The following is a 115,343-nucleotide window of genomic DNA, read 5'->3' on the forward strand; positions in this document are numbered from 1 at the left end:
AGCAGCTGAAAGGAAAGCGGGCAGTGCTCTATACCGGGGGTGTAAAGAGTTGGTCTGTCATTACGGCTTTGCAGGAGCTGGGCATTAAGGTAGTTGGTGTAGGCACGAACAAGAGTACTGCCGAGGATGTATCCCGGATTGCTGACCGTATCGGAGATGATGCGGAATACATCCCGGAAGGCGGCGCCCGGCAGATTCTCAAGACCGTACGGAGCCGCAAGGCAGACATGGTCATTGCCGGGGGCCGGAACATGTATATGGCGCTTAAGGAACAGATTCCTTTTGTGGACATCAATCAAGAACGACACAAAGCCTATGCGGGCTATGACGGGCTGTTGTCTCTAGCGAAACAGCTTGTGCATACGCTGCAGCATCCGGTATGGGAGCTGACCGCCAAATTGGCTCCATGGGAGGAGGAGACGGAATTTGCCGATTAAATCCGCCACGAAGCCTGTCAGTGTCAACCCGCTCAAGGTAGGACAGCCTCTGGGCGGCGTGCTGGCTCTGCAAGGGATGTATCGCTCAATGCCTTTGCTGCACGGCGCACAGGGCTGCTCGGCCTTCTCCAAGGCGCTGCTGACTCGCCATTTTCGAGAGCCGATTGCCGTTCAGACCTCTGCGCTGCAAGAGATGGACGTTATATTTGATGCAGACCGGAATCTGGAGGAGGCGCTGGATCATATCTGGTCCAAGCACCATCCAGATGTCATCGGCGTTATCAGCACGGCCCTCACCGAGGTGGCAGGCGTTGATTTTCAGTCCAGGGTAAAGGCGTTCAAGCGAGAACGGGCATTGAAGGACAGTCTGCTGTTTTCTGTATCGCTGCCTGATTTTCACGGCTCTCTGGAGACGGGCTACAGCAGTACAGTAGAGTCGCTAATTGATGCCGTACTCGGGTTGGCCGGAGGCAAGTCCCCCAAAAAACAGCGCCGGACGCAGATCAATCTGCTGCCGGCTTCTTATCTGACTGCTGGAGATGTCATGGAAATCAAGGATATTATCGCTTCCTTCGGCCTAGAGGTTATTACGCTCCCCGATATTTCCACTTCCTTGTCCGGTCACCTGCTGACAGGCTTTTCCCCTTTGACGAGAGGGGGGACTCCGCTGGATTCAGCCTGCCAGATGCTGGAGTCTTCCTGCACCATTGCCATTGGCGCGAGCATGGAACGTCCGGCGCGCAGGCTGGATCATGCCGCAGGCATTCCCTACCACTTGTTCGCTGGTCTGTCTGGCTTGGCCGCGAGCGATGCGTTCATACATTTTCTGCAGAAAATCAGCCGTGAGCCAGCCCCCGTTCGCTTTCGCTGGCAGCGTGAAAATCTATTGGACAGCATGCTGGATGCCCATTTCTATTATTCCGGTGCTTCGGCTGTAGTGGCGCTAGAACCGGATCATATGCTGTCGACCGCAGCCTGGCTGGAGGAGATGGGAGTGGAACTGAAGCGGCTAATTACACCCTGCAGCACGCCCGCACTGCAAAAGACAGAACGGGAAGTCTGGATCGGTGATCTGGATGATGCAGAGGAGAGCGCGCAGGGCGTTGATTTGTGGATCAGCAATTCACATGGAAGAAAGGGAGCGGCACGGGCCGGGGCCTCATTCGTACCGGCAGGCTTGCCGGTGTATGACGAGCTGGGCGCCCACACATCCGTAAGCGTCGGATACCGTGGAACCATGGAGTGGGTGAACAAGGTGGGTAATCTATTGCTTGCCGAGAGGGGGAGAGGAGGGTGAAGGTTGCATTTGCGACGGAAGACGGTGTGCATGTGAATGCTCATTTTGGGCAGAGTCCCATGTTCACTGTATTCGAAATCCGGCACTCAGGCGTCCAGTTCCTGGAGCATCGGCGGATAGCCCTGGGGAGCGATGAGAACGAGGCGGGCAAGATCGCCAGCCGAATTGGCCTCATCGAGGATTGTGCCTTGATCTTCCTGGTACAGATTGGCGCTTCGGCCGCCGCACAGGTTACCAAGCGGACCATTATGCCTGTGAAGGTGGCCTTCGGTAGCACCATTGAGGAGCAGGTCCAGCGTCTCCAGAATATGCTGGCTCGTAATCCGCCCATGTGGCTTGCCAAAATCCTGCATGCTGAGGAGGGTAGCGGCAAAGCCGAATCATGAGCCTTCTGTAAGGAAGAGCAACCATATATGATGTCAAGATCCTGCGGACCGAATATCTTAAAGGCGGGGCTGCACATGGAGGGGGTGGACGAATGGTACAGCTGCTGGAAGACAGTAGATACGGACGCCAGTTGAAGCTGCTGGGAGTGGAAGGTCAGAACAGGCTAAAGCAGGCTACTGTTATGGTTGCAGGCATCGGAGGATTGGGAGGGACAGCGGCCATGTACCTGGCCGCTGCTGGAGTGGGAAAGCTGATATTGGCTCATGAGGGCGTAATCCATCTGCCCGATATGAACCGGCAGGTGCTGATGGACAGCGGACGAATCGGGGAGGAACGGATGGAGACGGCATTGCAGCATTTGCACCGTATTAATCCGGAGACCCAGCTTGAAGGCCACGCCGACAGAATCACGGAAAAATCCTCTCGACCATGGGTAGAAGCGGCGGATATCGTGATTGATGCACGGTATGACTTTCCGGAAAGATATGCGCTGAACAGACTATGTGTTCGACATGGCAGACCGATGATAGAGGCGGCCATGTACGCCTATGAAGTATCATTGATGACCATTGATCCCGGTAGGACGGCATGCCTGGAATGTCTCTACCCGGAAGGCGGACAGCCTTGGGAACCTCTGGGATTCCCGGTCCTGGGAGCTACCTCCGGTTTGATTGGCTGTATGGCTGCACTGGAAGCGGTCAAATGGATTACAGATGCGGGCAATCTGTTCACTGACCGCATGTACCGTATGAATGTGCTGAATATGAGCAGCTGCACCATAGCGGTCAAACGCAATCCGCGTTGTCCGTGCTGCGGAACGGGAGGAAATACAGATGAGTCGATTGCATATTTGTGATACGACACTTCGTGACGGAGAACAGGCTCCGGGCGTTGCCTTTTCGGCCGAGGAAAAAACTGAAATTGCCATCATGCTGGACTCGGCGGGGGTGGAGCAGGCTGAGATCGGAATTCCGGCAATGGGAAAGGCAGAGTGCAGGTCTATTGCCAGGATTGCTGCTCTCGGACTTCAGATGAAGCTAATGACCTGGAATCGCGCGGTGTTCACGGATATTGATGCAGCTGAATCGACAGGTGTCGGCTGGGCCCATATTTCGGTTCCCGTGTCGACGGTGCAGATGAAGGCCAAGCTGGGTATGAATCCTGAGCAGGTGACTGAGCTGATCCGCAAGTCTGTCGATTACGGTCTGTGTAAAGGATTGACTGTTTCCGCAGGCTTTGAGGATGCTTCAAGGGCAGATGACCTGTTCCTTGAGCAGTTGGCGAATCAGCTCTATAGGGATGGTATCCGGCGCTTCAGATATGCCGACACGCTGTCCGTTCACCATCCCGCTGCCATAGCTGCCCGTATAGACAGGTTTGTATCACGCGTGCCGCAGGATGTGGAGCTTGAGATTCACTGTCATAATGATTATGGCCTAGCGCTTGCCAATACTTTGGCAGCTTTGCAGGCGGGAGCTGTCTGGGCCAGTACCACAGTGTCGGGCCTTGGGGAAAGGGCAGGTAATACGGCGCTGGAGGAAGTGGTGATGTCGTGGAGGGACCTATATCAAGGAACTTGCAGTGTCCGTCCCGAACTGCTGAACCCGCTGGCTGCACTGGTGTCCAAAGCCTCCAACCGAATCATTCCCGAAGGTAAGCCAATTGTGGGAGACATGGTATTCGCCCATGAATCCGGCATACATATCAACGGTCTGCTAAAGGAGCGCGCCGCCTATCAGGCCCTTGATCCGACCGAGCTGGGCGCTGACCATTCGTTTGTACTCGGCAAGCATTCGGGCAGAAGTGCAGTTCAATATATGCTGGAGCAGGAAGGAATCGAGGCAGGCTCCGGTGAAATCAAGTTCCTGCTGGAGCGGCTTCGCCTAGTCGGTGAAGATCCCAAGCGTGTCATCCATAGCGCGGATTTAAGGCGCTGGCTGCAGTATTATCCGGCAGAGCTGCCGAAATAACCGAAAAAGCGTTCCCGTCCGGTAAGTGTGACCGTGACTGGAACGCTTTCTTGTATATCTTTTAATTTCACAACCGGAGTCTCCAATTTGCTGGTTAAACGAAGCCGTTCAGAAGGGTATAATAAAATATAGTGCTGTATAAAGTGCGTATATATGGTTTTACAGCAGACAGGTTCGAATCTTATAACCATTACACGCTGATCTGGAAGGACGGCTATGGGCAATTGGAGGAATGCTTGTGGGAATGATGTTTTCTTTTCTAAAAAAATATCGGGTTCCAGCCATCGCAGCGCTCGTGATGATGTTGCTGGAATTGACGGTAGAGCTATCGCAGCCATATTTGATCTCTAAAATCATTGATGAGGGCATCCGACAGCAGGATTTGTCCGTCGTCTGGTTATGGGGCAGTGTACTGGTGGGGAGTGCCGTTATCGCTTTTATGGCGGGGATATCCAGCTCTTTTTTTGCTTCATATGCAAGTCAGGGCTTCGGCTATGATTTGCGGGAAAAGCTGTACCGTAAAGTGCAATCCTTTTCGTATCCTGTGTTTAAACGTTTTGCCACTTCGTCGCTGATTACGCGCCTGACCGGGGATGTCACGCAAGTACAAGATACGGTGTTTATGAGCCTGCGGTTTATGACGCGGGTTCCGCTTGTAGTCATCGGCAGTATTGTGATGGCACTGGTTGTACATTTCAGGCTTGGGCTGCTATTGACGGTTATGGCCCCAGTGCTGTTCGTGTTTGTGTTGGTGATGATGCGGCGAACGGTCACTTTGTTTAAAGGTGTCCAGCGACGCTTGGATGACGTTAACGGAGTGATTCAGGAGAATCTGACAGGTATCCGTCTCATCCGGGTTTTTGTGCGGATGCGGCATGAAATCGAACGTTTTGCCCATTACGGAGGCGAATTGATGAAAGGGACGGTGTCGGCTCTACGCTGGACGGAAACGACGATGCCGTTCATTTTGTTTACGATGAATGCAGGGATTATTGCAGTACTTTGGTTCGGACGCGGCCAAATTTCCACTGGGGATGCCAGTGTGGGACAGGTGGTCGCAGTCGTCAATTATTCACTGCGGACGATTGGAGCCCTGTCTGCCTTATCGGGTATCGTTGTTGTATTTTCCCGGGCAACTGCATCTACCGGGCGGATTCGAGAGGTATTGGAAACATCTAATGAAGATGGGCAAGAGCTGGAGCCTGTTTCAACGCATCATACACGGATTGAGGGACAGGTGGAAATGGACCGGGTAAGCTTTCATTATCCGGGCAGTGATCTGGCTGTCCTAAAGGATATATCTTTTAAGGCGCAATCGGGCGAGCGGATAGCTATTATGGGGGCCACTGGCTCGGGCAAATCCTCACTTGTGCAGTTGATTACACGTCTGTATGAAGAAGATGAAGGTTATGTGCGCTTTGACGGAAAGGACGCTCGTGAACTGGATGCGTCCATATTGCGAGAGGCTATTGGCTATGTGCCTCAGGAGGTACTGCTATTCACCGGCTCGATTCGGGATAATATTGCTTGGGGGCTGGAGAATGCCAGCCTGGAGCAAATTAAGGAAGCCGCACGCATGGCGCAAATCCATAATATGATTGAACGCTTGCCGCAAGGCTATGACACGATGCTCGGGCAGCGTGGCGTCAATCTGTCTGGCGGACAGAAACAGCGACTTTCGATTGCCCGCGCACTGGTGCGCCAGCCGACAGTGCTGATTTTGGACGACAGCACAAGTGCATTGGATGTAGGGACAGAAGCAGCACTACTGAATGCACTCGATGGCCTGTCATGCACGACATTTCTCATTACGCAAAAAATCAGCTCGACGGCATCAGCAGATCAGATTTTACTGCTGGATGAGGGTCGCCTGATGGCAAGTGGAAGTCATGAGCATCTCATGGATAGCTCGGATCTGTATCGGCGTATCTATGAATCACAATACGGAAAGGAGGAGTCGCATGTTCAAGGAACTCATTGAACCGTTCCGTCAGCCTACACCGCCGTCCGGTGTGCTGCGAAATCCGGCGGGAGCTGAAGGACGCCGCAAGGCCAAAGCGAAGAACTGGTCTGGCACGTTAGGACGGATATGGGCTTATCTGGCCCGCCGTAAGGCCAAACTGATGCTGGTACTGTTCATGGTACTGCTCAGCTCCGGGCTGGCTCTGCTGGGTCCATATCTGGTCGGCGTAGCGGTGGATGATTTTCTCGAAGGTCCGGGTGGACGCATGTGGATTTATTTTCTCATCGGATTAGGGGCTGTATATCTGCTCAACTCGCTAACCTCCTGGCTGCAAAATATCTGGATGATTGAGATTGCCCAAGAGACGGTGTACCGCATGCGTTTCGATCTGTTTTCACATTTGCATCGACTACCGATTCCTTTCTATGGCAAACGTCAGCAGGGAGAGATTATGAGCCGTCTGACCAATGATATCGAAAATGTCAGTTCTACGCTTAACAGCTCCGCCATTCAGATTTTTTCAAGCATATTGACGCTAATCGGTACACTCACGGTGATGCTGTGGTTAAGCCCGCTGATGACCCTGCTGACCTTTATCGTAGTGCCGCTGATGGCTGCCGGGATGCGCTGGATTACACGTCGCACCGGGCCCTTATATAAGGAACGCCAGAAGAATTTGGGCGAACTGAACGGATACATCGAAGAAACGCTGTCTGGGCAGCAGATTATTAAAGCATTTTCGCAGGAAAAGAGAGTCATCCGTGGTTTTGGCGAGCGTAATGACCGTATTCGGCTATCGGGCTTCTGGGCACAAACGATTTCAGGCTTTATACCGAAGCTGATGAACGGACTGAATAATCTCAGCTTTGCTATTGTAGCGGGGATCGGTGGGATTTTGGCCATTCGAGGTTCCATCACTATAGGTACAATTATTGTATTCGTAGAATATGCCCGCCAGTTCACCAGACCGCTGAACGATTTGGCTAACCAGTGGAACACCCTGCTGTCCGCCATTGCCGGAGCTGAGCGTGTATTTGAAATATTGGATGAAGATGAAGAGTCCAAGGATGAACGCGGCGCAGTGGAGGTAGAGCATGTGGAGGGGGCGGTGCGGTTTACGGATGTTTCCTTCGGTTATGATGAGGGAAGCGCTACGCTGGAAGGTATCTCTTTTGAAGCCAAACCTGGTGAAATGATCGCGCTGGTTGGTCCGACCGGGGCAGGAAAAACGACACTGATCCAGCTCCTTTCCAGATTTTATAGCCCCGACAAGGGAACGATTACGGTGGACGGACGCGATATCACCACCATACAGCGTGAAAGCTTGCGCTCCCGTATGGCATTTGTGCTACAGGACTCCTTCCTGTTTCAGGGCACGATTCGTGAAAATATCCGCTTCGGCAGGCTGGATGCCACCGATGAGGAGGTTGAACAAGCATCGAAACTGGCCAACGCCCATTCCTTTATCATGCGGATGAAGGACGGATACGACAAGGTGCTGGAAGCGAACGGCAGCGGCATCAGTCAAGGGCAAAAACAGCTGCTGGCTATTGCCCGTGCTATTTTGGCCAACCCTTCCATCCTTATACTCGACGAGGCAACCAGCAGCATCGACACCATTACCGAGATGAAGATACAAGAAGGACTGGAGCGGCTCATGCAGGGGCGAACAAGTTTCGTCATCGCGCATCGGCTGAATACCATTCGTCAGGCTGACCGGATTCTGGTCTTAAAGGATGGCCGTTTGGAGGAGCAGGGTTCTCATGATGAACTGCTGGCTCACAAAGGCTTTTACAGTAATTTATATTATGGTCAATTGAGTAAGCAAAGCTCTTAAGCCGGCTTGCGATTAACAGATTTGTAGGCATGATGTAGAAGCTTTATGATGCTAAAAAGGACTACCCTGGGGGTAGCCCTTTTTAAGTATGCCTTTTTACAGGTACGTACTCTTAAAGAGGCGTTTGAAATGAAGATACTGTTTTCACACCAATAAATATACCCATACCCCGTATATGTATGTTAGTATAAGTGTGCAAGAATAAAATCCCACTTCAAAGGAGAGATCATCATGAAAATCGCAATCATGCTTTTCGATGGAATTACGGCATTAGATGCAATAGGTCCATACGATGTATTTGCTGCTACACTGAAATGTGAAGTGAAGTTTGTCGCTAAGAAAAAAGGGTTAATCAAGCTGGACTCAAATATGGGTTATTTGCATGCTGATTACAGTTTTTCTGAAGTTAGTTCAGCTGATATTCTTGTTGTTCCAGGTTGCAGTCCGCCAAATTATAAAACTCCAATGAATGACGAAGAAACGTTAAATTGGATTCGCCAAATACATGAAACTACGAAATGGACCACGTCGGTTTGTAACGGCTCTTTGATTTTGAGCGCCGCAGGCTTGTTAAATGGAACCGTAGCCACCAGTCATTGGGGTTCCTTAGACCTGCTCCAATCTCTTGGAGCCATTCCAACAGATGAGAGAGTGGTTCGTCAGGGCAAAATCGTTACAGCAGCCGGTGTCTCCTCTGGTATTGATATGGCACTCCAGCTATTGGCATGGGAATTGGGAGAAGATATGAGTAAAGGAGTTCAGCTGATTTTGGAATACGATCCTCAGCCTCCGTTTGACACGGGTTCACCAAAGAAAGCACCTGCTATATTGGTAGAACAAATAAGAGGTATGTTACAAGAGTTTGCAAAACAGGAGCCTAATGTGTAACTCAAGAATAACAAGATCTCTTTCCGGTATTAGCTTGGCATAATAGGTTTGTAATTTTATTTACAAGGGTCCCCATTTCAACTAATATAGTTTACACATAGTAAAGGGTTACATAGTGTAAATGGTTGAAGGGGGCTACAAACATGAGCAGCTTACCTAAGTCTGCTAAATTTCCACTTTTCATTCTGATGCTGAATTTGTTTATTGCTTTATTGGGTCAAGGTATGGTGATTCCCATTCTGCCTGAATATCTGAAATAATTTAATGCGGCAGGAGCTGCTGCGGGGTATCTTATTGCCGCTTTTGGAGCAGCACAGTTTATTTTTTCGCCCCTAGGTGGGCAGCTTTCGGATAGATGGGGTCGAAAATCCATGATCATCACCGGTCTGTTTTTAACCGTCATCTCGGATCTAATGTTTGCTGTTTCTACGACATTGCCTCTTCTATATATTGCCCGATTTATCGGGGGGATAGGTATTGGATTAATGGTTCCTTCTAATATGGCTTACATCGCTGATATTACCACTTCTGAAACCCGAGCTAAAGGAATGGGATACTTGGGTGCCTCCATGAATTTGGGTATGGTGCTTGGTCCGGGGTTAGGCGGTATGATCGCTGAGTTTGGCATAAGGGTGCCCTATTTTTTTGCTGGTGGACTTGGACTTGTAGCTACGCTGCTTAGCTTGTATATGCCAGAGACACTACCCAAGGAAAAACGAAAACCCGCTAGCCAATGGGTTCGCCGGGAGCCAATTCGCAACCAAATCCTAAATTCATTTCGGACATCCTATTTTCGTTATCTTCTCCTCATTCTGATCATGACATTAGGTTTGATGAATTATGAAACGGTGTATGCTCTTTTTGTGGAACGAAAATATGGTTTTGATGCCACTAAAATCTCAATGATCATTACGATTGGTGCAATTATAGGCATCGTTGTGCAGATATGGCTACTTGATTATCTCATCAAGAGACTTGGTGAGATGAAGCTTATACGTCTCTCTTTGATCATGACAGCCATCGCTTTACTGTTAATGATAATTAAGATCAATTTAGGTTATCTGCTGGCGGTATCGGCTCTGTTTTTTGCTTTTAATGCCTTCCTAAGGCCAACCGTAAGTACAATGATCGCGAACTCAGCTGGTGATCGTCAAGGATATGCCGCCGGATTGAATACGACGTATACCAGCCTAGGCAACATATTGGGACCCATTTTAGCGGGTTTGATGTTTGACAAACACATTCATATTCCTTATATTTTTGGTGCACTTATCCTTGCATCTGCCCTTTTCTTAACCTTACAAAAATCGAAAAATGAGAAACGGATGGTTGTTAATGACTGAGAACTGGCACCAGAATTTGAAAAACAAAAATCGGGAAGAACTCATTGCGGCTGCCAAGGAACTTTTTATGAAGCAAAGCTTTCTCAAAGTTAATATTAAGGATGTATGCAACGTGGCTGGTGTAAGTCGGGTCACATTCTATAAGCACTTTCAGTCCATAAACGAACTGATCTTTGAGGTTCAGATGGAAATCCTTGAGAGCATGACCGAATTTGTTAGAAGGGCACCTTCAGCTGAAATGAGCGGTAAGGAGATGCTTACTTTGATGCTTGATGCATGGATTGATTACGCTTGGCAGCATCCGGAATACATCAAGTTTATTCTTCTATTCGATCTGCATTACGAAGCTTATGATTCAAATCAAGAACTCAAAGAACAGTACAAAAATTTTGTTAGCCGGGAAAAGGAACGACATTTCCTGATGGATGCTCTGGAAGTTGGATTCCAAGATGGATCATTAAAGTCCGACACAGAACCCTTGAAGACCGCTCATTTTATCTTCACGTCTATGATGGGTATACTCCAGAAAATGAGTCTGACGTCCAAGGACGATTGGAATAACGAACTTGATGATATAGAAATTGCTAACCGATTTGCGGGAATGTTGATTCAGTATTTAAGTCCAGAAAGTGATAAATCCCCAACCTTTTAGGCAGGAGTCGCCTGCCGTATTCCAAAGGATTTCAGATCGTCCGATGGAGTGAAATAGAAGTACAGGGCTCAGTCTGTTAAACTGTGAAAATAGAGCGGTTGCAGATACGTTGTCGTGTTAGCCTTATCTATTTTGTGGAGGTGCGGGGATGAACGGAAGTCTGTTTGAGCCACGGCTGCGTGACGGGGATTATATTCCCCGTTTTTTTGCTTACTATTACAAGCAATGGCATGACTATACCATGTCTTACCACGATCATCATTCTACCGAAATTATGTACATGATTTCCGGCTTTTGCAGGGTAGATGTACAAACGGGAGAGAATGCGGAAGAAAGCATCACGCTGCGTAAAGGCGAGTTTATTATGCTGGACGCAGGTGTACCGCATCGACTAGTGGTGGAAGGAGAACAACCGTGCCGGATGCTAAATGTAGAGTTTGGTTTTACGGAGGGAGTGAGGGTAGGGCCGTCAATCCGACAAATGGCAGCAGAGGAGCAGGAGGTCACGACTCTCATGTCACGTCCGTTCCCGTATCTGGTACTATCGGACCCGGAAGAGGTATATTATGCGCTCAAAAGTCTCGTGCTGGAGCTGGACCAACGAAAAGAGCAGCCGGGTGCAATGGCAGAGATGCTTTTTATGCAATTGCTAGTACGAATTGCACGTCTACGGGAAGAGGCAGAGCGCAGCAACACGCAGCAAACGGATCTGTACATCAAACGATGCATTGAATTTCTCCATCTGAACTATGACCGAGATATTGTGGTTAAGGACATGGCAGCAGCCGTGAATCTGCATCCAGGTTATTTGCACCGTATTTTCAAAAAACATACTGGACAAACGCTTACCGCGTATTTAACGATGCTGCGAATGGACAAGGCCCGTATGCTACTTCAGCAAACGGACATTCCCATTCAAGAAATTGCCGATTATGTAGGTGTGGCCAGCAGGCAGTATTTTCATATGTTGTTCAAAAAGCACACAGGCAAGACGCCTGTTGAATACCGCTCTGCTGTAGAGCGCAATGTGAGGAACTATGCGGAGGAGGATGGGAACTGATAATAAGAAGCCTCTGAACCATTGCCGATTTAGGTCGGTATGACTCAGAGGGCGTGTGTTTTGAAGCATTATAACATGTGTCCGGGCTTCTTGAGAGCTAAAGTGGGGTCATTTCCCAAGCCACATATTTTCCATCTGTTCAAGTGATCTCCCCTTGGTTTCGGGAACCTTGCGCCATAAAAAGATTACGACGAACAACGAGATGGCTCCGAATAACCAGAAGGTATTGGACGGGCCGGCTGAACTCAGCAGAGGAGGGAATGCCTGCGATACCAGATAATCGCCGGCCCACAATGCCATCGAAGCGATGGCAACCGCTTTGCCGCGAATGCGGTTCGGAAAGATCTCCGAGATCATAACCCATACGATCGGCCCAAGTGATATAGCATAGGAGGCCACGTAGATCAATATCATGATGAGCACAAGCGGTCCGGTGGTCAAACCCAATTTGAATGCGGCTCCAATAATGACCAAACAGAGGGTCATCAACGAGGTGCCAATTATCAGCAGGACTTTTCGTCCCGCTTTGTCGATCAGCCATACGGATACGATGGTGAACAACACATTGATTAACCCGATCCAAATGGTCTGGGTCAAAGAAGCGTCCGTACCGAGTCCCATTCCTTTAAAGATAACCGGCGCGTAATACAAAATGGCATTGATGCCGGTAATATGCTGCATAATGGCGAGCATGACACCGATAAAGAGAGCGACTCGAATACCGGGAGCGAACAATTGCTTCAATGAGTTGTTCTCATTTTTGAATGATTCCTTGATATCAAGCACTTCCTGCTTAGCGGCTTCTTCACCGTGAATTTTCAGCAAAATCGGCAGCGCTTCATAAGGCCGATTCTGTTTAATAAGCCATCTCGGGCTTTCGGGTATGAAGAGCATCAAGAGCATAAAGATCAGTCCCGGAACGGCTCCCACTCCGAACATCCAGCGCCAGGCTGTTGAGACACCCCAGGCTTTATCCCCCAGGCTGACGATCCACGAATTCTGAAAATAAACCAGGAAAATCCCTGTTACGATCGCCAACTGATTTAAAGCAACCAAACGGCCTCGGTATTTGGCGGGAGCGATCTCCGCGTTGTACACCGGACAAACGGTGGAAGTGATTCCTATGCCAATGCCGCCGATCATGCGGAAGATAACATACCCGGTGAACGTGTCTTGAAGCGCAGAGCAGATTGAGCCGACGACGAATAAAAATCCGGCAGCCAGTAATACCTTTTTTCTGCCGATCCTTTCACTCATGTAGCCGGAGAGAGCTGCTCCCGTGATACTCCCTACAATCAGACTCGACACCGCCCAACCAACCTGAAATTCGCTCAGCGAAAAACGCTGCTGCAGAAATTCAACGGCTCCCGAAACAACCGCGATATCAAAACCGAACAGGATACCTCCGAGCGCAGCTACGATGGATACCAACGTCACAAAAAGCATATTGGGTTTTTCTGATTGAAGCGCTTTCTGTTGAGCGCTTTCATTATTGATGATTACTGCCATATGATCATCTCCCCTCCAGATCTCTGGAACCTCATTCCGTTCTTCGAGGAGAAGTATAACATGCGCTTATAAAAGAAAGGCCGGTTATCGTCTTCATTAAACGGACCTTTTCATGCACGATTTTGGCTTCGATTCCCGAATCGGAGATGGAGGGGCTGAACCTAGCATTACCTTGTCATTCGAGCTTAAAAAAATCCATGCCGATAGTCGGCATGGATGAATTTCTACTATTTTTGGCTTTTGAACTCAGTGGGAGGAACACCCGTTATCTTCTTAAAGACGCGGCTAAAATAGTTCGGGTCCTTATAACCCACTTCAAAGCTGATTTCCTTAAGAGTAAGGTTGCCGGCCTTAATCAGAGAGATGGCTTTATCAATTCGCAGACGGGTTACGAAGTCGATAAATGTTTCTCCGTATTCCTGTTTGAAAATTTTGCTGAAGTAGTGAGGATTCAAATGGACAAAATCAGCCACTTCTTCCAGCGAAAGATCATCGTTGAACCGTTCCTCGATATACATTTTCGCCCTACCCAGCATAGTCAGTGTTTGAACCTCTCGCTGTTCGCGTATCCGTTGCAGTGCTGACATGACGTACGTCTGCTGAAGCATTCCATTCTCCGCTTTGATGGCAAGCAAAGAAGCGTTTCCAGCCTCTGATGACTTCAGTTCGTCAAAGTGGCAGAAACCTCCATCCCGCTTGCGTAGGGTGGAGGCAAAAACGGCTTCGAAATAGGACTTGCGAAGTCCTTCCTCGCCGCTATGCAGCGATCCGATTCCAATGGCCGTCTTTATACCAAGTTGCTGCTGGGCAAGCTCGGAGAGCTGCTGAACAAGGTGATTAACCAACTGCCGCCAGTCGTTTTCGCCGGTGACAGGCGGCTTTCGTAAAAAAGTGGCTACATGATGGTCGATCAAGGAGCTTACAATGGCATTCGGGCCATGCGTTTTTACATAGCTTCGGAAATGATCGTAAATTTTCTTTTTATCCTGCTCGTCCGTATATCCGTCAAAGGCGGCAATGATGGCGCTTCCCTGATCAAGAGGAAAGTCCAGCCATTCCGATAGCTGGGAAGCGCTCGAATCCACGGTCTGGTCAACCATAAGCATTAAAGCCAGCTCATTTTCTGCGAGCGGCATCAGCTGTGAGATTTTGTGCCTAAGCTCCAATTCTTCCGTACGTGCCCGCTTCTCGCACTCAATTTCTTCAATCAGTCGTTTCAGTGTACCGATGATCAGTTCTCGCTTCGCCGGCTTCAGAATATATTCTTTCACACCCAAAGAGAGCGCCTCCCGGGCATAGGCAAAATAATCATAGGCAGTGACGAGCACGAATCGGGTATCGGGAAGCCGTTCCTTTAATTCACGAAGCGCCGCAAGCCCGTCAATTCCAGGCATATTGATATCCAGAATGGCAATATGGGGACGGTGCTCTTCCGCACATTCAATCGCCATGCGGCCGTTGCCGGCATGAATAAACCGGAATATCCCCGGCATCGCCCGTTCCACTGTCAATTCCAGTCCTTCTCTCTCCAAAGCCTCGTCATCCGCGATCAACAACCGATACATCAGTCTGCTCACTCTCCTTCTTGACTGGAATTCGTATTGTTATGGTAGTACCTCGTCCGATATTGCTATTGATTTCAACCATTCCTTCCTTTCCGTAGAACAACTGCAGCCGCCTAAACACATTTTGCATTCCAAGTCCTGTTGAACTGCCGCTTTCGACTTCGCCTTTAAGATGGAGTACGGACAGTCGGGTTTCCTCTGTCATGCCCTTTCCGTTGTCCGAAATTTCAATTTGTACATCTTCGTTTGCTCTCGACAGCGTTAACACGATAATGGCTCCGTCTTCCATATCTGCCACACCATGAAGAAAAGCGTTTTCAATAAATGGCTGGATCGTCAGGGCCGGAATTTGCTGCTGAAGTACGGAAGCGTCAAAGTGAAGATCGAAGCGAATTCTGTCCCTGAAGCGCGCCTGCTGGATGGTTACGTATTCGCGGATATGATCCAGTTCCTCCTGGAGAGTTACGGGTTTGTCCAGCTTCTGCAGGCTGTACCGTAGCAGATTGGACAGCGAAACGATCAGGTCGCTGGTTTTCTCCGCCCCTTCCAGGATCGCCAGCTTGGAGAGCACATTTAAGGTATTGAATAAAAAGTGCGGGTTAATTTGATTTTGCAGAGCCAGAAGCTCCAGTTCCTTCACAAGCCGCCGCATTTCCAGACTCTGTTTATCCTTCTCGATAAGGATACTCAAATCGGTGGACATTTGCGAAATGGCGTCCGACAGTACGCCTAGCTCGTCATCCCGTCGCGGTTGGGGCTTGATATTCAGATCACCTGTGGCGATTCGCTTCGCCAGTCCGACAAGTCTGCCGACAGGGCCAGTAATGCTGCGCGAGACCCAGATTGCAAGCAAAACCCCCATCAGCGCGTTCATGCCGAACAACGCCACTCCCCATCCGTTCATTCGCTCATTCTTGTTCCGGATGTTCTCAATGATTGGCCGGTAATAAGCCAGTTCATCATCGATCAGTTGCTGACCCTCCTCATGAATATAGCTGACGGTTTTCTCCGCTTCAATATAATGTTCAAAAGCCGATTGAGGATCTTGTGCCTTTGCATCCAGAACTGCGGCTTGTTTCTCTTTAAGAAATGTAGCCAACAGATTCACGTAGTCTTCCTCGGCGAAAGAAGGGTCGGTCGAGGAGGAGACTTCCTGAATTCTGCCTTTCAACTGCATCAATTGGTATTCTGTCGGGCCCTGCACAGCCTTATCGCCTCTTGGATTAAGCAGATAGGCATATAGGAGATTTAAGTTGCTCTCCGCCGATTCGGAGGTTTGCTCGATGAGAAGAATGCGGCCAAGCATTTCATCGTAGCTCTGTTGTACGACCTTTCCGCTTTGGAATACAAAATAAGCGATGATATTGGCGAACACAACTAGAAGAGGGATGAACAGAAGCAGCTTCGTTCTGATCGTCATCGTCTGTCATCTCCGGTCATGTTGTCGGGAGTGTCCGCATGCATCTCATATATCCTGGTGTATGTTAATTCCTGGGGGGTATTCCCCTTTAGATAATCATTCAGCAATTTTATGGACTTAGCCCCCATTTCCTCTGGCTGTTGAACAATGGTCAGTTCGATTTTGCAATCTCTGATGGCTTTCAACGTCTCGGCCATATCGTCAAAAGCGAAAATCTGCAAATTCCGCGCTCTGCCTCGCTCCGAGGCTTCCAGAATGCCAAGGCCGTCCAGCGCACTGAATCCGACCATGTAGCGGATCTGCGGATACCGGGTGAGCATGTTCTGAGCTTGCTGTGCTGCCTGAAGCCGTGAAATATTCGAGGAGCGAATCTCCACAATGCGGAGCTTGGGATAGCGACCGATCACGGAACGAAATCCAGCAAGCCTGAGTCGCTGATTCTCGACGCGCTCGCTACTGATCATAACTCCAATGTCGCCACGCTCTCCAGAGGCTTTCGCTAACAGCGCGCCCATCCGTTTTCCTGCTCCTTCGTTATCTGTTCCCACGTAAGCTAGTCTACGGGAATCTGGTTCATCCGTATCGATCGTGATGACGGGTATGCCAAGTCCGGCTGCTTTGTCGATTAATCGGCGATACTCTGGATCATTTATCCCTTGAACCAGAATTGCATCCGCCTTACTGGCGATCGCTTTATCCAGCAGTTTGACCTGCTCGGACGGATTAATGCGGTCCGGCCCGATATAATCGAGCCGCATACCGTACTGTTCCGCTTCCTTTCGGGCTCCTTGTTCGATTGACCGCCAGTAATAATTATCCAACTCCTGTGATATCAGTACGACTTTTGTAGCGGAAACCCCGTCTTTTGGAGAAACCGTCTTCAATAACTCTGCAAATTGGTGAATTTGAAAAGAAGACAGAGTGAACTGGAAGAGCAGCCAGGCAAATAGCAGGAAGACTGGGATAAGGATAAATGTCCATTTACGGTTTGACATGTCTTGCTCCTTTGTAAATATTTACAGACTCACTCATTATACAGCAACAAAACAACCGCACGCAGCTATCGTCAGCATAAGCGCGGTTATTGAGGAGGAATTCCATATTTTAATCAAGGTACATGACCAAAGTAGAAATCTTGAAGGGGAAGCAACAACAGATATTTGAAGAATGGTTTGCCCATCTTACAAGTAGTGAGGAGATGGAAGCCGAGCAAGCACTAAGTGAATTCCGTGGAAAGATAGCATTGGAGATAGGCCCCTACCAGTAGAATTAGGACATTTTTAAGTCCAGAAACTACTGCAGGGGCTTAAGTATAAAAAAATTACCTCACTAAATCAGACCATGCTTTTTAAAGCTGTGAAACAGTCCATCTTCATCCACAGCATCCGTAATGTCATCTGCAATGGCTTTGAGGCCTGGTTTGGCATTTCCCATAGCAATTCCTAGCGCACAATATTCAATCATTTCAGCATCGTTCATCCCGTCTCCGATAGCAATGGTGTCTTCTTGGGATCTTCCCAAATGCTCAATAAGCTTTTCAATAGCTACGGCTTTGTGAATACCGGGAACCATTAGCTCGCCGCTGTCTTGCCCGAAAGCAGATACAGTACATTGAATAACCTCAAATTTCCCTGCAAATTCCTTTTTGATCTGTTCGAAAGGAACATTTTTGTTTTCCAAAAAGCAGGCTTTGTTCACGTCACTACGGTACAGGTTGTCCTCTCCTATAGTTAGGCCAGTGATAAAAGGATGCGGACGTTGTTCTTTTTTTTCTCTGGCTACGGGATCATTGTCCACATCACCATAGATAAGCCGTTCCACATGGGGCAAAAAGTTTTTACTCGCAAACAGTCCCCCGTTCGATTCCAAATAAAAGTCCAAATCATGTTCATCAAAGTAATCGACCATATGTTTAACATCTTCATCCGATACTTTGTGGTGATATAACATCTCGCCTTCGATTTCTACAAAGCCCCCGCCAGCTCCGATGATCCCGTCAAAACCGACCTCCATGATAAAATCATAAATCTCCGCTTTGGATCGGCCAGTGCATAAATAAATCAGATGTCCGTTCTTTCTCGCTTCGATACATGCTGTTTTTGCAGATTCGGGAATCATACCATCATCATCCACTAGCGTTCCATCTATATCTAAAAAGATAATCTTTTTGTTCATCTTAGGCTGCTCCTTGATCTCCAATGTTTTCTTTTATGTTACTACATTTACCGCACTTAAAGTACATATTGAACTGAAAAAACACTAGATAGAAAGAGAGAAACGGATGGAACGAAATGGAAATGGGCAACCCTCTGCTAAAGCGAAAGTTAGGATTTTTGACACCTAAATACGAAACTGGTCATGATTTTGATAACGCTTTCCACAGACCTATTGCTACAATGACGGTATATACCAATTCTAATTACCGGAGGTTGAATGCCGTGTCATTTAAAGTAGCTTTTATTGGAGCAGGAAGCATCGGTTTTACCCGTGGAATTTTACGAGATCTGTTATCGGTGCCGGAATTTAACGATATTGAAGTGGCTTTTACGGATATCAGTCAGCACAATCTGGATATGGTTACTGAGCTCTGCCAGCGGGATATTCGTGAGAATAATTTGTCCATACAAATACAGTCCTCTACGGACCGAAAGATAGCTCTAAAAGATGCCAAATACGTCATTTGTACCATCCGGGTAGGCGGGCTGGAGGGCTTTGCAACCGATGTGGATATTCCGCTGAAATATGGCGTGGATCAATGCGTGGGCGATACACTGTGTGCAGGAGGGATTATGTACGGTCAGCGTGGTATTGCTGAAATGCTGGCCATCTGCAAGGATATCCGCGAGCTAAGTGCACCGGATGTATTGCTGCTGAACTACTCGAACCCGATGGCGATGATTACGTGGGCCTGCAATAAATACAGCGGTGTGCGTACAATCGGCCTATGCCACGGCGTCCAGCATGGGCATCACCAAATTGCCGAGGTGTATGGCCTGGAGAAGCAGGATGTGGACATTGTGTGCGCCGGAATCAATCACCAGACGTGGTACATTCAGGCGTCACATGAAGGCAAGGATCTGACAGCTGGACTGCTGGAGGCTTTTGAAAAACATCCCGAATATAGCCGCACCGAAAAGGTACGCATTGACATGCTTCGCCGTTTTGGCTATTACAGCACAGAGTCGAATGGCCATCTAAGTGAATATGTACCTTGGTACCGGAAGCGTCCGAATGAAATTCTGGACTGGATTGATCTAGGCAGCTGGATCAACGGAGAAACAGGCGGCTATCTGCGTGTATGTACAGAAGGACGTAATTGGTTTGAAACAGATTTCCCTAACTGGATGAAAGAAGATCCATTGGAGTACAAGGCGGAAAATCGCGGTGAGGAGCATGGTTCATACATTATCGAAGGTCTGGAAACCGGACGTGTATACCGGGGGCATTTTAATGTCGTAAATAACGGTGTGATTTCCAATTTGCCGGACGATGCGATTATTGAAGCGCCTGGATATGTGGATCGAAATGGTATCTCCATGCCACATGTAGGAGACCTTCCGCTCGGTCTTGCTGCCGTCTGCAATGTAAGTATTTCCGTCCAGCGTTTGGCTGTTGAAGCGGCTGTACACGGAGATGATAAGCTGCTGCGGCAAGCGTTTATGATGGATCCGCTAGTGGGCGCGGTGTGTAATCCGAAAGAAATTTGGCAGATGGTCGATGAAATGCTGGTGGCGCAGGAAGCATGGCTGCCGCAATACGGAGCAGCGATTGCCGAGGCGCGTCAACGTCTGGCTGCAGGCGATCTGATTCCAACCCGACCTTATGAGGGAGCAGCGCGACTTAAGGTGAAGACGGTTGAAGAAATGCAGCTGGATCGGGATGCCGCCAATAAAAATGCAGGGCAATCCGACAAAGGCAAGGATCGCGAAAAAGTGTAGAACAACAAGAGCAGAGATTGTCTTCACAACAATTAAAGGGTGTTTTCATGGTCATGTGGCCTGAAAACACCCTTTTGCTGTCGATAGATATAACGATTTGGCATAGTTGGCGTTCTGGAGTTTATCGTTGTCGATTTAGGCTGACGGAAATTAAAGAATACAGTCTTGCTTTTTTTGAATTCGCTCTTTTGCTGTCGATCCTAAATCTCCTGAGAGCTTGTCATAGCAGGGAAGTTCAACAAATGAAGGAACCGGTTTCAGAAAAAGAGGTGCCACGACGAACCGTTAAAGTGGCAATTCATATGCCTAATTAATAATGTAGTCCTTAATTTATTCAATTTACAGCAGATTTCCAGCTCACTATAATCTAACATAGGAGGTGACAAAAAGGGGAAAATGTGAGCGCATGGACAAATAGAAAGCGCTTACCTTTCGCAACTATGAACGCCGCTTTTTTTTGGAGAGAGTAGGCGTAACTCACATTTAATCATGTAACAATCAGGTGCCGACATAGGAAGATTCAACAAAATCCACGGAAAGATAGGTGAAGCAATTGAAAACAAAGCAAGTGCTTCGTAAAAGCATGAAGTATGCTTTTGCGCTATCACTCGTCGCAAGCAGCTTTCTACCAGGTGCAGGATTTACGGATAAAATACATGCAGAATCTCATGTGGACAATCCTTACCAAGGGGCGACAAAATACGTTAGTCCTGATTATGCGGCTAGTGTCGACACATCGATTGCCAAGATTACTGATGCCAATCTGAAAGCTAAAATGCAAACTGTCAAAACATTCCCGACAGCCGTATGGCTTGATCGCATCGCTGCCATTAACGGCGGTGGAGGCAAGCTTGGCCTGGAGGCGCATTTGGATCAAGTGTTGGCGCAAAAGAAAGGCAACACACCAATTACGGCAGAGTTTATTGTATATGATCTGCCCGGACGGGATTGTAAAGCCTTGGCTTCCAACGGTGAGCTGCCGCTGACCCAAGCGGGGCTGGAAACGTACAAAAAGGATTATGTCGATAAAATTGCTGCTATTTTTGCCAATCCGAAGTATCAGGATATTCGCATTGTAGCGATTATTGAACCAGATAGCTTACCAAACTTGGTAACCAATTTGGATACTCCTCAGTGTGCGCAAGCCAAATCTACAGGAATTTATGAAGCCGGGATCAAGTATACAATGAATAAGCTGAACGAGATTCCGAATGTGTACAAATACGTGGATATCGGTCACTCTGGCTGGTTAGGTTGGGATAACAATCGTTCAGCAACGGTATCCCTGTTTACAACTATCTTCAAAGATACTAGCAAAGGTCTGTCCAGCGTGGACGGCTTTATCTCGAATACAGCCAATACTTCACCGCTGACAGAACCTAACTTGCCTAATCCAGATTTGAATATCGGTGGACAACCGATCAAATCGTCCAAGTTCTACGAATGGAATCCTAATTTTGATGAATTGCATTTCACAGAGTCATTGCATAAAGATTTTGTCAATGCAGGCTGGCCCAGCTCGCTCGGTATGTTAATTGATACGAGCCGTAATGGATGGGGAGGACCTAACCGTCCGACTGCCGCTGTTGGCAGTGATATTAACTCCTATGTAAACTCAGGCCGTGTAGACAAACGCTCGCATCGCGGCAACTGGTGTAATAGCAGCGGAGCAGGTATGGGTACGCCGCCGCAAACAGCTCCAGCTTCCCATGTCGATGCTTATGTATGGGCGAAACCTCCGGGTGATTCCGATGGTTCCAGCTCGCTCATTCCGAACGATGAGGGTAAAGGCTTTGACCGATACTGTGATCCTACCTATACCACTAAGGATGGCACATTAACAGATGCTTTACCGAATGCACCTATTTCAGGAGCTTGGTTCCATGATCAGTTTGCGATGCTGGTGCAAAATGCATATCCAGCGATTGTCCCTTCATCTGGTGGTGTGGATCCATCACCTACAGCTCCAGCTGTACCGTCAGGCTTAAAGGCAGTTGCGGGCAATGCTCAGGTAACGCTGACTTGGAATGCGTCTACCGGTGCTGATAGCTACACGGTAAAACGTGCCACTAGCGAAGCAGGTCCTTTTACAGCCGTTGCGCCTCTTGTAACGGAAAGAGAGTACACGGATAAGGGGCTGACGAACGGAACAACTTACTTCTATGTTGTAAGTGCTACGAATGCGAAAGGAACAAGTAAGGATTCCGCAACGGTAAGCGCTGAACCTAAAGGTACACCGACTGATCCAACAGAACCTACAGAACCAGCGGGTGATCTGGTTGTAATGTACCGGGCCGGGGACACCGATCCAGCGAATAACGCTGCCAAGCCTTTCTTTAACCTGAAAAATAAAGGGACAACACCTGTGAAGCTGAGTGAGCTCAAAGTCCGCTATTACTTCACGAAAGAAGGCAGCCAAGAGCTGCAATCTGCAGTAGACTATGCGCAAGTAGGCAATGATAACGTGCTGCGTACCTTTACTGACAACTATATTGAAATTGGTTTCAGTGCTGCTGCTGGTACGCTTGCTGCCGGAGCGCAAACAGGTGATATTCAGATCCGCATCAACAAAAGTGACTGGTCTAATCTGGACGAATCCAATGACTACTCCTTCGATCCAACCAAAACCTCTTATGCAGAATGGAACAAAGCAACGTTGTTCCACAATGATAAGCTGGTATGGGGAATCGAGCCTTAGGATTTGGCCAGAACATGTGCCCTTGAGTGATTAAAAAGTATTAAAAGAAGGCTACGGCATAACTGTCGTAGCCTTTTTTTACGTCTTCGAATAAAGAATTTGATGACCAAGGGAATAAGCATTGAAATTGTGTATAATGAAAAAAAGAATGCTGTTCTACTGTGGAGGGTCATCATGAGCAAAAAGTTAATTTTAGATGTAGATACTGGCATTGACGACGCGCTTGCTATTGCGTACGCGGTCCATTCGCCGGAATTGGAGCTACTCGGTATTACAACCACCTTTGGTAATATCTCGGTGGAGGAGGCAACACGTAACTCACTGATTCTGCTGGAAAAACTGGGGGTAGAGGCTCCGGTCGTGTCTGGCGCTCACAAGCCGTATGCTCGGGAGCTGTTCAAGCCTTATTCCCGGCATATTCACGGTGAAGACGGTATTGGCAATCAGTTGAAAGGAGCCCCCTCCCGTCAGGCTGCGTCTGGGGATGCCGCTGATTTTATAATCGGACAGGCTCGTCGCTATGAAGGCAGACTTACCCTGGTAGCTGTGGGACCGCTGACCAATCTTGCGATTGCATTGGATCGCTGTCCCGAATTGCCCCAATTGCTTGACCGCCTGATCATTATGGGCGGCGCGGTCACAGTGAAAGGCAATGTAACTCCGACGGCTGAAGCGAATATTTATGCCGATCCAGAAGCCGCAGCCTATGTGCTGGGAGCGGGCTTTCCGCTTACGCTCGTCGGACTGGACGTCACGATGCAAACGCTGCTTCCCCAGCAGGATGTAGACAAATGGCGTGAGCAAGGGACCGAGCTGGGCGCGTTTATGGCAGATATGACAGATTTTTATATGGAAGCCTATCGCAATTTCAGACCTGGTATTGCAGGCTGTGCATTGCATGATCCACTGGCTGTAGGATTAGCGATAGATTCTAGCTTTGTGGAGGTACGTCCAATGCACATTGCCGTTGAGGTGGGGGATTCCGCTGAAGTTGGTCGCACCCGTGAGGTGCAAAATGAGAACGAAGCTCAAGCACTGGCTACGGTTGATGTGGCACTTAAAGTCGATGCGGAGCGATTTTTGCGTCATTTTCTTAGCCGGGTGGTATAAAAAAATAATTCGAAGATTGCCGATGAACCTGCATCGGCAATCTTTTGTGCATACATGTTTTAAGGGCCTTCATCTAGAGGTGGACTCACTGCTATAAAATCCCATATCATGTTAGAATAGGTATAGTTAGAAAAATTGCCGGACCACAAAGGAGGAGATTCATTGTGTTTTCTGCTGCTCGACGACTGCCTTTGCTGGAACATATGTATAATCATGCCCCGACAGGAATCGTGATTTTGTCGAGGGAGGGGAAGTGCCTGTACGTCAATCCCGCCTTTTGCAAAATGGTCGGATATGAGCAGGAGGAATTACTGGATATCCGGTATTACCATCTCTTGTATAAAGAGGCTCAGGATCAGCAAGGGTTGAGGGAGGCTTACGCAGGTTGGCTAAAGGCTACGGATCAAGTCTATAAGACAGAGCTGCGTTTGAAACATAAAAGGGGAACATCCGTCTGGCTATCGCTGGAATTAACCATATTTGATGATGAGGCTACCGAACAATCTTATTTGATTGCGTATGCAATGGATATCACGGAGAAAAAAGATATGGAGCAGGTGCTCTCGGATAATGAGGATTTGTACATGCTGATTACGGAAAATACGCCGGATGTTATCTCATATAGCACGGCGGACGGCATACTCCAATATATTTCTCCTTCGGTGGAAAAACTCCTAGGCTATACGAAGCAGGAAATGCTCGGCAAAAAGCGGCTCCAATTCTATCATGTTGAAGATGCCGATTATATGCGTGTACATGGACTCTTCAAGGAAACAGGCATCATGAAGCGGCGTGTTCGTCATAAGGACGGGCACTATTTGTGGCTGGAAGTATCGTACCGCATTATTCGGGATGAACAGGGCAGAATCAAGCGAGTACTGTCCATCGGACGCAACATCACAGAGCGCCAGAAGAGCGAGGAGAATTTGGCAAAAGCTCAACGGTTGGCGATGTTCGGCTCATGGGACTGGGATCTGGTCAACAATGTTATGCATTTCTCCAAGGAATTTCGCAGCATTTTTGGTTATCGTGTCAAGTCGGTTGAAACAAGTATTGACGCGTTCATGGCGGCTGTTCATCCAGAAGATACAGAGCGCATGAAACAGATTATCACCAACGTTATATTAAAGGGAGTTCACGAAGAAACCTTTTACCGGATTGTATTACCGAATGGGGAACAAAAGGTACTGCGTTCAATCTGGGAAGCTGAAATGGACGAGCATGCAGGCAAGCCCGTTCAAGTGGTCGGTATGATCCAGGATGTTACAGAGCACCGGGAAATGGAGCAGCGTCTGCGCGAAAGTGAAAACCGTTATAGGTCACTGTTTCAGCATAATCCACTCGGGATATGCGCCGTGAATATGGAAGGTCATATCTTGAGCGTGAATCCGAGCTTGGAGGAGCTTACGGGTTATACGAGGGATGAGCTGCTTGGGGCTGACATACTTATCATGGCTTCCTCTGAGGAACAGGACAAAATCAAGCGTCACATGGAGCTGGCCAAGCAGGGTGAGACGCAAACCTATGAATCGGAATTTATACATAAGGAGGGGGAGCGTCTATTCATCAAGATGACGAATATCCCGATTTTCGTGCAAGAGGAAATTGTAGGCTGCTACGGGATTATAGAAAATGTTACCCCTCTTAAAAGCTACATTGCTCAAATTGAAAAGCTCAGTAATGAGCATTCGCTTATTTTGAATGCCGTATCCGAAGGAATTGTGGGTTTAAGTACCGAAGGACATGTCCGCTTTATGAACCCGGCAGCTGTCGAGATGTTCGGCGTAGGATCGGCCAATCCGCTGAATGGCGCATGCATAGACATGATCCTCCATGCTGACGAAATTGGCAGTCATTTTCCGGACGAACAGTCCTCTATTCTTCAAGCGATTCGAAGCGGAGCCTCTTATCAGGCAGAGGAAGCTGTATTTTGGAAAAAAGGCGGGTCCAGCTTTCTGGCCTCCTATCGAATCAGCCCTTTGATGGATAATGGCGAGCGAAAAGGGGCTGTGATGGTTTTTGTAGACAGGACGAATGAAAAGGAGATCATTCGTGCCAAGGAGTCTGCCGAACGCGCCGATCGTGCCAAGTCAGAGTTTCTTTCTGTGATGAGTCATGAGCTCCGTACACCGATGAACGGCATTATAGGCATGGCGGGGTTACTGGCAGATACTGAATTGGATGAGGAGCAGCGTAGCTATATAGACATTATTACCAGTAGCAGCGGTGCTTTAATGCAGATATTGAACGAGATACTGGATTTGAGCAAAATCGAAGCTGGCAAAATGTCTTTGCTGCACGAGTCCTTTGTGCTAGATGATGTGGTGGGCAGTGTGGCTGACCTATTCATGACGCAGGCTATGGAAAAAGGCATTGAGCTGGAATGGCATGTGGATCAGGAAATGCCGGGGATGCTGGTCGGTGATCATGTGCGTATTCGACAGGTGCTGGTGAATTTGGTGAGCAATGCGATCAAATTTACGGAGCGAGGACGTGTAAATATCTTTGTGGAGAGAAAGGCTTACAGCCGTCGTAAAAATAGATGCCTGATTGAGTTCAGTGTAACGGATACTGGAATCGGTATCCCAGCAGACCGCCAGCATCTATTGTTTCAGCCTTTTTCCCAGCTTCATCCGGCACTGAACCGAAAATATGGAGGGACAGGACTAGGATTGTCCATCTGTAAAAACTTGGTCAAGCTGATGGGGGGTTCCATTGGTGTGGATAGCGATGAGGCCAGAGGAGCGACGTTCCGGTTCCAGCTGGATCTTAAGCTGCCGGAAGGTTCAACGCTTGCGAATATAAGCCGTGATGAACCTTATGAGTCAAAGGAAGGCTAAAAAGAGATAGCCGTGATGCATGATGCATCACGGCCATTTTTGTAAGGAATACCCAAAGAAAAGATTGACAAACTGTTCTAACTGTACTATTAATGATAGTACAGTTAGAACAGTTCAGTATATACAAGTGAATCAGAATAAGTCTTGAAAGGAGGAAGTCCATGTTCGAGCTGGATATCCGCAGCCGCAAGCCGATCTACGAACAGCTTATGGACAGGGTAAAGGAAATGATCGTGTACGGATCACTTCAGCCGGATGAGCAATTGCCTTCCGTACGGACATTGTCCGCTCAGCTAACGGTGAATCCGAATACGATTCAGAAGGCATATCGAGAGTTGGAACGAGAAGGATACATTTATTCCGTTCAAGGCAAAGGCAGTTTTGTCACCCCTGCCGAGCATCAGCCGCAGCAAATAAAGCGGGATGAGATTCGGGCAGCGCTGTTGAAGCAGATGATCGAAGCCGTCCATTTCGGTTTTACACAGCAGGAAGTGGACGACATATACGTGGAAGCTATACAAACAAAGGAAAGGGGGATGTCCCTTGATTGAATTAAGGGAAGTCACAAAGACATTTACAGAAGAAAAGGCTGTCGATCAGCTCGCCCTTACGGTGAAGAAGGGCTCTATTTTTGGGTTGCTGGGCTCGAACGGGGCTGGGAAAACAACACTGCTCAAAATTATCGCCGGGATTTACCGACCGGATGCAGGAAAGGTACTGATTGGCGGACAGTCCGTATATGAGCAGCCTGAAGTCAAGCAGCGCATTCTGTTTATGCCAGACACCCCCTATTTTTTTCCACAAGCGACAATTCGTCAGATGGCCCGGTTTTACCGCTCTATCTATCCGAACTGGAGCGAGGAACGCTACATACAGCTTACGGAGATTTTTAAGCTAGATCCTAAACGAAAGCTTCACCGTTTTTCCAAGGGGATGAAGCGTCAGGCTGCTTTTTTGCTTGCCTTGAGCTGTATGCCTGAGCTGCTCATTTTGGATGAACCGATTGATGGGCTGGACCCGGTGATGCGTAGAATGATCAAAAATTTACTGTTCCAGGAAACCGCTGCACGCGAGATGACCGTCGTGATCTCATCTCATAATTTGCGTGAAATAGAAGACATGTGTGATCACGTCGGCATTATGCACCAGGGGCGGATGCTGCTGGAAAAAGAGGTCGACGACCTCAAGTCTGATACGCATAAGGTACAGGTTGCTTTTCGTGACAGCACGCATGAGGAAGCCGTATGTGGACAACTTTCGGTTGTACATAAGGAGCGGAGGGGCAGTGTTCTGCTGCTTATTATCCGGGGTGAACGAGATCGGATTGCAGAGACGATTGAAGCGTATGAGCCGCATGTGTTCGATTTGCTGCCGTTGACGCTTGAAGAAATTTTCATTTATGAAATGGAGGACGCAGGTTATGACATCCAACCGATTCTTCTGTAGCGGCGGCGTAATTCGCCAAAGCCTGAGACAGCATGGCTGGATCGGTCTGTTGTACTTGGTGGGATTATTGTTTACGGTACCTTTGCCGTTATTTATGAGTATTGGTGATGAGCAGCCGCGAACGGTTTTAAGAAGCTTGTTCGATAGTGCAAACTCAGGTAATGAATTGCAAAATTTGATTTTATTTACTGTACCGGTGTTGGCGGGTGTGATGCTGCTTCGTTTTATTCAACGACAGGGTTCATCGGATCTATACCATAGCCTACCTTTGCGTAGAGAGCATCTATTAACGGCACATTTCATTAGCGGTCTTATACTTTTACTTGTACCTGTATGGCTGACTGCGGGAGTAACTGTTTTGGTAAACACGTCGGCCGAACTGCCTTATATTTTTCATATCAATGATATCGGATCATGGGCTTTGGTCGTCTCGGTCATTACGATTTTCCTCTTTACCTTTACCGTGTTTGTAGGCATTTGTGTGGGACAATCGCTACTACAGACCGTAGTAGTATATATTTTGCTGTTATTACCTTATTACCTGTCAACCATGATTAGTCGTCTTCTGGAGCGTAACTTGTATGGTTATGTGCAGGTGCGAGAAACCATTGTTCAATATATAAATGGTGGGGAGTACCGTAGTAGTAATAATACGTGGGAAAAAATTTCACCGCTGATACGTATTTCAGATTTGCAGCAAACCCCCTTTTCTTACATGGAGCTACTTGCCTATATCGGTCTCTCCCTACTGTTTGTCGCTTTGAGTTATGGATTGTATCGTAAACGGTTGGTCGAGAAGGCGACTCAGGCGATGGCATTTACCTTCTTTCAACCCTTTTTCAAGGCAGGGGTTATACTGTGCTCCATGCTTGTACTAGGCGACTATTTTCATAAGACAGGTAGCAGAGGAGAAAATTGGTCCATTTTTGGATATGTACTTGGAGCTATTTTAGGTTATGTCATTGTTGAGATGGTCATCCGCAAAACCTGGCAAATTGCACGTGTTCGTGCTTTGGTGGAACTGGTCGTTTACGGTGTGATCATGGGGTTGGTCATATACATCCCGATTTCAGGTTGGTTAGGCTATGAGGGACGGATTCCAACGGCACACTCGGTAGAAAAAGTTTATGTGGGGCAAGAGGTACCTCTAGGGGGAGATGCAGAAAAAGAAGCGTATTTTTCCCAAGACAGGGCCTATATTGCTTCTGTGCTGAATTTACATCGTGAACTCGTACGTGCACATGCAGCTGGCGAGAAGTCGTTGTCCAAAAACCTAGCCGTCGAAATGGCAGTCATAGTCTACCATCTGGATGATGGTTCCATCATGACTCGGCGCTATACATTCCCTGAGAAACCTTTCCGGACAGAACTGACTAAAGTGATGGAAGCAGAGCCATATAAAACGGTAAGATACAAACTGGATAAGCTGCAAGGGAAAGCAGAAACGATCAATATCCAATCAGTAGATGATAACGAACGACGAGTGGTTTTGACCGATCCGAAAGAAATTCATGAATTTGAAGCTGTACTCAAAGAAGAAGTTTTAAATATGAGTTATAGCGAAATACAATCAGATCGATATCCCTTGGGGAGTGTTTCCATTACAAACAAAGAGTCATCCCTTACCAAGGACGAGCCGAAATGGAATCGTGAACTTTCATTTAATTGGCCAGCTTCTTTTCACAAGCTTACAGGTTGGTTGGGGCAAAAGGGGTATGCGGATAAGGTCATCATTCATTCCAAGGATATTTTGTCTATACGGGCTGTTCCTATTATTTCTCAGGAGATGGAGCCTTATCAGCCCAATCAGTATATTGAAGACTATAAACTATTTAAAAGCATTCAACAGAAGCACAAAGCAACAACCATTGAAGATTCGAAGCTTTGGAGCACTGTACTGGAAAAGCGCAGACCTTATAACCTTACTCCAAAAATAGAGAAAGGCACTTATATGTTTCAAGTTAAGGTTAAGCCTTTATACAGTTCAGATGCCCACACAGGCTATTACTTGTTAACTCCGAAAGATATGACACCGGAGCTTGCAAAGGCTTTACCGACAGTTCCTTAAAATTCGATACAAAAAAGGCCTTTCCCGTGGGGGGAGGCCTTTTTGCCATATGTAGCTTGAATGCCTCCTCGTTCGAATGATCGGATAAGGACATTTTTATCCTCCTCTCGTATACTAATCTTTACCATAATTGTACAATGAAGAAGCAATGGCTTACAGTCTCATTTCATTCATTAGATATAGGGGGATGTACATGTCTGATCCAAAGGGAGTTATAACCAAGCCGGAAAAGGACGAGTCTGTGCGGATAGCATGGTTTTGGCCATGGCTGGGCGGTACGTTTATGTTTGGATTGTTTTCAGTCATGTTTAATGTAGTTTGGAGTATGGTTGTGGCACCCCAAGTGCAGCTTCTGCTGAGGCATGAAGGTGTGACGGATACAACTGTGATTGTAATACTGCTTCTATATGCATGGATTATCGGTCTCATCTTTGCAGCTTATGGTGCCTTGAGTGCACGTATGTCCAGCATGGGCAAGCTTTCGCTGATGCTGACTGGGCTATTATCATTATTATGTGGTCTGTGGTTGTGGATTATAGGAATACAAGGGTCTGGTGGTCAACCTGCTGAAGTGTGGGGAGGGGCGTGGGAACTCTTTTCACTCTATCACGCTTGGGCGGAGCCTGTGTTGGAGGTATTGGGTCCATATACGCAGCATGGTGAAATTTGGTTTCTACTGGCTGCACTGCTGCCGATAGCTGGCATGGTAGTAGGAGTTGGGGTGGATCGTTATCCAGCGCTAACCGACAAGAATGGTAAGGTGGATCATAGATGGCAATGGATTGTTGCGGCAATATCTGCTGCGCTCGTCATTGTGCTGACGATTACACTGATGCTTCCTCAACGCCCGTACATTGCAGAGAAGGATTTTCCGGTAGTTGACGGGGCTACGGCGGCCATTCCTTTTGCGCAGGATATGCTGCATGAACTGACTGGAATGAGCAAGGCGCGAGCGGCGCACGAACTGAGATTCAACACGACCCATCAGGCATATGTCAATTTAATCGAAAAGAAGGTGGATCTAATTCTGGTGGCCGGTCCTTCCGATGAGGAACTGCGTCTGGCAAAAAGCCGGGGAATACAAATGAGGCTCACACCCATTGGGTGGGATGCGTTTATTTTTCTCGTGCATCAAGACAATCCGGTTGACGGACTTTCTTCGGAGCAGGTTCGTCGCATATATGAAGGGGCTATCCATAATTGGAATGAAGTAGGGGGCAAGGATCAGCCGATCATTGCTTATCAGCGAGAAGAAAATTCAGGCAGTCAGACATACATGCAAAAGAAAGTGATGGCAGGCCATGAGATGGCTGACCCGCCACGTGAACTACAAATTGGCATTATGGGTGGTATGATTAATGCAGTCGCAGACTTTAACAAGGATCACAACGCGCTCGGATATTCATTTTATTATTTTGCAAATGTGATGCATAATCGTCAAGAGGTCAAATTTTTGTCTATTGATGGAGTAGAGCCGAACAAAGAACACATTCGCTCGAAACAATATCCATTCACAGCTCGACTGTTCGTGGTCACACGGGAAGGCGAGAAACCAAGCCCTTCGATGCAACGATTACTCGAATGGCTGCAAAGCGAAGAAGGAACTCGGGCCATCGAAAAAGGCGGCTTTGTTCCTGTAAACTCGTAAACCTGAAACGATGGTTCGCATACAGCCACCCGTATATTCACCTTAAGAGTGAAACGAAGACAGCAGGGTAATACATAGAATATGCTTTGCTGTGAATACAATACCCGCACAGCATGTATATCACCAACATAAGGGGATGAACGAAAATGAAGAAAAAAACATCGGTATGGGTGCTTTTGCTCGCCGTAGCCATAGTGACAGCGGGGTGTGAAACAGGCTCGCAAACAGGACAAACGGCTCAAAATGAGCAAAAGGGTGCCGCCTCGGCACAAGCGAATGGTTCGGGAACAACTGTAGATACACCGAAAACAGGAGGACAAGCAACCACAGACACTACGATAGCGAAAGTCCGCATGGACAATATTACCGCACTGCGTTTGATCGACGGCCAATCCGGTTGGATCGGCGGAAATGGCTGGATTGCCCGAACGGACGCGGCTGCATCCGGTTCAGTCGGATCGACGTGGAATGTGCAATATCAGGGCCAAGGTACGGTTCAGCAGATTTTTGCCTTGAACGGACAGCAGGCCTGGGCTGTTATGGCAGACAGCGGATCGCTGCTGGCCACTCACGATGGCGGCAAACGCTGGGAGGTTGTCGGGACTGTACCTGAGCAAGGACAAGCGGGCTTTTTACACTTTGTATCATCCAAGGAAGGGTTCAGTGGTAGCCAATATACGAAGGATGGCGGGCAAAGCTGGTCTTCGCTCCCCGTGCCTGGCCACATGGTAGGACAGCCATATTACCATGATCGGCAAAACGGCTGGGCGGTTACGCAGGACACAGACCGTTCGTTTCAGATTTTACACACTGTTAACGGGGGCCAAAAGTGGACTACTGTCAAGTCACGCACAACGGAGGCGCCTCTAAATGGAGCCATTATTCGTTCGGTAGAACGTGGCAACGCATGGATCGAGCTGGTTGGAGATACGGGGATGAATCAGACGTCGTATTCGCTTTGGCATACTGCCGATAGTGGACAAAGCTGGCGTGCTGTGCTGGCGAATGGCACCGCTGGCGGCGGTCCGGCACCAGGTATTAGCCAGCAAGAGAACCAGGTTCCCAAAAATGAAGGGGCTGCACCAGGTATGCTCTATCCGGTTAATAGCAGTACCGCATGGATGGGTGGCTACTGCGCACCGTGCGACAAGCCCAATACCATAGGCTGGACGACTGACGGCGGCAAGACGTGGAACAATGGCAAGCAAGGCTTTGACGGTTATGGCGGTCAGCAAATCGGGATGGCAAATGCCAAGGAAGGCTGGGCTATTTTCTCAGATTCAGAGCAGGCCCCAGTTATGTACACCACCTCGGATGGTGGACAGCATTGGACGCAGAGCCATGTATTTGACAAGCCTGTGGCATCAGGATCCTAAGGAGGGATGAATATGAGCCATCATAAGAAAAGTGTGATTACCTGGACTGACGGTCGTGAAGTGCCGCTAATCGGGCAGGGCACGTGGCATATGGGTGAAAAAGCATCACTCCGCCAGGAAGAAGTGCGCGCGCTTCAACTTGGCTTAGAGCTGGGCATGACGCTGGTGGACACGGCTGAAATGTATGCGGAGGGCGGCGCAGAAGAGATCGTCGGAGAGGCCATTCGGGGTCGCCGGGACGATGTCTATCTTGTTAGCAAGGCTTATCCTCATCATGCGGACCGCCAAGGACTGGCTCAAGCGTGCGAAGCGAGCCTAACCCGAATGGGAACGGAGTACGTGGACATGTATCTGTTGCATTGGCGCGGGAATATTCCGCTGGAAGAGACGATACAAGGCATGGAAAAACTGCGTGAGCAGGGCAAAATCCGCAGCTGGGGAGTGTCCAATCTGGACAAGTCCGACATGGAGGAGCTATGGAGCTTAAGTGGAGGCGAAGCCTGCGCTGTCAACCAAGTGCTGTATCACGCAGCTTCGCGGGGCATCGAATATGATTTGCTACCTTGGAGCCGTACGCATGGGGTGCCTGTGATGGCCTATTGCCCGATTGCCCAAGGTGGCCGCCTGCGACGGGGGCTGCTGGAGCATCCCGTTATGATAGACATTGCTGCCAGCCACGAGGTAACTCCATCCCAAGTTGCGCTTGCGTGGGTCATACGGGATGGTGATGTCTGGGCAATTCCAAAGGCGGTGCAGGAATCGCATGTACGACAAAATGCAGCGGCAGCCAGTATTCGGCTCACTCCTGAACAACTTCAACAAATAGACGAAGCTTTTCCTCCGCCAACGCGGAAGCAGCCGCTGGATATTGTTTGAGGAAGGAGGAGCCCATGACAGAGCGAGAGACAGAACTGCATGAGGTAGATGATCATCTGGATTATGGATTATCTGTTGTATTCATCGGCTTTAATCCCAGCTTGAAATCAGGCGAGGTAGGACATCATTATGCGAATCCGCGCAACCGCTTTTGGCGCATACTGGAGGGAGCAGGCTTGACACCTCGCTTGTACGATCCATCGGAAGATCGGGAGCTGCTAAAGCTGGGCTTCGGCTTTACGAACATTGTTTCTCGTCCCACGAGGGGAGTAGAGGATATTGCACGCGAGGAATACGCCGAAGGACGTCTAAAGCTATACGAGAAGCTAAAGGAATACCGCCCGAAGGTTGCTTGCTTTGTCGGCAAAGGCGTGTACACCGAATACAGTAAAAAATCCAAAGTAAATTGGGGATTTCAGCCTGAACCGCTAATTCCCGAGATGCATGAATTTGTGGCACCTTCGTCTAGCGGACTGGTGCGCATGTCGCTAGACGAAATCACAGATATTTATCGCCATCTTCAAACGTTCCTTTCGTCAGAAATCGTCTGAAATGCAGTAAGTACGGTGAATACAGCTAGCACAAAAAGAACCACACGCTTCAGTCCCTGCTGGGAAGAGCGTGTGGTTCTTTGAGCTGTTTCTATTGTAAGGCTTTCGCCTGCCATGCCTGTTCCACGGGAACATAAGGATATCCCAGATCACGTGCGACTGCTTCGTAGGTAATATGTCCGTTCAGGACATTGGTGCCGCTAAGCAGTGGCTTGCTTCTGCGAAGCGCCTCCTGCACACCCAAATCTGCGAGCTGGAGAGCAAAGGGGAGCGTCGCGTTCGTCAGAGCGAGCGTCGAGGTTTGCGGTACCGCGCCCGGCATGTTTGCTACCGCATAGTGAATGACGCCATGCTTCACATAGGTAGGCTGATCGTGTGTCGTGATGTGGTCAATCGTCTCGACTATGCCGCCTTGATCGATGGCGACATCCACAATCACAGAGCCGGGCTGCATCGTCTGTACCATGGCTTCCGTTACGAGCCGCGGGGCTTTGGCACCAGTGATTAGGACAGCACCGATCAGCAAATCACTTTGCGCCACGGCTTCAGCAATGTTGGACGGGGTGGACACCAGCGTATGGAGCTGATTGCCAAAAATATCGTCTAGTTGGCGCAGTCTTTGCAGGCTCAGGTCTATTAGTGTCACATCTGCCCCGAGACCGATGGCGACCTTGGCAGCATTGGTGCCGACCACCCCTCCGCCAATAATGGTCACTTTACCGCGTTTGACCCCCGGCACACCTGCCAGCAGGATGCCTTTGCCACCCTTTGGTTTTTCCAGCAGTTGTGCTCCAATTTGTACAGCCATTCGTCCGGCAACCTCACTCATCGGGGTAAGCAGTGGAAGGCTGCCTTCAACATCTAGCGTCTCATAGGAAATGGCGGTTACGCCGTTGGCTGTTAAAGCGCGGGCCAGTGCTGGCTCGGCAGCCAAATGCAGATAGGTGAATAAAATCAATCCTGGTCGAAAATACCCGTATTCAGAGGGGAGAGGCTCTTTTACCTTGATAATCAGATCCGCCTGGGACCACACGTCCGCAGCTTGCTGCACAAGAGTCGCACCCGCAGTGGCATAATCTCCATCCGTAAAGCCGCTTTCAACACCTGCATGGCTCTCCACAAATACGTGATGTCCGTGTTGAATCAGTTGAGCTGCACCTGCTGGCGTTAGAGCGACACGATTTTCATTGTTTTTAATCTCTTTCGGAACCCCAATTTTCATTTCATTCACCTCTCCTAAAAATAATTGTTAAGAAAATTACACTATCATTTTTGTGCAGCCTGCCGATTAGTTACATGGACTCAAGCCGATAAATGCAATTCATGTTAGATTAGGTACAGTTTACAAGGGGTGAAGCTCCTTGGCATCATACATTTTGTCGGATTATCTGACTTAAAGGCTCGACTTTCTGATGAATATATGTCATATAAAATGACATAAAGACATATACATAAGGAGAATGCCGATGAACGGTAAAAAAACATTTACCATTGCGGATGTGCTGGAACGTTCCGTTTTCCGGCGAGCAAAACTGGCGGCGGGGGAACAGGGCGTAAATCGCCATGTGGGTTGGGTCCATGTGCTAGAAATCACAAATGTTTCTCCGTTTGTGAGCCGTCATGACTTGATTTTGACGACCGGCCTGTGGCTCACCCGGAGGGGGGAAGAGCGTGCCGAGTATATGGAGCAACTGATCCGCTCGGAAGCCGCGGGATTGTGCGTGGAGCTGGGCACGAGCATTCATGAAATTCCCTCTGAAATTCTGGAGTTGGCGGAACGACATCACTTCCCGGTCATCGTATTTGAGCAGCCAGTGCGTTTTGTTGAAATTACACAAGATATTCATTCCCTACTTATTAACCGACATCATGAACTCCTAAAAGATCTGGAACGATTTTCACGTCAGCTTCAGCAGGAAACCCTGCGCAGCACTGATATGAACGCCCTCTTACGTGTGCTTCATGACTATGCAGCCCGGCAGGTCATCTACATGTCTTCTATTGACACCAATCGATTCGTACCTTCCGTCCAGCCGGATTTGGCGGACCGTATTGCAGATTTTTATGCCAATGAAGTGGAATCTAGTATGACCGCCGATCGGGAGGGGCATCTGCTGTTTCACCTGAATGAATCCACTGCCGTCTTGTTCCAGCCCGTTGTATGCTTCGGTCAGGTGTTTTCCGCAGTAGGTTTGGTGCTGCATAGTGAAATGCCGACGGAAGAAATGTCGCTGCTACTCGATTACACTGCCAAGGCAGCCGCTACATTGGTGCTGAGAACACAGTTTCTTGAAGACCGATTGCTGCGTAATCAAAATGAATTGATTCAGGATGTGCTGAGCGGACAGCTTCCCAGTGAAGAACAGGCCCAGACCCGGATGGGCCTGCGATTGTTATCGAAGGGGCAGTATTTATTTTGGGCAGGGGTCATTGAGGTAGAACATCAGGACAAGGATGCCAGTCAGGTACGCAAGGAATCCATCAATCAGGATGTGCTAGTGTTGCTTCGTTCATTGTTGAAAAAAGAAACGTTGCACAATCTGCTGATGATGAAGGGGAGTCAATGCTACATCCTTTGTGCCAAGGAGGAATTAACACTGCGTTCCGCAGCGCAAATGAAAAAAGTGCTTGCCCATACTGTTCAATATATTCAGAACTATGCCGCAGGACAGCTTGATAAGGTGCGCATTCATGCAGGCTTTGGTAAAGTAAGGCATCGCATGACGGGGACGGACCGCAGTTTTGAAGAGGCATATGAGGTCATTGAAGTGGCACGAAGCGTCCCAGTCATGAAGGATCGGTTGTTTTACGACAGTATCGGAATCTATCAGTTGTTGAAGGCGGTGCCCCGCATTCCTTTTCTACAAGAGTTCGTAGAGGACCATTTGGGCGGGCTGATTGCGCATGATCGTGAGCACCATATGCAGCTTCTGGATACACTGGATGCCTATTTTCAATCCCATGGCTCCAAGCGTGATACCGCCGGAATTTTGTACATTCACAGACAGACCCTTTATAATCGGCTGGATAAAATTAATGAAATCATAGAGGGAAATCTGGCAGACCCTGACAAACGTCGTTGCCTAGAGATGGCACTACTGGCTTACCGGATGCTTCAGGCTGAAAATTGATCCTAAATAACTAGTTCTATTTTCCATTCTACTCATTTACAATGCGTGTTAACACTGAGATAATAGAAGAGATTACGGAAATATCTTGAAAGGGGATTAATATGAATATAAAAAAATGGATCGCCGTCCCTCTTATTCTGTTAATGGTAGCTTTGACAGGTTGCCAGGCAGTAGGTGGATTTGATGTAAGTAAAAATTTATTGGGTACACTTGATGTGAAATCCCAGCAGACAACGGAGAAAATCTCTCTTAAATTGACTCCAAAAGAAGGAATCACGCAAGGAGATAAAGAAATCGTAGATTTGATTAATTCGATTTCTGTCACTGTGGATGAAGCCAAGGTACAATCGGAGGAACTTGCTTCTGCCAAAGGTACATTGCACATCGATAAGTATAATTTGCCGTTTGAACTTGCTTTAGACCGCCAAGGTTTGGCTATTCAACTGGAAGGTGCCAAAAAACCTTATTACATATCTTTGAACTCGCAAGAGAGTTTGAGCGGTCTGCCTGCTGGATTTGATCCATATGTATATTCCAAAGACGTGAGAGAACTGACGAAAACAGCCGCTGCACTTATGCTCAAGCATGCGCCTAACCCTTCGACCATTTCTGCAACGTCTGTAACCGAGGAAGTATACGGTGAAAAAGACAAAGTGAAACTGACCCATCTGCATGCTGAACTTCGTGGTGATGAGCTGGTAACATTGGTAAAACCGTTCCTGGCGAATCTGGCGAAGGACGAAGCAGGCTTGAAAGAGCTGATCGGGCAAGCCATTGATATGACTAAAACGATCGCTTCCGGCATGAATATTGAAGGTAGTGATAAAGTAACAGCGGAACTGAGTGCTAACAAAGAAAAAATGGTCAATGAGGCTTATACCGAAGTTAAAAAGTATTTGGACCTGGCCGTTGATCAGTATGATGTAGGCGTTAGCGCCATGTATGCACAGTCCCCTGAAATCAAAACAGTTCTGAGTGCTAACACGGTTCTGAAAAGCGACATGTATTTTGATGAAAAAGGAAATGTTCGCAAAGCGGCGACAGACCTGACGGTTGCTTTGCCAGATGTGGACGGTCTTCCGGTGAAGTCCTTCACAATTCTGACCGAAACTCAATCCTGGAACGTCAATGGTAGTGTGACGGCTGATAAAGTGGATATTTCTAACGGTGTTATTGACTTGAATAAACAAGCTGAATTAACTCCGGGAGCGACGTTGCGCAATTTTGAAGCGAATTCTCCGATCTACAACATTTTAAAAAATGATTTGGAAATTACAAAAGTAGAAACCATTTTCGATCCTAAAGACGATTACTATGTCTTGGAGAATCGTGGTGGCACTGCCTTTATTCCATTGCGTGAACTGACGAGCGAACTGAACTCCGAATTAAAATGGGATGCAGCTGCTAAACAAACTACTGTAATTGATGATATTACAGGTAAGACGATTAAGCTGAAAAGTGGCTCCAAACAGGCTGTATTGGAAGGAAGCACATTGACGCTGCCACAAGCTCCATATACGGATGAATATGGCACATTGTATGTTCCTTTCAAATCAGTTGCCGGGGTGCTTGGCGCCACTGTAACTCGTAATAATGATGGGGAATATGTACTGACACGCGACTAAAAAGAAATTCAAAGAACCAGCCCAATTAGGGCTGGTTCTTTTTTAGTTATATTGGTAAAATGCTCAGTAAAGCGATTAAAATAAGCGCTTACAAATTTAAAAAGTGCCATACTTTTATACAGGGAAAATTGAGATAATTATAGTATCATTCCAGCATAGGAAAACACATACAATTAGGGGGATATACGATGAAAGATATGGAACTATTGAATTCCGGAGAGGGACAAATGGTGCTTGCCCGAATGTACGGTCAACAGCAAATCTCTGAGCAAACGACTCGATATGAATCACTTATACAGGCGTATCGGGAGCATTTTGGTGTAGGGGATATTGAACTGTTTAGTGCTCCGGGGCGTTGCGAAATTGGCGGAAATCATACAGACCACAATCACGGAAAGGTGCTGGCAGGCAGTATTACACTCGATACCATCGCTGCAGCTTCTAAAGTGGAGGAGTCTGTAATTACATTCTTTTCTGAAGGCTACAAGACGAAGTACGTCATCGATTTAACCGACTTGTCGCCAAAACCGGAGGATGACAGTACGATGTTGCTGGTCCGTGGTATTGCCGCTGGTCTACTTGAATTCGGATACCGTATCGGGGGATTCCAAGCTTATATATCAAGTAATGTATTCTCTGCTTCAGGTTTAAGCTCTTCCGCTTCTTTTGAAATGTTGATATGCACGATATTAAATCATTTTTATAACGAGGGAGCGTTAGATGCTGTTGCTAAATCCAAAATTGGTCAGTATGCAGAAAATGGTTATTGGAACAAGCCGTCGGGACTGCTTGATCAGATGGCTTGCGCATATGGCGGCTTGATTTCCATTGACTTTAAAAATCCCAAGGAACCGATCATAAATCCTGTTTATTGGAATTTTGAACAAAACGGATATTCCCTCGTTATTGTAAATACAGGTGGAAATCATGCTGATTTAACGGACGATTACGCGGCGGTGCCCAACGAAATGTTTGCAGTGGCTCAGTCTTTAGACGCTTCGGTTTGCCGTGACTTATTGCCAGAGGATCTATATGCCAATCTTAAAATGGTCAGGGAAAAAGCAGGAGACCGTGCAGTACTGCGGGCGTTGCATTTTTTTGAAGAAAATAGGCGTGTGGATGAACAGGTGAAATCACTGGAGGAGGGGCGCTTTACTGATTTCCTGAGGCTCATTACCGAATCTGGTAATTCCTCATGGAAATGGCTCCAAAACGTATATAGAAGTGGGGTTGCGCGGGAACAAGACGTATCGGTTGCACTGGCTTTAACCGAAATGTATTTACAATCAATAGATAACAGCGCATGCAGGGTACATGGTGGTGGCTTTGCTGGTGTTATCTTGACGATTCTTCCGAATGATCATGTAGATGATTATAAGGAGTGGATCAGCGGAATGCTGGGAACTCCGGTACTTGTTGTCAACGTCCGTGAGGACGGTGCCGTTAATGTTAGTGATTTGATAAATGTTGAACGGACTCATTGAGAGTTTACAAACTAGTCAGTCAGTAGAAGACTTTAACCCATGGGTTAAAGTCTTCATCCTTTTTATCGCCGATACAGCTTAGGTTTGCGTTATAATAAAGAGATGATAGTTTTAATGAAGGAGGGCCTGTCATGGCTATATACCCGTCCTGGTCCTATTCGCAATCGAGGGCTCAAACGTTCGATGAATGCTTACGCAAATACTATTATCATTATTACGGCTCGCATAATGGCTGGAATTCGGCACAGGGCACTGAAGAGCAAGTTACGTTGTATCGGCTCAAGCAACTGAGCAACTTATATATTTTATTCGGGAATATCACGCATCAAATGTGTGAATCAGTCATACGTGGATGGATGGAAAAAGGGGCTATCCCGCGCACAGCATACCTCGAGACAGCTATGAAGAACATGTTGAATAACAGCTACAAGGAATCGCTACACCGTGAGCTATGGCTACAAGATCCGAAAAATCGCGTCATGCTGGCGGAGGTTTATTACGACGACGAGGTGCTTCCGGAACGGATCGCCCTTATTAAGGAGCGACAGCACGCGGTGATACACAATTTATACCGTACTGCGGTTTGGCGTGAACTGCAACAGGGAAAGGCCCGAATTGTAGAAGTGGAGAAGTGGGATACGATGCTCCTTCATGAGACGAAAGTATATGTCAAAATGGATTTACTCTACCGTAGAGACAATGGAGACATGGTCATCGTGGATTGGAAAACAGGCAAGGAAGGCGATTTTTCCGACCAACTTTTTTTGTATGCTTCCTATGTGCAGGAGCACTATCAGCTTCCTTTGGAGAAGATCGAGGTACGTGTGGAGTATCTGATGACAGGAGAGCATGAGGTATATCGTCCCGCGCAAGAGGATATCGACAAAGTGGTTAGTAATGTCGGACGATACATCGATGAAATGAAGTCCTGTCTCGATGACGATTACTATAACCGCCCCAAGCCTGAATCTTTCTTCACTCCGATGCCTTCACGCAGAGCGTGCGGAGGCTGTAATTTTCGTGAGGTGTGTAAGTACCGGGCGGTGTGAGGGGGATAGAGTAAAAGAAAGACACTCCTTTTAATTAAAATGGGTGTCTTTCTTTTACTCTATTGAGTTAATGTCCAATTTATATTAAAAATCCTGCATATATTACAAATAGAATTAGTAGTCTTTTAAGACTGGAATTTAACTGTAATATCTGAATATAGGAGGTTTCATTTAAATGGCCATTCTGTCAACTGGACCTATTAATAATAGTGCTGTCAGTGGTATAAGACCCACTCAAGAGGTGACGATCAAAATCGAAAACCAGGATTCTGTCAATTTTTCGACTCTAATGATAGAAGGCTATATATTAAACGGATCGAGAACGTCATATGTACTTGAGTCTTTCTCAGTTGCTCCGAATCAAGTCATTACTAAAAATTATTCTGCAAATTTTGATGCATATTCATTCGTTTTTACAACGGGAGGTGTTGCCGCAAGTCAGACTGAAATTTCCGTTTGGGGAAAAAATGCAGCTGGAGAGTTGGTTACGGCTCATCGGCTTGTATCATCTGAGCTGTTAGGGGCTGGGGCAGAGTCCGGCCCCCTATCAATCAATCGCATTTTTGTAGCCAATTTTGATAGTAATGATGTTTCTGTGATTGATGGATCGACCAATGAGGTGATCGTGTCCATTCCTGTTGGCATTAATCCCGCGGGAGTAGGAGTTAATCCATTAACCAACCGAATCTATGTAGGAAATTTGAACAGTGATGACGTTTCCGTAATTGATGGATTAACCGATACGGTGATTGCTACCGTTCCTACTGGAGATGGAGCAAGCTCAATTGGGGTCAATACTGCAACCAATGCTATATATGTAGCAAATTTTAATGATAGCACAGTTTCCGTAATTAACGGTTTGACCAATACAGTGATTGCTACCATTATTCCTGTCGGAGGTCTGTCTCTTCCAACGGGGATAGGTGTCAATTCATTAACCAATCGCATTTATGTAGCAAATTTTAATTTTGATGTCGTTACGGTCATTGATGGAGAAACCAATACCGTGATTACCCAGATTCCAGTTGGGGTGAATCCATTTAGAATAGGTGTCAATTCACAAACTAATCGTATTTATGTGTCAAATTTCACGGGTAACAGCGTTTCTGTAATTGATGGAGCAACGAATACGGTGATTGCTACCGTACCAGTTGGGACGACTCCAGGTGAAGTGGGGATTAATCTTTCTACAAATGCTATATATGTAGCAAATCGCGATACGGATAATGTTTCCATAATTAGTGGGTTGACGAATACAGTGATTGCTACGATCCCGGTCGGGAATAATCCGAATGGAGTAGGTGTCAATCCAATAACTAATCGTATCTATGTAACAAATCAGGATGATAACAACGTTTCCGTAATTGATGGAGTCACCCAAACTACGATTACTACCATTCCGGTGGGAGCTCGTCCATTCGCAGTAGGAGTAAATCCTTGAATTGGAAAGGGGTCTTGGGAAGAACTCAACCTAGGAGCCGAGGAAGGAGCATTAGTGATAGCCCGTGTGACGACGGGCTTTTTACTTGCGGCTACAGATAGCAAGGTGAACAGAAATGTATATCATAATGCAAATCTGTAATTCTTCTATATTTTGAAACCGCTTTCTAATTTAGAAGATACGAGGTATGATAAGGGTATTATTGGAAAATGCGAAGGAGGAAGTTAGGAAGATGACGAGTACAGAACATGCACGTATTCTTTTTCAGGGAGATTCTATAACAGACGGAGGAAGGGGACGAAATGAGGACGCGAACCATTGGCTGGGTCAGAGCTATGTGTATCTGATTGCAGGTGCATTGGGGAGCCGTTTGACTACCACACAGCCAGAATTTGTGAACCGGGGAATTTCGGGGGATCGAGTTTCGGATTTGTATGCACGCTGGAATGAGGACACGTTTAGCCTGAAGCCGAACCTACTCAGTATTCTAATCGGAGTGAATGACGCCTGGCGGATCGTGGAGCAGGAGCCGTCCGGGGTGACGGACCGATTTGAACGAGCCTATCGCCACCTTCTGGAAGAAACGCGTGAAGTGATGCCTGATCTGGGACTCGTGTTGTGTGAACCGTTTATTTTGAAAACGGGAGCTACCGAGGCGCGATGGGACATTTGGCAAGAAAAAATAACGGGATACCAGCGTATTGTACGTCAGCTTGCGGACGAATTTGGGGCCGTATTTGTGCCGCTCCAGAGTATGTTGAACGAAGCCGCTACCAAGGCGGACGCCTCCTATTGGCTGCATGACGGTGTTCATCCGACAGCGGTTGGGCACCAGTTGATAGCTGATCAATGGATAGATATCGTGCAAAAGAGTCCGCTGGCGATTCGCTAACAGGGTCATACATAGTCTACTCCTTGTCATTTTTGGGTAATACACGATTATGGACATCATTACTTATGTTATGGTTCCATCCAAAAATGAATGTCAAAGGGGGTGCTTCTTGCTTCGTCATGAACGGAGCAAGAGAGGGCTATGGAAACGATAAATATCATTCTGGTTATATTACTTATCGCATTAACTGCTTTTTTTGTGGCCTCGGAGTATTCCATTATTCGTGTGCGGGTATCTCGCATCAATCAATTGGCCTCTGAAGGCAACAAAAATGCGAAAGCCGTTAAAAACATTCTGTCTCGGCTGGACGAGTATTTATCTGCTTGTCAGCTCGGAACCACATTAACCTCAATGGCGCTAGGCTGGCTAGGGGAATCAACTGTTGAACATCTGCTACATCCCCTGTTTGTGTTGGCTCATATTCCAGCAGGCCTGACGGGAGTGCTCTCCTTTTTGCTGGCTTTTCTAATCTTGACCTATTTCGAGGTGGTCATTGGGGAGTTGGTACCCAAAACATTCGCCATACAGATTGCGGAACCAATGGCATTGTTTTTTGCCCGTCCGATCACGATATTTTATAAAATGACCTATCCCCTGAATTGGGTGCTCAGTCGTTCATCGCGTGTCATTACGGGTCTCTTCGGGCTCAAAAAGGTATCTGAAGAAGATGCAGCACTCAGTGAAGCCGAGCTTCGTTTGGCATTATCTGAAGGCTTTCGTAGTGGTGAAATTACACCGACAGAATATCGATATCTAAACAATGTATTTGATTTTGACGACCGTGCGGCGCAGGAAATTATGGTACCGCGCATCCACATCCGTTCCATCTCCCACCAGGCAACAGTGGCCGAGTTTATGGAGCTGATCGAGGACAAAGTTTATAATTTTCTACCTGTAGCTGAACATGGCGACCGGGATCGTATTATCGGGATGATTCGCGTCAAGGAAGCCCTGCATGATTTGGCACGTGGGCACAGCACAGGGAATACGACGATGGCTTCTTATATTCACCCGGTGCTTCAGGTTATCGAGACGGTTCAGGCTCGGGATCTGCTGATTCAGATGCAAAAACGACGCATTCCAGTAGCGGTGCTGGTGGACGAATATGGTGGAACATCTGGACTTGTCACACTGGAGGACATTATGGAGGAGATTGTTGGAGACATTCCTTCCTATACCGACACCGAAACCCCCGCAGCGTTAACTCCACTCATTACAAAAACAGATGATCATCGTTACATACTCAAATCACAGGCGCTCATTCATGAGGTCAATCGACGCTTGGAGACGGATATTGAGGCCGGGGACGTATATACAATTGGGGGATGGATGCTTTCAGAGCGCTTTGATATCCAGCAAGGAGAGAAGCTGACCATCGGTTTATGGGAGTTTACCGTACTGGAAAAAAACAGTCACCAAATAGACACAATTGAAGCGATTAAGAAAGCAGTCGTTGAACAGAAAAATGACAATGATTTTTAATAATGGAAAATGACTTTGTCGAGTAACAGCTCGCTTAAAATGTGACGAATGGCCTGTAAAGCTTGTAGCAGCGCGATTCGTCCGTTTTAAGATGCAAGCTGCTACCTGGTAACATATTATTTTTGGTAATTAGCGTAGGGGACTTAAGACTCTGTATCTTTGTACTCATGAATATATCTGTCTATGAAAAATTCTACTAGAAATGTAGCAATTTTATGGTAAAATGGAATCAAATTTGAGTTTTTTGGGGTGGGCTACAGTACATGAAGATGTCACTAGGTACGAAAATGGTTACTGCATTTGTCTCAATTTCTGCAATAACCTATGGAACAAGCGCTTTTTTTATTTTTGTACTCAAGGACTGGCTTGCTCAAGGTACACAAGAATGGGTGTACACTTCGATCATTCTGTTATTGGGTGTCCTGTGGAGTGGCATTTTGGGCTGGTTGATCTCAAAATTACTCACACGGCCAATTGTTAGGTTGGCAAAGGCGGCAGAGGAAGCTTCGGCGGGGAACCTGTCTGTTGTGATTCCTGAACGTCGTTCGGAGGACGAAATCAAAGTTCTGTATGATGCATTTCGGCATATGATGCTGAACATTAAAGATATGTTCAATGAGATCTCGTACAGCACCAGAACAACTTCGCAGAGTGCGGAAAATCTGAGCTTGGCTATTGTGCAGGCTACCACACAAATTGAGTCCATGTCTTCGGTGGTAGAAGATATTTTGAATGGCGTTGAGCAGCAAAAGCAAGCATCTGCCCAATCTATTAAAACAGCAGACCGAATGCTGGGCGATTTTAAAATGATGCGTAGCAAATCGGGGCATATGCTGGAACTGTCAGGCCATATGGAGCATTCAGTAGATTCGACGCAGACCGTATTTTCATCCCTGATGGATGGAATGGGAGAGCTGACAGCATCACATGGTCGTTCGCAGCAGGTAATTGCCCGACTGGAAAAAGAAGCTTCCCAAATTGAAGCGATTACAAGCACCGTGAAGGATATTGCGGAACAGACCCATTTGCTAGCATTAAATGCTTCCATAGAAGCGGCGCGTGCGGGAGAAGAAGGGAACGGGTTTGCTGTAGTGGCTCACCAAATTCGCGCACTTGCTGCCCAAAGTACGGAGTCTGTGCAGCAAATAAATGCCATCGTTAGCCGTGTCCAGTCACAAATCGTAGAGACAGTGCAGTTGATGCATCAGCAAACGTCATTGGTCAGTGCTGAGGCGGAACGGACAAGCTCTGTGGATCAGACGCTGAACCGTTTGAACGCTATAGTACGTGAATTTGTCGAGAGCATCCGTTTAATGGAAGAAGCCGTGACGGAGCAGACGAACCGGGTAGATCAAACCTTTGAGCAGATCCATCGTATTCAGCAAATGTCAGGGGCCTTCTCTGAAGGAGCTCACAAAATTTATACAGCTGCTCATGAGGAGACAGCAATTATGCAGGAAATTTCGTCTTCTTCCGAGGATTTGAAAGTGCTTACGAATAAACTCATGATGAAAACACGTGGAATGCAACTATAACAGAAGCCGTCATGTGAGGCATGATGTATACAAACAAAATGTAGCCGCTATACACCGGAAAACGCAGCAAAATGGTTCCCCGGTGTGTAGTGGCTATTTTTTAATTTCAAAAAACTCACATTGTTTTCTGGGGTGGTAAGCCAGATCACTGACACTGGATTGCACGACGATGGTTTGATCGTCGAAACGGATTATGATTCCGCCAGAGCCAATCAATTGGTCATCCTGAAATACTCGGACACGAAGATGACGTTCCAGTGCCTCATTGAAATCCTGATCTGTAATTAATCGGCGATTAATGGCCATGAGGGTTCTCCTTTGAATATAATATCTTTTATCATAAAGGTAAGGTATTGAACAAGCAAGAAACACGGCTAGAACATAATCGGCTATTGGGTATAAAATAGAATGCAACGAAGAGAGAAAGAGATCAAAGGGGGCTAACTATGGATAGATCGTGGTCAGGGCCTTGGTTTGATGCCAATGCGCCAGAAGGGTTCGAGGCGTTTACTCCGTCACATGGGTTGGCTATATTGGGACTCATTGTATGCGCTTTGATGCTGTGGCTGACTCGGGGATGGATTCGATCGAACAAGCCTGTAAGCGAGGGAATTCGCTGGTTGTTAATTACAGTCCTCATTCTGTCAGAGCTGACTCTGAATATTTGGTATGTGATGCAGCATATTTGGGATGTCCAGACCTCATTGCCATTAGAACTGTGCAGTGTGACACTGCTGCTGTCTATCCTGATGCTCATTTTTCGAAGCCGCTGGTTATATCCAATCATCCTTTTTGCCGGAATTGGAGGGGCGCTCCAAGCCGTACTTACGCCTAATTTGGCATATGCATTTCCGCATTATCGTTTTATCCATTTTTTCGTAGCTCATAGTGCTATTATTTTGGCAGCCTTGTATATGACCTGGATAGAAGGACTCCGACCGACATGGAAGAGTGTGGGGGGAGTTATGCTTTTTCTGAATGGCTTGGCGCTGATGGTGTGGATCGTAGACGATGCTCTCGGAGCTAACTACATGTTTCTGGCCGGAAAGCCGTCAACACCGTCGATATTAGATTTTTTAGGGCCATATCCTCTGTATATTGTGGCTGAAGAAGTCATTGCACTGCTGTTCTTTTCGCTTCTGATGCTGTTGTTCGAGGTGCTTCCGGGAGGCCGGCTGTATGTCCGCTCGCGTAAAGGAACTGTGCATAGTGCTGACAGGTCGACATAAAGCTGTTGTAAAGCCATATAAAAGCAGCCTTTTCCACAAGTATATGACCAGGGATAAGGCTACTAAGAATGCCTAAACAGTAGTATGGGTATAACGTTCCCCATTCTAATACTTAACGCAGTAGTGATTCTGCTCCGTCTACATAAATTTCCGTACCCGATACATGAGATGACTCGTCTGAGGCGAGAAACAGGACTAGATTGGCAACCTGCTCTGGCTCACCAGGGGCATCCTCTAGCGGATGCTCTCCGCCCTTCGGAAATTCGACTGGAATTTGTACCTTCTTCAAGTCTTCCGAAGGGGATGTGTTATCGTCAATTTCCGTGTCGATGGCTCCCGGGCATATCGCGTTGACCCGAATTTTGTAACGTGCCAGCTCCAGCGCTGCCATTTTCATAAAAGCAACCTGAGCTGCCTTGGTGGAGGCGTAGGCTGAGAATCCAATACCCGAAAAGGTTCGATTACCGTTGATGGAGCTGGTAATGATAATGCTGCCACCGCGTTCTTTCAGGTAAGGGACGGCATATTTAACGGTAGCAAAGGTGCCGCGAAGATTAATGTTCATCGTGCGGTCCCATTCCTCCAGTTCCAGTGTCTCAATAGGGGCCATGGTGCCGTTAATGCCTGCGTTGGCGAATACGATGTCAAGCTTTCCGTACGTTTCCACGACTTTAGCGAACCCCTGCTGAATCATGTCCGGCTTGGAAATATCACATTCCAGTACAAGTGCCTCGCCGCCAGCCTGCTCAATGATTGCTTTGGTCTCCTCTGCATGCTTGGGTGTCCGATCCAGCATGACCACCTTGGCGCCTTGTTCTGCAAAACGGATCGCGGTCGCCTTGCCGATCCCTGAACCTCCACCACTGACCACTGCTATTTTCCCTTGCAATCTCTGCTCTGCCATTGACTATTCCTCCCATTCCGTTCATAAACTAAACCTGACTCGTTATTCCATACCTCTGTACGTTGATGGTGAAACAGTCACAGCTGGATTTCATCCCGTTTGCGAAATATGGTAACATAGGCGAACCAGCAGGAACTTATAGCAAAAACATATAGCAGGAACAAGTATGGAGAAGACCGAGTGACGGAGGTGGATCGAATTGAGCTATAACGCAAATGACCGACCCGAATCGACAAACGCTATAGCACTGACCGGAAAAATGAAACCGTGGGCAATGAGCGGCCCCAGTATTCAAATCGATCCGTTGTTTCCCTATTACGCCAACCGTTCGCGGGACAGTATAGCAGATGAGATCGCCCTTGCGGGTTACCAGACCGTTCATTATTTTGTCGTGCGTGAAAATGAAGTGGATGGAGCGCTTGTTGCTGCTTTTCAACGCAGAGGCATAGCGGTGTGGGCGATGGTGCTAGGCAATGGTTCTTTTGGCGTGTCCCAGCTGCCGCCGGAGTGGAAAAGATGGCGCATGGAGCTGCTGCGCGAACCGAACGACGGATTTCAGCGGCTTTCGCATTTTGCCCAAGAGTATGTGGAATGGAAAAAGAAAGCTGCTGCCCGGCTCGTCACCGACATTCCGTTCGACGGGTTCGAAGTGGCGGAGCCTTATTTCCCCGAATGGAATGGGCTGCGCAGTGGAGTGTATGGAGATGTTGGGCCACATGCACAGCGTGCCTTTCGCGAGCGTAGCGGTGAGGACATTCCGAATTTCCGCGACAAGCATGCGCGGAATTATTACCGGAAGGTTCCGAAGCTGTACGCGCAGTGGGTTGATCTGCGTGTGGAGGCCGTGAATGGCCTGATCAGCGAGCTGGTGAACGGCGCGGGCGGTGTGCGTGATGTCCGGCCGGACATCTGCGTGGCGACATGGTCGCTTGCTGTGAGCGGACGCGGCGATGTCCCAGGCCAGCTGCGGGAATGGCAGGGTCTGGACGCGGTAGCTATGATCGGGCGCGTCGCCCCGGATATGCACGTACTCCAGACCCATTGGCCGGACTGGATGCGCCGCCGTCTGCCGCCACAGTATACCCGGGGCTATGCTCGCATCGCGCAGTCGATCCGGGCCGCTTATCCGGGCCTGCCCCTCGGGGTGCAGGCGGATATTGGCTCCCTCGCGCGTATGGTTCGGGACCGCGAGTGGACGCAGCGGTTTGGGGCTATCGCCCTCGAGGGCGGCTACGACGCCTGGACCGCCTATGAATACCATTTGGGTGGTTACATGTACGATGAGCCGCCCAAACCGCTTAGGGCGGAACGATCAGCCGAAGATGAGGTGGTTATTTCTTTCAGCAAGCGGATTGCCATACCGTCTGTAGATGGGCTGCGTATTTGGAGCCGGGAGGACAGAGCAGGTACAACACGCGACCTGAGCCGCCACCTAAGGAACGATTCACTAACGTTGCTGGAGCTTGAAGATGCCGTAGCAGACGGAAACCGTCTATTGCTGCGTATACGCAATTTACCAGCGGGGGCGTTCAGCTTGCGCCTTGATGGTGTGCAGGATACACCGGAGCTGTGGTTGCTCAAGGGGAGGAAGGTACATCGCAATCTGCCAGAGGATGAAGTGAGGGTTCCTTAAAATTTGGGTAATAACAAATTAACAGCTGTATAAACGACTCATTTGCCGTAGCATTTTCGAATTGTATATTTTTGAGGAACAGCATCTTTCAAAACATAAATTATAGTGGAGTGAAAAAAGTATGTGGGATTGGGATTACCTGATTCGGGTCATGTTTGCCGGACTATGCGGTGCCTTAATCGGCTATGAGCGCAAAAGTCGGATGAAGGAAGCGGGCATTCGTACGCATTTCATTGTCGGTATTGGCGCAGCGCTCATGATGGTGGTATCCAAATATGGTTTTCAGGATCAAGCTGTCTGGTCGAACCTGTCGCTAGACCCTTCCAGAATAGCAGCACAGGTTATAAGTGGAGTCGGTTTTATCGGCGCAGGGATGATTTTCACACAAAAAAATAGAATCAAAGGGCTGACCACTGCCGCGGGCATCTGGACTACCGCCGGAATTGGTATTGCTGTAGGCGCAGGGATGTATGGGCTTGGTGCAGGTGTAACGCTGTTTATTCTAGCGGCTCAGTCCTTGCTTCATAGTCGTTTTTATCAGATGGCTACTCCGTCTACGCGACAAGTGGTTGTTCAGGTCGACAATGAGCCGGGCGTACTGAATCGGATCAAAGAACTGCTGGAACACAAGAAGCTGACGATTCACAGCTTTCACACCGAGCGCATCAATAACGGTGAGCAGTTGGTTATTCATATGCTTTTAAAGCTGTCTCGGTCAGAGGGAGTGGAGGAACTGCTGTCACTGCTTCAAGAGATGGAAGGTATTCGTTCAGTCGAGACTAAGTCCAATTAGACGAATTTACTGCTCATACAGTAGCTTTTTTGTCGAACACTGGCGGCTCTTATAACGGAAAAAAAGCTTTAAAAATAATGATTGAAAACGCTTCCTTTTGTGTATATACTCTTACTACATCACAGAGGCAGCAGCCAAACAAAGACCCCATGCATATGCACAGGGCCGTTGTTGTCATCCAGATATTACTTTACTTTGACTGGAGCTGGATATTTTTTACCCAGCGTATCCACAGTGACTTTTTTCATCGTAGCCGGTTGGATCGGTTTGTCATTGCTATCCCGTTTGGAATTGACGATAGCATCGACCACATCCAACCCGGACGTTACTTTACCGAAAGCGGCATATTGACCGTCGAGGTAGTCCGCATCGGCAACCATGATGAAAAATTGCGATCCGGCCGAATCCAGATCCGCTGAGCGGGCCATGGATAATACGCCACGTGTATGTTTGAGTGTATTGTTAACACCATTGCTCTTGAATTCGCCTTTGATACTGTAGCCGGGGCCACCTGTACCGTTACCTTGCGGATCACCACCCTGAATCATAAAGCCTGGGATAACACGGTGGAAAATGGTACCGTTATAGGCTCCCTTTTGCACCAAAGAGATGAAATTGTTAACCGTGTTCGGTGCTACTTCCGGATACAGCTCAAGCTTAATTTTCTTGCCATCATTCATGACAATCGTGACAATCGGATGGGAAACAGCCTTGCTTTTGTCTTTAGTCGCAGCAGGAGTTGTATTGCTTGTCCGGCTGGCAGCTTCCACATCGGCCGCTTTTGTGCCGCATCCAGCAACCAGCACGAGCATGATGGCCAGCAGGCACAGCGTGTACCATGGGCGTATCGTTTTTCGGTTCATTGATATTCCTCCTGAAAGGTTGGATGGTGTAACATCCTAAATTATAGTTTGGGGGCAGCGCAGAACACTTTTCCATTTTCTATCATACCTTTTTTGCTGGGGATAAGGAAATACGGGTTTGAAAGCCGTATTCTTGACCCATACTGCTGCTATTCCCAAGGAAAGGGGCAGGATCATGATGGAGGTAGACAAAAAGCTGGCGAAAGGTCTCATATGGGGTATGGCGTTCAGTCTGCCGGTTTGGGTAGGGGTGCTGTACTCAGTACAACATATTCGTGACTGGCTATAACATAAAGCGTAAAGATAGGCCAAAACCGTTGTGGTTTTGGCTTATTTATATTTGTGCCAGTCCAAATTGCTGTTATTCAGTAGATGCTCGAAGTTGTTATCCAGCTTCTTCTGTTCAGCTTTTTTTGCTTCGACGGCACGCTGCCGTTCATCTTCTTTACGCTTGTCCTGTTCTGCTTGGGCTTCATTGGCTTGAGCCTTAAGCTTATTCAGCACATCCTGACTCAACAAATCTTTTAACGTAGCAGGTTTGTTCTGAGCCGCAGGAGCAGGGGAAGACGAATTTCTCTTCTTAGCCATGTCATCATCTCCATTCTATTCGATTATATCAGCTTCTGCACGGTTGTTCCACGATTGAAGGATGAGCGGGGCGGTAGACTTTTCTAATTTAGAGGGTAATAATGGAATGAGCAGAAGGGACGTGTGGCATCATGCATCTATATTGGAAGCGAAACCTGGTCATTTTGTGGATTGGAGTATTGTTTTGCAGCATGGCCTATTCCGTGTCTATTCCGTTTTTACCTATTTTTCTGAATACGGAAATGGGCGTAAATGATCATCTGGAACTGTGGTCGGGGATTGCCTTTGGAGTCACGTTTTTAGCCAGCGCGCTGATTGCCCCATTTTGGGGTTCACTTGCAGATAAGTATGGACGTAAGCCGATGCTGATTCGTTCAGGCTTTAGCCTGGCGGTGTTGTACCTGATATGTGCTTTTGTGACAGATCCGTATGTGTTCGTAGGAGTGCGGTTGTTTCAAGGCCTTTTATCCGGGTTTATTCCTGCTGCGATTGCGCTGGTCGGAACGGGTTCGCCTGAGGAGAAAACCGGCTATGCACTCGGTATTATGGCGACCGCTGGGGCGACAGGCAGCATTATAGGTCCGCTGATTGGCGGTGTAGTGAGCCATTATTATGGCAATCGGAATGCCTTTTTTTTCTCTGCAGCTCTTGTGCTGGTATCTGCGTTAATCGCGACTTTTGGCGCTAGAGAGGACAGCTTCAAGGGAACCAGTACCCGCTCGCATGTTCGTGATGATATCAAGGAGGCTATTGCTAATCGGCCTTTGTGCTTTTTGCTTATTCTGGCGGGATTAAGTACCTTTTCCGTCATGATACTAGAACCGTTAATTACGGTATATGTGCTTGAAATGGGAGTTGACCGTAGCCGGGCGTCTTTAAGTTCCGGGATTGTATTCTCAGCCGTAGGTATTGCGGCGGTGCTCATGGCTCCCCGATGGGGACGGATTGGAGGACGGACCGGATTTGCACACGTGCTGCTGATTGGGCTGATCGGTTCGGGAATCGGGAACATCTTACAGTTTTATGTAACCAACTTTGTTGGTTTTGGTGCACTTCGGTTTGGATATGGATTGTTTTATGCGTCCGTCATGCCGGCTATCAACGCAATGACTGTGGAGGTCACCAAGCCGGAGTTTCGCGGACGAGCCTTTAGCTTGAGCCAATCAGCCACTCAACTAGCGACAATGGCGGGGCCGTTGATTGGCGGTATGCTTGGCAGCTGGATGCCAATCCGCTGGATCTTTGTGTTAAACGGTGGCATACTGCTGCTTGCAGCGTTGTTGCTATGGGCGAAGGGGAAAAACGTATTCCCGGTTTCAGCCAGGAAGAACGTAACGGATCAGGATATTCATTCTGCCGGATAAGCGAATCACACAGGATTGTCTAAGAGGACAACCTTAGAGCTCATAGAGCAGGTCTTTTTTTGTGCTATTAGATAATTATCCCAAACCTTTACTTTTAGTATACTTATTCATAACCCTCTACACTGATAATATGACAAGGAGGGATATATTATGATAAGAGACGACATTTTGCGTCAACAGCTTGAGAAAGCTCGTCAAAAGCTGTATATTTTGCAAGCAAAACATGGCTTTAATCATGCCAGTGTACTCAGACAGTCTGTAATTATGGATAACCTCATCAATCAATATAACCACCTTTTTTATATAAAAGAAAAAAAGCCGACTGCATAAATGCAACCGACTGGGCGAGAAACTTTTGGTGAGGTCACTCGCCCTTGTACTGTAGCGCTAATACCTATAACAACGATGCTTATCTTAACTTTTATAACTAGTGTGCAATCTATCATTTTAGGTACGGTTCGTTTGATGAGCACTCAGTAGGACACCTATAATGACGACCAAACCACCAATGATTTGGCGCCATGTAATCGTTTCTTGCAAAAGTAACACAGAAAATAAGACTCCAAATATCGGAACCAAATTCATCAGAGAAACGGAACTGCTCGGTGACAGCTTGATTAATCCGTAATTGTAAAGCAAAAATGCGATAACGGAGCAGAATACGCCCAGATATACTAATAACATAAACGATCCTGATGTCGGAGCCTGCCAACTATCCTTTTCTAATAGAGCCAACGGTATAAAAAAGATACTCCCTGCAACAGTTTGATAAAAAGATAACGTCACAGGCGGATATTTGTCCACTACCTTGCGCGTCATGAAAGTGTAAAACGCCCACGCAAAACCCGTTCCAATCAATATTAAATTTCCGATTAGTTGATTCTTACTACCCGAACTTTCGCCAACTGAAGTCAAGAAATATATCCCGATCATGGCCAGTGCTATGCCGCAAATTTTATATTTGGATATTTTCACTTTATACAAAATAAGTTCAAGCAGCGATGTAATTGCGGGATATGATGCAACAATTAATGCTGCGTTGGAAGCGGTAGTCAAGCTAACCCCTATATTCTCCATTGAAAAATAGAGAGTGATTCCCAAAACACCACTAAACGAAATCGTAACCAAATCTTTTGGCTTTACTTTGATATGTTCTTTTTTAATCAGCAAAACGATACCTAGCACAACGGAAGCTATAATAAATCTGGATAGACCCAAGGTAAGAGGGGGGAACGTCGTGTAGGCTGCTTTGGTGGCAATAAACGATGTACTCCAGATCAATAGGGCCAGAATCGTAGAACCGTAGTAAATCCGGCTGCTTTCGCTGTGTTGAGCTATGACTTTGTTCAAGTTAAATCCTCCCTGAGGTAATCCCCTGTGAAATGATGATAGTAGCTACTAAAGTGACTACTATAAAAACGTTACTAAAAAGATAGTGTGTATATCAGTTTTTGTCAAGGGGAAGTGATATAGTAAGGATGAACACGAATTGAGGAGAAGACGTCATGAAACCAAAACCAAATATATTAGAAATTCTACGGGATTTGAATTTTAGTGAATATGAAGCCAAGGCTTATGTGACCTTATTGGAAAGCTCTCCACTTTCGGGATACGCCGTTTCATTGAATTCCGGGGTACCAAGATCCAAAATTTACGAGGTTTTGTCTGGAATGGTCAACCGTGGGGACATTATCGTAAGTCAAGAAAATACGCCTCTGTATGTGCCGCTCCCGCCACATGAATTGATTGCCCAGAGAAAACGCAAAGCAGAGCAGATTTTCAATGTGGCGCAAGAGAGTTTGGAGCAGTACACAGCATCATTTCAAAACAGAGAGAATATTTGGAATATTTCGGGGTATGAAGCCATTATCAATCGCATAAATGAAGGGGTAAAGGGAGCAAAACACCGAATTTTATTGGAAATTTGGAAAGAGGATGCCGAGGTGTTCCGAGATGCCTTAGAGCAAGTCGCTCAACAAGGAATTGAAGTGATCATTGTAGCGTATGGGGAGCTTAATTTTGATTTCGCTACTGTTTACCGCCATGATATGAGTGAGGAGATTACGTCTGAAATTGGTGGTCGATGGATTGTACTTAGCGTAGACGACCGGGAGGTCGTAGCTGGCATACTTTCACTTGGTGATGACAGCCGCGCTGCATGGACGTTGCATCCGGGTCTGGTGATGCCGATTACAGAAGTGATTATTCATGATATTTATATCATGGAAATCCTATATGAGTTCCGTGAAGAATTGGAGGCGAAATTCGGCCCTAATCTAATCCATCTTCGCAATAAATTCGCTATGGGTCCGAATGGCAAAGGATATTATATTCCTTTGACTGAAAAAAGCATTAAACGTGTATAGAGATTGTCCGAGGACCGATGTGCAAAAAATAAAAAGGCCCATGGAGTGTTATTCCATGAGCCTAATTTTATTGGATGTTGTGTTCTATTATTTTACGGTTACAATCACACGTTGGTAATGTTTTAGCTGATGCTTTCCATTGTCTTGTACTTCTGCGATGATATGAATCGTATTTCCTGACTTAGCATCTGCAGGCACTGTGAAGCTTACCGTATTTGTATCGTTGCCTTGCAAGTCAATCGTGTTTACTTTCTCGCCTTTAGCTACTTCTCGATGAAGCCCAAGCTGCATTTCCCCCAGCAATTCAGGTTTAACTTGTGCTGGTTTTACTTTAGAATCCTCATACGTGTCTGCTTCAAAATATCTCCACCATTTATAGGTCAATTGATTACCGTCGGGATCTGAACCTTCTGCATGCAGGGTTATTTTCTCCCCTGGACTAGCGGTTAGGTCTAATCCTTCTTTAATGGTCAACGTTGGATTATGGTTGGCATCTTTGTAGTCGGATGCAATAGCCCAATCTGCACGAGCAGCAAAGTCATTTTGAATATCATCAAACCAACGCATCAGAGAATATTCTGCTTCGAATTTTTTCGTATGCACATCATAATCTAACACGGTATTTCTAAATAATTTATCGTTAACGACACCAAAGCGGCCTCCCCAGCCTCCATAGGTTGGGTTTTCCATACTCCGCAAGCCGTTATCAATCAGATAGAAGAATGATGGAGAGTCTCCTTCAGAGATAAAATCATATTTATCATATTGTGGATTTTTCTTTAAATAGGCCTCACTGCCTCTTTGCTCTTCAGCCAGTTCACCTGGAATCATCTTTCCATCGCCCATCAAAGCGTACATATCGAGTAATTTGCCGTGACCATTTTGGATATTCTTGAAGTTCCAATCCCCGTGTAACTTGCTGTTTACTTCTTCCGTGTGCATTTTCCAAGCGTATGCAAAATGCCAGAAGTTAGATTGATCATTGATAATTCTGATGTCTGGCCAATTCTTTGCGATGTACTTATTGTAGCTGTCATCCTGATCCAAAATGATATATAGAACGAGCTTATCACTCACCTTTTTTTGGATATCAGCCCATTGAGCTGTATTTTTGTATTCGTCCTCAATGGATTTTAAAGCTTTGGCTGTAGTATTTGTGCCACCCCAGGTTTGTACATATAAATCTCTTTTGTCATCATCCAGGAAGAGATTTTTAAGGAAATTAGATCCTTCTGTTTCTTTGTCCATCTCACCTTTGTATGAAATATTGCCTATCTTGGTAACGCTTTTAATATATTCAGGCTTTGGATATCCTTCGGCTTGTTTAGTTAGATTAGGGTAAATTTCTCCATAAGCATCGATCATATCCGTTACCCATTGAGTTCCAGTCCATCTAAATGGCTTGATGCCGGCCTTTTCATCACCTGCATAATGATACACGGAACTGGTCAATACGATACCAGACAAGTCCATTTCATTAGAATAGAGGAGGAAGCGAATAACCGAATTCATATCATCGACTTCTCCATCGGTTGTAATAACCGTTCTGGCCTTCGTCGCTTTAGTTTCTACTTTATTGTCCACTTGTTCTTTTGCTGGAGCAGCGCTTTCATCCTTTGCAACAGCAGGAGCTTTTCCGCCGCTGCAACCACTGATGATCAAAATACATACCATGGCTAATAAAAAAATGCTTAACCCTTTTCTTTCTCTCATTTCTGTTCCCCTCTCTGAACGTTCCTATGATGTTTTTTAGGATTATAACCATGCGGGCATCCTTTTTATTCATGATTCAAGATATAAAAAAAACCTAAATACATATATGCATCCATAGAAATGGCGCATACATATATCTAGGTTTTGCCTGCATGATCAGTCACAATCCTGTTTAGATTCTACAACATAATCCGAGAAAATGAAAGCGGTTTATGAATCCCGGCATAAAATTAGTTTTACGCTTTGAATAAACCGGATTCTTTGACTTCAGACAGGAAGTTGTGGAACTCAGGAATGTTCAGCTGTTGCTGAGCATCGGACAAAGCGACTGCTGGGTTCGGATGGACTTCCACCATGATACCGTCGGCTCCAGCAGCCAAGGCAGCTTTGGCGCAAGGGGCCAGGATGTCCTTACGTCCTGTGGAGTGAGTCACGTCCACCAATACAGGCAGATGGCTTTCCTTTTTCAAAATCGGAACAGCAGAAATATCCAGCGTGTTACGCGTCCATTTTTCGTACGTACGGATACCGCGTTCAATCAGCATGACCTGCGTGTTACCACGGGAAACGATGTATTCAGCAGCATGAAGGAATTCTTCCATTGTTGCAGCCAGTCCGCGCTTGAGCAGAACCGGAGTTCTGGTTTCACCCGCAGCTTTGAGCAACTCAAAGTTGTGCATGTTGCGCGCACCAATTTGAATAATGTCAATGTATTGGATGGCTTCCTCCAAGTGTCTTGGATCAACGATTTCACTGATTGTAGCCAGCCCGAACTCGTCGCCTACACGTTTGAGAATTTGCAGTCCTTCCACGCCCAGTCCTTGGAAGTCGTACGGAGACGTACGTGGTTTGAACGCGCCACCACGAAGAATCGGCACACCGGCTTCCTTGAGAGCCGCACCTACTTCACGAGTTTGCTGGTAGCTTTCTACCGAGCAGGGACCTGCGACCATGATGGAGGCTTTGCCGCCCACCAGCGTATCTTTAACCTTAATAACAGTGCTATCCGGTTGATTTTTGCGGCTGACGATCAGATGTTTTTTGTGTTCTTCTTTTTGATAGTTCAAAGAAGCCTTGAAAATATTTTTGAACAGCTGGCGAATCGTAGCATCGTCAAAAGGCCCACGGTTAGCCGCGATCAGCTTGTCCAGCATTTGTTGCTCACGTACCGGATCAAAGTCAGGTACCCCTTGAGCTTCCTTCAATTTTCCAAGTTGTCCCGCCAGTTCAGCGCGTTGGGACAGCAGCTCCAGCAATTGCAAATTTGTAGCATCGAGCTGTTCACGCAGCAGCTCCAAAGAATTTTCATTTGTAGACATACAGTACACCCTTCCCGAATTTAAATTTGTTTTTTCTGTCAGCCCATAGACTTTTTTGCAGAAAATAACACAAAAAGGCACTCGTCGCAAGGGACGAATGCCGTGGTACCACCCTAATTACAGAAGTATACATACGAATCGTCAACGTCGTTCAGTCGACGGCAGTAACTTCTGAGCTTGATGCCCGTAACGGGGGCTTCCGGAAACCTCTACTGCGGACAAAGGAATGAATCCTTCTATCGGTTCAAGGCTCGACTCGGGAGTGAATTTCAACGCGGGATTGCGGTACGCTCTCAGCAATTCGTACCTTTCTGTGGGAATCCGTTAGACGTTTACTTGTCTCCGTCGATGTCTTTGTTCATGGTATTCAAAAGATTTGACCTTATTTTAAACAAAGTAGGTGCAGAAGGCAAGCCCTGATTATCAGGTTCAGTTTTCGCACCGTTTTGAATCGGTTATAATGTGAACAGCAACGGGACCCCCTTGCAATCTAAAAGACGTGATGTCTGAGGAGGAATTATGAGCAAAATCAGAGTATCGGCGGTTCAATATCATCTGCATACGATTGACTCATTCGAGCAATTTGCCCTGCAATCGGAGCATTATATTAAAACAGCCGAGGAATTTGGCGCGGAATTTGTCCTGTTTCCCGAGTTTTTTACGACCCAGCTTATGTCGATCGGTGAGAGTAAAGGTAAAGCTTTGACGATCAACGACCTGCCGGATTTTACCGACCGGTACCTTGAATTATTCACTTCGTTCGCCCGTCGAACCGGGATGCATATTATTGGCGGCACTCATGTAATTAGGCGAAACGAACGTTTATATAATACGGCACATTTGTTTTACCCGGACGGACGCGTGGCCACTCAGGACAAAATTCACATTACACCGACTGAGGTGCATGAATGGAATATGGCTCCCGGTGAGGGACTAAATGTGTTTGAGACGTCCAAGGGTACCATAGCGATGCTGACCTGCTATGATATTGAGTTTCCCGAAATCGTTCGCATGGCGAAGGCGAAGGGAGCAGATATTATTTTCTGCCCTTCCTGTACGGACGATCGTCACGGATTTTACCGGGTACGGTATACAAGCCACGCCAGAGCGGTTGAAAATCAGGTGTATGTCGTTTCGACGGGAACTGTCGGCTCTTTGCCTACGGTTGATTTTATGCGTGCCAATTATGGGCAAGCCGCAGTCATTACACCCAATGACATTCCTTTTCCGCCACGCGGCATTATGGTGGAGGGTGAACTGAACAACGATATGATTGTGACAGCAGATCTCGATTTGCAGCTGTTGTACGATGTACGCGAGCGTGGCTCGGTGACAACCTGGCGTGATCGTAGAACAGATTTGTACACAGACTGGAGCTAATGAAAGGAAATAAGCCATGTATCGCAAAGAATGGTTCATCTTTGACGGCGATCGACCGCTTCGGGCGGTGATTCGTAATTATTCTACAGCCGATTATGAGGGATTGCTGCGTATTCAGCAGGAGAGCTTCCCGCCACCTTATCCGCAGGAGCTGTTATGGAGCCGGGAGCAGATTGCCAGCCAGATAGAGCATTTTGCAGATGGAGCGCTGTGTGTGGAAATTGAGGGGGAACTGGCGGGTTCGGTAACCAGCCTGCTGATGCATTATAACCCCGAACATCCTCAGCATACATGGGAGGAAGTTGCGGACGACGGTTATATTCGTACACACTGTGAGGACGCTAAGGTGCTGTATGTGATTGACTTAGCGGTACGTCCTGCTTACCGCAGATTGGGTCTGGGTAAATGGCTGATTTTTTCCTTATATCATCTTGTGATTGAACGGAGACTGGATCGTTTGCTGGGCGCGGGCCGTATGCCTGGTTATCAGCATCATGCCGACCAATTGAGCGCAGAAGCGTATGTGGATGCCGTAGTGTCTGGTGAACTGAAGGACCCGGTATTAACTTTTCTACTTCGTTGCGGACGGGTGCCTGTCTGCATCCTGCCGAATTATTTGGATGATGAACAATCGCGTAATTATGCTGCCCTCATGGAATGGCGAAATCCGTTTCATACCCATCACTAATTGAAGAGGAGTGTGTCCTATGGAATATCATCGCATTACTCATATTGAAGACCCCTTGTTTGCGAGCATGCATCAGCTAATGCAGGAAGTATTTCCACCAGAGGAAGTGCTGGAGTACAGCCTGTGGAAGGAACCACTGGAAGACCCGGGTATTCGTGTCTTTGTTGCGGTACAGGACGATAAGGTAGTCGGTGCAACAGAGTATCGTTATTATGAGGACTTTAATGTAGCTATGACAGATTTTACGATCATCGGACAACCGGGACTGGGCATTGGCCGTTTTCTTTGGACACGACGTCAGAATGACTTGCACGCGCTTGCTCAGGCCAGTGGACAGCAGTTGCAGGGGATGTTTGCTGAAATCTATGACCCTTACCGTGGCAACGAGCATACCTTTGGTGGTGTCAAGCCAATGGACCCGTACGTGCGACGTGAGGTGCTATCTCATCTGGGCTATAAGCGATTGGACCTGGACTATGTACATCCGTCCTGGAATAACGATGGAGTAGCAGTAGAAGGGCTGAATTTAGGCTTTATGCCTGAGGATGATAGCGTGGAAGAAGTGAGCGCCGAATTGGTGGCAGCTTTCCTGCGTCGTTACTATACAGTATTGCCGAACAAGCCTGCTGCCTGGAACGAAATGGTAGAGGGATTGGAAGCCAAATCGACAGTAGTATTGCTGCCATTGTAAACATATGAAGTACAAAAAGGGTGCACTCAAGCCACGTATCATCTGCGTGGCTTAGGTTGCACCCTTTTTGCATTTCCCTATCGGTCCTTTCATTTTCCTTGATCCCTGGGTTCGGGCTTCGCAGATGCGACTCCTCGTGGGTTATCTTCGGCCGAAATATCATCTGTAGTTGTCTTGTCCGCGGTCCTACGTTCGTCTGCTTCCACGGGATTCAAGGTTTTGTAGCGCTTATACTCCATATCGGCCTGAGACATCGGATCTTTATACATAGGAGATCAGTCAACTCCTTTCTGTTATACAATTCATTACCCGCATAACAGAGTTGGTAACCGTTTTCTTATACCCGATAAAATGAAGTGGTTAATGTTAATCCAGCATATCGTCGCTGTCCAGTTGCTCTTCTTCGTCCCCATCGGTACCATTCAGCAAATCGGTACCATGCAGGAATTCAGCAGGAGCAGATGGGTCGACAGGACTGTTCGGTGTCAGTTCATCGGCATCTGGGACGTCCTCCAGAGGAGTATCTGGCCCTTCCGTCAGATTCTCCCAGTTGGTTTCTGCATTTTGCAGAGAAGGCTCAAAATCATTGTCATGTAGCTCAGTAGTTCGATCATCACGATTGGCCATGTTGCTCAGCTCCTTTACTTTTTGTTGCTTATTCCGACCTTACCCAAACAGAAGAACGGCTAAACCTTGAGTTAGTGTGTCTGTAGGAAGTTAAAATCATGCGAATAGGGATATGCCCATTCTCAATTAGCGTTTTTTTGGTAACTGCTGTGATATGATAAAGAAGATAGGGAGGGATATGAATTGGAATGGTACATGTTTGGTCCGATGATTAGTCGTATCCGAGTAGGTCAAAAGGCATCTACCCCGGGATTTTCCCGCACCCTCATTCGGCGCCCGGAAGGCTTATACTGGACAGATGGCGGACAAGCCGGAAAAATAGTAGAAATACGCGATTATTTATTTTCCGATATTTGGACGATCTATGAAGATGAAGATTGTGAACCATGGTTGGGGCTTAGAGAGCAGAAAGAGCGGCGTGAACAGGAAATGATCATTAATCAATATGAAGATTTTACAAAAAATGAGTAAAAAGAACATGATACCCTTCTTATGAAGAAGGTATGCACATCATCGTATAGAATAATATAATTTCAGGACGTAAAAAATGTTAAAACGTATACAAACTTGTAAATCCTACTATGTAACTTTGAGGTGCTTAACATGAGGCATGTGCCCAAAGCTGTCGCCACCCTGCTAGCGGTCATTGTGTTGCTGTTGTCGCTGGGCCACTCCGCCTATGCGGCCAAAATGACCCCGGAAAGGGATTATAAAATACCCTCCTGGGATATGAGATGGGGAGCGGTAAACGAGGATGGCTCTTTAGATGAGGTAAAGGACTCCAGCAAGATCTGGATGCATATTGAAGATGATACACAACTGCTTAGGCAGCCCGGCAATATAGGCTCCGCCTGGATTCGTATTAAGTTACCTTCGCTAAATGATGAAACGCCAGCGGTACTTTTTGAAAATATTTATGGCAGGCATATTACGCTGTATAAAGATGGGACCAATTTTTACGAATCCTACCGTGGGTACAATTATGAGAATAATCGTATTCTGATTCCGCTGAAGCCGGAAGACAGCGGTAAAACATTATACATATGGACGGAAAGCAGTAAGAATAGACTGGGCATTATCGGCAATGTGATGACCGGTGATTATCGTGATCTATTGGGAACCTTGGTCAGAATGGATGTTTTAGATATTGTACTGGGCAGTACGTTTATCTTTATCGCCCTGGTACTACTGATCTGCTCGTTTTTTCTGTTCCGTCCGAGTATGGCCATGTGGTTGTCCCTAAGTGCGATTGTATTGTCTATTGGTCTGATGATCGTAACGTATTCACCATTCTTGTATACATTCTATCGCGGCTATGGAAAGCTGTACTTACAACTTTTTGATGTGGCACTATTTATTCTGCTGCCTTCATTAGCCTACTTTTTTGAGCAAAATATCAATTCGATTATACTGATTCGCAAATTCAGAAAGTTGTTAACCGCCTACTCTTTGTTCTGCTTTACCATGATGATTGTGAATTTAGGAGCACAGGAGCGGTTGAACGATATATATTATTTTTTTAGTGTAGTGATCCTGGGTATATTACTCGTCGCCTTAATGATACTGCTGGTATTTGCTTCGGTTCGCATGGCACTTAAGGGTGATCACGAAGCGATCATTTTATCGACAGGCTTTGCATTTTTTGCAGTCATCTCTATCGGGGAACTGAGCTGGTTCTTTATTCTGGACGGACACTACAATATGTTTTTGTGGAAATGGGGCGTGTTCGGTTTTGTACTGGCGTTGATCGCGATTTTGGGCAGAAGGCTGGCAGAAAAGCACAAGCAGGTGGTTCGGTATTCCAGAGAACTGGAGATGTTCAATAATGAGCTTCAACGTTCGGAGAAAATGGAGATTATTAGCGATCTGGCTGCATCTGTAGCTCATGAGGTACGTAATCCCCTTCAGGTTACACGTGGATTTCTTCAGTTGATGAGCAAGCAGGAGGATGGTAAAAACAAAGACTATCTACATATCGCTCTGGAGGAGCTGGATCGAGCTTCCGCGATTATTACTGATTTTCTGACTTTTGCCAAGCCAGAGTTTGACCAAACCAAAACGTTGACCATATTGGACGAATTCAAACATATTGAAGGAATCATCAGTCCAATGGCTAATTTGCAAGGTGGAAAAATTTCACTGGATATTCCCCAGGAAATCAAAGTACGCGGGAATTCCTCCAAGTTCAAGCAGGCGTTCATCAATATCATCAAAAACAGTATTGAAGCACTGCGAGACCAGGGTCATATTCATATATGGGCTTATGTGGACAACGGAGAAGCTGTCATTCATATTCGGGATAATGGTGAAGGGATGGATGCTCAGACTTTATCCAGACTAGGTGAGCCTTATTTCTCAAATAAGACAAAAGGCACGGGTTTGGGGATGATGGTGACTTTTCGGATTATTGAAACGATGAATGGAAAAATAACTTTTACAAGTGCAAAAGGGGTGGGAACGGAAGCGACCATCCGCTTCCCCGTAGCCGGATAATATCCGGCTTTTTTGCATTCGGAGAAAACGGAGGGAAGCTTGCTGAGCCCACCCACATGAGATTAAGGAATATAGATTAAATAAGCATTAACAACCAATTTACCACATCGAGCGAGGTTTCTGGGATGCAGCGAGTACACCGGAGGGGTCTGGAGGAATTACCAGAAAAAACTGATCAGGCGTTTCCTCTAACGTTTTGATTTGGATATGATCGGGGATCACGACTCCTAACACATCACGAATTGCAGATTTGGGATCTGTCATCAGTTTCTCTCTGAAACTGGCATCCTCCCAAGCTTTTTGAATGACTTGTGTTTGAAGAACTTCAGTAGCCATCAAAAATCACCCTCTCATTCAATTGGTTATATTTACCTAGTCAGTATACCACGAAAGACTCAGAAAAATCTAGCATTATTTCATATTTTTGGAGAGCCAGTAATCAAGTCCGCCTCTTCTCAAATGCGAGCGTCCGCCTTCAATTTCCGCTGCCATTTCGCCCAGTTCTGCTGTGATAGAATGTGCAAAGCTACGTAGGCCGTGGATAGAAGGCTCCAGGGTCTCTAACTGTTGGACTGCTTGATCGGCAATGTTCACATAGCTGGCGAGCGCACCGCGTACATAAATCGCTTCCTGAATCTGTTTGGGTCCCAATCCTTCACAGTAAGCCGTCTTCTGCTCGGCACTGATATGGGACAAAAGACAGTTATAGCTATGTTCGACCAAATCTTCTGACCAATCCGCCCAATCATCCGACATTTGAAGCACGAGTAGCGCCAAGTCCGTCATATCTGTAATGATCTGGATCAGATCGGCACGGCCTGCAAGCAGTAAGGCACCCGTTCCAGCCATTTTTAATGGACTTGCTTTCAGCGCGACCTTATTTCTTTCTCCTTGAAAATAGTCCTCTGTTCCTTCGGATGTCACACTAACGGCCCATTCATCAACATACACTCGGGCATATGACCAAAAAGGAGAGGTTGCCGGAAAAAGGTCCCGATATACGCTTAGACACTCAGTATAGAATAGCTGGCTTAAGGCGAGTTGCGTTTTACGGTTGTCTGTTGCTGTATCCATCACATCGTCTTGAATTAAATAGTGAGCCATGACGAACACGTTGCCAAGTGACAGCTTGCGGCAAGTCTCGGGGGGCAGTCCGGTGAGTTCTTGCAGCCAAAATGGAAGCAAATAGCATATGTAATTACGCGTGCTGTCTTCCCGCAACGGATTAAAACGCGCCAGATAGTCCAAACCCTCTTGCTGAAAGGGAGCTGGAAACGTGGACGTCCGTTCCTCCGCTTGACGAAATACATTTTCCAATTCGTCTTTGTATGCAAAATACCATTCCATCGCTATCACCTGCATCTCTTATGAATATTTTTATAGCGATTTCTAGTTGTTACCCGCCATTATACAACAGATTGCAATTTTCAAGATTTTGTTATTTTTACATTGAGAATGTTGTAAAAAGGATATCGACAAAAATCCCGGCCGGGAAGATCCCGCCGGGATTTTGTTTTTTTAAAATTAGATGATCTCTAAATAGTCAATATAAGCATCCCATGTCCCATCATCGGCTGTTACAACAAGCTCAATCTCTTGATTTCCGGTTCCATGGCTGACATTGTTTAAAGTATAGACCGCAGGACTGCTCCCGCCGAAGTAGAAGGTACCCTTCGTTTGTCCACCAATTTTCAAGTCAACTTTGGCCATGTTGGAATTATTTGAGGCACCACGGAGTGAAAAACTATGGGTGCCACTGGTAAAATTCTGTGTGAATTTCACTGAATCATTGTTGGAGTATAAAGCCACTCCGTTGAACGGCGAGCTGATATTTGAAGTGTACTGACCGCCTTTGGTCATATTCTCTGCTTCCACTTTTGTGCCTTTGTTTGGCGGCGTTTCGCCGTTTCCGCCATCAGGCGCTACCGCCCGGCCATTGCTTGGTGAGATCATACCAGAGCAAAGGTTACGGTTTTTGAGGTTCTGTGCAATTTGTGGAATAGCTTGGAGTGTAGTCTGGTACTGATCATGCATCAGGATCACATCGCCGTTTTTAAGTTTGCCCGCAGCAGCTACGATCTGTGCGGTGGAGGCGCCGTTCCAGTCTTGGGAGTCAACGTTCCACAATACTTCGGTAAGACCGTTTTGGGTCTCAATGGATTTGAGGGTTGCGTTGGTCTCGCCATACGGAGGACGGAACAACTTTGGTGCCGTGCCAGTAATGGACTGTATCGTTTGCTGCGTGCGTGTAATTTCCGATGACATCTGCGATGTGCTCAGTTGTGTCATATGCGGATGTGACCATGAATGGTTACCGATCCACATGCCTGCTGCTTGCTGGTCACGTACAAGCGAAGGATTATTCTGCGCGTTTTGTCCAAGATTAAAGAGCGTCGCGCGTAAACCGTTTTGCTTCAGAGCACTAAGCAGCGCTTTGGTGTTAGAGGGATTGGGACCATCGTCGAAGGTTAACGCTACATAACCGCTCGAGCAATCAGCCGCAAGCGCCTGGTTGCTCGAGATCACCAGCGAGCCTGTGAATAAAGACAAGGTGATTGACATAATCGCCGTCCATTTTCCTGCTTTAGCTATAAACATGGGTCTACCTCCTAGCTATTTTAATATAGTATGGATGTTCCGATACTCCGAACCGATTCAACTCTTTACTAGATTTGAAATTTTAGTCGATCTCCAAATAGTCAATATAATCATCCCATGTCCCGTCATCGGCTGTTACAACGAGCTCGATCTCTTGGTTTCTGGTGCCATTATTGCCGCCAATCGTAATTGTATTACTAGTTACATTGGCACTCCGACTGCTTTGGTATCCCTCTACAGTAAGTAAAACTTCATACATCTTGTCCATGTCTTCCCACTTTTTGAAGTGCTCGCTGACCGATATGGTTTTGCTCGTGCGTTTGGATGTCCATAAAAATAACCTTATTTTTTTGTTTCATTGGACTTTCCTCCTGAGCCTCACTATGATGCAGTGCATTCTGTAGTAGCTTGATGCAACATGTCTTTCCAAAAATCAAATTGTAAACGTTTACAATTTGATTTTATCATATTTTCCTTAATATATAACTTGAAAAATTTCAAGTTATATTGTAGAAAGTATAGTTATTCATTCTTGCTCACTCTACAGGATAGGGTTCCCAAGGAGCGCGTGTAGATCGAAGGTTGGGTGTAATTGTGATAGCAATGTTCATAATTTCTTTTTCCCGTCTTATGGTTACTTAACAGGCGAAAATATGAATAAAAATAGCGGGAAAAGAAAATATTATTTTAAAAAGGATGAAAGAAGGGTCTGCAACATGAAAAAACAATGGAAATTGACCGCTGCTATTCTGTATGGAGGAGTGATGATGTATGGCACTGCGGGTGCAGCTGGAGCTTCCGGGACGGAACCGAGTAATTCGTTGCAAACTCTCACTCCCAACGACTCTATCCAAGGGGCAGCCCGCCAATGGAATGCTGAACCACAGGACGACCACGGGCATGGGCATGTTCACAGACATAGACACGGCAAACGGCCTGGCGGCTTGAATCACCATCTCAACGAGAAAGTAGCCAAGCTGCTGGGCATCACTCCTGTCCAATTAGAGAAAGAACTGGGACAAGGGAAGTCATTGGCCGAGGTTGCTAAAAGCAAAGGCATCCAAGAAGACCAGCTCATTGATAAATTGAAGAATGAAATGACCGTGGATTTGAAACGGCTTGTGAACCGTAAAGGCCCGATTACATTCGATCGTAAGTCCGGGGCTTCGAATGAAGCTCAATTAAAACATGAGGCAGGGACGCCCTCAACCTCGACTAACGAAAACTAAATGTATCTTTTTGCACTAAAAAACCTTGAGAATGGCGGTCCTCAAGGTTTCCATATTCACCGGGCAGTACGCATCGGATTCCTGCTCTCGCAGGGCACCTTGGTCTGGCACAGTCCGCAGCCGGCACCTGATTTGGCCTCGCCGCCGTTTAGAACCGCAAAGTCCCGTGATGCCTGGCCGTACACAAATTTCATGCAGGCAATCTTGTCATGTCCGCCTTCCTTGCTGATGGCTTGCACAGGGCAGCGGGTAATGCACACACCGCAGATGCCCTTGCTACACAGCAGGCAGTTTCCGGTATGGCCTGTGACTGAAGATGCTCTGGCATCAGGCGGCACCTTGAGATCGGTCACCACGGACAGCAGGCGGATGGCAATTCCTTTTTCGGTGATGAAGCCGTCGTTGATACTGAAGGTGCCAAGACCCGCAGCATATGCAATGTGGCGCTCCGACCAGTTGGAGATCGGCCCCCCTGTGGCACCATAGATGCTGTACCAATCCGTATCCAGCGGTGCAACTGCACGGTAACCAAGGCCTGTTAAGTATCCCGCCAAATGCCGCCTTGCAGACTGTACAAAATATTCATCGCCAAAGGTCCGCAGCAGCGCCCATTCTCTTGAGGCTCTATCTTTTTGCGCCCGATTAGCCTTGCGGATCGTCTCGCTGATCGGCAGCACAACGCTGATAACGGTACCTCCATCAAAACTCCCCATTCCAAAGGAACGTTCAAATGCTTCCTGCGGCGTGGCGTGGTCGGGCCCGACCACTCTTTTGTACTCCTCAAACAAAGGATCATTGCCCGCGGCAAATTGAATAATCGGCTCCTCGTAATAAGGACTCTGTAGTTCTTCACAAACATTGCCTTTGTCTTCGCTCACATAGGTTTTCATCTCGGCTACGATGTTTTCTCTCATATCCGGTACGGATTCAACCATCCTATCCACATCCCTCTCCGTGGTTATTGTTCACAGCAAAGCTTCCTTTCAGAAGTCTTGTGGCGGGCTAACATATATTACTGACCAGCCTTGATACCGCGAAACATTTCTTTTTTTCGTGTATATACACGAATTGAGCAACACTTCATGTATGAGTAGGCGGCTAATCACAAACCCAAATGTTCAATTTTGGATAAGAGTGAGGTCAGTATCTGCAGATTCCCGTTTCCCAATGACTCCTGCAAAAAACGTTGCGCCTCCTCCCAAAGCTCTGCTGCGTCGTTGTATACCGTTCTTCCACTCTCCGTCAGAGTAAGGCAGCGGTTGCGACTGCCCTCAGCAGATGTATCCTCCACATATCCGCTATGCTCCAGCGCCTTCAAATTGCGCACAATCGTTGTCCGGTCGAGCCGCATCTCCAGCGCCAATTCGCTTACACTTGCCGGTCCCAGCGCAGTTAAGTGTTTGAGCAGCGAGAATTGGCTAATATTGAGTCCGCTCGGGGCCAGATACCGGTCATACAGTCCCGTAACAGCCATCGAGGAACGGCGCAGATTAATGCAGGTACAGACTGAGGCTGATTGCTCCTGCGAAGATTTCTTATTCTTCCTTGTCGTTGTCATAAGTTCCCCATTCTTTGTACTGTTTCGTGTATCTACACTATCTCAAAAATAACAGGTTTTGTCAGAGGGATTTGTCACAGCAGTCAGCTCTGTCGGTCTATCATGATTTATCTCCTGTAGTCCTTCCTAATAATGAAAAGTTTAAATAACCAGTCGCATAAAATCAACCAACGACTGGTTATTTAGCATTATAAGAATATGAGTCGTGCGGTACCTATAATAGCTTTTTAAGCTGGGAAATACGGCCTTGGGATACGCCAAGCCATTCAGCATATTCACCTTGCTTGGCTGCTGGATGCTCACGCATAAGTCTTCTTAGCTTTTCAACCAAATGTTGTGAAGACGACCGATGTACACTTTTTTCTTTGTAAGCAGGTTCCTTAACCACAGGAACAGGTATTTGACTTACACCTATGTTTCCCTTCAGATCGTTTATGCATTTCTTACATAAAAATGAACCCCTGAAATAGCTTAAATCCTGAATCGAATAGCATAAGTGACAGCAGACTCCAATATACTTCCGCATACTCAATAATCCTGTTTCAACATCTAAATAAAATTCTAAAGATTCGCCAGCTTGAATACCCATAGAGGTTCGCAACTCCTTAGGGATAACAATCCGGCCTAACGTATCCAATGGACGTGTCATACCTGTATTTTTCAAATGATCTTCTCCTTCCATTGTCCAACATCCAATGATCTCCTAATAAAAATATAAAAATCAATAAAGTAAAAGCATTTATGTTTGTTCCAAAAGATGGTATTATCGTGAAGGAAAATCAATAATTATACTATTAGTTTCCAAACTATATTGTTTATTGAATTTGAAATTCTATGAAAATGCTGAAAGGGTGGTTTGTCCATGGAAATCACACCTACGATACAGGCAGAAATTCAAACCTATTTGAAACGAAAAGGTTTAACGATGACCAAGTTTGGTCACACGATTGATTTGAATGTAGGTACAGTTAGTAGCATTGTGACCGGTAACCGATCTATTTCTGTTCATCAACTGGATAGTATTACTGCGGGAATGAATTTACCACCGGATTATTTTTACGAACGTTATATTGAAGAATGCATTGAAGAATCTCCGCTAAACTGGAAAAAAATCAGCCCTTTCCTATACCGATGCATTGAGCTAGGACGACTGGACTGCTTGCAGCGAGTGGTAATTTTATTATTGGATAACCCTAATTATCCGCCATCACTCTTTGAAGTAGCCGAAAATGTATACAAAGACGGTTACAATGAAGCAGCGGCATACCTTTACAAAAAGGTGGCTGAAAGTGAGAAACAGCAGCATTCAGAGCGATTGGCGATCTGCCAGTATCGTTTGTTCCAAATCAATATTGGACAAGATAGAGCTGTAAATCTTCAGGCTGCCATTGAATTTGCCCCTTTTGTTGATCGTTTAGACGAGATAGAGCAATTAGATGCATTAAAAGATTTGGCGAACGTGTACAGGTCATTAAGTATGTGGGACAAGGTGTATGAATTTGCATTTCAAATGGGTCAATTAGGACAGATCCAATATAATTTGGTTCATAACTCCAAGCGAAAAGGAACAGAGCAGCAAAAAAAGCCAATTAGACCGTTTTTTACTTACATAGCCTATTCTGAGCTAATGTGTGCTAGTGCTTGCGATGCAAGAGGAGATCATGAACAAGCATTAGAACACATTCATCGTTATGCGGATCTGAGTTGGGTGAAGGAACGAGATTCCGAGTCTCTCTATTGGAAGAAACAGTATCTGCAATGGGCGAAAATTAATACGTACGTCAATAGACTTATGTCCGGAGACATCAGTGTTCTGCCGGATTACGTAGAACATATGGCTGCTGAAAAAGAGATCTTTGCCGAGCTATTGAACGTCCTTGAGGTAGCTAATCGATATAATGTAGATGTAGATCATATCCTCCGACGCTTTGAGTCCCAAATTGCAGCGTATCAGGAACCATCTTCTTCTGATACGTATACTCAACAAGTTTTACCGGAAGAATACGTACGTTTCTGGTATAAAATGGCTAAATACAGCCTAAATAAAGGCAGATATCCATATGGTTTCAAATGTTTAATAAACGCGTTTGAAAAAGCTGTTACAATTAACCATGTACTACTTTTTGCCAATTGTTTTGGATTATTTTTTCATTTCAAAACACATGCGGCTCCCGAAACACAGGCTCGGTTCCAATCTATTTATGAGGAGGTGTGGGAGAAAAATGATCAAAAGGATGGCTTTCTTCTTGGCGGTAACTAGCTTTTTACTGGTATTCACAGTACCAGTTCAAACTGCAAATCTAAGCCATGGCACAATCCAAACACAAGGACACGTTGGTGGAATGTGATCCAAGTAATCATCTTCATATTCATTACCCTGGACCAGCTTATTGCTGGTCTATTTTTGTATTATTTTGTAATTTTTTGGTTCAAAAAAGATTATGACGTATTTGTACATCCCTCCTTAAAATGAGATTCATTAGGAGGTATGCAGGATGAACAGGTATGAAACAGTAATGTTAATTCAACAGATGGAACATGCCAGACAACATTTGCATGATCTTTACGAAGAGTATGGCTTCGGACATGCTTGTGTACTCGAGCAGTCTATGCTTTTGGATGAACTGATTAATCAGTACAACCGTATGTTTCAGACCAAGAAGCTGCCTCACTATGTTTAGGGCTAGATCATTAACAACGACGATATTATGTTCAGTCCATCCTCTCCCTTCTTTGTTATGCAAAACTGTGACTTCTTCCACGTAACGTTTATGATTATTCTATATAATGACTTATTTTAAAATAAAATACATATTCATGTCATAAAATGTTAATCATTTTTTTGAGGGGACGGCATACTAAGGCAACAAAAAAAGCAGAGCTCAATAAGTGAGCCCTGCCAAAGTCCATTGGAATTATAACCCCATGCTGAAATACAGACGCACAAGATTAGCCAAGCTCCTGCGTGCTTTTGGAAGCACGTTTGGAGGAAAGGAACTGGAAACGAAACGAGTGCCAGTTCAACCGCTGTCTGCCTTTGGAGCCAACAATCCAGTTGCCGCCAGGCAGATGGGCAAACAACCAGCTTATGCCCAGAGAAACACTTGCCACAACGATAAACGTAATGAGCGTAGCTGTAAAATGATGATCGCCCAGTGCAAGCGGGCGGGTGTAGTAGGATATGAAGGCCAGCACGAGTGCATGGGCCAGATATCCTCCAAAAGAATAACGTCCGATCCAGTTCAGCATACGGCGAAACGGCTCGGATCGCGTATCTTTTTGCAAATGGAGCAGCAGTCCGTACAATAAAAGCAACTGCGACACAATTAGAATAAAGGTGCTTGGCTTCAAATAGGTGGAAATATTAAGATTGATCGTATCGCCCGACTGGATCAGCATCGTGTGACCCATGAGCATGAACAAACCAATAAAGACAAATACATTCCACGGCAACGTCTGTTTGGCCAGTCCACGCCAGGTGTCTGTCATGTAAGCACATACTGCGCCCAGCATAAAATAGAAAAAGTACATGACAAAGTTATAGGTGCGATAATCCAGCAGAGTCTGCCAAAAGGACGGTAACCGAGTGCTCCATGCAGACATGTCATAGTAGGACCATTGTAACAGCAAAGCATAAACCGCAGCGGCAATCAGCATAATAGCCAAAACAAGCTGTTTGCGTCTTTTCGTGCTGTAACGACGTAGAAACGCTTGAACCTGCCCGGCTGCTTTTGAAAATAAAGGAAACAAAATATAAAACTGAAAGATCATCACTACAAACCATAGATGATATCCGCTGACGGGGATGATCATTTCCTCGAACATACCTTTGTAAAAATAAATATTTCCCCACTGCGCCGTTGACCAGTTTTGAGTGCATACCCAATAAATAACAGTCCAGCAAAGGAAAGGAACATAAATATCTCGAAACCGCCTGCCAATATAGCGAGGATAGCCAATCGGTTTGTTGCCGTTATAAAAAAGTAGCGCCGCAGACAGGAAAACGAACGTCGGTGTGCCAAAACGTGTCAAATGATACAGCATCGCGAGCATAACAGAATCTGGCTGTTGGATGTCGCTGCGATAAATATATTCGCCAATGCAATGCTGAAGCACGACAGCGAGGTAGGCAAGGCCCCGTAGTTCTGTCCACTCCGCGATACGCGGCTTGCTCATCCATATCACTCCTTTTCCTCAAGATACGCACATGTTTTCCCTAGCACAATTGTAGGTATTGTAACGTAGAAACATTAGTGCAGGATTAACGCCACCTGAAAGTAAGAAGAGTGAAGTAGTTCCAATTTGATATGATTGCGTTTACAATCTAAGTAAAACCAGAATAAATTAAAGTGAATTTATAACTTAAGGATATACACAGGAAGAGGAGAGGAAGGATGAAAAAAACGCTGCTGGTATATATGCTGTTGATTGCGGCCTTTGCTCTCTATGTGTTCAGGTATGAACAAACGGGCCCGTTGAATGGCACTTGGGAGGATAAGGGGCTACGAGGCAGCATCGGAGAAACCTATATGATGATTACCTTCCAGTCTGGTTTGGAGTATTGGAAAAGCGGGCTCAAGGGCTTCGAGGATGCCGGGGATGCGCTGGGGGTGACTGTGGAGTATCGGGGAGCAACCCGTTATGATGCGCAGGAGCAGACGACCGTTATTGAGCAGGCGATTGCTCGTAAGCCCGCAGGGATTGCCATATCAGCGATTGATCCTCACTCCCTGATTCCGGTGATTAATAAGGCGCTGGATGCGGGCATTCCTGTAGTACTGTTTGATGCCGGAGCGCCGGGGAGTCGTGCGTATTCCTTTTTGGGCACGGATAATTATAAGGCGGGCGTGACCGCTGCGGATAAGATGGCAGAGCTGTTGGGACGAGAAGGTCAGGTCGCTGTTCTGACGCTGCCTGGACAGCAAAATCATGAAGAACGCTCGCGTGGCTTTCGCGATACCATTCAGCGGCAGTATCCTGCGATGAAGGTGGTGGAAGTCGCAGATGGCCGTGCAGACGCGATGGTCTCCCGGGATGAGTCGCAAAGGCTGATGAAAGCTTATCCGAAACTGGCGGGCATTTTTGTGACCGATGCAACGGGAGGAACAGGTGTGGGTGAAGCGGTACTGAGTCAAAAAAACAGCCATCCGCTGAAAATCATTTCTTTTGATACGAATAAAGCGACACTGGATATGATTCGTGGTGGGACGATCTCGGCAACGATTGCCCAGGGAACATGGAATATGGGCTATTGGTCGCTTCAATATCTGTTCCATCTGCATCATCATTTAACGATTCCTGCACCTTCTTCCTCTGGCGACAACACTCCGCTGCCCGTGCGGGTAGATACTGGGATTTCCGTGGTCACCCGGGCGAATGTAGATGATTATTATGCGAAATAAATTTTGGAAGCGTATCCACTTAAGGGTGCACCAAACGATGCCTCGCTTACGCTTGCGCAATATGCCTTTACGCTTTCAGCTCATGCTGCTGTTCCTGTTGTTTGGCATTGTGCCTTCGCTGGGATTAGGTCTGCTGGTCAATTGGACGGTGGAACGGATTATTGAGCGGCAGGTGGAAGACCATACGATGCAATTGATTGGCAAGGTAAACGAAGCACTGGACACCAAAATGGAAAATTTGCAAAACATGACGTATCTGATTGCTTTTAACCCCGATATCGGGGAGTTCTGGAAAGGGCGGACGCTGGCAGACGGCCACGCGGGTCATGCGAGTATAGTAACGCCGGAAAACCAGGGGGAGCGGACACAGAACTCGGTGCAAAATCAGGCTCTCAGCTCCAAGCAGGCATTAAGTTCTGTACAGGAGCAGGATACGCTATATGAAATGAAGCAATTTTTGCAGGGATATACTACGTTATATCCTGAGATTGCAGGGATTCTGATCGTAAACGAAAAAGGCGACTATATCAGCAATGAAATGTATGCTCGAAGCACGCGTAGCCTGACGGAAGAAGGCTGGTACCAACAGGCGGCGCAGCATGCAGGCATATTCACTGTGCTAGGACAGCCGAGCCACCGTAATGTGACTACTCATGTCCGGTACAAGGACAGCGAAATTGTCTCCGTCGTTCGTTCGGTTACGGATCCGGAAACCGGACACGTGTTAGGCGTGATTATGATTGACCTCAAGCTACGGGCTGTGTCGCAGGCTGCCAGAGATGTAACCCTGGGCAAAAGCGGGTATTTAATGGTGACAGACGCTGAGGGGCGCAGCGTGTACAGGCCGGATATGCCTTTGATTGAGCGCATTCCGTCGCAATGGTTCGGGGCAGGTGACAGCGGGATGTTTACCCGTGAAGCTGGGGGCAGAGAATTGCTGTTCATGTTCAGGGCTTCCGAATTCACGGGCTGGAGAACAGTGGGGGTATTCCCGGCACGCGAATCTACACTGGAAGTTCGGCAAATTAAGTTCTATGTCGTCTGTTTTGTTTTTATTGTATGTCTATTTGGCTTAACGGCATCCTTGCGATTGTCGAGTTCCATTGCGCAGCCGATTTTCCGGCTGATGTCCTATATGCGGGCAGCAGAGACAGGAGATCTTACAGTTCGCCAATGGAGTGACCGTGGGGATGAAGTTGGGATGCTGGGGCGGAGTTTTAACCGGATGCTGGAGCAAATTCGCCGTCTCATGTCACTTAGCGAACTGAGGGAACGGCAAAAGCGGGATGCCGAGCTGCGCAGCCTTCAGGAGCATATTAAGCCGCATTTTTTATACAATACGCTAGATACCATTCACTGGATGGCTCGAAAAAATGGAGCAGACGACGTGTCCGACATGGTGGGGGCGCTATCGAGATTGTTCCGTCTCGGGCTGAGCAAGGGGGATGACTTTATTCCGCTGCGCTCCGAGATTGAGCATATATCGAGCTATATGCAAATCCAGCAAACCCGCTATCGTGACCGACTTCGCTGGGAATTGAATGTACCCGACGAGCTAAAGGATCTGTTCGTGTTGAAGTTAATGCTTCAGCCTGTAGTGGAAAATGCGATTTATCACGGCATCAAGGCTAGACGTGGTCCAGGCACGATTTGGGTAGAAGCTAAAGCCGAGGGCGACAAGCTGCTGCTGACGGTACGTGACGATGGCGCAGGGATGACGACGGACCGGCTGCGTGAACTGCGTGAATGGCTGGAAATACCCCTGGAGGCGATGGAAGGAAAGCAGAAGCAAAAGGCAGTTAGTACCCATGGCAGAAGCTATGGCATGCTGAATGTACAAGCGCGTATCCGGTTGTCTTTTGGCGAGGAATATGGAATTGTACTGGAGAGCAAAGAAGGGACAGGTACCTGCGTTACGATCACTCAACCGTTGCTGCTGGATATGGCGCAACTGAAGAAGCCTTATGAAAAAGGAGAGGGTCAGGATGACGAAATCACAGGCCACAGACAACTCGACAACGGTGAGTCTGATTGACCAGGCCATAACGGAAGTGACCATAGGGACGGCAAAACGTTACCAAGTATTGATCGCAGATGATGAGCCGATCATCCGAGAGGGGATACGAGATTGCATAGACTGGGCGGCTCTGGGCATGGAGGTTGCAGCAGAGGCGGAGGACGGAGAAGAAGCGCTGGAGCTGGTGGGTCAGCTTCATATCGACATCGTGCTGGTCGATATGAATATGCCGTTCATGGACGGCATTGAACTGATTCGGCGGCTGCGGGAAGAACATCCGGAATGCCGTTGCCTGATCATTTCCGGGCATGATGAATTTGCTTATGCGCAGGAGGCTGTCCGACTTGGCGTAGAGGATTATATTTTGAAGCCGGTAGATGCGGATCAGCTTCATGCTGCGCTGTTGCGGCTTCGTCAGCGAATGGACGAAGAGCATACGCGTGCCGCCTATGTAGAACAAGCCGCCGGACAGATTGAACGGAATATTCCGCTGCTGCGCCAGCGTTTTTGCCTGGAATGGATGGAAGGGCAACACACGGGAAAAGACATCATGGAACAGTTGGCGTTTTTACGGCTTCCATCGCGACCGCCTGCTCAGATCGGTGTCGTACGGTGGCCTGCGGCAGAGGCACGGCAGACGATTATGCGTGAGAATGACCGCCAGTTGTTTCTTTTTGCCGCTGAAAATATTATTGGCGAACTGCTGGAGGACCGACCGCATGTGTTGTTCCGCGATGCGAACGGGCTGATCGGCATATGCCTGTGGCAGGAGGCACCCGAGACGATAGGCACTTCCATGGAGCAGGCGATTGGACGCTACCTGAATATAGCGGTTCATACGCATGTGGAGTCCAACGCGGGTGGACTAGAAGGTGCAATTGACGCGTACCGGGTGAGTCGGGATCGAGTGTATGGCGAATCGCAGCTGTCTCCCATCGTACGTCGGGCCCGGCAGCTCATTCAGGAAGGTTACGCCGATCGGGAATTAACGCTGGAAGCCCTTGCTTCGCGGCTACAAGTATCCGCCGTATATCTCAGCCGTGTGCTCAAAAAGGAGCTCAACGACAGTTTCGTGACCCTCGTCACGCGTGCCCGTATCCGTAAAGCAGTGCAGCTGCTGGATTCCACGACGTTGTCTATCTATGATATAGCAGAACGTACGGGTTACGACAGTCAGCACTATTTTAGCACCGCTTTTAAAAAGACTATGGGCGTGTCCCCTGTGCAGTATCGTAAAGGCGGTGGAATTCAAGAAAGCACGGTAGAGTAGGAAGGATTGGAATGGGGGATGAGTCTCACACTGTCTAATAATAAACTGTAAGAAAAAATGTGTGTGTAATCACACCTACGCATTCAGGGGTTTGTTACGCTGGGGATAACGAACAAATATCTATCAATATTTGGAGGAAAACGATATGTTTTGTTATCAGTGTGAACAGACGCCGAGTGGCGGGTGTAAAGTAGTTGGGGTGTGCGGGAAGGATGAGACGGTAGCGAGCTTGCAGGATACGATGATTTTTGCATTAAAAGGGATTGCTGCCTATGCGACACATGCTCGTCAGTTGGGATATAGCGATCCTGAGGTAGATCGGATCACGCATGAAGCGTTATATATGACCTTAACCAATTCTAACTTTAATGTACAAGAGCATTTGGAAATGGCGATGAAGGTCGGAAATGCGGCTGTACGGATCATGGATGTGCTGGATCGTGCGCATACGGATCGTTTTGGCATTCCGCAGCCGATTACGGTCAGCCAAAATAAAATCGAAGGCCAATGCATCGTCGTGACCGGACATAATTTGTATGCGCTGGAGGAATTGCTGCGGCAGACGGAGGGTAAAGGCATCAACATCTATACCCACTCAGAAATGCTGCCTGCCCACGGTTATCCGGCATTGAAGAAATATGCACATCTCAAAGGGAATATCGGTAAAGCCTGGTACGATCAGCGTAGACTGTTCGAGGAGTTCCCAGGTGCGATTCTCGCCACGACGAATTGTGTTATGCCGATTAAAGGCACGTATGCAGACCGCTTCTTCTCTTATGAAGTAGCCGGGCTGGAGGGAGTAGCCAAGATCATGGACGACGATTTCTCTCCATTGATCGAGCGTGCTTTAGCACTGCCAGCCGCAGATGTAGAGTCTGAGCAGGTGCTTACAACGGGATATCATCATGAGACGGTTATCGGGCTGGCTCCTGAGATTATTCAGGCAGTTAAAGACGGGCATATCCGTCGTTTCTTCGTCATTGCAGGCTGCGACGCACCGGGCAAAGGCGGCAACTATTATCGCGAGCTGGCTACATCCTTGCCGAATGATACAGTCATTCTGACCACGTCCTGTGGTAAATTCCGTTTTAATGACGTGGATTATGGCACCGTTGGAGATACCGGCATTCCGCGTTATATTGATTTGGGGCAATGCAACAATTCCGGTTCTACTGTTAAAATCGCTCTGGCATTAGCGGATGCTTTCGGCTGTACGGTGAACGAACTGCCTGTCAGCATTGTTCTGTCCTGGTTTGAGCAAAAAGCGGTCGCCATCCTGCTGGGCTTGTTCAGCCTTGGCATCCAAGATATTCGCATTGGGCCGAAGCCGCCTGAGTTCATTTCTTCTGGCGTACTGGATGTACTGGTGGAGATGTTTGGCTTGAAACTAATTACTACCGCAGAGGAAGATATGAAAGCGATGTTGGCGTTGTCGTAAGGGGTTGGTGGGGAACTGCAAAGCGCAGTTCCTTTTTTGTTTCATCGTTCATCGATTCTTATAAAGATGTCCGTAAGAATCTTTAATGCCAGCTCAGTATCTTTGGATTCACGAGTTCTTAGGAGAGTCAAAATGGTTTTTATACTCGAATCTTCTTCGGTAAGCTCATCATTGTCCTTCACATATGTAAGCAACTGATAGACGCCCACGTTCAATGCCTTCGCTATTTTCTCCAGATTTTTCAAAGATATATTTCTCTCCGCTCGCTCAATGAAACCAATATAACTCGAATTGAATCCTGCTTTTTCGGCTAAAGCTTCTTGGGAAAGCCCTTTAGACTTTCGAATATCTCGAATACGTGTACCGACTAATTCTAAAAGTTCTGACATGATTACACCTCTCTATAGTAAGAATTTCACAAAATTCGATTCCAATCGCTCCAAAATGTAATATATAGACGAACGAGATCATCTCAATCTATATATTATTAATTGGAAGTCGCTTATTGGATTTTGCAAAATCCTCTAGTTAGAAGTGTAGAGAAAGAGTTACATCTAATTAATAAGTGTTAGTAAGTAAATTGAATTAAAAACTACTATATAGTAATATTTATTATGAAGCTTGTCCGGTAGCTAGAAAATTATACATCTTGATGGTTACATAATTGTGCTACGTTGCTCACATTGTTTCAGGATTTTGCAAAATTCGATACCAGTCGCTCCGAAGTGCAAGATATAGACGAACTAAACCATTTCGATCTATATCTTGTTCATTGGAAGTCGCTTATGGGATTTTTGCAAAATCCTCGTTTATGAAATTTTAATTCAGGAGTTGATTCCCCTTGAAACATTACTCCTTAAGTCCCCTACATAGTGATTCCGATTTCAAATTGCCTAAGTACAGCGACACCTACATATTCAATTGCATGATGGATTTTCAAAAGCTTGCCGAATACCAGATCAAGCTTGCACAGATGATGCGCGACCATCATCAGTTTCACAACTGCCTCATTCTTTGTGATCAAGCGATGTTTTCTATGGCTAAGGCCATTTATGTTCATCGAAACCAAATCATTCCATTGTATATTCGTTTATCCGTGACTGACCTGTTCCCTTTAATTCACACAGATGCTGAGCCTAATTTAGATATGGTGCTGTTTATCGGTACGGTACATTATCTGGTTTCGGGAGAAGATGATGTATCTAAAGAGCCGATGAAGCTGGGGGAAGTAGACAAGTTGCTTTATAAAACGGACTCTATTCTAGAGTCTCTGTCACAGCGGATCGTAGCTGATCCGTCTAAGCGGTATCCATCTATTTATAAAGAAAGTCCGTTCAATGAATCGGTAGATCTTTTATCAATAATACCCGGTTCTTTTTGAGCTAATGATATAATGACGAAAAGGAAGATGTTGGATGAAGGCTAATGCTTCCACATCAGAAAGGGTGTTATTTCATATGCCTACATACAACAAACTGGTGCGGGATCGGATTCCGCACCTCATTATGTCTCAGGGCAAGGAATGTCGGACACGCATTTTGGACCTAGAGGAATATAAGCAGGAACTGCGAACGAAGCTTCGTGAAGAAGCCGAGGAATATTTTGAAGCGGAGAAAGATCAGGATGCGCTGGAAGAACTGGCGGATATGCTGGAAGTCATCCGAGCGCTGGCAGAAGAACATGGAGCGAATGCAGAAGAGCTGGACAAGCTGCGAGCAGACAAAGCCGAGGCACGGGGTGGCTTTCAGGAGCGGGTGTTTTTAATTGATGTCGATGAAGGTAAAAGTTAACTAATATCTTTCAAAGATAAGCACATTAAAAGGGGAGCTTGATAACTGGAGCCACCCTTTTTTGTCTCTTTTTAAGCACCCAGTATAGCGAAAAATTATAAAGTGGAAGTTATTTTAATTTATTTACAAGCCATATGACTATTTAGTCAACGAGTTTCATGTTATCTCCTCCAACTTCTACCTCCCCTCATCACAAAGGTTAAAATTTTATAAAAAAAGTTCAAAACCAGCAAAGACCTTTCCCGGCCTGGAATGATACCATGTGTTTGCACATAAAAAAAGGAGAGGTACTCGTTGCCTCACTTATGTAAGCGCTATCTAATTTCAACTCTAATCAGCACTTACCTTCAAATTGACCCGCATCACATGAGGAAAGGGGAACTTCATATGAAAAAAGGAGCTGTTGTTGTATGGCTTCTGGTTTTGGCCCTGATGCTTTCGGCCTGTAATTTGGCGGAGAGTGGAACGGGCAGCAAGGAAAAAGGCTATGTGGGCATTTCCATGCCGACCAAATCGTCCGAGCGTTGGGTAGGGGACGGAGAGAATATGGTCCGGTTATTTCAGGAGCAAGGCTATAAAACGGATTTACAGTACGCCGAGGACGTGGTGGAAAACCAAATCTCCCAAATCGAAAATATGATCACCAAGGGTGTCAATGTTATGGTGATCGCTTCGGTCGACGGAAACACGCTGACGGATGTGATTCAGAAGGCACACGACCGAGGCATTCAGGTCATTTCTTACGACCGTCTGATTCGCAACACACCGTACCTGACGTATTATGCGACCTTCGATAACTTTAAGGTGGGCGTGCTACAGGCGGCATATATTGAGAAAAAGTTGGGACTCAAGGAAGGCAAAGGCCCTTTCAATATCGAGCTGTTCGGCGGATCGCCGGATGACAATAACGCCTATTTCTTCTTTAATGGTGCGATGTCTGTACTTAAACCATACATCGATTCCGGCAAACTGGTCGTGCGCAGCAAGCAGATGACGATGGCGCAGATCGCTACACTGCGGTGGGACGGAGCGTTAGCCCAGTCGCGAATGGATAACCTGCTGAGTGCGTACTATTCGGGGGCTAATCTGGATGCGGTACTATCCCCTTATGACGGAATCAGTATCGGTATCATTTCATCCCTAAAAGGGGTCGGATATGGATCAGCGAACAAGCCGCTGCCGATCATTACAGGGCAGGATGCGGAGCTGGCTTCCATCAAGTCCATTGTGGCTGGGGAGCAGACGCAAACTGTATTTAAGGATACTCGCAAGCTGGCTGAGCAAACGGTCGTGATGGCCAACAGCATTTTACAGGGCAAACAAGCGGAAGTGAATGACACCGAATCCTATAACAACGGTAAAAAGGTCATTCCTGCCTACTTGCTTGATCCAATCTCGGTGGATCGGACGAATGTGGAAAAGGATATTGTCGGCAGTCACTATTACACCAAAGAGCAAATCGGACTGAAATAAGAGCAGGAATCCAACCGAAAGGAGTGTATCCCATGACTGGAATCATTTTGGAAATGAAGGGAATTACCAAAACCTTTCCCGGCGTCAAGGCTTTGGAAAATGTAAATCTCAAGGTCAAGGAAGGTGAAATCCATTCCCTGTGCGGTGAGAACGGTGCAGGCAAATCGACGCTGATGAAGGTACTGAGCGGTGTATATCCGCATGGAACCTATGAAGGGGATATTGTTTTCCAGGGCAAAACGTGTGAGTTCAAGGATATCAAGCAGAGCGAGGAATTGGGCATTGTCATTATCCATCAGGAGCTGGCACTGATCCCGTATCTCTCGATTGCGGAAAATATTTATCTGGGCAACGAACGCGCCAGTGGCGGCGTGATTGATTGGAAAGAGACTTTTGTAGGAACACGCGAGCTACTGTCCAAGGTCGGTTTGAGTGAAAATCCCAATACATTAGTTACGAACATCGGGGTCGGGAAGCAACAACTAGTTGAAATTGCGAAAGCGCTCTCAAAAAAGGTGAAGCTGCTTATTCTCGATGAACCGACAGCGGCGTTGAATGAGGATGATAGTGAAAATCTGCTTAATTTGATGCTGGAATTTAAAAAACAGGGCATTTCCTGCATCCTCATCTCCCACAAGTTGAATGAGGTCGCGAAGGTGTCGGATTCAATTACGATTTTGCGGGACGGAAAGACGATTGAGACACTGGATATGAAAAAGGATGAGGTCACGGAGGATCGGATCATTAGCGGGATGGTTGGACGTGATCTGACCAGCCGTTATCCAGAGCGTCATGCCGAGATTGGCAAAGTCGTGTTGGAAGTGAAGGATTGGACGGTGTATCACGAGCACCATGCAGACCGCAAGGTGCTGGATCAGGTGAATTTGAACATTCGTCGCGGTGAAATTGTCGGTATAGCCGGGCTGATGGGAGCGGGACGGACTGAGCTGGCGATGAGCATTTTTGGCAAGTCGTATGGACGCAACATTTCTGGTCAGCTGATTAAAGACGGCAAGCCGATCCAGAACAACACGGTTACGGACGCGATCAACAACGGCTTTGCCTATGTGACAGAGGATCGCAAGGAGTATGGCCTCATCCTGATGGATGATATCAAGCGTAATATTTCGCTGACTGGCCTGAACAAGCTGACGAAGGGTGCTGTCGTCAATGAGCAGGAGGAAGTCGTCGTTGCAGAGGAAATGAAAAAAAGCATGAACATCAAAGCGCCGAGCATTTTACAGAAAACGGGTAATCTGAGTGGCGGCAATCAGCAGAAGGTGGTGCTGAGCAAATGGATTTTTGCCGGGCCGGATATTCTGATTCTGGATGAGCCGACACGCGGCATTGATGTGGGCGCCAAATATGAAATTTATACGATTATTCATCGACTTGCCGCTGAAGGCAAGGGAGTGCTGGTCATTTCGTCCGAGCTGCCAGAGGTACTAGGCTTGTGTGACCGGATTTATGTCATGAATGCTGGGCGGATCACTGGAGAGGTTAGCCGTGAGGACGCGTCGCAGGAAACATTGATGAGATATATGACCAAGTCAGGAGGCGTGAAGCATGGAAACCATAACTAAACTATTTAAAAATAACATCCGCCAATATGGCATGATGATTGCGCTGGTCGTCATTATGATTTTGTTCGAGGTGCTGACGGGCGGCCTGCTGTTGAAGCCGATTAATATTACCAATCTGATTCTGCAAAATAGCTATATTCTTGTGCTGGCTATCGGGATGGTGCTGGTCATCATCACTGGACATATTGATTTGTCCGTCGGCTCCATAGCCGCTTTTGTCGGTGCTGTTGCCGCCATAATGATGGTCGATTGGCAGCTTCCAGCATGGATCGCTGTGATTGCATCCTTGCTGGTCGGGGCATTAATCGGTGCATGGCAAGGGTTCTGGGTCGCTTATGTACGGATTCCGGCATTTATCGTTACATTGGCGGGAATGCTGCTCTTTCGAGGATTGACAATGATCGTGCTGGAAGGCCAATCTATCTCTCCATTTCCGGGGGGCTTCCAGAAAATCAGTTCAGGCTTCCTGCCGGATTTTTCATCTACCGGTTATAACCTGGTATCCATCATTGTCGGCATTGCACTCACGGTATGGTTTATCGTGAACGAAATTCGCGAACGCCGTTCTCAGCTTAAATATGGATTCGAAGTTCCGTCACAGACATTATTTATACTCAAGTTGATTGTGGTGGCTGCGGTTATCAATCTGTTCACCTTCATGCTCGCGAGCTACGCGGGGATACCTAATATTCTCGTGCTGCTGTTCATACTGATCGTTGTATACTCCTTCGTCATGAACCGCACGATTATGGGCCGTCATGTGTATGCGTTGGGTGGAAATGAAAAGGCAGCGGGTCTGTCCGGTGTCAAAACGAAAAAAGTAACGTTCTGGGTATTCGTCAACATGGGCGTGCTGGCCGCCATTTCCGGTCTGATCTTTGCTGCACGTCTGAACGCGGCTACGCCGAGAGCAGGTACGAACTTTGAGCTGGATGCCATCGCGGCTTGCTTTATCGGCGGTGCTTCGGCATCCGGCGGGATCGGAACCGTTTTTGGAGCCATTATCGGTGGTTTGGTTATGGGCGTACTGAATAACGGTATGTCTCTGATTGGTCTGGGTATTGACTGGCAGCAAGGCATCAAGGGCTTGGTGCTGCTGCTGGCGGTTGCCTTCGATATTTACAACAAAAACAAAAGATCAGCTTAAACTCAGATTCGATATCGTAAAATAAGACACCTCCAGTCCCACTTAAAATGTGGATGCTGGAGGTGTCTTGTTTGTTAGGCCTGGAATGTAGGAACCATAATCCGAAGCCAGCACACATATTATCCTGAAACCGTCGCTCCATCTGCCGGAATATGGACGCGTCCCTCCAAACCTTCACGGTTGATGTGTTCTGTAAGCTCAGAGCGAGTTAGTAGACAATGGTTGATTGCCTCCATGTGGACAGCCACGATTTGTGTATAAGAGGCATGCTGGGCAACAGCTGTTACATCTTGGGCAGTCATAATTATAGGATCACCTACCGTAAACCGTGCTCCTCCAGCGTTCACAATTGTCCACTCAGGACGGTATTTATCTAGTGCTTCTGCGACTTCACTGCACCAGATCGTATCCCCGGCCAAATAGACGACAGGTTCACGGGGAGCCTGAAACACAAAGCCGGATACGGGTCCCATCTGTTCCCCGATTTCTCCGGTGCCGTGATGCCCGGCTGTACGGATAATCTCAATTTCTCCCACAGAACCAGCCACCCAAATCGGAGTAACCCGTGTAAAACCACCAGCAGTGATTTGTTCTTCATTTCCGGGCTGACAGAAGACGGGAATTTGTTTGTCCAACCAGCGTACGGCTGCCGGGTCCCAATGATCCAGATGTAAATGTGTGACGATCACAACGTCAGGCTGTCCGAGCGCCTGCCATTGCGGTGGCAAGGGAACCAGCGGATTACGGCGGGCATTTTCCGTATTGGGAATCGGCGGATTTGCGCCAGCATCGCTTAACATTGGATCAATCAGAAATTTTACTCCAGCGTATTCCAGCCATAAGGTTGCGTTGCGGATTAGTGTGATTTTCATATATGGAGGCTCCTTTGGTAGTGAATGTTTTTGGACCGAGTGTATTTTCGGTGGTTCTTTGTTTCTGTTACAATCATATCTGACGCAAGGAGCTACAGGCTACGGCTTGTTGAAAGGAAAACCAGCATTCTCGTTTCATCATGAAAGGAAAAATAACTATGGAACTATTCGTACCTGATGACACCGATCTGCGCATTCTTCATCATTTAATTGAAGACAGCTCTTTATCGCACAAGGAGATCGGCCAGCTTGTTCATTTGACGGGCCAAGCAGTAGGGGCGCGTGTTCGAAAAATGCAGGATGCGGGCATTATCGAGGGCTATACGCTGCGCTGGAACCCTGAGAAAATTGGACAGACGATTCATGCCTTTATTACGGTTTTTTTGAATTCAGGAACGACTCACAGTGCTTTCCAGGCTTTTGCCCGGGAGCATCCCTATATTGTCGAAATCCATCGGGTGAGTGGGGAAGGCTGTTATTGGATGCGCTTGCGCATGTCATCACAGGCAGAGTTAAATACCATGCTGGATGAGCTTACGAAGTTTGGTAATTACAAATTGAGTTTTTCCATTGGTGAGATTTAACGATAAAAGCTTTCGGCGTTTGTGCCGAAAGCTTTTTTATGTGGGCGGGGGCTATCGAGGTCAACGTTATAGGCTCATTTTAAATATATGCTGCAAGCCGTGTTGTCCCATTTTAGTGTTGCCTTCATCGATAAAGCCGCATTTGCGATACAGACTTTGGGCAGACAGATTGCGGGCATTGACGCCCAGCACAATCTCTCGAATATGTGGGAAGTGTCTGGCGATGAACTGTGGTAGTAGAAGCAGCCCTTTTTTAGCGAATCCTTGTCCCTGATCTGTGTAATGAATAGAGAACGCGCGCAGCAGCAGTGCCTCAGTAGTATTCGTATAGTCCGCTAATTCATCACCATCGTATAAAATGAAAAATCCAACGGGTCTTCCAGTAGCCGTAATCACGGCAGGATGGCGGTGCGGATCTTCCTTGGCCAGTGTCAGCATTTCATCCGGCATTCCAGTAAACTGCTTCTGCTCCTCAGGCAAGTAGAAGGTATGTAAAATGGCATCATGCCCACAATGGTAAGGGACAAGCTCTACATTATTCATCATTACACTCCGATCTGTACGGATTTTTAACTTACTATATCATCTAGTTTGCTAAAAAAAGAAACCTGAACTCGCCTTGCTTACGTATTACCCATACATAAACTAGCATAGTCAAAAGGAGACGTCTACGGTTATGAAGCAGCTTACAGAATATCGGGAAAGCCAGGACGTATTGCGTCATGAGTTGAAGAATATTGAAAAATGGGAGAAGGAGCAGAAGGACATTTTTTTCTGGGAAAAAATCGGCAGATGGCCTTTTATGCTGCTGGATCGGCTGACGCCCAAAATCATTAAAGACAAACTGGAGCAACTGCTTAACGAGCTGGGCAGCTTCATTCAGAACGGCGGCAAATATTTGGTGAAAGAAGAAACGGTTCTGAACAGGCTGAAAAAGACGGCCCATGAACATGTAATTCAGCAAAATGGTGCAGATTCCGCTTCGGATACGCAGGACCTGCCTCGTGCCAGGGAAAACGCTGATCCGGAACATAGTGCCGAACCTAGGTGGGAGTTGAAACAGGCGGCTGAGCTCCCGCTAACAATCATGGATCGGACTGCTGACGATATGACGTCGGGTCGCATTACCTTTGCCACCGCTCAGGGAGCAACAACGGGGATTGGCGGTGTGTTTACGATTGCGGCGGATATTCCTCTTTTGCTCGGCTTGTCGCTCAAAGTGCTTCAGGAAATAGCCTTGTGCTATGGCTTTAATCCCCATGATAAGCAGGAACGCATTTTTATTATTAAATGTATGCAATTCGCTTCATCCGATATTGTGGGTAAAAAGGCTGTATTAGAGGAGTTGGCTTTGTTCGATGATCCTTCACGTCAGGCACAGGTTTTTTCCCAGATGCAGGGATGGAGAGAGGTCATTAACACCTATCGTGATCAGTTTGGATGGAAAAAGCTGCTTCAAATGGTCCCGATTGCGGGCATTTTGTTTGGCTCTATTGCGAATCGAAGCGCTATTAGTGACGTAGCTGAAGCAGGGAAAATGTTGTATCGGAAGCGTCGTATTTTGATGCGTTTGGCAGAAGTAGAGAACTGATTGTAACTTAGGCGTAAAAGGGGATATTCTTTTTCGTGAGAAAACACGTGAGTTGGCTATAAAGGTGTGCAGCGGCCAAGATGGCCGCCACACGTTTGCTTGTTACACTTCGGCTCCATTTTCTTCCGCCCAGCGGTTCAGGGTTTTATCTGTAGGAAGCAGGAAGGTTAAGATGCCGAGCAGTGGCAAAAAGCCACACAGGAACATGATGTGGGTGATGCCTACCTTGTCGATCCAGTTGCCGAGCACGAGTGCGCCCACACCGCCAAGGCCAAAAGCGAGGCCCGTAATGAGACCAGACACGGTCCCGATTTTGCCAGGCACGAGCATCTGTGCATATACGACTGTGACCGAAAAGCTAGACAGCATAATAAATCCGATAATCGCCAGCAGGATTGCCGTCCAGAATTGGTTGGCATAAGGCAGCAACAGCGCCAGCGGTGCAGCTAATACCATGGACAGAAAAATCATATTGCGTTTACCAAAACGGTCCGCCAGCGGACCGCCAAAGAAGGTGCCCAGCGCTCCAGCCCCGAGGAACAGGAAAATGTAAAGCTGTGCATCAGCCAATGGCATTTTAAATACTTCCATCAGGTAAAACGAATAGTAGCTTCCGACCGAGGTCGAGTACCACGAACGGACGAATACCAGTAGAATGAGGACAATCATGGCAAACATAACACGGTTACGCACTTCAGGCTTCATGCGGCGTGCCACCGCTTTTTTGCGTGCAATGCCTTCTGTACGCAGGACGTTACCGTACCAGCGGGCGATGAACGATTGCACCACAATTCCCGCTGCTGCAATACCTGTGAACCAGATCGCACCGAATTGTCCCAACGGGATAAAAATCCAGCTTGTGAGCATCGGTGCCAGCGATTGGCCCGCATTGCCGCCAACTTGAAAAATGGATTGTGCTAAGCCCCGACGTGATCCTGCCGCCATATGGGATACGCGCGAGCCTTCAGGGTGAAAGGCAGCCGAGCCCAGACCCACAAAGATGACTGCGATCAGCACCGCTTTATAATCGGCAGCATAGGCGAGCAACAGCATGCCAGTCAGCGTAAAGCCCATACCGATGGGAAGGATAGCTGGCGTAGGTCGTTTGTCCGAAAACAAGCCAATCACAGGCTGCATGATTGAAGCTGTAAAATTGATCGCGAATGAAATCCAGCCGATCTGCGTGTAGCTCAGGCTCATAGATTCCTTTAAGATCGGAAAGATCGCTGGAATGACCGATTGAATCGAGTCATTGAACAGATGGACGAAACTGATCGCAATCAGAATCGCAAAAACGGTGCCTTTCGCTTGTGGACCCGGGAGGGGGAGCGATCGGCCCGTTTCATTTTTTGTAGCAGATTTACTAGTCATGGCAACCTCCGAATATGTATGTATATTTTAAGATATAGGAAGCGATCCGTTTGCAGCAAATGGCTGAAAGTGGGATAAAGCCCCACTTTACTCATTGCTGCTTGCCCATTCTGCTGGATACTCTTTATTGCACGATTTAGTTGGTTTCTAAGATGGCACATCGAAATTCAAACGTTTATCATCCTCAAAACCGATATATATGTGAGTATTTTGCATAAGTCCCAAGAGCACTTTTCAAATCAGCAATATAGAGATAGAAGTGATCCAGTTCGTCTATATATTGTATTTTTGAGCGTTGGGAATGGAATTATGCACAAGTTACTAATATGGAAATAGAGATAGAAAAGGGGAACCACGATGAGAAAAGCAGGGATGATTTTGCTGGCAGTATCCATGGTATGTGGAGCGGTGGTGGGAACTACGTTAAACACTGGAGAAACAGCAGTAGCGGCAAATGTAACGACGAACAACTCTTGGAAAAATGCTAAAATTATAGACGTGATTGACCGGAATAACTACATACTGGATGATGGTTCTTTATGGAGAAAGAGTATAGATGGCCCGGTTATTGAGAAATTGAATTTGAAGGGCATTACAGGCAGCAAAAACGAGAGCCAAGGTTATTATGGCTGGACTGAGGACGGGAAGGTAGCCATCTGGGATGATAACACCGACCCAAAAGTGACGGCTCAATCCTCAGGAGTAAAAGAGATTACTGGAGAGGGTCTGGCTATTAAAACCGATGGGACGATCTCCTGGGGAAGAGAACAGGTTGAGGGAATATCGGATGCTATAGACGGTGATAAGGTAAGTACCTACTTTACGGTTCTTACTCGATCCGGTGATGTATGGTATTCCACAGGGTACGCAGAATCTAAGCCCCGCAAGATAGGTCATGTAGATGGTGCGCTTGATATCAAAATGAGTACGGCCTATGCTGCAGTGCTTAAGGAAGATGGCCATGTCACGATGCTGGATATGCTGACGAATGAACCACCGCGCGAAGTGGGAAGTGATATTGCTTCGATTTTATGGAAAAAAGGTACACATGTCTTGATTACTGTACATCATGATGGGACTGTATGGAGCTATGACCGAATGAAGAAATATCCAGCTGTGCAGCTAAGCGGGTTATCTAATGTTGCACGGTTGGTTGATTCGCCTGACGAGCTTTTTGCACAATTAAAGGATGGCTCTTGGGTCGGCTATAAGGATGGGATCACGACTGCGCTGAGCTTGCCTACATTAACGGGTATGTCCTTGTTGACGACCTCCAAAGAGGCTGCCATCGGCGATACGATTCAATTAAATGTACAAGAGACATATTCGAATGGTTATCGACTAATACGTCATCCCGAAGCTAGTGAGATTGAAGTGGAGAAACCGCAGGTTGCCGAGCTACAGCAGAATGGTTCCGGTACACTCAAAGTAAGGGGCATTGGAAGCACATCCGTAGCTCTGCGGACCGAAGGAATACCATCTTCTTTTACACTAAAGGTATCGTCCGATCAAACCTTGACCGGGGCGGCTATACTGAACGGCAATGTGTATTTGCCTGTGCAGTCTGTGTTCAAGACGCTGGGTGGATCTGTTACCGTGGCAAACCAGACCTTTACGATCAAGCTGGGTAAAAACAATATCGTACTCCAAAAAGGGAGTTCCACCGCAATGGTGAATGGTAAAACTGTTGCACTGAAGGGCAAGGTTCAAACGGTTAACGGACAGGTTGTATTCCCGGGAACATTACTGACCGACCTGAAGTTGGGCGGATTCAAATGGAATCGTGACCGTCAGCAAGGAGAATTATCTGTGGGCGCTACCAAGCTGGTCATTGAGACGCCGGAAACGGCAAAAATTATCAGAGCCATTGATCTGGGCAGTCTGTCCAAATTAATTGGCAAAACCTATTGGGTCAATAACTTCTATAGCGCTGGAGAGCGATTTGGCAAGGTAACAGTTAAAGATATCGAAGTCAGCACGGACCCGAACGGTGTTAAATCTTACGAAGTTATTTTCCAGGGGGCCAATGGCGAAACTTATAACACGTTTTCCATCATCGGAGCTTCACGCATTCCACAAATGCTGTCTGATTCCGATCAATTTCTGACTTACGATCCGTACAAGAAATACCAATGGTCGCAAGCCATCTGGAACAAGATTAAAAATAATGAGGTAAGCTTGGGCATGAATACGACTCAGGTGCAGTTCGCATGGGGAAACCCAACAGTCAGAGAAAAGGGGGCTGCTTCAAACGGAACTCAAGTCGAAGCCTGGGTATACGGCAACCGAAGTCTTTATTTCAAGGCGGTAGCTTTCGTGAATGGCAAAGTCATAGAAGTATGGCTGTAGGGTAGCTGGTTTTCTATAACGGTTTGAACGAGGTGTCTCCAGAGTCGTATATACGGCTCTTGGGATGCCTTTTTTTCATTTAACAAAACTAAGCTCTTGATTTAACAAACTTAAGATATGATTCTTTATGTCATACATCTTGTTATATAGATAATAGCTTCGTAGTGAAAGTATGAAGAGCACAAGAGAAGAGAGGATCTGATTTGAGAATGAAATCGCTAAGGAAACCACTATCAGTTGCATTACTATCTTTACCATTACTTCTAGGTTCCCTGGGTGGAAGTTATGCGAGTGCGGCAACCCTACCAACAACGGTAACTCCAACAGAACCATCGTGGGGATATTTCGTAGATCATTATAAAAATAATAGTTCTGCCAATAAGACGGAAAGCTCTAATCCGACCCTCGGGTTGCTCTCCGAATTTAATAAGCTTTGGACTCCCGGCGCTACTTGGGATACAGGTACCAAGCTAAACAGCAGCGTGCTGGATGCCAATATTCAAAAAGTAATTGATATGGCTGCCCGTCGCACTTCCAGTGAGGCCGATGCGGCTTATTTGGATGATCGTAGAAACCAGAGCTACAGTGTGATCGACGGTCTGGGTTCGCTCACTGATGTATATCGAAAGAATGCAGGTGCCACGACAACGATCAACGATATTCCGGCAGATGCCCTGACTAAGAAATACGAAGATGAGGGAACGAATGCCGGGAGTACAAGCTCCAATCTCGGCAACATTGTAAATCTGGTAAATACCTTGCGCGGGGAATACTCTACGACGAACCCGGCTAAGTCTTACTTTAGCTATCCTCGTCCGTTTCGCTGGAGTGATAACTCAGTGGTTGTTCCGAGCCTTATTCCTGCTCTCAAAGCTGATGCTACTAGCGATGGGGGCTTTCCTAGCGGTCATACCAATGCTGCGTATCTCAGTTCTATTGCTATGGCCTATGCCGTGCCGGAGCGTTATCAGGAACTGCTGACACGAGCTTCGGAGCTGGGCAATAACCGTGTTGTTGCCGGTATGCACTCCCCGCTTGATGTTATGGGAGGGCGTGTCATGGCAACGGCGATGGCTACTGCTATCCTGTCTGATCCAGCCAATAGCAGTTTGAAGAAAGCGGCTTATCAGGATGCTCGTAAACAACTGCTGTCTCAAAAAGGTACAGCTCCAGATCGGTTCAGCAATTATGCCACAAACAAAAAAAATTATAATCAACGATTAACATACGGATTCAGTCAGGTTAATCCAACTACGACGCCAATGACAGTGCCTAAGGGAGCGGAGGTACTATTGGAGACACGCTTGCCTTACCTGGATAGCACACAACGTCGTTGGGTTTTGGCTACCACGGGGATTCCTTCCGGCTATCCTGTACTTGATGATGCTGAGGGATGGGGACGATTGAACCTGTTTTCCGCTGCGGATGGCTATGGTGCTTTCGCCAATAATGTGACGGTGAATATGGACGCTTCCAAAGGCGGTTTCAATGCACTGGATCGCTGGCGCAACAATATCTCCGGTGTTGGAAAGCTGACTAAAAAGGGAACAGGTACTTTGAAGCTAATGGGCAATAATACGTATTCCGGCGGTACACAGATCGAACAAGGTACTCTGGAGGGAAATACAGAAACGGCTTTCGGAAGTGGTGGAGTTACGAATAACGGGGGAACTCTTCTTAAAAATGCTACTGGAAAGCTGATTATTGGCGGAAATTACAGACAATCTGCCAAGGGAACACTTGAGCTCAACCTGCGCAGTAAAAATGATGTGCTCAAAATGAAGGGAACAGCCATACTCAACGGAAAATTACGTCTGAATTTTTCTAACAAATATGTACCGGCTAATGGTGCTACGATCTTAACTTATGGTAAACGGAATGGAGCATTTTCTTCGATTGAAACAGTAGGTTTACCAAGCAATTATAAAGTGAAGGTTATCTATACAGCTGACAGTGCTCAGTTGAAAGTCACTAAGTAAAACGTAATTAACTCTCTATACAACAATTGAAGTGCACCTTTAAAATACATGGGGATAAACCAGAAGGTTATTCCAGTATGTATTCTAGGGTGCACTTTATTGTTTCATCATAATTAATCAAGAGTATAAAAAGGTCAAAATTTGACCTTAATGTAGTAAAATAATCCCGCTGTTTGAAAGCGCAGTCATGATATTCTTAAGAAGCATATTTGATCAAAGTTTCAAACGATTCAGACTAACTAAGAGGAACAGAGGAAAGGAAGAGACTGATGAGTCTTGAAAAGGAATACGTTAAAATAGCCCAAGATGTCATTAAAGGGCTTGGCGGAGAAGACAATATTATATCCATGGCACATTGTGCCACACGGCTGAGGCTGATTGTAAAAGATAGAGAAATTATTGATGATGAATTTATTGAGAATATTGATAAGGCCAAAGGCGTTTTCTTTACCTCTGGGCAATATCAAATTATTTTTGGAACCGGTACTGTAAATAAAGTATACGATGCCATGGTTGATCAAAGCATATCTGCTACATCAAAAGCTGATTTGAAAGAAATGGCCTCCACCCAAGATGATAATCGGTTCAAAAGAATGATCCGAGTTTTCGGGGATGTATTTGTTCCGATTATGCCCGCATTGGTAGCTACAGGATTATTCATGGGAGTTAGAGGCTTAGTAACTCAGCCTGCACTGCTCCAGTTATTTGGACTTACACCTGATCATATTTCTGCGAATTTCATATTGTTTACGCAAATATTGACTGATACAGCTTTTGCATTTTTACCCGTGTTGGTATGTTGGTCGGCATTCCGAGTGTTTGGTGGATCGCCACTATTGGGGATTTTGATTGGATTAATGTTAGTGAGTCCATCGTTGCCTACATCCTGGGATGTCGCCCAAAAAGTTCAGGAACCACTAGTGTTTTTCGGATTCATTAAAATTGCAGGCTATCAGGGCTCGGTTCTGCCTGCTTTCATAATAGGTGTCGTGGGGGCTATGCTGGAGAAGAAAATCAGAAAATCAGTCCCCGATGCATTGGACTTAATTCTAACACCGTTTTTGACATTATTAATAACACTGGTACTGGGATTGTTCGTAATTGGTCCCATTTTTCACGAGGTGGAAACTTTAATATTAATGGCTGTTACCGCCATTTTGAAATTACCATACGGCATCGGCGGATTTATTTACGGTGGCATCAATCAGATTATTGTAGTTACCGGACTGCACCATGCCTTAAACCTGATTGAAATACAGATGTTAGTGGGCAATGGTTGGAATATGGTAAACCCAATCAGTTCGGCGTCGATTTGCGCACAAGCGGGTGCTGCGCTAGCTGTTGGTCTAAAATCCAAAAATGTAAAAACCAAATCCATTGCTTATCCTTCTACCTTGTCTGCGTTGTTGGGCATTACAGAACCCGCTATCTTTGGGGTGAACATTCGATATGGCAAACCGTTCATGATGGGCTTGATTGGAGGAGCGGTTGGTGGTTTCTTCGCACGTATATTTAATATTCAAGCAACGGGTATGTCGATTACAGCCCTACCTGGAATGTTATTGTACCTGAACAATCAGATATTTCTTTATATTTTAGTTTGTGTAATCGGCTTTGCTGTAGCATTTGCGCTAACGTGGATCTTTGGGATTAAAGAAAAAACAGATAACAAATAAAATGATGTGGGGAGAATCATGGACAACAACACACTGCTTAAGAAATTGGACAGCCTTTCAATAGAAGAGAAAATAGGCCAGCTCATCCAACTGACCGGTGATTTTTTTGAAGGGGATATAGACACTGTTGTGACGGGGCCTTTAAAAAAATTAGGGTTAAACGCCGGCTACAATATATATAACACAGGATCCATATTGAACATCACTAACCCGGAAAAAATTATCCAGTTGCAAACGGATTATTTGGAAAAATCGATTCATAAAATTCCGCTACTGTTCATGGCAGATATTATCTATGGGTATCGAACTATCTTCCCGATTCCGATTGCACAAGCATGTAGTTGGAATTATGAGGATATAGAACATGCGGGTTCGATTGCTGCCCAGGAATGTTACGACGAAGGTGTTCACGTGACCTTTTCCCCCATGGTAGATATCGTTAGAGATCCCCGTTGGGGGCGGGTGATGGAATCGCCTGGAGAGGATACTTTGCTAGCGAAGAAATACGCTGAAAGCATGGTTCAGGGGATACAGGGAAGAAACTTGGAAGGGATCATACCAGCCAATAAAATTGCCGCTTGCGTCAAGCATTTTGCCGCTTATGGGGCACCTGTCGCTGGACGTGAGTATAACGCCGTGGATATGTCGGAGCATACGCTGCGAGAATATTATTTGCCAGGGTATCAAGCTGCAATCGAGGCGGGGGCAAAGCTTGTTATGACGGCCTTTAATACCTTGAACGGCGTCCCTGCGACAGGAAACGAGTGGCTTAACCGCGACGTGCTAAGACGAGAAATGAATTTTGATGGTGTGTTGATCTCGGATTACGCCGCTATAGAAGAACTGATCATGCACGGTTATGCCGAAGATGAGGCTTCCGCCGCAAGGCTGGCATTGTTGGCTGGTGTTGATGTGGATATGAAGACAGCAGTATACGCCAATCAATTGGAGAAAGTAGTATCGGATAACGAGCATATGCTGGAGCTGTTGAATGAAGCGGTATACCGTGTTTTAAAGCTAAAAAATGATTTGGGACTTTTTGAGGACCCGTTCCGCGGATTACAGGAAACCGTTCAGCGGTCGAGAAACAGTATTCTGTCAGATGAACATAAAAAAGCCGCGCTGTCCTTGGCTGAAGAATCCGTAGTCTTGCTGAAAAATGAAGATGAACTACTGCCATTGTCTAAACATACCAAAGTAGCTTTAATCGGTCCTTACGCAGATGAAAACTCCACCCTGGGCATGTGGGCCATTAAGGGGGATGAGGCGGATACCGTCAATTTGAAAATGGGATTATTAAAGCATGTTGATCCCGACAATCTCTCGGTTTGCAAAGGGGCGCATATGCTCCCAACTAATGCGAGAGAAGCCCTTGGCAAATATGCGGACAAGCTGGCTGCTGAAACAGTCGATGAGGAGGCCCTGCTGCGCGAAGCGATCCGGAATGCTAACGAAGCGGATGTCATTGTCCTCACCTTGGGAGAAAGTATTTATCAGAGCGGAGAAGGGGGATCGCGAACGAACCCGACGCTTCCTAAGCCGCAATTGAAACTGCTCCATGAATTAAGTTTACTGGGCAAAAAGATGGTTCTGATCGTTTATAGCGGAAGACCTTTGATTCTTACCGAAGTAGCCGGAAAAGTTGACGCTATTGTTCAAGCCTGGTATCCAGGAACGATGGGCGGAGAAGCATTGGCCAATATACTGTATGGGGAAGTCAATCCATCGGGGAAATTAGCCATGACCTTTCCACGAAGCGTTGGACAAATTCCGATATCCTACAATGAGTTGAATACAGGAAGACCAAATTTAAAGGAAAATGGTTCTTATCGGTTTGCGTCTCGATATATTGATGAAGTGAATGAACCCTTGTATCCGTTTGGCTATGGTAAATCCTATACCTCATTTGAATACAGTCTATTAACAATTAGCCAAAAAGAAATGAAAAAAAATGAGTCAGTTGATATCCGTATTTCTGTTACCAACACTGGAATTTATGATGGAAAGGAAACGATCCAATTATACATTCGCGATAAATTTGCAAGTGTTGCAAGGCCTGTGAAAGAATTAAAAGACTTTAAAAAAGTTTTTTTGCAAAGTGGCGAGACCCAAAATATCGAATTTTCAATTCATGAAGAGATGCTTAAATTTTATGATCGTGAAATGCAATACAAAAGTGAACCCGGCGAATTTGATATTTATATCGGGTCAAGCTCGCAGGAAATTTTGCTGAGTTTTAGTTTTGTTTTTTTACCGGAGGATGAGCATGAATAAAAGCGACGCTTATAACCTGAAATATCATATTACTCCTCCTTACGGTTTGCTCAATGACCCTAATGGACTTGCCTATTTCAATCATCAATATCATGTGTTCTATCAGTGGAATCCAAAAGGAACTGAGCATAAAAATAAATGCTGGGGCCATGTTGTTTCCAGCGATCTGGTGCACTGGCAAAGGAAAAGTGTCGCGCTGGAGCCTTCGGAATGGTATGACAAGGATGGCATCTATTCGGGCGGGGGCATTGTTCATCATGAAAAGCTGTATCTGTTTTATACAGGAAATGTAATCCGAGATGATGGAGTAAAAGAAAGTTATCAATGCGCCGCGATTTCGGAGGATGGCGAGTATTTTCAAAAAATAGGTCCATTGTTTGAGCACCCCAAAGGTTATACCCGGCATGTTCGAGATCCGAAAGTATGGAGAGACCAACACGGGAACTGGTGGTTGATTGTTGGTGCTCAGAGAGAAGATTTGACTGGAGATACGCTTATCTACAAATCTAAAAATTTGTCCGAATGGGAATGCCAAGGATCATTTGTTGATCACGACCATCAATTTGGATATATGTGGGAATGTCCGGATGTACTTCACTTTGCCGAAAATGATGTTTTTGTTTTCTCTCCTCAGGGTTTACCGGAGAGAGGCGAATATTATAAAAATCCTAATCAATCTGGTTATATTGTTGGCAAATTATCGAATACAGGCAAATTCAACGGCAACCTTTCCGATTTTAAAGAGCTTGATCGAGGATTTGATTTTTACGCGCCACAATCATTTAAGGTTAATGACAGAACCATTATGTTCGGATGGATGAGCGCCATGAATGAGGAAGCGGAGAGAGCTGTTCCGACCATTCAGGAGGGCTGGATTCATGCATTGACACTTCCTAGAGAAGTGGTATTGATGAACGGTGTGTTGTACCAGAAACCATTGCCGGAATTACAATTGTTAAGACTGGATGACATGCATTACAAAGGGGAAATTCAAAATAACAGTGAGTGGTTACTGCCTTCTACACAAGCGGAGCTCATTGTTCATTTTTCCTTACTCACAGAAAACTTTAAAATGATCATTAGGGATGCTGTACAAATTGACTATGATTGGGAACAAAATAGTCTGACAGTTTGGAGAACAAACTGGTTGACTGGTGAGAGGGAGTACAGAAAAGCAACATTAAATAATAAGCTTGCAGAAATGCAAATATTCATTGAAAGCTCAAGTTTGGAATTATTTGTTAACGAGGGCGAAGAAGTGTTTTCCCTGCGTTATTTCATAGAAGATGCAGACCAACGCAATGTATTGCTTGAGGCAGGAGACAATGTAGGTGAAGTTAGAATGTATCAGTTGCAGGAATGTGTAGGGTAACATGTTTTGCTTGCCGAGTTGCAAGCAGGCTAAGGAAGGCTGTTCATTATCCCGTTTTCGGGAAGAACTGCCTTCTTTTTTATTTTGGTCCGTTGAATAGATTCTGCTTGTCCGGGCATTTTACTATCGGTATAGTATGAGTATTAGTATAAGAGTTTATTGCTTAATATAGAATACAGATGGATCACTCATGGCTGGCTGATGAGGTGTGGTGATGAAAAAAATATATGAACATATCGAAATAGACAGAAAAAAAATGATTAACCTTTTTATGTTCCAATCCAGAGATACAGAAAGAGTCATTCCTATGCATTTTCACAGCAATATGGAGTTGATCTACTGTACTAGTGGAAGTCTAAAGGTGTGGCATGAAGGAAAAATAACTATTTTGATGGAAAAGGATGCGCTATTCATTAACAGCAATGTTCCGCATTCCACGCAGAGCATTACGGAGAACCAAGTCATTGTGCTGCAATTTCCAGACACTTTCTTTGCCAATGAACAAGTAATCATCCAATTAAACACGCAAGAGAAACAAGTTGAAGATACTATAATCTCTAAATTAAGAGGATTGTTTATGGATATATATGATCTACATATTTCCAAAAGCAAATACGACTACATTTTAGAGCAAAGCCGAATTATTGAACTGAAATATTTGCTTGTCAATCATTTTAGTCAGGCAACAGACGCTCCACCGAAAGTATTTAGTGAAAAGCAACGAAAGATAAAGACAATCATGGACTTTATTAAAGAGCATTATACTGAAAATATTAGCCTGGCCAAAACGGCCCATATCTGCGGTTATTCGGAGGCTTATTTGTCGCGAATGTTTCATGAATATACAGGCCAGACGTTTACCGAATACAAGCAAATTCTTTGTTTGGAGAAGGCGATTGATTTACTGGATTCAACCAATAAGTCACTTACAGAAATTTCTTACGAGGTCGGGTTTCCAAACGAGAAATCTTTCAGAAAAGCTTTTAGAGAAGTTATGGGTAAAACACCGAATGAATATAAAAAATCAAGATTTGATCTGAATGTGTAACGCCACGAGCATGCACAGCATCCTTTTAGTACAACCAAGGTGCTGTCCCTTGTCATTTGATGACTTTAGGACAACCCCTTGATATTTACGCTATGTCAGAAGAGTTATTAGCTTAACGGTTATCGATCTTTTCCGGGTACATATCATGGTTCATCATGCGGTGCTCCGCTATCTGTTCGTACTTCGTTCCTGGCTTGCCGTAGTTGGTGTACGGGTCGATAGAGATGCCGCCGCGTGGCGTGAATTTGCCCCATACTTCAATGTAGCGAGGGTCCATCAGCTTAATCAAGTCATTCATGATGATATTGACGCAGTCTTCATGGAAATCGCCGTGATTACGGAAGCTGAACAGGTACAGCTTAAGGGACTTGCTTTCTACCATTTTAATATCGGGAATGTAGCTGATGTAGATGGTTGCAAAATCAGGCTGTCCTGTAATCGGGCACAGGCTGGTGAACTCCGGGCAATTGAACTTTACAAAATAATCCCGATACGGATGTTTGTTATCAAAACTTTCGAGAATGGCGGGATCATAGGCAAACGTGTATTGTGTGCCTTGATTGCCAAGCAGGGTAACGTCGGTCATTTCTTCGGGTGTTCTTCCGGTCATATGGATAAGGCTCCTTAAGTTTGGTTTGGTTTGGTAAACGAGATAGGGAGTTATGGTGGTGGGGAGGTCGCTCCGCGAATGATTTGATCTTCCGATCGCTGTTGAAATGGGATTCTTTCTGATAAGGTGAAAGATATAGGTTAGAATCCCATTTCAAAGGCGAACGCTAACGCTTCTACAGATTCAAATCCTCCGTTTCGCTGCCGACCGCCGTCAACACCATAAAGTCCTACCCGTTTACATATTGGTTGGGGCAGAAGTGAATAGTGCTCGCTCCTATATGAAAGGAGCGTTATTTTATGAGAAACCCCGTCCTTACGGACGAGGGTTTCTCTTGTTTTGTAACTTGGGTGTCGAGGGTGTACTTCGACTAATTTGGTGTATCTTGTGTATCACATACAGCTCATACGGAATATATTACATATAAGTGTTATACGCCGCGTTTATTGCCCCATACGAGGGTGTGGAGCTGCGGGAGTACTCTTACGTCGTTTAGTCGGGAATCGTCCATGACACGGTCGATAAGCCATTCATAACGATGGAGTAGGGACTCCGCAATCTGTCCGGTGTTCTCCGTGTTCACATCTGGATTACCCGTCTGGAGGAACAGCGGTACGTGTGGGTAGCGCTCGTGAACGATGCGGGCATAGGCAAGATCGGTGTCATCGAAGATGACGACCTTCAAGCTGCAAGCTCCGGTATAGAGCCGCGCAGAATCATTAGCGGGTTCCTTCAAGCATGTTGCGGTTGGAACGTTGGACGTAGCTCGGGACTCTCCAGCCATCTTCCGGTTTGACAGACGGGCGACAATGTCATCCAGCACGTCCCAGTTGGTCGTCATACCAGAGCTGGGCGGCTTCGGGGATAGGGTTACCTCATCGATATCGTATAGCCATTCCTGCCAACGGGAGCCTTGTGTTTCGACAGCGGTAGCAATACCTTGGCTGCGCAGCAGGGTAATTAGCTCCCCAAGCTGCGGTAGCAGGGCAGGATTGCCTCCAGAAAGGGTCACATGCGAAAACCGTTCGCCACCGATGGCCTTCAGCTCCTGCCAAATGTCAGTGGCACTCAGACGACGGATCTGGTCCTTGGCGCTGCCGTCCCAGGTAAAGGCGGAGTCGCACCACGAGCAATGGTAATCGCAACCTGCGGTGCGAACAAACATCGTTTTACGACCAATGACCATACCTTCGCCCTGTACAGTGGGACCAAACACCTCTAGTACGGGAATAGGGGCTAGTTTGGTGCCGTGGGAGGCTGTCATGGGTTGGTGAGTCGTCACGGTATTACTCATCAAGCATCCACTCCCGTCGGAACTCGGCGTAGCTGGTAGGTGTCTCGAACAACCGTACAAACTCGGTACGTCCACCTTCGACACGGTTGCAGTATGCATCCGAGGTCAAGGCTGACTCCATTTGTTCAAAGATCCAGACGACCATATTTTCCGCCGTTGTATTCATTGGAGGAAGTGTCTCATTCAAGTAACGGTGGTCCAGAAAAGGCTCAAGCCGTTCTTTCCAGATCGTTTTGATGTCACCAAAATCCAGCGTTAGACCCGTTTCGCCCGGTATACCGCTTATGCCAAACACGACGATATAGGTATGTCCGTGCAGATTTTTGCATTTGCCTTCGTAGCAGTGCAAATGATGTGCTGCATCGAATGTAAATTGTTTGCTGACTAGTACACGTTTGCGGTGATAACGCAGCTGAGAGTGCTCAATGTCTGTTCCGAACTGCTGGAGCTTGTCGACAATGCGAAAGGTACCTGGCTCACGCATGACCTTCAACTCCTTGGGATGAAGCTCCGCGCACCGCGAGATACTGCTCGAGTCCAGCACGGCGAAGTTTGCAAGCAGGGCATTCGCCACAGCCATCGCCAATGACGCCGTTATAGCATGTTAGTGTACGTGTTCTTACAAATTCAAAAGCTTTCAGCTCATCGGCCATGTGCCAGGTTTCAGCCTTGTTCAACCACATGAGCGGAGTATGAATCACAAAGGGATAGTCCATCGAAAGGTTCAGTGTGACGTTCAGCGATTTGATAAAGGAATCCCGGCAATCGGGATAGCCGCTGAAATCCGTCTCACAAACGCCTGTAATCAAGTGGCGCGCTCCTTTTTGCTTGGCGAGAACTCCCGCGAAGCTCAGGAACAGTAGGTTGCGACCGTCTACAAAGGTGCTAGGCAGTTCGCCTTCCTGTTGAGTAATGTCAATGTCGGTGCGTGTGAGGGCATTAGGGGCTAGTTGATTAAGCAGGCTCATATCCAGTACCGTTTGCGGAACACCCAGTTCGCGGGCGATTCCAGCGGCTACTTCGATTTCCTGCTTGTGGCGTTGACCGTAATCGAACGTCACGGTTTCTACTTCAGCAAAATGTTTTTTTGCCCAAAATAAACAGGTTGTGCTGTCTTGGCCGCCGCTGAATACGACGACTGCTTTTTCGTTTGCAAACATAAAAAAACCTCTCGATCTTCTTTGGAATGGTGCAAGACATGGAGTCTTGTCACTTGGAAGAAGGAGAGTTCTTGAACCGACTTCAACAAAAAACAGGCCTTGCCCCGCGAAATCATTTTTCTTGCGGAGGACAAAGCATCGTTAGTTTTTTATAGAGGGAGTTCGCGAACCTCTCCCATGTGTTACACATGGATTTTCTTCATTAGTGTCTGCCCCAAGGACAGACGGCTTTAGCATTGTCATTATAGCATGGCAGGACTATTTGATAAACACTCCACCAAATGGAATGACTTCCCTTAAAAATCGCTTGATCACGCCATCGTCGTTCATATCCTGTTGGAGCCGCCGATGATGTTCCCCAGCATGAAATAGTACGGTACCCTGTCCGGTCAATTTAAAATGATAGTTCATATGCTGGCTGGCCAGATGGTTGCCGTACACGGTCAACTCCAGTTTGGCGTTTTCGGGATAGGCAATGACGCTGCTCGCATCCACATATATCGGCTCTGTGGGATGAAGCTGTTCTTGACATACCAATCCCTGCGTCAAAAGACCGATTTGACCAACACCGTCGAATTTCATTTTTATAACATCGCGGCTAAACAACATGTTTTTCATGCTTAGCAGCTTGGTCCGCATTTGGATACCGGAGCTGTACCAGAACAGGTTGCGAAAATCGTATAACAGATCATCGCTCCCTTCAAGCTTAATCATTTTTAGACTAAAGCCAGGCGGAAGTGCAGCAATTAGGCGACAAGCTCCTGTGAAATCGGCTTGAATCAGTTTGTGTTTGCGATACATGCCCTTAATATTCATCAGTTTATCACTGCGGCCTGAGCTGGGTCCGCGGTATGCGATGATTTGCTCCGGATGCAGTACGTGCAGCTTTTCTCCTTCCGCCAGATCGAGCGTTACGACTGAACCGACGCTTTCATCATGGTGTTGTCCTGCTTGTATGTCCATTCAGACCTTTCATCCTTTCAGGCAGTTAGTATCTTCCCGAACGTCGACGCATCCCGTAACGCAACAGTCGGATACCGATAAAATAACCTGCCAGCAGAATTATAGCTGTGATGATGAGCATTTTATTTCGGTGTGAAGCCTGATCGCGCTGGGTTTGAAGATTTTTTAATTCTGTGACGGTGTCAGTCAGCTTGCGGTTTTGCTCTAGCAATTGGGCGTTTTGCTCTTGATAGGCCTCTAAGCTGTTACGGGCCTTTTCCAGATCCTCCTGTGTTTGCCGATAGCTTTCCTTGAGCTGATACACATCACCGGGCAACCGCGAAAATTGCTCGAAGCCTTGGTACACATCATCCCAATAAGCAGCATGTACTTCGGGTACACGAGTTATCCCAAAAATAAACAAAAGTGCTATAGCAGCGCAGACAATGCGGCGGTACAAAGCAAAGCGACAAGTTCGTCGTGCCAAGAGATGTTCCCCCTTTTGATAAAACAAGATGTTAGATGATACAGATCATTACCCATATGACATGGTTACGTATAATATAACGATTCGGATGCAGATTTTAGAATAAACGGACGACAAATACGGAGAAAATGTTCTCAAAAAAAGTCGATATATTAGTTTAAGTGTACCTTAAATCGGGTATATCAAGGAAGCGGCAACATTCCGGCATTTTTCCCAGCATACGAGTAAAGAACGATCCGCACCTGATCAGGGCTTAAGTTGAATATATGAACTGAAATATATTAAAAATTGATATAGAAGGAGATTTTGCAAGATGAATGAGAGAGAACAAAACTATAAAACTTTAAAAATCACTGTAAATGGAAAGCCGTTATCAAAGGATCTCGTTGTAGATAGCACTACTTTTGCTCCAATATCTGATATTTGCACAAAAACGAAAGTTTCTTTAACAGAAACTACACTCTCATAAGTTTAAATATAGAAGTAGACTATAAAATAGCCCGGCATATGCCGGGCTATTTTTGCGCATTCATGTAATTAAAATGGTTTAAAATGTTATTTACCAAACTAGGTCCCCCTTCATAAAGATTCCCATGTATAATTTTCACAATCAAACATACGTTCCCTGACAATATAGTGTCAGATAACACTGTTAATTTAGAGTTACATGTTCTTTTAGGGGGAATTTACCAGTGGTGAAGTCAATGCTCAATGTAACGTGCACATGGGACAAAGAGTCCATATCTGCGAATGGGTCCAAACAAGTAAATCTACTGATAGAATGGGGCTATGGAGCTATACGTAAAAGAAAAGGAAATCTAATACCGAAAGCAGCGGGTTGTGACCTTCAACTCCAGTTCATTCCAGAAAACGGGGTAAGTCTATTAAAAGCTGAAGGGGTAAGGCTCGGTTTTAAACGCTCGGAAAACGGAGATTGCATGTTTGTTCACTGTGGTGATGTACGGCGGGGAAAATATAGACAGGCTATTTTGACGTTTTCTATACCGGCTCACTCGTCCGGAAGACATACGATTGGAATGATGGAGTGGAGCTGGCGCAAGCCATCGCAGGAAAAGCGAACGCTGATCCGGACAGACCAGCTCTATATCCATTTCACGCATCATCTTGGTCTGCTGGGCATTCCATCCAACCCGAAGGTGGAAAAATACATAAAGCTGAATGAGACGTCCCCTATTGTAAAAAAAGCATTGCGTATGTACGAGAAAGGGGAATATGAGCGAGGGGCGTTCATCCTTACCAGACAAGCAGATGAATTACTTATACGTGCAGCAAGAAGCGATGATATGGACTACCTGCAGGAAGCCGAGTTGCTTCTGGCCATACGTAATAAATGGAGTGGTACTTTTGTATCATTTACAGCGTATAGTTCTAAGGTCTTTTTTAATAAGACAATACCGCTAGAAGATGTTCGTTTTACTGAAAATGATATTTTGAGATAGGCAATTATGCTAGTTTATTTGTGTAATATAGTGAGTCTAATTTACTATCTTTTTGTAAAGGAGAGACTTCCTTGACTGATCGGTTGATACGTTTAATGCGGATTATTACTATTGTTCAGGCAAATCCAGGGATATTGGCAAGAGAGCTTGCCGAACGTTGTGAAACATCAGAACGTACCATATACCGAGATATGGAGGCGCTAAGCGCTATGCATATTCCGATTACGAATATGGGGCATGGCAAGGGGTACATTTTTATTAGCAATTTTGCTTTGTATCCTTTGAATTGGACGGAAGAAGAGGCAGAGGCTTTTACAAAGCTGGGTGAGATTATGGAAACGGTAAAGCCTCTTTTACCGCCAGCTTTTGAAAGTGCTTATGAGAAAGTGATGGCCTCTAGTCAGAAAAAAAAGATGGACCAGACGAGCTTCGCGCAGGAAATGAAAAATATTGTCCGGCTCGGCTCGACACTTGATCGGGAAAACCAGCCCTATCTGCTCAGGCTGATTGTTTTAGCGAGTCTTACGCAGCAGACCATTGAAGCGGAATACAGCTCGCCTCAAAATGAAGATGTATCACTAGTTCAGGTGGATCCTTATTGTTTGGTCCCGCAGGATCGGCGATTCTATATGCTTGGTTTTTGTCACAAGCAATCCGCTATGAGAACCTTTCGGATCAGCCGATTTCGGAACATGAGAATTTTGCCGTATACGTTTCAAAAAAATACAACTGAAATGGAAATGTTTTTTAAAGGGACCTGGTCGGTGACCAAAGGAAATCAGAATATCCGGTTTGTGGTACGTTTTTCTGCCGAGTCTGTATATCGGGTCAAAGAAGAGGAGCTGTTTATCAAGCCTTTTCTTAAGGATTTGCCGGATGGAAGTTTGTTGTTTGAGGTGACGGTCAATCATGACCGTGAATTTTTGGATTGGCTCACTTCCTATGGAGCTGAGGCCGAGATCCTGGAGCCTTTACGGTACCGCAAACGAATGCAAGAAATGCTGCGGACCTGGGGGGCATTCTATTTCGATAAAAAGGCAGGAAATCAAGAATAACAGGGGGAGATCCCCCGGAACGGGCCGGGGAGCTATCCGCTTAACGGTCCTTAAACAGGTTGGCGAGATTGCCAAAAGGACTGTACTGCTCCTGTTCTTCTTCTGGTGAGGAGTAGACGAGCTTCGATCCACGGCTTTCCTCATCGTCAGCAGCATTATGAACTAATGTAATACGATCAAAATGGTACATGAAAACCTGCGCGGTGTTCACGGCATCATCCAGTGCCCGGTGTTGTTGACCGTCAAAGTCAATGTTGCACAATTCCAGCGCCTGAGACAGGCTCAACTGACGGTACTTTCCATTGGAACTAAACAGACGGGAAATCTGCTTCTGTATATCATTTGTATTATGAATCCATCCGAGATCTACATGATGGGTACGACAATGGGATACCAGCTTCTGACGGTCATCCGGGCCCCATGCGCATAAATAATAAGGGGAATCCGTACCGAGCCAGGCTATGAATTGCTTCACAGCTTCAGGGAATAGTGGGGCGGCATCAATGTCTCGTTGAGTAATACCTGTGAACTGAACGGTATCTGTAGAGAGTACAGGCCGATTCGAGGGTCTTACAAAACTGTGAAACGTATCCGCAACGTATAGGCCATCGTCTCCCTGAACAACTTTGACGGCACCGATATCAATGATTTCGGAGGAATATCTGGCGTTACGGCTAACGGTAAATTCAAGATCGTAAATAATGTATTGCATTTCTGGACTCCTTCCACACATATAACTGATCCCGATGGATATCGGGACGAATGTTCTCTGCCTGAATGACTCTTCTCCATCATACCTCTCGGTTCACAACTTGTCAGCGGTTAAAAGGTTTGCTTTTTAAAAAAATATGCGATGTCCAAATGAGCCTGGACTATCGCATATCTAAAAACGCCTGACATACAGCAGCATCCGAAACCACTAGGATTCCGGACGCTGTTTTTGCTAGCTATTGAATTAGGCCGGGAGGTCTAACTTTTGTCCCGGATAAATGCGGTGAGGATTCTTCAACTTATTCAACTGCTGAAGCTGTTGCCAGGTGGTACCATGTTTGCGGGAAATGTCATACAGCGTATCCCCGGATTTCACAACATATACATGGCTATTTGTAACTTGTGCAGAATCGGATGTCTGCTGTGGCTTGGCTGTTTGAGACTTTGCTGGTGCCGGTTTTGCGGGTGCTGGTTTCGCAGCCGGTGTAGGGACGGATTGCGGCTTTTCCTGCACAGGTGCGGGTGTTGCCGTTGAAGCAGATGGCGCAGCTTGTGTGGCAGGGACAGAAGTTTTACCGTCAGCCTTGGCTTCTTGAATGCGACCGTCTGCTTGTACTTGCAGGCTAGCGGAGCCCACCTTTTGCATGTAGCGAATTAACGCTTCGTCAAGCGAGCCGAACATACCTGCCTGTGGATATTTAGCGAACATCGTATATTGGTCACCACCTACGGCAGTAAAATCATTGGTGGCCAGTGTGTATGTTGCCTCAGGATCAAGTGTCTTTCCGCCGATCAGGATAGAATGAACACGGCTCCCTTTGGCTGCGGATGTGTCTATTTTGAAGGATATACCTGATACCTGTGGGAAACCTCCGCTTGGCTCTGGATAGGAGGCTGTACCATTTTCCAGTGCGGCCTGAATGTCAGAGCCCTTCACTTTCAGGGTAACGATCTGGTTGCCGAAGGGCAGCACAGTGATGATGTCTCCCTTGGTTACCGTCCCCGTCTTGATGGAAGCCCGGATGCCGCCACCGTTCGTTAAAGCCACGTCTGCTCCCGAAACGTCACGCATAGCATCGGTGAGCAGGTCACCGAGATTGGTTTCACTTGCACGTACCTTTTCGCGTGCTCCTTCCAGATCCACACTCGTTTGCGTTACAACCTCTTTTAGAATAGGTTCCTGGTCCTTTTGAATGGAGGCGATCAATGCAGCAATCTCAGCGTTGGGCTGAACGTCGACTGCTTGAGTCGAATCAATCAGCTTGGCTTGCTTTTGCGTAACCTTACCGCCGTCGACCCATAAGTCCACAACACCCAGATACTTGGTGTATTCACCTGCGCTAGCGATCAATGTACCATTGTCACTAACCAAGCCTTTTTCCAGTACGGTATGGCTGTGTCCATCGATGAAAATATCAATGCCAGGCACTTCCTTAACAACCTTGAGGCTGGTGTCCTTACTAGACGCATCCTGCCCCAGGTGACCAAGAACAACAACGACATCTACTTTGCTGCGGATTTCATCAACAGCCGCTTTGGCCTCAGCCGCAGGGTCGGTGAATTGAATACCCTCAACATTTTTGGGATTAGTCTTATATGCTGTTTCTGGCGTAGTCAGACCGATAATACCGATTTTAACGCCGTCCACTTCTTTAATAACATAGGGTTTGAACAATCGTGTTCCGTCTGTTTGTTTAATATTGGCGCTGAGCACAGGGAACTGAATCTCCTTACTTAGCTCAACAAGATGCTTCCAACCATAATTAAACTCGTGGTTACCCGGAACCATAGCATCATAACGCAGCTTGTTAATCACTTTCACAATGCTCTCACCGTTAACCAAAGTAGCGAAGGTCGTTCCATGAACGGTATCCCCGTCATCTAGCAGCAGTGTATTGGGATTGGAAGCCCGGTACTGATCAATGATACCCGCCAGCTTGGCGAATCCCATTTCCTTGTCGTTCGCGACCACGTGGGCATGGGTATCGTTCGTATGTAGGATGGTGATGTGCTTACCGCTGACTGGAGCCGTTGCCGTTCCCGCTGTTCCCACATTGGTTGCTGGGTCTGCTGCTGCTGTACCGAGACAACCAAGTAGAAGCGCGGCAGTCGTCAGGATCGACGAGAGTTTTTTCCATGAGTTCATGTTGTTCCTTCAACCTCCCATAAAATGAATGAATTAGAGAAACCGCTTACGACCACATTTTATCAGATGATTGTAAAAATAACTTCTATTTTATATCAAAGCACTAAAATTTTTTGAGATATCGGTTGTTAAATACATCGTCTAGTTACCTATATTATAGAGGAAGTAATCAACAGTAACTCATAGAATAGGAACTAACGTTCCGTTTTGTAGTCAAAAAAAAGGGCAGTCTCTTTGGGCAGCCCGATCCGGGGTAAATAGTGATCCAACGTTTCGTCAGCTAGTGGCGGTTTTCCTTCACTCAGCAAAAGTACGGCAAACCGATTGGCCTGCTGTTCAAATTTTCCTGGAGAAAAGTAGGAGTGCTCCTCCATAAAAAAGCGGCTAATGCCTTTATGCAGTCGGTCATGTCCCAATTCATGCGCACAGACGAACCGTTCCCATTCGGGTGTGAGGCCATTGTGGATAACGATAAATCTTCTACGCAGCTTGTGGTAATACAGCCCTTTGGTTGTGGGGCCTAGATCGCAGTATCGAATATGGATACCCAGGGCTTTCGCAATATCGAAGGGGCAGTTGGTACGGTATTTTCGGACAAGTTTGTGAATGAGTTCGTTCATGCGCTCACCTACTATCCCTGATCTTTGCCCGCTCGGGGCTCTTTGGGCTTTTTATGTTTGTTCATCTGCTTGGCTTCCCAGAACAGACCTGTCAGCACGTCCTTGATCCGTTGACGGTCTTTTTCATCCAGCGGAATGCCATCGAACATTAATTCGTCGTCTTCCTCCAGCATTTTTTTAAAATCCCGACGGTCTTTGGAGGTTGCCCATTCCGGCACAGTAGAACGATAAAGTTCATGTGGATTTTGCTCCATTGAATCATCATCTCCCCAATATCCGGCGGCCTTCATCATTTCGGTATAGGATACGCTAAGCGCGTCCGCTATTTTGCGGAGAGTGGAGGGTTTGGGGATTCCGCGCAGTCCATTTTCAATGCGGGAAATTTGTGAATTGCTAATACCTGCAGCATCTGCCAACTGGTTGATGCTCCATTGCTTGTGCTCACGCTGCTGTTTTAAGTAAGTTCCGAATGCTGGCTGTTCCACAATGGGGGCTCCTTTCTACAAGAGAATCATAGATATTAGTTTCATTATACCATTAGGTAAATAGTAAAAGCACGTAATATGCCAAAAGGCATAGGAAAATAAAGCGAATATCCTGTTTTTGGAGCTATACTGCTTTTTTTGACGATGGATACCTATCCTAAATAATGTTATGTTATACTCAAGATACGAACAAAAGGGGAACACAATGTAAACATAGGCGTTTTTCTATTTCAGGATTTTGCAAAATTCGCTCATTGGATTTTTGCAAAATCCTCATTTAAAAATACATCATTGTCAAAAGGCATAAGATAAGGAGTGTTGCTTTACATGAGAAATAACTTACCCGAATTGGACCGTCGCAAAACGCAAAATGCATTGGAGGGTGTGTTTGAGAAATACCGGATTTATAAAACGATTACTTTTATGGATCGGGAGAGCTTTATTACGGCTGGCTATACGGATCGTCCGAACGGCCCAACGAATGTGACAAGCGATCCAACGGCCCGGACAGCCGTATATAATGTAGATGCCCCTGCCGCCCGCTTAGCCTACTGCGAAATGGTGGATGCCGTAGTTAGTCGCTTGAATGAACGCGAACAGCTGCTCATCCGTGAACGTTATTTAAAGGATGACGATGTGTTTGATTACAAGGTTTACAATTATGTGTTAGACCCGCCAGTCAGCAAGGATACGTATACGAAGCTTCGCACGCGTGCTTTTTACAAAATGGCGCTTGCACTGGCGGACCAAGGCGTTTTAAATTTGGCAGGCTTGCAGAAGGGCGCGGATCAAAAACTGGGTTAATGTAATAATTATCCATTCGTTCTCATTTCTATTTTATAATGGTTTCCTAAAAGGCTTTGATTTCCTGTAATAACAGGGATCAAGGCCTTTTTTTATAATAGGAACACACGTTCTCTAAAAACCTCCCAACATCATCCCTAGTCTCTGCTTTTATCGTCCATTTCCCCGGCAACGCATTCGTTATTAGGGTGTAAGATTATATCATCGGGAATCAAGACAAGAGGACATACCGAAGACACACACAGTCAAACGTTAGCCGGCCATTAGGGCCGGTTTTTTCATGCGGTGATCGTCTCTGTCGGTTCCCGGGAATTCTTTGAATAGAAAGGAGGAGTCGTGTTGCCTAAGCAAGGGATGCTGCAATGCATGAGTACGAGGCTACACCGGATGAGAACACGGAAGTGGAAGAAAGCCTGGCTGTATAGCCACAACATGCGAACGCAGGGGACGCAAAGGTGGCATGCCGCAGGATGAGACAAGCCTTTAAGCAAAAGCTCATTGAAATTATTCCAGCGCTGCAAGGGCGTGTATACGATGTTCAGCCACCGTCGCAGACGGCAGAGGAGCCGTATGCTGTTATGGCGCTGGGCGAGGAAATCTGGAAGTCTTCCTGGGCCGGCTATCGGCAGGTTGTCCGCATCAAGCTGTACGCAGGACAAGCCGGGCTGGCGCAGGCTGATGTATGGGCGAATGCCCTGATTGCCGGGCTGCACCGGGAACCAGTGACAGGTGCGGGTGAGGATACATCGGCTTTTACCGCGCACTATTTGGGCGTGCGA

102 protein-coding genes, 2 pseudogenes, 1 riboswitch and 1 other annotated feature (2 of these 106 only partly in view) are annotated in these 115,343 nt (G+C 46.6%); of the genes and pseudogenes, 68 read left to right on the forward strand and 36 right to left on the reverse strand.

All coding sequences use genetic code 11. The features are described from left to right. From nifE to KAI36_RS05240, 11 genes and pseudogenes are all read left to right on the forward strand, one after another. Positions 1-437: the end of a nitrogenase iron-molybdenum cofactor biosynthesis protein NifE gene (nifE, locus tag KAI36_RS05190; RefSeq protein WP_220027147.1), read on the forward strand. 925 nt of this gene lie to the left of the window's left edge; 437 of the gene's 1,362 nt are visible here — the last part of the coding sequence; the start codon falls outside the window, past its left edge; it ends in the stop codon at positions 435-437. Next, positions 427-1,734, forward strand: a complete 1,308-nt coding sequence (gene nifN / locus KAI36_RS05195; protein WP_025719341.1) for a nitrogenase iron-molybdenum cofactor biosynthesis protein NifN — start codon at positions 427-429, stop codon at positions 1,732-1,734. The genes nifE and nifN overlap by 11 nt, the downstream gene beginning before the upstream one ends. Further along, positions 1,731-2,120 (forward strand): NifB/NifX family molybdenum-iron cluster-binding protein, encoded by a 390-nt coding sequence (locus tag KAI36_RS05200; RefSeq protein WP_028543220.1) that lies wholly within the window; start codon positions 1,731-1,733, stop codon positions 2,118-2,120. Before nifN ends, KAI36_RS05200 begins: the two co-directional genes overlap by 4 nt. A gap of 92 nt (positions 2,121-2,212) precedes the next feature. After that, on the forward strand, positions 2,213-2,977 hold the full coding sequence (locus KAI36_RS05205) for a HesA/MoeB/ThiF family protein (protein ID WP_220027148.1): 765 nt from the start codon (positions 2,213-2,215) through the stop codon (positions 2,975-2,977). Beyond that, complete coding sequence (locus KAI36_RS05210) at positions 2,955-4,091, forward strand: homocitrate synthase/isopropylmalate synthase family protein (RefSeq protein ID WP_220027149.1); 1,137 nt, start codon at positions 2,955-2,957, stop codon at positions 4,089-4,091. The genes KAI36_RS05205 and KAI36_RS05210 overlap by 23 nt, the downstream gene beginning before the upstream one ends. Positions 4,092-4,335: 244 nt before the next feature. Next, positions 4,336-6,072: an ABC transporter ATP-binding protein gene (locus KAI36_RS05215; RefSeq protein WP_220028058.1), complete on the forward strand. Its 1,737-nt coding sequence runs from the start codon at positions 4,336-4,338 to the stop codon at positions 6,070-6,072. Then, positions 6,053-7,891, forward strand: a complete 1,839-nt coding sequence (locus KAI36_RS05220; RefSeq protein WP_025722410.1) for an ABC transporter ATP-binding protein — start codon at positions 6,053-6,055, stop codon at positions 7,889-7,891. Before KAI36_RS05215 ends, KAI36_RS05220 begins: the two co-directional genes overlap by 20 nt. 231 nt (positions 7,892-8,122) lie before the next feature. Next, positions 8,123-8,779, forward strand: a complete 657-nt coding sequence (locus KAI36_RS05225; protein WP_025722409.1) for a DJ-1/PfpI family protein — start codon at positions 8,123-8,125, stop codon at positions 8,777-8,779. A gap of 143 nt (positions 8,780-8,922) precedes the next feature. After that, a pseudogene (locus KAI36_RS05230) lies at positions 8,923-10,122 on the forward strand (MFS transporter). After that, complete coding sequence (locus KAI36_RS05235; protein ID WP_025722407.1) at positions 10,115-10,774, forward strand: TetR/AcrR family transcriptional regulator; 660 nt, start codon at positions 10,115-10,117, stop codon at positions 10,772-10,774. The pseudogene KAI36_RS05230 and the gene KAI36_RS05235 overlap by 8 nt, the downstream one beginning before the upstream one ends. A gap of 148 nt (positions 10,775-10,922) precedes the next feature. Further along, entirely contained in the window at positions 10,923-11,834 is a 912-nt protein-coding gene (locus KAI36_RS05240; RefSeq protein ID WP_220027150.1) for an AraC family transcriptional regulator, read from the forward strand. Positions 11,835-11,942: 108 nt separating this feature from the next. Here the strand turns inward: KAI36_RS05240 and KAI36_RS05245 are convergent, their stop codons facing one another. The 4 genes from KAI36_RS05245 to KAI36_RS05260 form a co-directional block, all read right to left on the reverse strand. After that, positions 11,943-13,343: a sugar porter family MFS transporter gene (locus tag KAI36_RS05245; protein WP_025722405.1), complete on the reverse strand. Its 1,401-nt coding sequence runs from the start codon at positions 13,341-13,343 to the stop codon at positions 11,943-11,945. Positions 13,344-13,570: 227 nt separating this feature from the next. Then, on the reverse strand, positions 13,571-14,908 hold the full coding sequence (locus KAI36_RS05250) for a response regulator transcription factor (protein ID WP_076264449.1): 1,338 nt from the start codon (positions 14,906-14,908) through the stop codon (positions 13,571-13,573). Continuing rightward, positions 14,883-16,328 carry a sensor histidine kinase gene (locus KAI36_RS05255; protein ID WP_220027151.1) on the reverse strand — a complete coding sequence of 482 codons (1,446 nt, stop codon included), beginning with the start codon at positions 16,326-16,328 and terminating at the stop codon, positions 14,883-14,885. The genes KAI36_RS05250 and KAI36_RS05255 overlap by 26 nt, the downstream gene beginning before the upstream one ends. Next, entirely contained in the window at positions 16,325-17,323 is a 999-nt protein-coding gene (locus tag KAI36_RS05260; protein WP_220027152.1) for a sugar-binding protein, read from the reverse strand. Before KAI36_RS05260 ends, KAI36_RS05255 begins: the two co-directional genes overlap by 4 nt. Positions 17,324-17,445: 122 nt before the next feature. Here KAI36_RS05260 and KAI36_RS05265 point away from each other — a divergent pair, with 122 nt between their 5' ends. Continuing rightward, complete coding sequence (locus KAI36_RS05265; protein ID WP_196233344.1) at positions 17,446-17,595, forward strand: hypothetical protein; 150 nt, start codon at positions 17,446-17,448, stop codon at positions 17,593-17,595. Between the two features lie 62 nt (positions 17,596-17,657). On the opposite strand, the gene KAI36_RS05270 is transcribed toward KAI36_RS05265, so the two are convergent. Beyond that, positions 17,658-18,503 (reverse strand): Cof-type HAD-IIB family hydrolase, encoded by an 846-nt coding sequence (locus KAI36_RS05270; RefSeq protein WP_023987289.1) that lies wholly within the window; start codon positions 18,501-18,503, stop codon positions 17,658-17,660. Positions 18,504-18,766: 263 nt separating this feature from the next. Here KAI36_RS05270 and melA point away from each other — a divergent pair, with 263 nt between their 5' ends. The 12 genes from melA (at position 18,767) to KAI36_RS05330 (ending at position 34,879) form a co-directional block, all read left to right on the forward strand. After that, positions 18,767-20,266 (forward strand): alpha-glucosidase/alpha-galactosidase, encoded by a 1,500-nt coding sequence (gene melA, locus KAI36_RS05275; protein WP_025722853.1) that lies wholly within the window; start codon positions 18,767-18,769, stop codon positions 20,264-20,266. A gap of 17 nt (positions 20,267-20,283) precedes the next feature. Beyond that, positions 20,284-20,580, forward strand: coding sequence for a hypothetical protein (locus tag KAI36_RS05280; protein WP_167686377.1), 297 nt, complete (start codon positions 20,284-20,286; stop codon positions 20,578-20,580). Between the two features lie 230 nt (positions 20,581-20,810). Then, on the forward strand, positions 20,811-22,964 hold the full coding sequence (locus tag KAI36_RS05285; RefSeq protein WP_220027153.1) for a glycoside hydrolase family 6 protein: 2,154 nt from the start codon (positions 20,811-20,813) through the stop codon (positions 22,962-22,964). A 174-nt stretch (positions 22,965-23,138) separates the two neighbouring features. Next, entirely contained in the window at positions 23,139-24,074 is a 936-nt protein-coding gene (locus KAI36_RS05290; protein ID WP_220027154.1) for a nucleoside hydrolase, read from the forward strand. A gap of 164 nt (positions 24,075-24,238) precedes the next feature. After that, positions 24,239-26,914 (forward strand): PAS domain S-box protein, encoded by a 2,676-nt coding sequence (locus KAI36_RS05295; RefSeq protein ID WP_220027155.1) that lies wholly within the window; start codon positions 24,239-24,241, stop codon positions 26,912-26,914. 161 nt (positions 26,915-27,075) lie between these two features. Then, positions 27,076-27,465: a GntR family transcriptional regulator gene (locus KAI36_RS05300; protein WP_023987294.1), complete on the forward strand. Its 390-nt coding sequence runs from the start codon at positions 27,076-27,078 to the stop codon at positions 27,463-27,465. Beyond that, positions 27,458-28,360: an ABC transporter ATP-binding protein gene (locus tag KAI36_RS05305; protein ID WP_220027156.1), complete on the forward strand. Its 903-nt coding sequence runs from the start codon at positions 27,458-27,460 to the stop codon at positions 28,358-28,360. Before KAI36_RS05300 ends, KAI36_RS05305 begins: the two co-directional genes overlap by 8 nt. After that, on the forward strand, positions 28,335-30,428 hold the full coding sequence (locus tag KAI36_RS05310; protein ID WP_220027157.1) for a DUF6449 domain-containing protein: 2,094 nt from the start codon (positions 28,335-28,337) through the stop codon (positions 30,426-30,428). Before KAI36_RS05305 ends, KAI36_RS05310 begins: the two co-directional genes overlap by 26 nt. 193 nt (positions 30,429-30,621) lie before the next feature. Beyond that, a complete protein-coding gene (locus KAI36_RS05315) occupies positions 30,622-32,076 on the forward strand; it encodes a PstS family phosphate ABC transporter substrate-binding protein (protein WP_220027158.1) in 1,455 nt (484 codons plus the stop codon). 146 nt (positions 32,077-32,222) lie between these two features. Continuing rightward, a complete protein-coding gene (locus tag KAI36_RS05320; protein WP_220027159.1) occupies positions 32,223-33,452 on the forward strand; it encodes a beta propeller repeat protein in 1,230 nt (409 codons plus the stop codon). Between the two features lie 12 nt (positions 33,453-33,464). Beyond that, positions 33,465-34,328 carry an aldo/keto reductase gene (locus tag KAI36_RS05325; RefSeq protein ID WP_220027160.1) on the forward strand — a complete coding sequence of 288 codons (864 nt, stop codon included), beginning with the start codon at positions 33,465-33,467 and terminating at the stop codon, positions 34,326-34,328. 14 nt (positions 34,329-34,342) lie between these two features. Then, positions 34,343-34,879: a mismatch-specific DNA-glycosylase gene (locus KAI36_RS05330; protein WP_220027161.1), complete on the forward strand. Its 537-nt coding sequence runs from the start codon at positions 34,343-34,345 to the stop codon at positions 34,877-34,879. A gap of 91 nt (positions 34,880-34,970) precedes the next feature. On the opposite strand, the gene ald is transcribed toward KAI36_RS05330, so the two are convergent. Then, complete coding sequence (gene ald, locus KAI36_RS05335; protein ID WP_220027162.1) at positions 34,971-36,101, reverse strand: alanine dehydrogenase; 1,131 nt, start codon at positions 36,099-36,101, stop codon at positions 34,971-34,973. A gap of 244 nt (positions 36,102-36,345) precedes the next feature. Between ald and KAI36_RS05340 the strand changes: the two genes are divergently transcribed. The 8 genes from KAI36_RS05340 to KAI36_RS05375 all read left to right on the forward strand — a co-directional run bounded on the left by KAI36_RS05340 (position 36,346) and on the right by KAI36_RS05375 (position 47,518). Next, positions 36,346-38,010 (forward strand): PucR family transcriptional regulator, encoded by a 1,665-nt coding sequence (locus tag KAI36_RS05340; protein WP_220027163.1) that lies wholly within the window; start codon positions 36,346-36,348, stop codon positions 38,008-38,010. A gap of 101 nt (positions 38,011-38,111) precedes the next feature. Then, positions 38,112-39,635 (forward strand): copper amine oxidase N-terminal domain-containing protein, encoded by a 1,524-nt coding sequence (locus KAI36_RS05345; RefSeq protein WP_220027164.1) that lies wholly within the window; start codon positions 38,112-38,114, stop codon positions 39,633-39,635. Between the two features lie 188 nt (positions 39,636-39,823). Further along, positions 39,824-41,119 (forward strand): galactokinase, encoded by a 1,296-nt coding sequence (locus KAI36_RS05350; protein WP_220027165.1) that lies wholly within the window; start codon positions 39,824-39,826, stop codon positions 41,117-41,119. 131 nt (positions 41,120-41,250) lie between these two features. After that, a complete protein-coding gene (locus KAI36_RS05355; RefSeq protein ID WP_103048999.1) occupies positions 41,251-42,168 on the forward strand; it encodes a PD-(D/E)XK nuclease family protein in 918 nt (305 codons plus the stop codon). A 175-nt stretch (positions 42,169-42,343) separates the two neighbouring features. After that, complete coding sequence (locus KAI36_RS05360; RefSeq protein WP_220027166.1) at positions 42,344-43,609, forward strand: beta-propeller fold lactonase family protein; 1,266 nt, start codon at positions 42,344-42,346, stop codon at positions 43,607-43,609. 232 nt (positions 43,610-43,841) lie between these two features. Next, positions 43,842-44,501 carry an SGNH/GDSL hydrolase family protein gene (locus KAI36_RS05365; RefSeq protein ID WP_220027167.1) on the forward strand — a complete coding sequence of 220 codons (660 nt, stop codon included), beginning with the start codon at positions 43,842-43,844 and terminating at the stop codon, positions 44,499-44,501. A 141-nt stretch (positions 44,502-44,642) separates the two neighbouring features. Then, a complete protein-coding gene (locus tag KAI36_RS05370) occupies positions 44,643-45,983 on the forward strand; it encodes a hemolysin family protein (RefSeq protein ID WP_220027168.1) in 1,341 nt (446 codons plus the stop codon). Between the two features lie 263 nt (positions 45,984-46,246). Further along, a complete protein-coding gene (locus KAI36_RS05375; RefSeq protein ID WP_023987309.1) occupies positions 46,247-47,518 on the forward strand; it encodes a methyl-accepting chemotaxis protein in 1,272 nt (423 codons plus the stop codon). A 93-nt stretch (positions 47,519-47,611) separates the two neighbouring features. Here KAI36_RS05375 and KAI36_RS05380 read toward each other — a convergent pair whose 3' ends face one another. Next, entirely contained in the window at positions 47,612-47,824 is a 213-nt protein-coding gene (locus KAI36_RS05380) for a hypothetical protein (protein WP_013309048.1), read from the reverse strand. A gap of 140 nt (positions 47,825-47,964) precedes the next feature. Between KAI36_RS05380 and KAI36_RS05385 the strand changes: the two genes are divergently transcribed. Beyond that, positions 47,965-48,747: a YwaF family protein gene (locus tag KAI36_RS05385; RefSeq protein WP_220027169.1), complete on the forward strand. Its 783-nt coding sequence runs from the start codon at positions 47,965-47,967 to the stop codon at positions 48,745-48,747. A 112-nt stretch (positions 48,748-48,859) separates the two neighbouring features. On the opposite strand, the gene KAI36_RS05390 is transcribed toward KAI36_RS05385, so the two are convergent. After that, positions 48,860-49,651, reverse strand: coding sequence for an SDR family oxidoreductase (locus KAI36_RS05390; protein WP_220027170.1), 792 nt, complete (start codon positions 49,649-49,651; stop codon positions 48,860-48,862). A gap of 259 nt (positions 49,652-49,910) precedes the next feature. Between KAI36_RS05390 and KAI36_RS27550 the strand changes: the two genes are divergently transcribed. Then, positions 49,911-51,284 (forward strand): N-acyl-D-glucosamine 2-epimerase, encoded by a 1,374-nt coding sequence (locus tag KAI36_RS27550; RefSeq protein WP_220028059.1) that lies wholly within the window; start codon positions 49,911-49,913, stop codon positions 51,282-51,284. A gap of 121 nt (positions 51,285-51,405) precedes the next feature. After that, the gene (locus KAI36_RS05400) at positions 51,406-52,077 is read left to right on the forward strand and encodes an MgtC/SapB family protein (protein ID WP_220027171.1); all 672 of its coding nucleotides are present in this window, start codon (positions 51,406-51,408) and stop codon (positions 52,075-52,077) included. A 185-nt stretch (positions 52,078-52,262) separates the two neighbouring features. On the opposite strand, the gene KAI36_RS05405 is transcribed toward KAI36_RS05400, so the two are convergent. Together KAI36_RS05405 and KAI36_RS05410 are read right to left on the reverse strand one after the other, a co-directional pair. Then, positions 52,263-52,940 carry a peptidylprolyl isomerase gene (locus tag KAI36_RS05405; protein WP_220027172.1) on the reverse strand — a complete coding sequence of 226 codons (678 nt, stop codon included), beginning with the start codon at positions 52,938-52,940 and terminating at the stop codon, positions 52,263-52,265. Positions 52,941-53,270: 330 nt separating this feature from the next. Further along, entirely contained in the window at positions 53,271-53,528 is a 258-nt protein-coding gene (locus tag KAI36_RS05410; protein WP_220027173.1) for a YqkE family protein, read from the reverse strand. 131 nt (positions 53,529-53,659) lie between these two features. Between KAI36_RS05410 and KAI36_RS05415 the strand changes: the two genes are divergently transcribed. Beyond that, entirely contained in the window at positions 53,660-54,892 is a 1,233-nt protein-coding gene (locus KAI36_RS05415; protein ID WP_220027174.1) for an MFS transporter, read from the forward strand. Positions 54,893-55,042: 150 nt separating this feature from the next. Then, a complete protein-coding gene (locus KAI36_RS05420; protein ID WP_025723205.1) occupies positions 55,043-55,222 on the forward strand; it encodes an aspartyl-phosphate phosphatase Spo0E family protein in 180 nt (59 codons plus the stop codon). Between the two features lie 117 nt (positions 55,223-55,339). On the opposite strand, the gene KAI36_RS05425 is transcribed toward KAI36_RS05420, so the two are convergent. After that, positions 55,340-56,242 (reverse strand): DMT family transporter, encoded by a 903-nt coding sequence (locus KAI36_RS05425; RefSeq protein ID WP_220027175.1) that lies wholly within the window; start codon positions 56,240-56,242, stop codon positions 55,340-55,342. A gap of 155 nt (positions 56,243-56,397) precedes the next feature. On the opposite strand from KAI36_RS05425, the gene KAI36_RS05430 reads away from it, so the two are divergent. Beyond that, the gene (locus KAI36_RS05430) at positions 56,398-57,258 is read left to right on the forward strand and encodes a TrmB family transcriptional regulator (protein WP_220027176.1); all 861 of its coding nucleotides are present in this window, start codon (positions 56,398-56,400) and stop codon (positions 57,256-57,258) included. A gap of 87 nt (positions 57,259-57,345) precedes the next feature. Here the strand turns inward: KAI36_RS05430 and KAI36_RS05435 are convergent, their stop codons facing one another. Together KAI36_RS05435 and KAI36_RS05440 are read right to left on the reverse strand one after the other, a co-directional pair. Further along, the gene (locus KAI36_RS05435; RefSeq protein WP_220027177.1) at positions 57,346-58,971 is read right to left on the reverse strand and encodes a DUF1593 domain-containing protein; all 1,626 of its coding nucleotides are present in this window, start codon (positions 58,969-58,971) and stop codon (positions 57,346-57,348) included. A gap of 236 nt (positions 58,972-59,207) precedes the next feature. Next, positions 59,208-60,290, reverse strand: coding sequence for a bifunctional 3-deoxy-7-phosphoheptulonate synthase/chorismate mutase (locus tag KAI36_RS05440; protein ID WP_013309063.1), 1,083 nt, complete (start codon positions 60,288-60,290; stop codon positions 59,208-59,210). An 86-nt stretch (positions 60,291-60,376) separates the two neighbouring features. Further along, positions 60,377-60,648 (reverse strand) — a binding site (T-box leader). A 161-nt stretch (positions 60,649-60,809) separates the two neighbouring features. On the opposite strand from KAI36_RS05440, the gene KAI36_RS05445 reads away from it, so the two are divergent. Genes KAI36_RS05445 through KAI36_RS05455 form a run of 3 tightly spaced genes read left to right on the forward strand, consistent with a single transcriptional unit; the run spans position 60,810 to position 63,049 of the window. Further along, positions 60,810-61,670 (forward strand): carbon-nitrogen hydrolase family protein, encoded by an 861-nt coding sequence (locus tag KAI36_RS05445; protein ID WP_025723200.1) that lies wholly within the window; start codon positions 60,810-60,812, stop codon positions 61,668-61,670. A gap of 16 nt (positions 61,671-61,686) precedes the next feature. After that, positions 61,687-62,358 carry a GNAT family N-acetyltransferase gene (locus KAI36_RS05450; RefSeq protein WP_220027178.1) on the forward strand — a complete coding sequence of 224 codons (672 nt, stop codon included), beginning with the start codon at positions 61,687-61,689 and terminating at the stop codon, positions 62,356-62,358. Between the two features lie 19 nt (positions 62,359-62,377). Beyond that, entirely contained in the window at positions 62,378-63,049 is a 672-nt protein-coding gene (locus KAI36_RS05455; RefSeq protein ID WP_025723198.1) for a hypothetical protein, read from the forward strand. 366 nt (positions 63,050-63,415) lie between these two features. Here KAI36_RS05455 and KAI36_RS05460 read toward each other — a convergent pair whose 3' ends face one another. Further along, entirely contained in the window at positions 63,416-63,676 is a 261-nt protein-coding gene (locus KAI36_RS05460) for a hypothetical protein (RefSeq protein ID WP_025723196.1), read from the reverse strand. A gap of 183 nt (positions 63,677-63,859) precedes the next feature. Here KAI36_RS05460 and KAI36_RS05465 point away from each other — a divergent pair, with 183 nt between their 5' ends. Further along, entirely contained in the window at positions 63,860-64,147 is a 288-nt protein-coding gene (locus tag KAI36_RS05465) for a hypothetical protein (RefSeq protein WP_023987328.1), read from the forward strand. A gap of 132 nt (positions 64,148-64,279) precedes the next feature. After that, entirely contained in the window at positions 64,280-66,169 is a 1,890-nt protein-coding gene (locus KAI36_RS05470; RefSeq protein WP_025723195.1) for a sensor histidine kinase, read from the forward strand. Between the two features lie 99 nt (positions 66,170-66,268). On the opposite strand, the gene KAI36_RS05475 is transcribed toward KAI36_RS05470, so the two are convergent. The 4 genes and pseudogenes from KAI36_RS05475 to KAI36_RS05490 form a co-directional block, all read right to left on the reverse strand. Then, positions 66,269-66,505: an NHLP leader peptide family RiPP precursor gene (locus KAI36_RS05475; RefSeq protein ID WP_013309068.1), complete on the reverse strand. Its 237-nt coding sequence runs from the start codon at positions 66,503-66,505 to the stop codon at positions 66,269-66,271. 75 nt (positions 66,506-66,580) lie between these two features. After that, positions 66,581-67,516, reverse strand: a complete 936-nt coding sequence (locus KAI36_RS05480) for a hypothetical protein (RefSeq protein ID WP_220027179.1) — start codon at positions 67,514-67,516, stop codon at positions 66,581-66,583. A 177-nt stretch (positions 67,517-67,693) separates the two neighbouring features. Then, positions 67,694-68,767 carry a polysaccharide deacetylase family protein gene (locus KAI36_RS05485; protein ID WP_103048985.1) on the reverse strand — a complete coding sequence of 358 codons (1,074 nt, stop codon included), beginning with the start codon at positions 68,765-68,767 and terminating at the stop codon, positions 67,694-67,696. 82 nt (positions 68,768-68,849) lie between these two features. Next, positions 68,850-69,092 (reverse strand): annotated as a pseudogene (locus KAI36_RS05490) (hypothetical protein); the annotation flags it as partial. Between the two features lie 391 nt (positions 69,093-69,483). Here KAI36_RS05490 and KAI36_RS05495 point away from each other — a divergent pair. Then, positions 69,484-69,996 carry a hypothetical protein gene (locus KAI36_RS05495; RefSeq protein ID WP_025723192.1) on the forward strand — a complete coding sequence of 171 codons (513 nt, stop codon included), beginning with the start codon at positions 69,484-69,486 and terminating at the stop codon, positions 69,994-69,996. A gap of 56 nt (positions 69,997-70,052) precedes the next feature. On the opposite strand, the gene KAI36_RS05500 is transcribed toward KAI36_RS05495, so the two are convergent. The 3 genes from KAI36_RS05500 to KAI36_RS05510 all read right to left on the reverse strand — a co-directional run bounded on the left by KAI36_RS05500 (position 70,053) and on the right by KAI36_RS05510 (position 72,236). Next, entirely contained in the window at positions 70,053-70,931 is an 879-nt protein-coding gene (locus KAI36_RS05500; RefSeq protein ID WP_028543180.1) for a hypothetical protein, read from the reverse strand. A 167-nt stretch (positions 70,932-71,098) separates the two neighbouring features. Next, entirely contained in the window at positions 71,099-71,554 is a 456-nt protein-coding gene (locus KAI36_RS05505) for a MarR family winged helix-turn-helix transcriptional regulator (RefSeq protein WP_220027180.1), read from the reverse strand. A gap of 214 nt (positions 71,555-71,768) precedes the next feature. Continuing rightward, complete coding sequence (locus KAI36_RS05510) at positions 71,769-72,236, reverse strand: AbrB/MazE/SpoVT family DNA-binding domain-containing protein (protein ID WP_220027181.1); 468 nt, start codon at positions 72,234-72,236, stop codon at positions 71,769-71,771. A 180-nt stretch (positions 72,237-72,416) separates the two neighbouring features. Between KAI36_RS05510 and KAI36_RS05515 the strand changes: the two genes are divergently transcribed. Together KAI36_RS05515 and KAI36_RS05520 are read left to right on the forward strand one after the other, a co-directional pair. Then, positions 72,417-73,814 (forward strand): helix-turn-helix domain-containing protein, encoded by a 1,398-nt coding sequence (locus KAI36_RS05515; protein WP_220027182.1) that lies wholly within the window; start codon positions 72,417-72,419, stop codon positions 73,812-73,814. Between the two features lie 235 nt (positions 73,815-74,049). After that, positions 74,050-74,235 carry an aspartyl-phosphate phosphatase Spo0E family protein gene (locus KAI36_RS05520; RefSeq protein ID WP_220027183.1) on the forward strand — a complete coding sequence of 62 codons (186 nt, stop codon included), beginning with the start codon at positions 74,050-74,052 and terminating at the stop codon, positions 74,233-74,235. Between the two features lie 268 nt (positions 74,236-74,503). On the opposite strand, the gene KAI36_RS05525 is transcribed toward KAI36_RS05520, so the two are convergent. Beyond that, entirely contained in the window at positions 74,504-75,730 is a 1,227-nt protein-coding gene (locus tag KAI36_RS05525; protein WP_220027184.1) for an acyltransferase, read from the reverse strand. 218 nt (positions 75,731-75,948) lie between these two features. Between KAI36_RS05525 and KAI36_RS05530 the strand changes: the two genes are divergently transcribed. The 4 genes from KAI36_RS05530 to hcp all read left to right on the forward strand — a co-directional run bounded on the left by KAI36_RS05530 (position 75,949) and on the right by hcp (position 81,681). After that, a complete protein-coding gene (locus KAI36_RS05530; RefSeq protein WP_023987342.1) occupies positions 75,949-76,956 on the forward strand; it encodes a substrate-binding domain-containing protein in 1,008 nt (335 codons plus the stop codon). Between the two features lie 37 nt (positions 76,957-76,993). Next, complete coding sequence (locus KAI36_RS05535; RefSeq protein ID WP_258382253.1) at positions 76,994-78,991, forward strand: cache domain-containing sensor histidine kinase; 1,998 nt, start codon at positions 76,994-76,996, stop codon at positions 78,989-78,991. Then, positions 78,942-80,243 carry a response regulator gene (locus tag KAI36_RS05540; protein ID WP_220027186.1) on the forward strand — a complete coding sequence of 434 codons (1,302 nt, stop codon included), beginning with the start codon at positions 78,942-78,944 and terminating at the stop codon, positions 80,241-80,243. Before KAI36_RS05535 ends, KAI36_RS05540 begins: the two co-directional genes overlap by 50 nt. 145 nt (positions 80,244-80,388) lie before the next feature. After that, positions 80,389-81,681, forward strand: coding sequence for a hydroxylamine reductase (hcp, locus tag KAI36_RS05545; RefSeq protein WP_220027187.1), 1,293 nt, complete (start codon positions 80,389-80,391; stop codon positions 81,679-81,681). A gap of 41 nt (positions 81,682-81,722) precedes the next feature. On the opposite strand, the gene KAI36_RS05550 is transcribed toward hcp, so the two are convergent. After that, complete coding sequence (locus KAI36_RS05550) at positions 81,723-82,070, reverse strand: helix-turn-helix domain-containing protein (protein ID WP_023987345.1); 348 nt, start codon at positions 82,068-82,070, stop codon at positions 81,723-81,725. Positions 82,071-82,522: 452 nt separating this feature from the next. Between KAI36_RS05550 and KAI36_RS05555 the strand changes: the two genes are divergently transcribed. The 5 genes from KAI36_RS05555 (at position 82,523) to mmsB (ending at position 87,674) form a co-directional block, all read left to right on the forward strand. Beyond that, a complete protein-coding gene (locus KAI36_RS05555; protein WP_220027188.1) occupies positions 82,523-83,062 on the forward strand; it encodes a hypothetical protein in 540 nt (179 codons plus the stop codon). 76 nt (positions 83,063-83,138) lie between these two features. Next, entirely contained in the window at positions 83,139-83,471 is a 333-nt protein-coding gene (locus tag KAI36_RS05560; RefSeq protein ID WP_220027189.1) for a nucleoside triphosphate pyrophosphohydrolase, read from the forward strand. 387 nt (positions 83,472-83,858) lie between these two features. Next, positions 83,859-84,944 (forward strand): multiple monosaccharide ABC transporter substrate-binding protein, encoded by a 1,086-nt coding sequence (chvE, locus tag KAI36_RS05565; protein ID WP_220027190.1) that lies wholly within the window; start codon positions 83,859-83,861, stop codon positions 84,942-84,944. A gap of 32 nt (positions 84,945-84,976) precedes the next feature. Further along, on the forward strand, positions 84,977-86,527 hold the full coding sequence (gene mmsA / locus KAI36_RS05570) for a multiple monosaccharide ABC transporter ATP-binding protein (protein ID WP_025722458.1): 1,551 nt from the start codon (positions 84,977-84,979) through the stop codon (positions 86,525-86,527). Beyond that, positions 86,511-87,674 carry a multiple monosaccharide ABC transporter permease gene (gene mmsB / locus KAI36_RS05575; protein WP_220027191.1) on the forward strand — a complete coding sequence of 388 codons (1,164 nt, stop codon included), beginning with the start codon at positions 86,511-86,513 and terminating at the stop codon, positions 87,672-87,674. Before mmsA ends, mmsB begins: the two co-directional genes overlap by 17 nt. Positions 87,675-87,793: 119 nt before the next feature. Here mmsB and KAI36_RS05580 read toward each other — a convergent pair whose 3' ends face one another. Then, on the reverse strand, positions 87,794-88,546 hold the full coding sequence (locus KAI36_RS05580; RefSeq protein ID WP_220027192.1) for an MBL fold metallo-hydrolase: 753 nt from the start codon (positions 88,544-88,546) through the stop codon (positions 87,794-87,796). Positions 88,547-88,704: 158 nt separating this feature from the next. On the opposite strand from KAI36_RS05580, the gene KAI36_RS05585 reads away from it, so the two are divergent. Continuing rightward, positions 88,705-89,130, forward strand: coding sequence for an Lrp/AsnC family transcriptional regulator (locus KAI36_RS05585; RefSeq protein ID WP_025720601.1), 426 nt, complete (start codon positions 88,705-88,707; stop codon positions 89,128-89,130). A 66-nt stretch (positions 89,131-89,196) separates the two neighbouring features. On the opposite strand, the gene KAI36_RS05590 is transcribed toward KAI36_RS05585, so the two are convergent. Continuing rightward, entirely contained in the window at positions 89,197-89,673 is a 477-nt protein-coding gene (locus tag KAI36_RS05590; RefSeq protein WP_220028060.1) for a GNAT family N-acetyltransferase, read from the reverse strand. Positions 89,674-89,806: 133 nt separating this feature from the next. Between KAI36_RS05590 and KAI36_RS05595 the strand changes: the two genes are divergently transcribed. Then, a complete protein-coding gene (locus KAI36_RS05595; RefSeq protein ID WP_220027193.1) occupies positions 89,807-90,721 on the forward strand; it encodes an EcsC family protein in 915 nt (304 codons plus the stop codon). 102 nt (positions 90,722-90,823) lie between these two features. On the opposite strand, the gene KAI36_RS05600 is transcribed toward KAI36_RS05595, so the two are convergent. After that, complete coding sequence (locus tag KAI36_RS05600; RefSeq protein WP_220027194.1) at positions 90,824-92,092, reverse strand: MFS transporter; 1,269 nt, start codon at positions 92,090-92,092, stop codon at positions 90,824-90,826. Positions 92,093-92,449: 357 nt separating this feature from the next. Here KAI36_RS05600 and KAI36_RS05605 point away from each other — a divergent pair, with 357 nt between their 5' ends. The 6 genes from KAI36_RS05605 (at position 92,450) to KAI36_RS05630 (ending at position 102,790) form a co-directional block, all read left to right on the forward strand. Next, entirely contained in the window at positions 92,450-94,441 is a 1,992-nt protein-coding gene (locus KAI36_RS05605; RefSeq protein WP_220027195.1) for a stalk domain-containing protein, read from the forward strand. Between the two features lie 209 nt (positions 94,442-94,650). Then, a complete protein-coding gene (locus tag KAI36_RS05610; RefSeq protein ID WP_220028061.1) occupies positions 94,651-96,420 on the forward strand; it encodes an acid phosphatase in 1,770 nt (589 codons plus the stop codon). A gap of 269 nt (positions 96,421-96,689) precedes the next feature. Next, positions 96,690-98,096, forward strand: coding sequence for a sucrose-specific PTS transporter subunit IIBC (locus tag KAI36_RS05615; RefSeq protein ID WP_220027196.1), 1,407 nt, complete (start codon positions 96,690-96,692; stop codon positions 98,094-98,096). 18 nt (positions 98,097-98,114) lie between these two features. Further along, positions 98,115-100,370 (forward strand): beta-glucosidase BglX, encoded by a 2,256-nt coding sequence (gene bglX, locus KAI36_RS05620; RefSeq protein ID WP_220027197.1) that lies wholly within the window; start codon positions 98,115-98,117, stop codon positions 100,368-100,370. Then, positions 100,363-101,742, forward strand: coding sequence for a glycoside hydrolase family 32 protein (locus KAI36_RS05625; RefSeq protein WP_220027198.1), 1,380 nt, complete (start codon positions 100,363-100,365; stop codon positions 101,740-101,742). The genes bglX and KAI36_RS05625 overlap by 8 nt, the downstream gene beginning before the upstream one ends. Before the next feature lie 214 nt (positions 101,743-101,956). Then, positions 101,957-102,790, forward strand: coding sequence for a helix-turn-helix domain-containing protein (locus KAI36_RS05630; protein ID WP_220027199.1), 834 nt, complete (start codon positions 101,957-101,959; stop codon positions 102,788-102,790). A 112-nt stretch (positions 102,791-102,902) separates the two neighbouring features. On the opposite strand, the gene queF is transcribed toward KAI36_RS05630, so the two are convergent. The 6 genes from queF to KAI36_RS05660 all read right to left on the reverse strand — a co-directional run bounded on the left by queF (position 102,903) and on the right by KAI36_RS05660 (position 107,283). Then, positions 102,903-103,400 carry a preQ(1) synthase gene (queF, locus tag KAI36_RS05635; RefSeq protein WP_013309106.1) on the reverse strand — a complete coding sequence of 166 codons (498 nt, stop codon included), beginning with the start codon at positions 103,398-103,400 and terminating at the stop codon, positions 102,903-102,905. 430 nt (positions 103,401-103,830) lie between these two features. Beyond that, positions 103,831-104,694: a 7-carboxy-7-deazaguanine synthase QueE gene (gene queE, locus KAI36_RS05640; protein ID WP_220027200.1), complete on the reverse strand. Its 864-nt coding sequence runs from the start codon at positions 104,692-104,694 to the stop codon at positions 103,831-103,833. Beyond that, the gene (queD, locus tag KAI36_RS05645) at positions 104,687-105,178 is read right to left on the reverse strand and encodes a 6-carboxytetrahydropterin synthase QueD (RefSeq protein WP_053324813.1); all 492 of its coding nucleotides are present in this window, start codon (positions 105,176-105,178) and stop codon (positions 104,687-104,689) included. The genes queE and queD overlap by 8 nt, the downstream gene beginning before the upstream one ends. Then, entirely contained in the window at positions 105,171-105,854 is a 684-nt protein-coding gene (gene queC, locus KAI36_RS05650) for a 7-cyano-7-deazaguanine synthase QueC (protein ID WP_013309109.1), read from the reverse strand. The genes queD and queC overlap by 8 nt, the downstream gene beginning before the upstream one ends. Positions 105,855-105,989: 135 nt before the next feature. Beyond that, positions 105,990-106,033: riboswitch (PreQ1 riboswitch) on the reverse strand. Positions 106,034-106,112: 79 nt separating this feature from the next. Next, a complete protein-coding gene (locus KAI36_RS05655; protein ID WP_220027201.1) occupies positions 106,113-106,817 on the reverse strand; it encodes an AIM24 family protein in 705 nt (234 codons plus the stop codon). 25 nt (positions 106,818-106,842) lie between these two features. Continuing rightward, positions 106,843-107,283, reverse strand: a complete 441-nt coding sequence (locus tag KAI36_RS05660; RefSeq protein WP_220027202.1) for an SH3 domain-containing protein — start codon at positions 107,281-107,283, stop codon at positions 106,843-106,845. A gap of 313 nt (positions 107,284-107,596) precedes the next feature. Here KAI36_RS05660 and KAI36_RS05665 point away from each other — a divergent pair, with 313 nt between their 5' ends. The 3 genes from KAI36_RS05665 to KAI36_RS05675 all read left to right on the forward strand — a co-directional run bounded on the left by KAI36_RS05665 (position 107,597) and on the right by KAI36_RS05675 (position 109,798). After that, the gene (locus KAI36_RS05665) at positions 107,597-107,752 is read left to right on the forward strand and encodes a hypothetical protein (protein WP_220027203.1); all 156 of its coding nucleotides are present in this window, start codon (positions 107,597-107,599) and stop codon (positions 107,750-107,752) included. A gap of 223 nt (positions 107,753-107,975) precedes the next feature. Continuing rightward, positions 107,976-108,743: a hypothetical protein gene (locus tag KAI36_RS05670; protein WP_220027204.1), complete on the forward strand. Its 768-nt coding sequence runs from the start codon at positions 107,976-107,978 to the stop codon at positions 108,741-108,743. Positions 108,744-108,814: 71 nt separating this feature from the next. Next, the gene (locus KAI36_RS05675) at positions 108,815-109,798 is read left to right on the forward strand and encodes a helix-turn-helix transcriptional regulator (RefSeq protein WP_013309113.1); all 984 of its coding nucleotides are present in this window, start codon (positions 108,815-108,817) and stop codon (positions 109,796-109,798) included. Positions 109,799-109,838: 40 nt separating this feature from the next. Here KAI36_RS05675 and KAI36_RS05680 read toward each other — a convergent pair whose 3' ends face one another. The 4 genes from KAI36_RS05680 to KAI36_RS05695 all read right to left on the reverse strand — a co-directional run bounded on the left by KAI36_RS05680 (position 109,839) and on the right by KAI36_RS05695 (position 113,760). Next, on the reverse strand, positions 109,839-110,510 hold the full coding sequence (locus KAI36_RS05680) for a 3'-5' exonuclease (RefSeq protein WP_023987369.1): 672 nt from the start codon (positions 110,508-110,510) through the stop codon (positions 109,839-109,841). A gap of 243 nt (positions 110,511-110,753) precedes the next feature. Continuing rightward, positions 110,754-112,655, reverse strand: a complete 1,902-nt coding sequence (locus tag KAI36_RS05685; RefSeq protein ID WP_025720567.1) for a 5'-nucleotidase C-terminal domain-containing protein — start codon at positions 112,653-112,655, stop codon at positions 110,754-110,756. Positions 112,656-112,849: 194 nt separating this feature from the next. After that, positions 112,850-113,275 carry an ImmA/IrrE family metallo-endopeptidase gene (locus KAI36_RS05690; RefSeq protein ID WP_013309116.1) on the reverse strand — a complete coding sequence of 142 codons (426 nt, stop codon included), beginning with the start codon at positions 113,273-113,275 and terminating at the stop codon, positions 112,850-112,852. Positions 113,276-113,286: 11 nt separating this feature from the next. Next, the gene (locus KAI36_RS05695) at positions 113,287-113,760 is read right to left on the reverse strand and encodes a helix-turn-helix domain-containing protein (RefSeq protein ID WP_220027205.1); all 474 of its coding nucleotides are present in this window, start codon (positions 113,758-113,760) and stop codon (positions 113,287-113,289) included. A 327-nt stretch (positions 113,761-114,087) separates the two neighbouring features. On the opposite strand from KAI36_RS05695, the gene KAI36_RS05700 reads away from it, so the two are divergent. Both KAI36_RS05700 and KAI36_RS05705 read left to right on the forward strand, forming a co-directional pair. Next, a complete protein-coding gene (locus KAI36_RS05700; RefSeq protein WP_220027206.1) occupies positions 114,088-114,564 on the forward strand; it encodes an ArpU family phage packaging/lysis transcriptional regulator in 477 nt (158 codons plus the stop codon). 470 nt (positions 114,565-115,034) lie between these two features. Further along, positions 115,035-115,343, forward strand: the beginning of a protein-coding gene (locus KAI36_RS05705) for a hypothetical protein (protein WP_220027207.1). 552 nt of this gene lie beyond the right edge of the window; the window shows 309 of its 861 coding nt (coding positions 1-309); its start codon is at positions 115,035-115,037; the stop codon falls past the right edge of the window.

The sequence above is a fragment of the Paenibacillus sp. S02 genome (assembly GCF_019454065.1).
GTDB classification, from domain to species: Bacteria; Bacillota; Bacilli; order Paenibacillales; family Paenibacillaceae; genus Paenibacillus; species Paenibacillus polymyxa_B.

Coding starts and splice junctions, on each gene's coding strand:
- KAI36_RS05520 (WP_220027183.1), top strand. CDS start 74,050: ATGAACAGGTATGAAACAGTAATGTTAATTCAACAGATGGAACATGCC.
- KAI36_RS05630 (WP_220027199.1), top strand. CDS start 101,957: ATGAAAAAAATATATGAACATATCGAAATAGACAGAAAAAAAATGATT.
- hcp (WP_220027187.1), top strand. CDS start 80,389: ATGTTTTGTTATCAGTGTGAACAGACGCCGAGTGGCGGGTGTAAAGTA.
- KAI36_RS05440 (WP_013309063.1), bottom strand. CDS start 60,290: ATGTCTACAAATGAAAATTCTTTGGAGCTGCTGCGTGAACAGCTCGAT.
- KAI36_RS05325 (WP_220027160.1), top strand. CDS start 33,465: ATGAGCCATCATAAGAAAAGTGTGATTACCTGGACTGACGGTCGTGAA.
- KAI36_RS05225 (WP_025722409.1), top strand. CDS start 8,123: ATGAAAATCGCAATCATGCTTTTCGATGGAATTACGGCATTAGATGCA.
- KAI36_RS05215 (WP_220028058.1), top strand. CDS start 4,336: ATGATGTTTTCTTTTCTAAAAAAATATCGGGTTCCAGCCATCGCAGCG.
- bglX (WP_220027197.1), top strand. CDS start 98,115: ATGGACAACAACACACTGCTTAAGAAATTGGACAGCCTTTCAATAGAA.
- KAI36_RS05370 (WP_220027168.1), top strand. CDS start 44,643: ATGGAAACGATAAATATCATTCTGGTTATATTACTTATCGCATTAACT.
- KAI36_RS05355 (WP_103048999.1), top strand. CDS start 41,251: ATGGCTATATACCCGTCCTGGTCCTATTCGCAATCGAGGGCTCAAACG.
- KAI36_RS05525 (WP_220027184.1), bottom strand. CDS start 75,730: ATGAGCAAGCCGCGTATCGCGGAGTGGACAGAACTACGGGGCCTTGCC.
- KAI36_RS05350 (WP_220027165.1), top strand. CDS start 39,824: ATGAAAGATATGGAACTATTGAATTCCGGAGAGGGACAAATGGTGCTT.
- KAI36_RS05540 (WP_220027186.1), top strand. CDS start 78,942: ATGACGAAATCACAGGCCACAGACAACTCGACAACGGTGAGTCTGATT.
- KAI36_RS05455 (WP_025723198.1), top strand. CDS start 62,378: ATGGAATATCATCGCATTACTCATATTGAAGACCCCTTGTTTGCGAGC.
- KAI36_RS05690 (WP_013309116.1), bottom strand. CDS start 113,275: ATGAACGAACTCATTCACAAACTTGTCCGAAAATACCGTACCAACTGC.
- KAI36_RS05530 (WP_023987342.1), top strand. CDS start 75,949: ATGAAAAAAACGCTGCTGGTATATATGCTGTTGATTGCGGCCTTTGCT.
- ald (WP_220027162.1), bottom strand. CDS start 36,101: ATGAAAATTGGGGTTCCGAAAGAGATTAAAAACAATGAAAATCGTGTC.
- KAI36_RS05580 (WP_220027192.1), bottom strand. CDS start 88,546: ATGAAAATCACACTAATCCGCAACGCAACCTTATGGCTGGAATACGCT.
- KAI36_RS05615 (WP_220027196.1), top strand. CDS start 96,690: ATGAGTCTTGAAAAGGAATACGTTAAAATAGCCCAAGATGTCATTAAA.
- KAI36_RS05515 (WP_220027182.1), top strand. CDS start 72,417: ATGGAAATCACACCTACGATACAGGCAGAAATTCAAACCTATTTGAAA.
- KAI36_RS05450 (WP_220027178.1), top strand. CDS start 61,687: ATGTATCGCAAAGAATGGTTCATCTTTGACGGCGATCGACCGCTTCGG.
- KAI36_RS05300 (WP_023987294.1), top strand. CDS start 27,076: ATGTTCGAGCTGGATATCCGCAGCCGCAAGCCGATCTACGAACAGCTT.
- KAI36_RS27550 (WP_220028059.1), top strand. CDS start 49,911: ATGAAACCGTGGGCAATGAGCGGCCCCAGTATTCAAATCGATCCGTTG.
- KAI36_RS05585 (WP_025720601.1), top strand. CDS start 88,705: ATGGAACTATTCGTACCTGATGACACCGATCTGCGCATTCTTCATCAT.
- KAI36_RS05625 (WP_220027198.1), top strand. CDS start 100,363: ATGAATAAAAGCGACGCTTATAACCTGAAATATCATATTACTCCTCCT.
- KAI36_RS05405 (WP_220027172.1), bottom strand. CDS start 52,940: ATGAACCGAAAAACGATACGCCCATGGTACACGCTGTGCCTGCTGGCC.
- KAI36_RS05235 (WP_025722407.1), top strand. CDS start 10,115: ATGACTGAGAACTGGCACCAGAATTTGAAAAACAAAAATCGGGAAGAA.
- KAI36_RS05385 (WP_220027169.1), top strand. CDS start 47,965: ATGGATAGATCGTGGTCAGGGCCTTGGTTTGATGCCAATGCGCCAGAA.
- KAI36_RS05340 (WP_220027163.1), top strand. CDS start 36,346: ATGAACGGTAAAAAAACATTTACCATTGCGGATGTGCTGGAACGTTCC.
- KAI36_RS05500 (WP_028543180.1), bottom strand. CDS start 70,931: ATGGTTGAATCCGTACCGGATATGAGAGAAAACATCGTAGCCGAGATG.
- queC (WP_013309109.1), bottom strand. CDS start 105,854: ATGTTTGCAAACGAAAAAGCAGTCGTCGTATTCAGCGGCGGCCAAGAC.
- KAI36_RS05600 (WP_220027194.1), bottom strand. CDS start 92,092: ATGACTAGTAAATCTGCTACAAAAAATGAAACGGGCCGATCGCTCCCC.
- KAI36_RS05420 (WP_025723205.1), top strand. CDS start 55,043: ATGATAAGAGACGACATTTTGCGTCAACAGCTTGAGAAAGCTCGTCAA.
- KAI36_RS05485 (WP_103048985.1), bottom strand. CDS start 68,767: ATGTTTATAGCTAAAGCAGGAAAATGGACGGCGATTATGTCAATCACC.
- mmsB (WP_220027191.1), top strand. CDS start 86,511: ATGGAAACCATAACTAAACTATTTAAAAATAACATCCGCCAATATGGC.
- KAI36_RS05480 (WP_220027179.1), bottom strand. CDS start 67,516: ATGGAATGGTATTTTGCATACAAAGACGAATTGGAAAATGTATTTCGT.
- KAI36_RS05460 (WP_025723196.1), bottom strand. CDS start 63,676: ATGGCCAATCGTGATGATCGAACTACTGAGCTACATGACAATGATTTT.
- KAI36_RS05550 (WP_023987345.1), bottom strand. CDS start 82,070: ATGTCAGAACTTTTAGAATTAGTCGGTACACGTATTCGAGATATTCGA.
- KAI36_RS05700 (WP_220027206.1), top strand. CDS start 114,088: ATGAGAAATAACTTACCCGAATTGGACCGTCGCAAAACGCAAAATGCA.
- KAI36_RS05655 (WP_220027201.1), bottom strand. CDS start 106,817: ATGGACATACAAGCAGGACAACACCATGATGAAAGCGTCGGTTCAGTC.
- KAI36_RS05290 (WP_220027154.1), top strand. CDS start 23,139: ATGAGCAAAAAGTTAATTTTAGATGTAGATACTGGCATTGACGACGCG.
- KAI36_RS05505 (WP_220027180.1), bottom strand. CDS start 71,554: ATGACAACGACAAGGAAGAATAAGAAATCTTCGCAGGAGCAATCAGCC.
- KAI36_RS05470 (WP_025723195.1), top strand. CDS start 64,280: ATGAGGCATGTGCCCAAAGCTGTCGCCACCCTGCTAGCGGTCATTGTG.
- KAI36_RS05430 (WP_220027176.1), top strand. CDS start 56,398: ATGAAACCAAAACCAAATATATTAGAAATTCTACGGGATTTGAATTTT.
- KAI36_RS05205 (WP_220027148.1), top strand. CDS start 2,213: ATGGTACAGCTGCTGGAAGACAGTAGATACGGACGCCAGTTGAAGCTG.
- KAI36_RS05665 (WP_220027203.1), top strand. CDS start 107,597: ATGAATGAGAGAGAACAAAACTATAAAACTTTAAAAATCACTGTAAAT.
- KAI36_RS05245 (WP_025722405.1), bottom strand. CDS start 13,343: ATGGCAGTAATCATCAATAATGAAAGCGCTCAACAGAAAGCGCTTCAA.
- KAI36_RS05250 (WP_076264449.1), bottom strand. CDS start 14,908: ATGTATCGGTTGTTGATCGCGGATGACGAGGCTTTGGAGAGAGAAGGA.
- KAI36_RS05330 (WP_220027161.1), top strand. CDS start 34,343: ATGACAGAGCGAGAGACAGAACTGCATGAGGTAGATGATCATCTGGAT.
- KAI36_RS05560 (WP_220027189.1), top strand. CDS start 83,139: ATGCCTACATACAACAAACTGGTGCGGGATCGGATTCCGCACCTCATT.
- KAI36_RS05595 (WP_220027193.1), top strand. CDS start 89,807: ATGAAGCAGCTTACAGAATATCGGGAAAGCCAGGACGTATTGCGTCAT.
- KAI36_RS05375 (WP_023987309.1), top strand. CDS start 46,247: ATGAAGATGTCACTAGGTACGAAAATGGTTACTGCATTTGTCTCAATT.
- KAI36_RS05590 (WP_220028060.1), bottom strand. CDS start 89,673: ATGAATAATGTAGAGCTTGTCCCTTACCATTGTGGGCATGATGCCATT.
- KAI36_RS05390 (WP_220027170.1), bottom strand. CDS start 49,651: ATGGCAGAGCAGAGATTGCAAGGGAAAATAGCAGTGGTCAGTGGTGGA.
- KAI36_RS05265 (WP_196233344.1), top strand. CDS start 17,446: ATGACCAAAGTAGAAATCTTGAAGGGGAAGCAACAACAGATATTTGAA.
- KAI36_RS05380 (WP_013309048.1), bottom strand. CDS start 47,824: ATGGCCATTAATCGCCGATTAATTACAGATCAGGATTTCAATGAGGCA.
- KAI36_RS05220 (WP_025722410.1), top strand. CDS start 6,053: ATGTTCAAGGAACTCATTGAACCGTTCCGTCAGCCTACACCGCCGTCC.
- KAI36_RS05435 (WP_220027177.1), bottom strand. CDS start 58,971: ATGAGAGAAAGAAAAGGGTTAAGCATTTTTTTATTAGCCATGGTATGT.
- KAI36_RS05310 (WP_220027157.1), top strand. CDS start 28,335: ATGACATCCAACCGATTCTTCTGTAGCGGCGGCGTAATTCGCCAAAGC.
- KAI36_RS05410 (WP_220027173.1), bottom strand. CDS start 53,528: ATGGCTAAGAAGAGAAATTCGTCTTCCCCTGCTCCTGCGGCTCAGAAC.
- KAI36_RS05610 (WP_220028061.1), top strand. CDS start 94,651: ATGAAATCGCTAAGGAAACCACTATCAGTTGCATTACTATCTTTACCA.
- chvE (WP_220027190.1), top strand. CDS start 83,859: ATGAAAAAAGGAGCTGTTGTTGTATGGCTTCTGGTTTTGGCCCTGATG.
- KAI36_RS05345 (WP_220027164.1), top strand. CDS start 38,112: ATGAATATAAAAAAATGGATCGCCGTCCCTCTTATTCTGTTAATGGTA.
- KAI36_RS05510 (WP_220027181.1), bottom strand. CDS start 72,236: ATGGAAGGAGAAGATCATTTGAAAAATACAGGTATGACACGTCCATTG.
- queD (WP_053324813.1), bottom strand. CDS start 105,178: ATGCGTGAGCCAGGTACCTTTCGCATTGTCGACAAGCTCCAGCAGTTC.
- KAI36_RS05315 (WP_220027158.1), top strand. CDS start 30,622: ATGTCTGATCCAAAGGGAGTTATAACCAAGCCGGAAAAGGACGAGTCT.
- mmsA (WP_025722458.1), top strand. CDS start 84,977: ATGACTGGAATCATTTTGGAAATGAAGGGAATTACCAAAACCTTTCCC.
- queE (WP_220027200.1), bottom strand. CDS start 104,694: ATGAGTAATACCGTGACGACTCACCAACCCATGACAGCCTCCCACGGC.
- KAI36_RS05535 (WP_258382253.1), top strand. CDS start 76,994: ATGCCTCGCTTACGCTTGCGCAATATGCCTTTACGCTTTCAGCTCATG.
- KAI36_RS05210 (WP_220027149.1), top strand. CDS start 2,955: ATGAGTCGATTGCATATTTGTGATACGACACTTCGTGACGGAGAACAG.
- KAI36_RS05605 (WP_220027195.1), top strand. CDS start 92,450: ATGAGAAAAGCAGGGATGATTTTGCTGGCAGTATCCATGGTATGTGGA.
- KAI36_RS05400 (WP_220027171.1), top strand. CDS start 51,406: ATGTGGGATTGGGATTACCTGATTCGGGTCATGTTTGCCGGACTATGC.
- KAI36_RS05685 (WP_025720567.1), bottom strand. CDS start 112,655: ATGAACTCATGGAAAAAACTCTCGTCGATCCTGACGACTGCCGCGCTT.
- KAI36_RS05445 (WP_025723200.1), top strand. CDS start 60,810: ATGAGCAAAATCAGAGTATCGGCGGTTCAATATCATCTGCATACGATT.
- KAI36_RS05415 (WP_220027174.1), top strand. CDS start 53,660: ATGCATCTATATTGGAAGCGAAACCTGGTCATTTTGTGGATTGGAGTA.
- KAI36_RS05240 (WP_220027150.1), top strand. CDS start 10,923: ATGAACGGAAGTCTGTTTGAGCCACGGCTGCGTGACGGGGATTATATT.
- KAI36_RS05360 (WP_220027166.1), top strand. CDS start 42,344: ATGGCCATTCTGTCAACTGGACCTATTAATAATAGTGCTGTCAGTGGT.
- KAI36_RS05260 (WP_220027152.1), bottom strand. CDS start 17,323: ATGTCAAACCGTAAATGGACATTTATCCTTATCCCAGTCTTCCTGCTA.
- KAI36_RS05680 (WP_023987369.1), bottom strand. CDS start 110,510: ATGCAATACATTATTTACGATCTTGAATTTACCGTTAGCCGTAACGCC.
- KAI36_RS05365 (WP_220027167.1), top strand. CDS start 43,842: ATGACGAGTACAGAACATGCACGTATTCTTTTTCAGGGAGATTCTATA.
- KAI36_RS05270 (WP_023987289.1), bottom strand. CDS start 18,503: ATGAACAAAAAGATTATCTTTTTAGATATAGATGGAACGCTAGTGGAT.
- queF (WP_013309106.1), bottom strand. CDS start 103,400: ATGACCGGAAGAACACCCGAAGAAATGACCGACGTTACCCTGCTTGGC.
- KAI36_RS05320 (WP_220027159.1), top strand. CDS start 32,223: ATGAAGAAAAAAACATCGGTATGGGTGCTTTTGCTCGCCGTAGCCATA.
- KAI36_RS05495 (WP_025723192.1), top strand. CDS start 69,484: ATGAAAAAACAATGGAAATTGACCGCTGCTATTCTGTATGGAGGAGTG.
- KAI36_RS05255 (WP_220027151.1), bottom strand. CDS start 16,328: ATGACGATCAGAACGAAGCTGCTTCTGTTCATCCCTCTTCTAGTTGTG.
- KAI36_RS05475 (WP_013309068.1), bottom strand. CDS start 66,505: ATGGCTACTGAAGTTCTTCAAACACAAGTCATTCAAAAAGCTTGGGAG.